86 protein-coding genes and 1 pseudogene are annotated in these 93,522 nt (G+C 71.5%); 38 read left to right on the top strand and 49 right to left on the bottom strand.

Features of this window, described 5'->3' with window-relative positions:
- Nucleotides 1-196: 196 nt before the first annotated feature.
- On the bottom strand, nucleotides 197-790 hold the full coding sequence (locus EAD98_RS15105; RefSeq protein ID WP_121654687.1) for a pentapeptide repeat-containing protein: 594 nt from the start codon (nucleotides 788-790) through the stop codon (nucleotides 197-199).
- Between the two features lie 88 nt (nucleotides 791-878).
- On the opposite strand from EAD98_RS15105, the gene EAD98_RS15100 reads away from it, so the two are divergent.
- Both EAD98_RS15100 and EAD98_RS15095 read left to right on the top strand, forming a co-directional pair.
- Complete coding sequence (locus EAD98_RS15100) at nucleotides 879-2,111, top strand: serine hydrolase (RefSeq protein ID WP_121654686.1); 1,233 nt, start codon at nucleotides 879-881, stop codon at nucleotides 2,109-2,111.
- Nucleotides 2,112-2,163: 52 nt separating this feature from the next.
- Entirely contained in the window at nucleotides 2,164-2,805 is a 642-nt protein-coding gene (locus EAD98_RS15095; RefSeq protein ID WP_121654685.1) for an NAD(P)-dependent oxidoreductase, read from the top strand.
- Between the two features lie 12 nt (nucleotides 2,806-2,817).
- Here the strand turns inward: EAD98_RS15095 and EAD98_RS15090 are convergent, their stop codons facing one another.
- Nucleotides 2,818-3,282, bottom strand: coding sequence for a PPOX class F420-dependent oxidoreductase (locus EAD98_RS15090; protein WP_121654684.1), 465 nt, complete (start codon nucleotides 3,280-3,282; stop codon nucleotides 2,818-2,820).
- A gap of 28 nt (nucleotides 3,283-3,310) precedes the next feature.
- On the bottom strand, nucleotides 3,311-3,946 hold the full coding sequence (locus EAD98_RS15085) for a DUF6642 family protein (RefSeq protein WP_121654696.1): 636 nt from the start codon (nucleotides 3,944-3,946) through the stop codon (nucleotides 3,311-3,313).
- Between the two features lie 302 nt (nucleotides 3,947-4,248).
- On the opposite strand from EAD98_RS15085, the gene EAD98_RS15080 reads away from it, so the two are divergent.
- The gene (locus EAD98_RS15080; RefSeq protein ID WP_121654683.1) at nucleotides 4,249-5,037 is read left to right on the top strand and encodes a D-Ala-D-Ala carboxypeptidase family metallohydrolase; all 789 of its coding nucleotides are present in this window, start codon (nucleotides 4,249-4,251) and stop codon (nucleotides 5,035-5,037) included.
- A gap of 103 nt (nucleotides 5,038-5,140) precedes the next feature.
- On the opposite strand, the gene EAD98_RS15075 is transcribed toward EAD98_RS15080, so the two are convergent.
- The 4 genes from EAD98_RS15075 to EAD98_RS15060 form a co-directional block, all read right to left on the bottom strand.
- The gene (locus EAD98_RS15075; protein ID WP_121654682.1) at nucleotides 5,141-5,608 is read right to left on the bottom strand and encodes a hypothetical protein; all 468 of its coding nucleotides are present in this window, start codon (nucleotides 5,606-5,608) and stop codon (nucleotides 5,141-5,143) included.
- Nucleotides 5,609-5,696: 88 nt separating this feature from the next.
- The gene (locus EAD98_RS15070) at nucleotides 5,697-7,121 is read right to left on the bottom strand and encodes a DUF234 domain-containing protein (RefSeq protein ID WP_121654681.1); all 1,425 of its coding nucleotides are present in this window, start codon (nucleotides 7,119-7,121) and stop codon (nucleotides 5,697-5,699) included.
- A 98-nt stretch (nucleotides 7,122-7,219) separates the two neighbouring features.
- The gene (locus EAD98_RS15065; RefSeq protein ID WP_199723413.1) at nucleotides 7,220-7,939 is read right to left on the bottom strand and encodes a response regulator transcription factor; all 720 of its coding nucleotides are present in this window, start codon (nucleotides 7,937-7,939) and stop codon (nucleotides 7,220-7,222) included.
- A complete protein-coding gene (locus tag EAD98_RS15060) occupies nucleotides 7,927-9,180 on the bottom strand; it encodes a sensor histidine kinase (RefSeq protein WP_121654680.1) in 1,254 nt (417 codons plus the stop codon). The genes EAD98_RS15065 and EAD98_RS15060 overlap by 13 nt, the downstream gene beginning before the upstream one ends.
- Before the next feature lie 132 nt (nucleotides 9,181-9,312).
- Between EAD98_RS15060 and EAD98_RS15055 the strand changes: the two genes are divergently transcribed.
- From EAD98_RS15055 to EAD98_RS15035, 5 genes are all read left to right on the top strand, one after another.
- Complete coding sequence (locus EAD98_RS15055; RefSeq protein ID WP_121654679.1) at nucleotides 9,313-10,209, top strand: ABC transporter ATP-binding protein; 897 nt, start codon at nucleotides 9,313-9,315, stop codon at nucleotides 10,207-10,209.
- Nucleotides 10,206-11,003: an ABC transporter permease gene (locus EAD98_RS15050; RefSeq protein ID WP_121654678.1), complete on the top strand. Its 798-nt coding sequence runs from the start codon at nucleotides 10,206-10,208 to the stop codon at nucleotides 11,001-11,003. The genes EAD98_RS15055 and EAD98_RS15050 overlap by 4 nt, the downstream gene beginning before the upstream one ends.
- Nucleotides 11,004-11,005: 2 nt before the next feature.
- Nucleotides 11,006-11,755 carry a hypothetical protein gene (locus tag EAD98_RS15045; RefSeq protein ID WP_121654677.1) on the top strand — a complete coding sequence of 250 codons (750 nt, stop codon included), beginning with the start codon at nucleotides 11,006-11,008 and terminating at the stop codon, nucleotides 11,753-11,755.
- A 31-nt stretch (nucleotides 11,756-11,786) separates the two neighbouring features.
- Nucleotides 11,787-12,350, top strand: coding sequence for a heme-binding protein (locus tag EAD98_RS15040; protein WP_121654676.1), 564 nt, complete (start codon nucleotides 11,787-11,789; stop codon nucleotides 12,348-12,350).
- 95 nt (nucleotides 12,351-12,445) lie between these two features.
- Nucleotides 12,446-13,924, top strand: a complete 1,479-nt coding sequence (locus tag EAD98_RS15035) for an amino acid permease (RefSeq protein ID WP_121654675.1) — start codon at nucleotides 12,446-12,448, stop codon at nucleotides 13,922-13,924.
- Here EAD98_RS15035 and EAD98_RS15030 read toward each other — a convergent pair.
- Genes EAD98_RS15030 through EAD98_RS15020 form a run of 3 tightly spaced genes read right to left on the bottom strand, consistent with a single transcriptional unit; the run spans nucleotide 13,828 to nucleotide 18,161 of the window.
- On the bottom strand, nucleotides 13,828-14,895 hold the full coding sequence (locus tag EAD98_RS15030) for a hypothetical protein (protein WP_121654674.1): 1,068 nt from the start codon (nucleotides 14,893-14,895) through the stop codon (nucleotides 13,828-13,830). The two genes, EAD98_RS15035 and EAD98_RS15030, sit on opposite strands and share 97 nt — an antisense overlap.
- Nucleotides 14,896-14,949: 54 nt before the next feature.
- Nucleotides 14,950-17,382: an ABC transporter permease gene (locus EAD98_RS15025; RefSeq protein WP_233583832.1), complete on the bottom strand. Its 2,433-nt coding sequence runs from the start codon at nucleotides 17,380-17,382 to the stop codon at nucleotides 14,950-14,952.
- The gene (locus EAD98_RS15020) at nucleotides 17,376-18,161 is read right to left on the bottom strand and encodes an ABC transporter ATP-binding protein (protein ID WP_199723412.1); all 786 of its coding nucleotides are present in this window, start codon (nucleotides 18,159-18,161) and stop codon (nucleotides 17,376-17,378) included. The genes EAD98_RS15025 and EAD98_RS15020 overlap by 7 nt, the downstream gene beginning before the upstream one ends.
- A 169-nt stretch (nucleotides 18,162-18,330) precedes the next feature.
- Here EAD98_RS15020 and EAD98_RS15015 point away from each other — a divergent pair, with 169 nt between their 5' ends.
- The 3 genes from EAD98_RS15015 to EAD98_RS15005 are packed head-to-tail and all read left to right on the top strand — an operon-like array spanning nucleotide 18,331 to nucleotide 20,739.
- Nucleotides 18,331-19,488, top strand: coding sequence for a sensor histidine kinase (locus tag EAD98_RS15015; RefSeq protein WP_233583831.1), 1,158 nt, complete (start codon nucleotides 18,331-18,333; stop codon nucleotides 19,486-19,488).
- Entirely contained in the window at nucleotides 19,485-20,168 is a 684-nt protein-coding gene (locus EAD98_RS15010) for a response regulator transcription factor (RefSeq protein WP_121654671.1), read from the top strand. Before EAD98_RS15015 ends, EAD98_RS15010 begins: the two co-directional genes overlap by 4 nt.
- Before the next feature lie 31 nt (nucleotides 20,169-20,199).
- The gene (locus tag EAD98_RS15005) at nucleotides 20,200-20,739 is read left to right on the top strand and encodes a DUF1697 domain-containing protein (RefSeq protein ID WP_121654693.1); all 540 of its coding nucleotides are present in this window, start codon (nucleotides 20,200-20,202) and stop codon (nucleotides 20,737-20,739) included.
- Between the two features lie 47 nt (nucleotides 20,740-20,786).
- On the opposite strand, the gene EAD98_RS15000 is transcribed toward EAD98_RS15005, so the two are convergent.
- The gene (locus EAD98_RS15000) at nucleotides 20,787-21,764 is read right to left on the bottom strand and encodes an MBL fold metallo-hydrolase (protein ID WP_121654670.1); all 978 of its coding nucleotides are present in this window, start codon (nucleotides 21,762-21,764) and stop codon (nucleotides 20,787-20,789) included.
- A 154-nt stretch (nucleotides 21,765-21,918) separates the two neighbouring features.
- Nucleotides 21,919-22,833, bottom strand: coding sequence for a serine hydrolase (locus tag EAD98_RS14995; protein ID WP_121654669.1), 915 nt, complete (start codon nucleotides 22,831-22,833; stop codon nucleotides 21,919-21,921).
- Between the two features lie 52 nt (nucleotides 22,834-22,885).
- On the opposite strand from EAD98_RS14995, the gene EAD98_RS14990 reads away from it, so the two are divergent.
- From EAD98_RS14990 to EAD98_RS14980, 3 genes are all read left to right on the top strand, one after another.
- On the top strand, nucleotides 22,886-23,686 hold the full coding sequence (locus EAD98_RS14990) for a LysR substrate-binding domain-containing protein (protein WP_121654668.1): 801 nt from the start codon (nucleotides 22,886-22,888) through the stop codon (nucleotides 23,684-23,686).
- Between the two features lie 140 nt (nucleotides 23,687-23,826).
- Complete coding sequence (locus tag EAD98_RS14985; RefSeq protein ID WP_121654667.1) at nucleotides 23,827-24,678, top strand: aldo/keto reductase; 852 nt, start codon at nucleotides 23,827-23,829, stop codon at nucleotides 24,676-24,678.
- 79 nt (nucleotides 24,679-24,757) lie between these two features.
- Nucleotides 24,758-25,453: a hypothetical protein gene (locus EAD98_RS14980; protein WP_121654666.1), complete on the top strand. Its 696-nt coding sequence runs from the start codon at nucleotides 24,758-24,760 to the stop codon at nucleotides 25,451-25,453.
- A 78-nt stretch (nucleotides 25,454-25,531) separates the two neighbouring features.
- Here the strand turns inward: EAD98_RS14980 and EAD98_RS14975 are convergent, their stop codons facing one another.
- Nucleotides 25,532-26,062 (bottom strand): nuclear transport factor 2 family protein, encoded by a 531-nt coding sequence (locus EAD98_RS14975; protein WP_158609800.1) that lies wholly within the window; start codon nucleotides 26,060-26,062, stop codon nucleotides 25,532-25,534.
- A 130-nt stretch (nucleotides 26,063-26,192) separates the two neighbouring features.
- Here EAD98_RS14975 and EAD98_RS14970 point away from each other — a divergent pair, with 130 nt between their 5' ends.
- Complete coding sequence (locus EAD98_RS14970) at nucleotides 26,193-27,179, top strand: winged helix-turn-helix domain-containing protein (protein WP_121654664.1); 987 nt, start codon at nucleotides 26,193-26,195, stop codon at nucleotides 27,177-27,179.
- A 52-nt stretch (nucleotides 27,180-27,231) separates the two neighbouring features.
- Here EAD98_RS14970 and EAD98_RS14965 read toward each other — a convergent pair whose 3' ends face one another.
- Nucleotides 27,232-28,152: a hypothetical protein gene (locus tag EAD98_RS14965; RefSeq protein ID WP_121654663.1), complete on the bottom strand. Its 921-nt coding sequence runs from the start codon at nucleotides 28,150-28,152 to the stop codon at nucleotides 27,232-27,234.
- A 176-nt stretch (nucleotides 28,153-28,328) separates the two neighbouring features.
- Here EAD98_RS14965 and EAD98_RS14960 point away from each other — a divergent pair, with 176 nt between their 5' ends.
- Nucleotides 28,329-29,315 carry an aldo/keto reductase gene (locus tag EAD98_RS14960; RefSeq protein WP_121654662.1) on the top strand — a complete coding sequence of 329 codons (987 nt, stop codon included), beginning with the start codon at nucleotides 28,329-28,331 and terminating at the stop codon, nucleotides 29,313-29,315.
- 24 nt (nucleotides 29,316-29,339) lie between these two features.
- Here the strand turns inward: EAD98_RS14960 and EAD98_RS14955 are convergent, their stop codons facing one another.
- A complete protein-coding gene (locus tag EAD98_RS14955; RefSeq protein ID WP_121654661.1) occupies nucleotides 29,340-29,855 on the bottom strand; it encodes a GNAT family N-acetyltransferase in 516 nt (171 codons plus the stop codon).
- Nucleotides 29,856-30,010: 155 nt separating this feature from the next.
- Between EAD98_RS14955 and EAD98_RS14950 the strand changes: the two genes are divergently transcribed.
- From EAD98_RS14950 to EAD98_RS14940, 3 genes are read left to right on the top strand one after another with little or no spacing between them, the layout of a single operon-like run.
- A complete protein-coding gene (locus tag EAD98_RS14950) occupies nucleotides 30,011-30,565 on the top strand; it encodes an NADPH-dependent FMN reductase (RefSeq protein WP_121654660.1) in 555 nt (184 codons plus the stop codon).
- 25 nt (nucleotides 30,566-30,590) lie between these two features.
- On the top strand, nucleotides 30,591-31,604 hold the full coding sequence (locus EAD98_RS14945; RefSeq protein ID WP_121654659.1) for an ATP-binding cassette domain-containing protein: 1,014 nt from the start codon (nucleotides 30,591-30,593) through the stop codon (nucleotides 31,602-31,604).
- Complete coding sequence (locus tag EAD98_RS14940) at nucleotides 31,601-32,458, top strand: ABC transporter permease (protein WP_121654658.1); 858 nt, start codon at nucleotides 31,601-31,603, stop codon at nucleotides 32,456-32,458. The genes EAD98_RS14945 and EAD98_RS14940 overlap by 4 nt, the downstream gene beginning before the upstream one ends.
- A 60-nt stretch (nucleotides 32,459-32,518) precedes the next feature.
- On the opposite strand, the gene EAD98_RS14935 is transcribed toward EAD98_RS14940, so the two are convergent.
- The gene (locus tag EAD98_RS14935) at nucleotides 32,519-35,941 is read right to left on the bottom strand and encodes an AAA family ATPase (RefSeq protein WP_121654657.1); all 3,423 of its coding nucleotides are present in this window, start codon (nucleotides 35,939-35,941) and stop codon (nucleotides 32,519-32,521) included.
- A 173-nt stretch (nucleotides 35,942-36,114) separates the two neighbouring features.
- Between EAD98_RS14935 and EAD98_RS14930 the strand changes: the two genes are divergently transcribed.
- Complete coding sequence (locus EAD98_RS14930) at nucleotides 36,115-36,570, top strand: helix-turn-helix domain-containing protein (RefSeq protein WP_199723411.1); 456 nt, start codon at nucleotides 36,115-36,117, stop codon at nucleotides 36,568-36,570.
- Nucleotides 36,563-36,931 (top strand): DUF4180 domain-containing protein, encoded by a 369-nt coding sequence (locus tag EAD98_RS14925; protein ID WP_121654655.1) that lies wholly within the window; start codon nucleotides 36,563-36,565, stop codon nucleotides 36,929-36,931. The genes EAD98_RS14930 and EAD98_RS14925 overlap by 8 nt, the downstream gene beginning before the upstream one ends.
- On the opposite strand, the gene EAD98_RS14920 is transcribed toward EAD98_RS14925, so the two are convergent.
- Nucleotides 36,921-37,556, bottom strand: coding sequence for a hypothetical protein (locus tag EAD98_RS14920; protein WP_121654654.1), 636 nt, complete (start codon nucleotides 37,554-37,556; stop codon nucleotides 36,921-36,923). The genes EAD98_RS14925 and EAD98_RS14920 overlap by 11 nt on opposite strands.
- Nucleotides 37,557-37,746: 190 nt before the next feature.
- Between EAD98_RS14920 and EAD98_RS14915 the strand changes: the two genes are divergently transcribed.
- On the top strand, nucleotides 37,747-38,529 hold the full coding sequence (locus EAD98_RS14915; protein WP_121654653.1) for a hypothetical protein: 783 nt from the start codon (nucleotides 37,747-37,749) through the stop codon (nucleotides 38,527-38,529).
- A gap of 338 nt (nucleotides 38,530-38,867) precedes the next feature.
- On the opposite strand, the gene EAD98_RS14910 is transcribed toward EAD98_RS14915, so the two are convergent.
- Nucleotides 38,868-39,773 carry a hypothetical protein gene (locus tag EAD98_RS14910; protein WP_147457396.1) on the bottom strand — a complete coding sequence of 302 codons (906 nt, stop codon included), beginning with the start codon at nucleotides 39,771-39,773 and terminating at the stop codon, nucleotides 38,868-38,870.
- A gap of 238 nt (nucleotides 39,774-40,011) precedes the next feature.
- On the opposite strand from EAD98_RS14910, the gene EAD98_RS14905 reads away from it, so the two are divergent.
- The 4 genes from EAD98_RS14905 to EAD98_RS14890 all read left to right on the top strand — a co-directional run bounded on the left by EAD98_RS14905 (nucleotide 40,012) and on the right by EAD98_RS14890 (nucleotide 46,452).
- Nucleotides 40,012-40,551 (top strand): SigE family RNA polymerase sigma factor, encoded by a 540-nt coding sequence (locus tag EAD98_RS14905; protein ID WP_121654651.1) that lies wholly within the window; start codon nucleotides 40,012-40,014, stop codon nucleotides 40,549-40,551.
- Complete coding sequence (locus EAD98_RS14900) at nucleotides 40,538-41,764, top strand: hypothetical protein (protein WP_147457395.1); 1,227 nt, start codon at nucleotides 40,538-40,540, stop codon at nucleotides 41,762-41,764. Before EAD98_RS14905 ends, EAD98_RS14900 begins: the two co-directional genes overlap by 14 nt.
- Nucleotides 41,765-41,974: 210 nt before the next feature.
- The gene (locus EAD98_RS14895; protein ID WP_121654649.1) at nucleotides 41,975-44,191 is read left to right on the top strand and encodes a choice-of-anchor J domain-containing protein; all 2,217 of its coding nucleotides are present in this window, start codon (nucleotides 41,975-41,977) and stop codon (nucleotides 44,189-44,191) included.
- A gap of 257 nt (nucleotides 44,192-44,448) precedes the next feature.
- Nucleotides 44,449-46,452 (top strand): FG-GAP-like repeat-containing protein, encoded by a 2,004-nt coding sequence (locus EAD98_RS14890; protein ID WP_121654648.1) that lies wholly within the window; start codon nucleotides 44,449-44,451, stop codon nucleotides 46,450-46,452.
- An 8-nt stretch (nucleotides 46,453-46,460) separates the two neighbouring features.
- Here EAD98_RS14890 and EAD98_RS14885 read toward each other — a convergent pair whose 3' ends face one another.
- Genes EAD98_RS14885 through EAD98_RS14875 form a run of 3 tightly spaced genes read right to left on the bottom strand, consistent with a single transcriptional unit; the run spans nucleotide 46,461 to nucleotide 47,277 of the window.
- Entirely contained in the window at nucleotides 46,461-46,766 is a 306-nt protein-coding gene (locus EAD98_RS14885) for a hypothetical protein (RefSeq protein ID WP_121654692.1), read from the bottom strand.
- On the bottom strand, nucleotides 46,763-47,026 hold the full coding sequence (locus EAD98_RS14880; protein WP_121654647.1) for a DivIVA domain-containing protein: 264 nt from the start codon (nucleotides 47,024-47,026) through the stop codon (nucleotides 46,763-46,765). The genes EAD98_RS14885 and EAD98_RS14880 overlap by 4 nt, the downstream gene beginning before the upstream one ends.
- Nucleotides 47,023-47,277, bottom strand: coding sequence for a hypothetical protein (locus tag EAD98_RS14875; protein ID WP_121654646.1), 255 nt, complete (start codon nucleotides 47,275-47,277; stop codon nucleotides 47,023-47,025). Before EAD98_RS14875 ends, EAD98_RS14880 begins: the two co-directional genes overlap by 4 nt.
- Nucleotides 47,278-47,556: 279 nt before the next feature.
- On the opposite strand from EAD98_RS14875, the gene EAD98_RS14870 reads away from it, so the two are divergent.
- A complete protein-coding gene (locus EAD98_RS14870) occupies nucleotides 47,557-48,780 on the top strand; it encodes a helix-turn-helix transcriptional regulator (RefSeq protein ID WP_121654645.1) in 1,224 nt (407 codons plus the stop codon).
- Nucleotides 48,777-49,286 carry a flavoprotein gene (locus EAD98_RS14865; protein WP_121654644.1) on the top strand — a complete coding sequence of 170 codons (510 nt, stop codon included), beginning with the start codon at nucleotides 48,777-48,779 and terminating at the stop codon, nucleotides 49,284-49,286. The genes EAD98_RS14870 and EAD98_RS14865 overlap by 4 nt, the downstream gene beginning before the upstream one ends.
- Nucleotides 49,287-49,411: 125 nt before the next feature.
- On the opposite strand, the gene EAD98_RS31255 is transcribed toward EAD98_RS14865, so the two are convergent.
- Nucleotides 49,412-49,837: a very short patch repair endonuclease gene (locus EAD98_RS31255; RefSeq protein WP_199723415.1), complete on the bottom strand. Its 426-nt coding sequence runs from the start codon at nucleotides 49,835-49,837 to the stop codon at nucleotides 49,412-49,414.
- 395 nt (nucleotides 49,838-50,232) lie between these two features.
- On the bottom strand, nucleotides 50,233-51,537 hold the full coding sequence (locus EAD98_RS14855) for a DNA cytosine methyltransferase (protein ID WP_121654642.1): 1,305 nt from the start codon (nucleotides 51,535-51,537) through the stop codon (nucleotides 50,233-50,235).
- A gap of 162 nt (nucleotides 51,538-51,699) precedes the next feature.
- On the opposite strand from EAD98_RS14855, the gene EAD98_RS14850 reads away from it, so the two are divergent.
- Nucleotides 51,700-52,122 carry a DUF4259 domain-containing protein gene (locus tag EAD98_RS14850; RefSeq protein ID WP_121654641.1) on the top strand — a complete coding sequence of 141 codons (423 nt, stop codon included), beginning with the start codon at nucleotides 51,700-51,702 and terminating at the stop codon, nucleotides 52,120-52,122.
- On the opposite strand, the gene EAD98_RS14845 is transcribed toward EAD98_RS14850, so the two are convergent.
- From EAD98_RS14845 to EAD98_RS14815, 7 genes are all read right to left on the bottom strand, one after another.
- Nucleotides 52,119-52,721: a hypothetical protein gene (locus EAD98_RS14845; RefSeq protein WP_121654640.1), complete on the bottom strand. Its 603-nt coding sequence runs from the start codon at nucleotides 52,719-52,721 to the stop codon at nucleotides 52,119-52,121. The two genes, EAD98_RS14850 and EAD98_RS14845, sit on opposite strands and share 4 nt — an antisense overlap.
- A gap of 10 nt (nucleotides 52,722-52,731) precedes the next feature.
- Entirely contained in the window at nucleotides 52,732-55,584 is a 2,853-nt protein-coding gene (locus EAD98_RS14840) for a Z1 domain-containing protein (RefSeq protein ID WP_121654691.1), read from the bottom strand.
- A gap of 8 nt (nucleotides 55,585-55,592) precedes the next feature.
- Nucleotides 55,593-56,579 carry a PD-(D/E)XK motif protein gene (locus EAD98_RS14835; protein WP_121654639.1) on the bottom strand — a complete coding sequence of 329 codons (987 nt, stop codon included), beginning with the start codon at nucleotides 56,577-56,579 and terminating at the stop codon, nucleotides 55,593-55,595.
- Nucleotides 56,576-58,081, bottom strand: a complete 1,506-nt coding sequence (locus EAD98_RS14830; protein ID WP_121654638.1) for an ATP-binding protein — start codon at nucleotides 58,079-58,081, stop codon at nucleotides 56,576-56,578. The genes EAD98_RS14835 and EAD98_RS14830 overlap by 4 nt, the downstream gene beginning before the upstream one ends.
- 438 nt (nucleotides 58,082-58,519) lie before the next feature.
- Nucleotides 58,520-60,637 carry an MMPL family transporter gene (locus EAD98_RS14825; RefSeq protein WP_233583830.1) on the bottom strand — a complete coding sequence of 706 codons (2,118 nt, stop codon included), beginning with the start codon at nucleotides 60,635-60,637 and terminating at the stop codon, nucleotides 58,520-58,522.
- A gap of 184 nt (nucleotides 60,638-60,821) precedes the next feature.
- Nucleotides 60,822-61,466, bottom strand: coding sequence for a response regulator transcription factor (locus tag EAD98_RS14820; RefSeq protein WP_121654636.1), 645 nt, complete (start codon nucleotides 61,464-61,466; stop codon nucleotides 60,822-60,824).
- The gene (locus tag EAD98_RS14815) at nucleotides 61,418-62,728 is read right to left on the bottom strand and encodes a histidine kinase (protein WP_233583829.1); all 1,311 of its coding nucleotides are present in this window, start codon (nucleotides 62,726-62,728) and stop codon (nucleotides 61,418-61,420) included. The genes EAD98_RS14820 and EAD98_RS14815 overlap by 49 nt, the downstream gene beginning before the upstream one ends.
- Before the next feature lie 109 nt (nucleotides 62,729-62,837).
- Here EAD98_RS14815 and EAD98_RS14810 point away from each other — a divergent pair, with 109 nt between their 5' ends.
- Nucleotides 62,838-64,973, top strand: coding sequence for an MMPL family transporter (locus EAD98_RS14810; RefSeq protein ID WP_121654634.1), 2,136 nt, complete (start codon nucleotides 62,838-62,840; stop codon nucleotides 64,971-64,973).
- A 95-nt stretch (nucleotides 64,974-65,068) separates the two neighbouring features.
- Here EAD98_RS14810 and EAD98_RS14805 read toward each other — a convergent pair whose 3' ends face one another.
- The 5 genes from EAD98_RS14805 to EAD98_RS31835 form a co-directional block, all read right to left on the bottom strand.
- Entirely contained in the window at nucleotides 65,069-66,364 is a 1,296-nt protein-coding gene (locus tag EAD98_RS14805; RefSeq protein WP_121654633.1) for a phosphodiester glycosidase family protein, read from the bottom strand.
- A 99-nt stretch (nucleotides 66,365-66,463) separates the two neighbouring features.
- The gene (locus EAD98_RS14800) at nucleotides 66,464-67,249 is read right to left on the bottom strand and encodes a DUF427 domain-containing protein (protein WP_233583828.1); all 786 of its coding nucleotides are present in this window, start codon (nucleotides 67,247-67,249) and stop codon (nucleotides 66,464-66,466) included.
- A 143-nt stretch (nucleotides 67,250-67,392) separates the two neighbouring features.
- A complete protein-coding gene (locus EAD98_RS30685; protein WP_147457394.1) occupies nucleotides 67,393-68,214 on the bottom strand; it encodes a hypothetical protein in 822 nt (273 codons plus the stop codon).
- Nucleotides 68,211-69,566, bottom strand: coding sequence for a hypothetical protein (locus EAD98_RS14785; protein ID WP_147457393.1), 1,356 nt, complete (start codon nucleotides 69,564-69,566; stop codon nucleotides 68,211-68,213). Before EAD98_RS14785 ends, EAD98_RS30685 begins: the two co-directional genes overlap by 4 nt.
- 226 nt (nucleotides 69,567-69,792) lie before the next feature.
- Nucleotides 69,793-71,061 (bottom strand): SdrD B-like domain-containing protein, encoded by a 1,269-nt coding sequence (locus EAD98_RS31835; protein ID WP_121654629.1) that lies wholly within the window; start codon nucleotides 71,059-71,061, stop codon nucleotides 69,793-69,795.
- A 373-nt stretch (nucleotides 71,062-71,434) separates the two neighbouring features.
- On the opposite strand from EAD98_RS31835, the pseudogene EAD98_RS14775 reads away from it, so the two are divergent.
- Both EAD98_RS14775 and EAD98_RS14770 read left to right on the top strand, forming a co-directional pair.
- Nucleotides 71,435-71,581: pseudogene (locus tag EAD98_RS14775) on the top strand (VOC family protein); the annotation flags it as partial.
- A gap of 14 nt (nucleotides 71,582-71,595) precedes the next feature.
- Nucleotides 71,596-72,033 carry a VOC family protein gene (locus EAD98_RS14770; protein ID WP_121654627.1) on the top strand — a complete coding sequence of 146 codons (438 nt, stop codon included), beginning with the start codon at nucleotides 71,596-71,598 and terminating at the stop codon, nucleotides 72,031-72,033.
- Between the two features lie 15 nt (nucleotides 72,034-72,048).
- Here the strand turns inward: EAD98_RS14770 and EAD98_RS14765 are convergent, their stop codons facing one another.
- From EAD98_RS14765 to EAD98_RS14750, 4 genes are all read right to left on the bottom strand, one after another.
- Nucleotides 72,049-73,299 (bottom strand): hypothetical protein, encoded by a 1,251-nt coding sequence (locus EAD98_RS14765; protein ID WP_147457392.1) that lies wholly within the window; start codon nucleotides 73,297-73,299, stop codon nucleotides 72,049-72,051.
- A 91-nt stretch (nucleotides 73,300-73,390) separates the two neighbouring features.
- Nucleotides 73,391-74,179, bottom strand: coding sequence for a PPOX class F420-dependent oxidoreductase (locus EAD98_RS14760; protein ID WP_121654625.1), 789 nt, complete (start codon nucleotides 74,177-74,179; stop codon nucleotides 73,391-73,393).
- Between the two features lie 88 nt (nucleotides 74,180-74,267).
- A complete protein-coding gene (locus tag EAD98_RS14755) occupies nucleotides 74,268-74,798 on the bottom strand; it encodes a hypothetical protein (RefSeq protein WP_121654624.1) in 531 nt (176 codons plus the stop codon).
- Nucleotides 74,799-74,854: 56 nt separating this feature from the next.
- Nucleotides 74,855-76,003, bottom strand: a complete 1,149-nt coding sequence (locus EAD98_RS14750; protein WP_121654623.1) for a hypothetical protein — start codon at nucleotides 76,001-76,003, stop codon at nucleotides 74,855-74,857.
- A 233-nt stretch (nucleotides 76,004-76,236) separates the two neighbouring features.
- Here EAD98_RS14750 and EAD98_RS14745 point away from each other — a divergent pair, with 233 nt between their 5' ends.
- Nucleotides 76,237-77,787: a gluconokinase gene (locus EAD98_RS14745; protein ID WP_199723410.1), complete on the top strand. Its 1,551-nt coding sequence runs from the start codon at nucleotides 76,237-76,239 to the stop codon at nucleotides 77,785-77,787.
- Between the two features lie 166 nt (nucleotides 77,788-77,953).
- Nucleotides 77,954-79,309 (top strand): serine hydrolase, encoded by a 1,356-nt coding sequence (locus tag EAD98_RS14740; protein WP_147457391.1) that lies wholly within the window; start codon nucleotides 77,954-77,956, stop codon nucleotides 79,307-79,309.
- A gap of 6 nt (nucleotides 79,310-79,315) precedes the next feature.
- Here EAD98_RS14740 and EAD98_RS14735 read toward each other — a convergent pair whose 3' ends face one another.
- From EAD98_RS14735 to EAD98_RS14725, 3 genes are all read right to left on the bottom strand, one after another.
- Nucleotides 79,316-80,101: a hypothetical protein gene (locus tag EAD98_RS14735; RefSeq protein ID WP_147457390.1), complete on the bottom strand. Its 786-nt coding sequence runs from the start codon at nucleotides 80,099-80,101 to the stop codon at nucleotides 79,316-79,318.
- A 119-nt stretch (nucleotides 80,102-80,220) separates the two neighbouring features.
- Nucleotides 80,221-80,979: a MerR family transcriptional regulator gene (locus EAD98_RS14730; RefSeq protein ID WP_121654620.1), complete on the bottom strand. Its 759-nt coding sequence runs from the start codon at nucleotides 80,977-80,979 to the stop codon at nucleotides 80,221-80,223.
- Nucleotides 80,980-81,029: 50 nt separating this feature from the next.
- Nucleotides 81,030-83,237 (bottom strand): bifunctional diguanylate cyclase/phosphodiesterase, encoded by a 2,208-nt coding sequence (locus tag EAD98_RS14725; protein ID WP_233583827.1) that lies wholly within the window; start codon nucleotides 83,235-83,237, stop codon nucleotides 81,030-81,032.
- 318 nt (nucleotides 83,238-83,555) lie between these two features.
- On the opposite strand from EAD98_RS14725, the gene EAD98_RS14720 reads away from it, so the two are divergent.
- Nucleotides 83,556-84,740 carry a hypothetical protein gene (locus EAD98_RS14720; protein ID WP_233583826.1) on the top strand — a complete coding sequence of 395 codons (1,185 nt, stop codon included), beginning with the start codon at nucleotides 83,556-83,558 and terminating at the stop codon, nucleotides 84,738-84,740.
- 207 nt (nucleotides 84,741-84,947) lie between these two features.
- Here EAD98_RS14720 and EAD98_RS14715 read toward each other — a convergent pair whose 3' ends face one another.
- The 5 genes from EAD98_RS14715 to EAD98_RS14695 all read right to left on the bottom strand — a co-directional run bounded on the left by EAD98_RS14715 (nucleotide 84,948) and on the right by EAD98_RS14695 (nucleotide 89,558).
- Entirely contained in the window at nucleotides 84,948-85,181 is a 234-nt protein-coding gene (locus tag EAD98_RS14715) for a zinc-ribbon domain-containing protein (RefSeq protein WP_121654618.1), read from the bottom strand.
- A 110-nt stretch (nucleotides 85,182-85,291) separates the two neighbouring features.
- Nucleotides 85,292-86,170 carry an SRPBCC family protein gene (locus EAD98_RS14710; protein ID WP_121654617.1) on the bottom strand — a complete coding sequence of 293 codons (879 nt, stop codon included), beginning with the start codon at nucleotides 86,168-86,170 and terminating at the stop codon, nucleotides 85,292-85,294.
- Complete coding sequence (locus EAD98_RS14705; RefSeq protein ID WP_121654616.1) at nucleotides 86,163-86,720, bottom strand: helix-turn-helix domain-containing protein; 558 nt, start codon at nucleotides 86,718-86,720, stop codon at nucleotides 86,163-86,165. The genes EAD98_RS14710 and EAD98_RS14705 overlap by 8 nt, the downstream gene beginning before the upstream one ends.
- A 100-nt stretch (nucleotides 86,721-86,820) precedes the next feature.
- On the bottom strand, nucleotides 86,821-88,164 hold the full coding sequence (locus tag EAD98_RS14700) for a class I SAM-dependent methyltransferase (protein WP_121654615.1): 1,344 nt from the start codon (nucleotides 88,162-88,164) through the stop codon (nucleotides 86,821-86,823).
- Nucleotides 88,161-89,558 (bottom strand): FAD-binding oxidoreductase, encoded by a 1,398-nt coding sequence (locus EAD98_RS14695; RefSeq protein ID WP_121654614.1) that lies wholly within the window; start codon nucleotides 89,556-89,558, stop codon nucleotides 88,161-88,163. The genes EAD98_RS14700 and EAD98_RS14695 overlap by 4 nt, the downstream gene beginning before the upstream one ends.
- A gap of 93 nt (nucleotides 89,559-89,651) precedes the next feature.
- Between EAD98_RS14695 and EAD98_RS14690 the strand changes: the two genes are divergently transcribed.
- Entirely contained in the window at nucleotides 89,652-90,122 is a 471-nt protein-coding gene (locus EAD98_RS14690; RefSeq protein WP_199723409.1) for an aminoacyl-tRNA deacylase, read from the top strand.
- Between the two features lie 51 nt (nucleotides 90,123-90,173).
- Complete coding sequence (locus EAD98_RS14685; RefSeq protein ID WP_121654612.1) at nucleotides 90,174-90,458, top strand: DUF427 domain-containing protein; 285 nt, start codon at nucleotides 90,174-90,176, stop codon at nucleotides 90,456-90,458.
- Between the two features lie 56 nt (nucleotides 90,459-90,514).
- On the opposite strand, the gene EAD98_RS14680 is transcribed toward EAD98_RS14685, so the two are convergent.
- Complete coding sequence (locus tag EAD98_RS14680; protein WP_121654611.1) at nucleotides 90,515-91,819, bottom strand: MFS transporter; 1,305 nt, start codon at nucleotides 91,817-91,819, stop codon at nucleotides 90,515-90,517.
- Between the two features lie 53 nt (nucleotides 91,820-91,872).
- Between EAD98_RS14680 and EAD98_RS14675 the strand changes: the two genes are divergently transcribed.
- The gene (locus tag EAD98_RS14675) at nucleotides 91,873-92,880 is read left to right on the top strand and encodes a GlxA family transcriptional regulator (RefSeq protein WP_121654610.1); all 1,008 of its coding nucleotides are present in this window, start codon (nucleotides 91,873-91,875) and stop codon (nucleotides 92,878-92,880) included.
- Between the two features lie 164 nt (nucleotides 92,881-93,044).
- Here EAD98_RS14675 and EAD98_RS14670 read toward each other — a convergent pair whose 3' ends face one another.
- Nucleotides 93,045-93,506 (bottom strand): hypothetical protein, encoded by a 462-nt coding sequence (locus EAD98_RS14670; protein ID WP_121654609.1) that lies wholly within the window; start codon nucleotides 93,504-93,506, stop codon nucleotides 93,045-93,047.
- Nucleotides 93,507-93,522: the final 16 nt, after the last annotated feature.

Below are 93,522 nucleotides of genomic sequence, written 5' to 3'. Positions count from 1 at the left end.
GCCCTCCACCTCCACCGCCCGGCCGCCATCGAGCGTCGCGGATCGCACCGTCCACTGTGGGCCGTTTTGCGCTCGCATCCGGCGTGGACGACACGCTAGATCCGCACGGGCCGGCGTGTCCAGTCCGGAACCGGACGGTATCGGACAGCCGGGCTCTCGCCGGACGGGGACCTCGGTCGATCCGGCCGCCCTCGCGTCAGCCGATCCGGAAGCCGAGCGCCTGCGCGATGACCACGGCCTGCTCGGCGTCGACGATGGCGCCGGCCCGCTCGACGACCGTCGGGTCGAGCGCGGTCAGGTCACTGCCGCGCAGGTCGGCGTCGCCGAGCCGGGCGCTGTGCAGCTGCGCGCCGGAGAGGTCGACGCCGGTCACCGTGGCGCCGGTCAGGTTGGCGCCGGTCAGGTCGACCTCGCGCATCCGCACGTCGGTCAGCCGGACCCCGCGCAGGTCCGCCCCGGGCAGCGCGACGAACGACCAGTCGCCGCCGGTCACCGTCAACGGGCGCAGGTCGCACTGGGTGAAGGTGCTGCCGACCAGCTTGCACCCGGTGAACTCGGCCTCGAAGAGGTTGCACCGCTTGAAGACGCAGCGGGTGAAGGCGGAGTCGACGTGTTGGGAGGCGTTGAACAGCACGTTGCCGAACGTGCAGCCGGTGAAGACCGCGCCGCGGCTCACCGCCTCGGTCAGGTCCACGTGAAAGAACTCGCAGCCCACGAAGTGCCGGTCGGTCAGCTCCTCGCCGTACCAGTCCTCGTGGCGGAAGGTCACGTCCTCGGTCAGCTCCGGCATCCGGCCAGGCTAGTGCCGGCCACCGACAGCCGGCCGACCGGTGGCCGCCCCTACCGCGATCGGCGTACCGGCTAGTAGGTTCGGCGGCGTGAGTGTGGCGCTGAGCAAGGACCCGGATCAGATCGGCTTCGACCCGGCGCGGCTGGCCCGGATCGACGAGCACTTCGGCCGGTACGTGGACGACGGCCGGCTGGCCGGCTGGCAGGTGGTGGTCACCCGGCGCGGCGAGGTGGCGCACTCCTCGACGTACGGCCTGCGGGACCGGGAGTCGGGCGCTCCGGTCGAGGCCGACACGCTCTGGCGGATCTACTCGATGACCAAGCCGGTCACCTCGGTCGCGGCGATGATGCTGTGGGAGGAGGGCCGCTTCGAGCTGACCGACGAGATCAGCCGCTGGCTGCCGGAGTTCGCCGACCTGCGGGTCTACTCGAAGGGGTCGACGCTCAAGCCGTACACGGTGCCGGCGATCGAGCCGATCCGGGTCTGGCACCTGCTCACCCACACCGCCGGCCTGACGTACGGCTTCATGCAGACCTCCGTGGTCGACGGGCTCTACCGGGCGGCCGGCTACGACCTGTACCCGCCCGAGGACGTCGACCTGGCCAGCGCCTGCGCGGCCTTCGGCGAGCTGCCGCTGCTGTTCCAGCCCGGCACCGCCTGGGGCTACTCGGTCGCCACCGACGTGCTCGGCCGGCTGGTCGAGGTGGTCTCGGGGCAGAGCCTCGACGCGTTCTTCGCCGACCGGATCTTCGGCCCGCTGGGCATGACCGACACCCGATGGTGGGTCGAGGGCGACGAGGCCGAGCGGCTGGCCGCGCTCTACGTCCCCGAGCCGCGCAGCGGCCGGGCGGTCCGCTACGACAGTCTCGGCTCGCTCGCCCGCCGCAAGCCCGCCCTGCTCTCCGGTGGCGGCGGCCTGATCTCCAGCGCCGCCGACTACCACCGCTTCACGCAGGTGCTGCTGCGCGGCGGCGAGCTGGACGGGGTACGCCTGCTCGGGCCGCGCACGGTGCGCTTCATGACCCGTAACCACCTGCCCGACGGTCAGGACCTGGGCACCCTGTCCACCGGTGGCTTCGCCGAGACCACCCTGGACGGGATCGGCTTCGGCCTCGGCTTCGCGGTGGTCGACGACCCGATTCCCAGCCGGGTGCCGAGCAGCGTCGGCGAGTACTACTGGGGTGGGGTGGCCAGCACGGCCTTCTGGGTGGACCCGGCCGAGGAGATCACCGCGCTGCTCTTCACCCAGCTGATGCCGTCGAGCACGTACCCGCTGCGCTCCCAGTTGCGCCAGCTCGTCTACGCCGCCCTGGTCGACTGACGGGATCGTCGTTCCACCGGCGGGCGGCTGGCCCAGTCCCTAGCCTGGGCTGGTGAGCACCATCGTCGTGTTTGGCGCGGGCGGCACCGCCGGGTCGCGGATCGCCGCCGAGGCGGTCGACCGGGGGCACCGGGTGATCGCCGCCGTCCGCCGTCCGGAGGCCACCTCGTACCTGCCGGCCGGCGTGCGGACGGTCACCGGCGACGCCACCAGCGAGCGGAGTGTCCGGGAGTTGGCGCCGGACGCGGACGCCCTGGTGGTCGCGATCGGCGGTGGTGAGCGCGAGCTGTGGCGGAACGCGGCGGAGAACCTGGTGACCACGCTGCGCGGGATGCCGGCCGCGCCGCGGATCATCCACCTGGGCGGCGGGTCGACGCTGCTCACCCCACGTGGCACCCGCATCCTCGACGAGCCGGACTTCCCGGCACAGTATCGGGACTCGTCGCTGGGCCAGGCCGACGCCCTGGACTACTACCGCACCGCCGCCGACGGGGTGAGCTGGACGTACGTCTCGCCGCCCCCGCTGGAGTTCCACCCCGGCGAGCGCACCGGGCACTACCGCACCGGCACCGACGAGCCGGTCACCGACGATCAGGGCCGCTCGGTGCTGACGTACGAGGACCTGGCGGTGGCGATCGTCGACGAGATCGAGCAGCCGCGGCACCAGAACGCCCGGTTCACCGCCGCGTACTGACTCCGGCCGCCGTCAGTCGGCGAGCCGGGCGGGGAAGCCGCCGGTGGCGATCGGGCCCCAGGCGTCGATGGTGACCCGGATCAGCGACTTGCCCTGGCGCACCATCGCCGCCCGGTAGTCGTCCCAGTCCGGGTGCTCGCCGGAGATGCTGCGGAAGTAGTCGACCAGGGGCTCCAGCGCCTCGGGCAGGTCCAGCACCTCGGCGGTGCCGTCGAGCTGCACCCAGGGTTCGTTCCAGTCGTCGGAGAGCACGCAGGCCGAGACCCGCGGGTCGCGGCGGATGTTGCTCACCTTGGCCCGCTCGGGGTAGGTGGAGACGACCAGCCGACCCTGCCCGTCCACGCCGGCGGAGACCGGGGAGGACTGCGGGCGACCGTCGGCCCGGGTGGTCATCAGCACGACGCGGTGTCGCGGCCGGAGAAAGTCGAGCAGGGTGTCCCGGTCGACCCGGGTGTTCTTCGCGATGCTGCGCGCCATCACTCCTTCCTACCAGGGCGGCGGCGGGTCAGCCGGGCCGGGCCGCGCGGTGCGCCGCCTGGGCCGGCACCCGGGGCCGACCGGCCGGGCGCCAGGCCCGGCCGTTCGCGTAGATCACCCGGAAACCGAGGTACGAGGCGAGCGGCGCCCAGTGCGCCGAGCCCATCCGCAGTTCGGCGGCATTGTGCCGCTGACCGTTGGCCAGCACGTCGAGCAGCACGGTTTCGAAAGCGGCCGATTCGACCCAGTCGACTTCCCGGGTGAAACCGCAGATCAGCGCGGCTCCGGTGACTTCCAGGAACTCGCGCAGCACCGCGTCGGAGGCGCGCAGCACCGAGCAACTGCCGAAATAGAGCCGGCGCCCCTCGCAGCGGCCGGCCATCAACTCGGCCACCTCGTTCAACTCCACGGACTGCCAGTCGGTGAGGCAGAGTCGGCTCGGCTCGCCGTGCATGGCGAAGAAGCCGACCCGGTGGTCGGCGTACTGCTTGAGGAGCCAGCGGTCCAGGAAGTAGAAGAGCTCGTCGCGGGTGGCCGCGTCCTTGTGGATGAACCGGATCTTGCCGAGCCGTTCCAGCAGCTCGAGGGTGGGCAGCACGGAACCCCGCTCGTTGAGGTCTCGGTGCCACTGGCCCTCGACACAGAAGACGCCACCGCGTGCCACGTGCACCTCCGCCAGTCCGCCGCCCGGGCTGACGTTACCGGCCCCCGACGGCCGAGGAACATCACCCTCGGTGTGGCCGATTGCGACGTTCGGTGTGGTTGCCCATCGCCGGGGTGATCGGGGGTGAATGGCTGTTTCGCAAATCAGCCGAATTCACAGCCAATACCCAAGGAAGACCAATCGTGAGGACAATTCTCGTTATTGCCGCCAAGCGCGCTGATCGGTGCGAGGGTGGAAATCACGGGACGTCTCGGTCGATGTCCTGGAGCCACCCCATTCGCTCTCCTATCGGGAGGACTTCTGTGCGCGTAAACACCTTGAAGCGAGCTGCCGTCGCATTCGCTCTGGCGCTGCCCGGGGCCGCGATCGCCTCGGTGGTCGCCGCACCCGCGGCGCACGCGGACGGCTGCTACACCTGGAACCGCACCCTGTCCCAGGGACGCTCGGGCAGCGATGTCCGCCAGTTGCAGATCCGGGTGGCCGGCTGGGCCGGATACCGGGACATCGTGGAGAACGACGGCATCTACGGACCGAAGACCACCGCGGCGGTCAAGCGGTTCCAGCAGGCGTACGGGCTGCGCGCCGACGGGATCGCCGGCCCGCAGACCTACGCGAAGCTGTACCAGCTCCAGGACAACGACTGCACGCCCGCGCACTTCAGCTACAGCGAGCTGGACAACGGGTGCGGCGGGAGCGGGTGGAGCGGCGGTCCGCTGTCGGCGAGCCAGACCAAGCAGAACGCGCTGCGCACCATGTGGAAGCTGGAGGCGCTGCGCAAGGGCCTCGGCGACAAGCCGCTCTACGTCTCGAGCGGCTTCCGCAGCAGGAGCTGCAACAACCAGGTCGGCGGCGCGTCCGACAGCCAGCACCTGTACGGCAACGCGGCCGACGTCACCTCGCGGACGTCGTCGCTGTGCCAGGTCGCCCGCAGCGCGCGTAGCAACGGCTTCAGCGGCCTCTACGGGCCGGGCTACCCCGACCACGACGACCACGTGCACGTCGACTCGCGGCGGGAGAACAACAGCGACGACAGCTCGAACACCACGAGCTGGTCCGCGCCGGACTGCGGTATCGGGGCCGGCAACGACTGACGGCTCGGGCAGCACGACGCCGGCCCGGCGCGGGTGGGAACCTCCGCGTCGGGCCGGCATCGTGTCGCCCCGGGTCGGGCAGTCGGGCGGGGGGTGGCGCCGGTCAGCTCGCCCGGGGCCAGCGCGGCGCGGTGACGGGGGGAGTCACCGGCCGGCCGGGAGCGGTGGGTCGTACCCCGGGTGGGACGACCCGCGCGGCCGGGTGTCGCGCCGTCAGCCCGTTGGTGCGCGCGGCCTGGGCCGAGTAGCCGGCGGGACGGGCGGACGACGGCCCGGTCGCGGTGAACGGGAAGGGCACGTGCACGAAGGGGTTGCCGTGCCGGATCAACGCCTCGATCTGCCGCTCGTTGAGCCCGTGTGTCTCAAGCACCCGCCGCCCCCAGCGGTGCAGGCGGCAGGGGTAGGAGGCGCCGTCGTTGCGGCACAGTGGCCCGGTGGGCCACTCCTCAGCGGCGTGCACGATCACCGCCCGGACCGCGAGCCGGACGTCCTCGGGGGTCAGCGGCGCCGGCACCGGCACCTCACCCAGAACCTGATCGATGGGATCCGTCGACTGCTCACCAACACGCACGGCAGGCCTCCCGCAGTTCGGCAGCGGTACGGCGGACCTACCGCACCGACATCCTCGGCCAGTGGTACGGCCGACACCGGACGAAAGTTCAATTCCGGTACGCGGTAAGCAGATCGTCCGGAGACAACACGGGTATCCCCTCGACGGCGGCGCCGCTGCGCGACACGGCCAGGGCCGGCACCGTCTCATCAGCGCCGGGCAACCGGGACCGGTGTAAAAGCAGTCGGCCCAGGTCATGCGCGTCGAAGGGGCGATTCTCCTGCCACTTGACGGAGCCGACGAAGCGGATGCGACCGGCGACGGGCCCACGATCGGCGCCGACGACGTCGATCTCCGGGTCGTTGGTCCTGGTCCAGTAGCCGCCGATCACCGCCGCCTCCGCGGGCAGGCGGTCGCCGGGTAGCCGGCGGAGCGCCTCCCGCACAACCGGCTCGATCACCCGCCCCCGCCAGGATCCCCATGACGTGACGATCCGGTTCAGGGTCAGGTCGCCCCGGCCCCGTTCGATCTCGGAGAGATGGGGCCCCAGGAACGACAGCCAGAAACGCAGGTACGGATCGGCCACCGCGTACCGGGTCTCCCGGGACGGCTTCGTCGACAGCGGAACGCTGACCTCCACCGTGCGCTTCTCGGTCAGCAGGCGCAGCGCCCGGGTCAGCGACGCCTGTGGAAGATCGCCGGCCGCCCGTGAGATCAGCGAGAAGGTCCGCTCGCCGGCACCGATGGCCCGCAGCACCAGACCCGCCTGCGACTGGGGCGGGAACTCGGCCGCCAACGCGCGCTCACCGCTGACCAGCAGGGCAGAGGTCGGATCCCGTACCGCGTCGGTCAGATACTCGCGTACCGGTGCGCCGGGCGGCCACTCGTCGAGGATCAACGGGAGACCGCCCGACACCAGGTAGGCGTCGAACGCGTCAGCGGCGGAAAGATCGAGCATGTCGCGGACGTCGGCCGGGCTCAGCGGTGGGATGACCATCTCCGTGGCGCGTTGATGAAACGGCCGGCCGTAGTCGTTCAACGCCTCCATCATCGCCAGGTCGGATCCGACACAGATCAGCAGGACCGGCCGCCGGGACAGCTCGCGATCAAAGACCTTCTGCAGCGTCCCCTCGAAGCCCGGGTCGCTCCGGATGAGGTACGGCATCTCGTCCAGGACGACGACACTTGGCCGGTCGGTCGGCAGCGCGGCGGCGAGCAGGGTGAGCGCCGCGTCCCAGGTCCGTGGTTGCTGCTCGCTCAGCAGCTGAGCGCCCGGCAGTGTCGACGTGGCCGCCGCCTCCACGAAGAGCGCGAGATCGGCGGCGACGGTCGGCTGTGCCGAGGCGGTGAAGAAGAGGTGCGGCACGTCCGCCCGCTCGACGAACTCCTCCACCAGTCGGGACTTGCCCACGCGACGGCGACCCCGCATGAGGAGGGCGCGGCCCGGCCGTCCAGCCCGACCACCGCGTTCCACTCGGGAGAGCATGCCGTTCAGCAGCGACAGCTCGCCGTCCCGACCCACGAAGCCGTCCACGCAATCACCCCTGACACACCCAACGATGGAACACTCAAAAATGAGTGTAACCGTATCGGTGCTGGCAGGGCTCGATCGCTCCGATCGGCGCGTTGCGCTCAGACCAGGTCGGCGTCGTGCACCAGCAGGGCCACCTGGACCCGGTTGTTGAGATCGAGCCGGGTCAGCAGCCGGGAGACGTACGCCTTCACCGTCGCCACGCTCATGAACAACTCCCCCGCGATCTCCGCGTTGGTGCAGCCCCGGCCCAGCGCGACCGCCACCTGCCGCTCCCGTTCGCTGAGCCCGGTGAGCAGTCGGAGCGCCCGCTCCCGGCGCGAATCGGGGCTGAGCGGCCCGGGGGCGGCGGCGGTCACGTGCGCGATCAGCGTCCTGGTCACCGTCGGGGAGAGCGTCGCCTCGCCGGCCGCCACCCGGCGCACCGCGCGGACGATGTCCACCGGTGGGGTGTCCTTGAGCAGAAAGCCGGCCGCGCCGGCGCGCAGCGCCCGCAGCACCTGCTCGTCGGCGTCGAAGGTGGTCAGCACCAGCACCTCCGGCGGGTGCGGCTGGGCGCGCAGCGCCTCGGTGGCGGTCAGCCCGTCCACCCGCGGCATCCGGATGTCCATCAGCACCACGTCCGGGGCGTACGCGGCGACCGCGGCAGGCACCTCACCGCCGTCGGCCGCTTCACCGACCACGACCAGGTCCGGCAGGCCGCCGAGAATCATCGACAGCCCGGCCCGGACCAGGGCGTCGTCGTCCACGATCAGCACCCGGACCGGAGTGACCTCCGCTCCCACCCCGGTCTCGCCGGGCGGGCCGGTCACGCCGGCCACGGCAGCCAGGCGGCCAACCGGAAGTCACCCCCGTCGTCCCGGCCGTACGCCAACCGGCCGCCGGCGAGGGTGACCCGCTCGGTGATGCCGACCAGGCCGGTGCCGGCGCCCGGTAGCGCAACCTCGGTCGGCGAGCCCACCGGCCACCGGTTGCTGATCGCCACGGTCAGCCCGGCTCCCGGACCGCCGGCGAGATCCACGGTGACGGCCGCGCCGGCCGCGTGCTTGCGGGCGTTGGTCAGCCCCTCCTGCACGATCCGGTACGCGGCCCGCCCCAACGCCACCGGCACGTCCTGGGCCGCGGCGACGCTGTCGGTGACGTTCACCCGCACCCCGGCCGCCCGCGACTCGGCGATCAGGGCCGGCAGGTCGGCGAGGGTGGGCTGCGGAGGCTCCGGGGCCTCGCCGTCGCCCTCCGCCCGGAGCACGCCGATCACCTCGCGCAGGTCCTGAAGAGCGGCATGTGCGCTGCCCCGGATCACCCCGGCCGCCCGGGCCACCTCGTCCGCGGGCGCGTCCGGGCGGAATTCCAACGCGCCGGCGTGCAGGCTGAGCAGCGAGATCCGGTGGGCCAGCACGTCGTGCATCTCCCGGGCGATCCGGGTGCGCTCGAGGTGGCGGGCCTGGGCGACCCGCAACTGCTGCTCCGCCTCGGCGCGTTCGGCCCGCTCCCGCAGCGACACGATCAACTGACGGCGGGCCCGGACGAACATCCCCCAGGCCAGCACGGCGAAGCTGAGCACCACGCCCCACGACGCGGTGGCCCAGTACGACATGTTCGGATCCGGGCGCAGCCAACTGAAGACCATGTTGGTGACCAGGCCGGCACCGGTGACCGCGATCGCGACGGCCGTCCGCCGGTGCACCACCACGGTGAAGTAGAGGATCACCAACGGGATTGCGGCGGCCATCGAGAACAGCGTCAGCGGTGTGGTGGCCACCACCAGCCCGAGCGGCCACCGACGGCGCAACCAGAGCAGCCCGCAGCAGACCAACCCGATCAGGGCGTCGGCGCCGGTCATCCAGCCGTGCGGGAGCGGCGTGGTCATCGACGGGTCGGGCGACAGGGCGTCGGCTGTGGCGAAGAGCACCCAGAGCAGGGACACCAGGAAGGCCAGCGTGTCGACCGCCCAGTCCCGGGTGGTGCGGCGCGGCCGGCGGGTCGCCGCGGCCGGGTTGGCCGCGTCGGCCAGCGCCCCGGGCAGCAGCCAGGGGTGTTCCGGCACGGCGAGGCTGGTCACGAGGCAATGCTAGGCAGCCGACCGGCACCGCGACCAGCTACCAAAGTCGAGACCCAGACGTCGACCAAGGTCGGTGCGGCGCCGACCGGTGGCCGCAGCGGATGGCCGGGCGGCGCGGGCAGGCTCGACGACATGATCACCGTGGAGAACCTCACCAAGCGATACGGGCCACACCCGGCGGTGGACGACGTGTCGTTCCAGTGCGAGCCGGGCACGGTCACCGGCTTCCTCGGCCCGAACGGCGCCGGCAAGTCCACCACCATGCGGATGATCTGCGGGCTCACCGCACCGACCGCCGGCCACGCCACCGTCTCCGGGCGCCCCTACCGGGAGCTGCCCAACCCGGGGCGGGAAGTGGGGGTGCTGCTGGACGCCTCCGCCCAGCACGCCGGGCGGACCGGGCGCGAGGCGCTGACGCTGTCCGCGTACACCATGGGGTTGGACCGGCGGGAGGTCGCCGCGAAGCTCGACCTGGTCGGGCTGAACGCGGTGGCCGCCAAGCGTCGGGTCCGGGCGTACTCGTTGGGCATGCGCCAGCGGCTCGGCCTGGCACACGCGCTGCTCGGTGACCCCCGGGTGCTGATCCTCGACGAGCCGGCGAACGGCCTGGACCCGGAGGGGATCTTCTGGATGCGCGGCCTGCTGCGCGACTTCGCCGACCGGGGCGGCACCGTGCTGCTCTCCTCCCACCTGCTGCGCGAGGTGGAGGCGGTCGCGGACCGGCTGGTGGTTATCGGGGGCGGCCGGATCGTGGCCCAGGGCAACAAGGACGAACTGCTCGCCGGCGGCGGCACGCTGGTCCGGGCCCGCGACGGCGCGGCGCTGCGCCGGGCGCTGGACGCGGCCGGCCTGACCGCGGCCGACAGCACCGACGGGCTGCTGGTGCAGGCCGACGCCGAGGCGGTCGGCCAGGCCGCCGCGGACGCGGGCGTCGCGCTCGCCGAGCTGCGCCCCGCCGACGGCGGTGGCCTGGAACAGCTTTTCCTCACCCTGACCGCCGGCGAATCCACCAAGGAGGCCGTCCGATGACCACCACCACCGCGCCCGCCGCCGGCGCCGTCGCGCCCCGGCAGCATGCTCCGGTACGCCGCCCGTCGCTGCTCCGGCTCACCGCCGTGGAGCTGCGCAAACTCGTCGACACCCGGGCCGGCCGCTGGCTGCTGATCACCATCGGCCTGATCGCCGCCGTGGTCGTCACCCTCCAGTTGATCTACGCCAACGACGCCGACCAGACGTTCTCCAACTTCTTCGTCCCCTCGCTGCTGCCGGTGGGAGTGCTGCTGCCGGTGCTCGGCATCCTCTCCATCACCAGCGAGTGGTCGCAACGGACCGCCCTCACCACGTACGCCCTGGTGCCCCGCCGCGAGCGGGTGGTGACCGCGAAGCTGGTCGCGGTCATGGTGGCGGCACTCGGTTCGGTGCTGGCCAGCCTCGCCCTCGCTGCCGTCGGGACGCTGGTGGCCTCCGCCACCGGGGGCGCGGGCACCTGGCAGCTCGACGGGTCGCTGATCGTGAACGCGGTGATCCTCCAGGTAACCAGCGTGCTGATGGGTGCCGCCTTCGGTCTGCTGCTGCTCAACCCGCCGCTGGCGATCGTCGGCTATTTCCTGCTGCCCACCGTCTGGGGGGTGCTGGGCGAGATGGTCCGGCCCCTGCGCGGCCCGTCCGAGTGGCTGGACACCAGCAAGACCATGGAACCGCTGTTCAGCAGCGACGCGCTCACCGGTGGGCAGTGGGGGCGGATCGTGGTGTCCCTGCTGGTCTGGATGGTTCTCCCGCTGGCCGCCGGCCTGTTCCGGACGCTGCGCCGCGAGGTGTCCTGACCATGGACGTCGCCGGTCACCGACCCCGCACCGTGGTCAGCGGCGGCCCGCTGGAGCTGGCAGTCCTGTGGGGCGGCTTCCCGCTGCTCGGCGCCGGCGCCGGATGGCTCCTCGCGGCGGCGACGGGCTGGCTCGTCCGGCTGCCCTGGGTGCCGTTCAGAAACCTGGTGGAGTGGCTGGACCGGCTGCCCGAGCCGCAGGCCACCGTCGGCACGATCGCGGTGGGCGTCCTGGCCGGTCTGGTCATCGCCGGGATCGGCACCGCCGAACGGCTGATCGTCACCGTCGACGCGGCGCAGGCCCGGCTGCGCCGCTCCGATCAGGACCGGACCGTCGCACGGGCCGACACCCGCGTGGTCTTCCTCGCCGACAAGCACCTCGTGCTGCTCGACACCGACGGCGCGGAACTCGTCCGGGAGCCGACGGACCTGCCGGCCACCCAACTGGCTGCGGCGTTCCGCGCACACGGCTGGGGCTGGGCGGACGGCGATCCGCACCGGCCGGCGTACCGGCTGTGGGTGCCCGACCTGCCCGGGCTGCCCGCCGGCGCGGACGCCCTGCTGCGGGCCCGCGAGCGGGCGATCCAGCGGGATCGCCGCGACGATGCCCGGGAGCTGCGGCGGGAGTTGGGCCGGATCGGGGTGGTGCTGCGCGACGAGGACAAGCGGCAGTACTGGCGGCTGACCGGGCGGGCGTTCACCCCCGGGGCGGAGGAGCCGACTTCGGCCGAGCGGGGGCCGGACGGGCGGTAGCGTCAGTCCCAGGAGATCCTGGGAGCGCGCGATGACCGAGCAGCAGCCGTACCGGGTGGTGTCTCGACACCCCGGCTTCGAGCTGCGCCGGTACCCGGCCCACCTGGTGGCCGAGATGCAGATCCAGGCGTCGTTCACCCGGGCCCCGATGGAGGCGTTCCGGCCGTTGGCCGCCTACATCGGGGGCGCCAACCGGGCCCGACACCCGATCGGGATGACCGCTCCCGTGATGCAGGAGGCCACCGGCACCGAGAAGATCGCGATGACCGCTCCGGTGGTTCAGGAGGAGGGCGAGCAGCCGGGCGCGTACCTGGTCCAGTTCGTCATGCCGGCCGGCTTCACCGCCGCCACCCTGCCCGAGCCGGTGGACCCCCGGGTGCGGATCCGGGAGGTCCCGGCGCAGCTCGCGGCGGCGATGCGCTTCTCCGGACGGTGGACGGAGAAGGCGTTCGGCGAGCGGGCCACCATGCTCGGCCGGTCGGTCACCGCGGCGGGGCTGCAACCCACCGGGGCCATCCGGTACGCCCGGTTCGACCCGCCGTGGAAGCCGTGGTTCCTGCGCCGCAACGAGGTCGTGCTGCCGGTGGTGGAGTGAGGCGGGCCGAGCAGCGGCCGATTGACCTTCGTCGTTTTCAGGAGTAACAGTGACGGCACGGACCGCGCGGGGGCGCGGTCGGAAGGAGGACGACGATGACCTCCACGGGTGCCAGTTCCGGCGGCAGCGGGGTGTTCCGTCGCAAGCCGGTCGAGGACATCGCGGACGCGAGCGAGGAGGGCCTGTCCCGCTCGCTCGGGCTGTGGCAGCTCACCGCCATCGGGGTGGGCGGCATCATCGGCGCCGGCATCTTCGCGCTGGCGGGCGCCGTGGCCAACGAAACTGCCGGCCCGGCGGTGCTGGTGTCGTTCCTCATCGCCGGCCTCGCCAGCGCCGCCGCCGCGCTGTCCTACGCCGAGTTCGCCGGCATGATCCCCAAGGCCGGCTCGGCCTACACCTACGGGTACGCGGTGCTCGGCGAGGCGGTCGGCTGGTTCATCGGCTGGGACCTGCTGCTGGAGTACACGGCGATCGTCGCGGTGGTGGCGATCGGCATCTCCGGCTACTTCGGTTTCCTCGTCAGCGAGTTGGGGGCGGAGCTGCCGGCCTGGATGCTCGGCGCCCCGGGCACCGGGGACGGCCACGTCGTCGACCTCTTCGCGGTGGCGCTCTGCCTGCTCATCGCGTTCCTGCTCAACCAGGGCATCAAGACCGCCGCCCGGTTCGAGACCTTCGTGGTCGGGCTGAAGGTGGCCGTCGTCCTGCTGGTGATCGTGGTCGGCTTCTTCCACATCCGTACGGCGAACTACTCGCCGTTCTTCCCGTTCGGGTTGAGCGGGGCGTTCACCGGCGCGGCCACCGTCTTCTTCGCCGTCTTCGGCTACGACGCGATGAGCACCGCGGCCGAGGAGTCCCGGGACGCCCGTCGCCACATGCCGAAGGCGATCATCTGGTCGCTGGTCATCTCGATGGTGCTGTACGTGCTGGCCACCCTGGTGCTGACCGGGATGCAGAACTACCGGAACATCGACGCGGAGAGCGGCTTCTCCTCGGCGTTCGAGTCGGTCGGCCTGTCCGGGCTGGCCAGCGTGATCGCGGTCGGCGCCATCATCGGGATCCTGACCGTCATGTTCACCTTCATGCTGGGCGTGACCCGGGTGTGGTTCTCGATGAGCCGTGACGGGCTGCTGCCGGCGTGGTTCAGCAAGCTGCATCCGGTCCGCCGGGTGCCCACCCGGGTCACCTGGATAGTCGGTGGGGCCTCCGCGCTGATCGCCGGCTTCCTGCCGATCCGGGAGGCGGCGGAGCTGACCAACATCGGCATTCTGCTCGCCTTCGTGGTGGTCTGCATCGCGGTGATCGTGCTGCGCTACCGCCGACCGGACGCGCCGCGTACGTTCCGGCTGCCGGGGATGCCGGTGGTGCCGGCGGCCGGCGCGCTCTTCTCGGTCTGGCTGATCACCTACCTGGCCCCGGAGACCTGGCTGCGCTTCGCCGTCTGGTTCGTGATCGGCCTGCTGATCTACGCCTTCTACGGTTACCGGCGCTCCGCGCTCGCCGGCCGCCCGCCGGCGGGACCGGCCGGGCCCTCCGAACCGACCGGCCGGAGCGGGCCCGACGGATCGGCGCGGTAGCCCAGCGCGGGCGGCCAGGCCAGCAGCAACCCCATCCCGAGCCCGGCGAGCAACCCGATCAGCGAGTACAGCACGTCGGAGTCGGCCGCGTTGATCGGGCTGTTGCCGGCCAACGCCGTGAACATCGCGCCGACCGGCAGCAGCACGATCATGACGATCGCCACCACCAGCAGCAACACCGTCGGACCCACCAGCGCGGCGAGGGCGGCCACCGCGTGACGCCGCCACGCCGGCCGCCCACCAGGCCAGTCCCACGCCAGCAGGGTGACCCCGGTCAGCAACACCGCCCCGAGGGCCAGCTCCGGCAGGGCCCGCGGGCCGGGCGGGATCGTCCGGATCAGTCCGACGCCGGCCACGGCCGCCACGCCGAGCCCGGCCGCCAGCACGCAGCGGGCCCGGGTCCGGGCCGGGGCCGCCGCCAGGGCCGCGCCGATGGTCAGGGCGACCAGCAGCACGCCGGTGGCGAAGGCCGCCCGGTTCAGCTCGGGCTCCCGGTCGGTCGGTGACTCGATGCCGGCGGCCACCATCGTCAGCACCCCGGCCACGCAGGCCGCGCCGGTCAGCGCCCACCGGTCCGTACCCGCGCCGGGTGCGTTGCGCTCCCGCCACCACAGGACCGCCGCCACCGCGCCGAGCACCGCGCAGCCGACGGCGGCGAGCAGCACCGTCGGCCCCGCACCGGTCGGGTCAGCCCGGTCGATCGTCACGTCGGCGGCGAGCCAGAGACCGCCGAGCAGCACCGCCGGCCCGGTCCACCGCAGGCGCCCCCGGCCGGCCAGCACCAGCCCGAGGACCACCGCGACGATCGCCGTGAACCGCAGGTCCCGTGCCCAGTAGGCGTTGTTGCCCGGCAGCCGCTCGGACCAGGGGCCGATCGGCTCGGTGAGTGGTTGCAGCACCGTCATGCCGATCGCCCAGAGCAGCGCGGCGGCGGCGGACAGGAGCAGCCCGACCGGGCGCGCGGATCGCATCCGTGGACGGTATCGCTGCGAGGACCGCGGCGGCGGCCCTCGGAGCGGGACGGGTCATCCGGCGAAAGCGCCGATCGCTGACCGGGCGGGCCGGTGGCGCAGCAACCGCCACGTCGGCAGCACGCTCGCCACCACGGCGAGCAGCAGGCACAGGCCGACCACCCCGCCGACCACCGACCAGGGCACGGCGAGGTCCACCGGCGCGCCGACCTGCTCGGCGAGGCCGGCGCGGATGCTCAGCAGACCCGCGAACGCCACGCTCCCGCCGAGTAGCGCGCCGATCAGCACCACCAGGGCGGACTCGGCCGTGACCAGCCAGAGGACCTGCCGTCGGGTCGCGCCGGCCAGCCGGATCAGCCGCAGGTCGGCGGCCCGGCCGGCGGCAGCCAGCAACAGCGTGTTGGCCACCGCGATGGCCCCGTAGCCGGCGGACACACCGATCAGCAGCAGCGTGAACAGCCAGACGAGGCGGTCCTCGGCGGCGTCCGCCTCGGCCGCCCAGGTGGCGACGTCGACGATCCGCGCGCCGACCGGCGGATCGATCCGGTCCCGGACGTACACCGTGGAGGTCAGCGCCGACGGGTCGTGCGTTCGCACCACGGCCCGGGGCACGAGCAGGTCGCCGGGGAGCGAGTCGTCGGTGACCACGGCCACGACGCGCAGCGGCACCAACGTTCCGTCGGCGAAGACCAGCTCGTACGCCTCGGATGGCAGCAGGTTCGTCGAGGCGGTGACCACCACCGTGTCCTCGCCACGTAGGTCGTTCAGGGAGCCGGCGACGACGGTGAGCGCGCGGTTCGCGGCGGCGAAGCCCGCCGGGTCCACACCGAGCGCGGTCAGTGGCCGGTTCTCCGGCAGCGTTCCGGGGTCGGTGCGGAAGACCGTGGTCGGCAGGAGGGCGGTGCCACCGGCCGCGGCAACGGCCTGGTCCGACAGACCGGGTCCCCCGTCGGGCACGACGATCCAGCCGGCGTTCACGTTGTCCGCCCGGCCTGCCGCGTACGCGGCGGTGGTGGTGCGCACCATCCCGGACACCAGCACCGCGAACGCGACCGTGAGCAGCACCGGCGCGGCGAGGGACGCGGTCCGCCGGGTGGCGGTCAACGCGCCACCCCGGACCAGCATCCCGATCGCGCCGCCGGGCCGTCGCACCGGAGACCGCAGCAGCCGCACGACCGGCCCGACCACCGCCGGGGCGAGCACGGTGGCACCGGCCACCAGGGCCATCACCGCGTAGAGGGCGTACTGCACGGCGACCCGGGCTTCGTCGGCGGTCGCCGTTCCGACGCTGAGCGCGGCCCCCACCGCGACGAGAAACGCCCCGGTGGCGACCCGCAGCCGCCCGATCGGTCGCTGCTCCACCGCGGCCTCGCGCAGCGCCTCCAACGGGCGGACCCGGGCCGCTCGGCGGGACGCCGACCAGACGGCCAGCAGAGCGATCACCGGCCCGGCGACGAGCGAGACCGCGACCGGCCAGAAGGCGTAGCGGACCGCGAAGGTCGCCGGCTCGAAGCCGACGTCGACCAGCAGTCGACCCAACCCCGGGGCGAGTGCCGCGCCGACCAACAGGCCGACGAGCCCGGCCGAGGCGCCGACGGCGAGCGCCTCGGCGTACACCATGCGGCGTACCTGGCGTCCGGTGGCGCCCACGGCGCGCAGCAGGCCCAGCTCGCGACGGCGTTGCGCGATGGTGAACGCGAAGGTGGAGGCGACCACGAACACCGTGACGAAGCCGGCGAGGGCCGCCGTGGCGGTGAGCACCTGCATGCCGATCCAGCGGGTACGGGCGTCACCGCGCGGCTCCAGCGCGCCGCGTTCGTCGCCGGTCAGCACCTGTCCATCGCCGCCGACGACACCGCGAGCCGCCACGGCGACCCGTTGCGGGTCGGCGCCGGGCGCGAGCAGCAGACCGATGGCCCGGACGCCGGGCGCGAGCACGGCGGCGACCTCGTCCGCGACGTAGACGCCGGGCGCGTCGACCAGACCGCTGACGGTGTACGGCTCCGGACCCGCCGCCGTGAGAAGGGTGACCGGCGCGCCGGTCCGCAGCCCGAGCGCACGGTCGACGACCACCTCGCCGGCCTTACGGGGCGGCTCGCCGGCCGTGCGGCGCAGTCCACCCAGCTGGGCGATGGACCAGCCGTGGCCCTGGTGGGCGTCCTCCCGCCGGGCATCAGCGGCCGAAGGACGGCCGCCGACGAGCGGCTGGGCGTAGAAGGTCCGGTCCGGAACCGCCGCCGCGACGCCCGGCAGACCGGCCAGCCTGCTGGTGAGCTCCGCCGCCGCGGTGGCGGACCAGGGTCGGGTCGGCACGAACGAGTCAGCCTCCGTACCCGCCTCCGGACTCTGCACCACCACCGCCGCCTGCGCCAGCCGGTCCGGGACCTGCGGACGCCCGGAGGCGAGCAGCAGGGTGGCCGTCGCGACCAGCGCGACCCCGATGGCGACGGCCACGAACGCGCTGGCCGAACGCCGGATGCTCAGCACGACAGCCCCTCGGTGGTCTCCGCGGCGTGCCGGGACGCGCCCACCGGATCCGCCTCACGCTCGGCGATCCGGGCGGCGACGGCAGCGGCGGTGATCCCGCCGGTCAACTCGTCGACGACGCGGCCGTCGGCGAGCAGGAGGACCCGATCGGCGTACGCGGCGGCGCTGGGATCGTGGGTCACCATCACGACGGTCTGCCCGTGGTCGTCGACGAGCGCGCGCAGCAGCCGGAGCACCTGCCGCGACGCCGCGCTGTCCAGTGCCCCGGTCGGCTCGTCGGCGAAGAGCACCGCCGGACGGGTGATCAACGCTCGGGCCACGGCGACGCGCTGCTGCTCGCCACCGGACAGCTCACTCGGCCGGTGTCCGGCCCGGTCGGCCAGTCCGACGGCGTCGAGCGCGGCGGCGACGTCCCGGGCCGGTGGGCGGCGGCCGGCCAGGCGCAGGGGCAACTCGACGTTCTGCGCGGCGGTCAGCGTGGACACCAGGTTGAACGCCTGGAACACGAAGCCGATGCGGTCGCGCCGCAGTCGGGTCAGCTCGTCCTCGCCGAGGTCGTTCAGACGGATGCCGTCGATCGTGACGATCCCCTCGGTCGGGCTGTCCAGCCCGGCCGCGCAGTGCAGCAGCGTGGACTTTCCCGAGCCGGAGGGGCCCATCACCGCCGTGAAGGTGCCGCTCGCGAAGCTGGTCGTCACACCGTCGAGCGCCGTCACCGGCCGATCCCGGGTGCCGTACACCGCTCGTACCCCCGTCAAGGTCACCGTGTCTGTGGTCATGGCCGTCACGGTGCCGGCTCCGGCAGGTGTCGCGCGTCGTGCCAGCACGGACACTTTCCGGCCCGCCCGTGGGCGGAGTCCGCGGGCGACCGGTGACCAGGCGTCGTACCCGAGGATGACGGCCCACGGGTGGACGCCCCCACCGCGGCTGGCCGATACCGTTTGTCGGGTGATCGCTCTCCTGCTGTCCCGGCGACTGCGGCCGATGGATCTGTACATCCTGGACGCCGTCCTGGCCGTGGCGGTCGGCGGGCTGCTCTGCCCGTACGCGGCGCTCGAGTCGCCGCTGCACGGTGGCGTACGCGAACCGCTCTTGGTGTCCGTGCTCGTCGGAATGACTCTCGGGCTGCCGTTGGCCGTCCGGCGACGGTGGCCGGTTCCGGTCGCCATCGCGATCAGCTCGATCAGCACCGTTGCCCTGGTCACCGGCGTGATTCCCAACTTTGCGGCTGCCGCGCCGGCGTTCGCCATCGGCCTGTCCTTCTACACGGTGGCCGTGTCGACGGCCACGCGCCGATCGATGATCTGCGCCGCCGGTTGTCTCGCTCTGGTGAGCGTCGCGCTGGTGCTGACCGCGGGCGACCTCTGGTCGCGGACCGGGGCGGTCGCCTACGCCGCCGTCATGATCGCGCCAGCCTGGCTGATCGGCTGGCTGATCCGGGAGCGACGCGCTCTCGCCGCCCGGCAGGGCGAGCATCTGATCCGCCAGGCCACCACCGAGGAGCGGCTGCGGGTGGCCCGGGAGCTGCACGACGTGGTGGCGCACACGTTGAGTCTCATCGTGGTGAAGGCGGCCGTCGCCAACCACGTCGCCGAGGCCGACCCCCGCGAGGCGGGCGCCGCGCTGCGGGTGATCGAGGAGACCGGCCGGACCGCGCTGACCGACATCCGCCGGGTGCTCGGCGTGCTGCGGGAGGAGACCTCGTACGCGCCGGCGCCCGGGTTGGACGAGCTGCCCGGGCTGGCCGAACGGGCGACCATCGGCGGCGTCGACGTCCGGCTGGACATCCGGCGGGAGGAACCGGACGGCGCGGTCCCGGAGTCGGTGGGCCTCGCCGTGTACCGGATCGTGCAGGAGGCGGTGACCAACGTGGTGAAGCACGCGGCGCCCGCCGCCTGCCGGGCGACCGTGACCGTCACGCCCGGTGAGGTACGGGTGGAGGTGATCGACGACGGTCGGCGGCCGATCGGGGTGATCGGCGAGGGGCACGGGCTCGTCGGCATGCGCGAGCGGGTGGCGGTGCACGGCGGCGACTTCCGCGCCGGGCCACGTGCCGGCGGTGGTTTCGCGGTGACGGCGCGGCTGCCCTACCGGGTCGCCGCATGATCCGGGTGCTGATCGCCGACGACCAGGCGCTGCTGCGCGGCAGCTTCCGGCTGCTGGTCGACCTGGCGCCCGACTGCACCACCGTGGGAGAGGCGGGCACCGGCGTGGAAGCCGTCGCGCTGACCGCCGAGCATCGGCCGGACGTGGTGCTGATGGACGTACGCATGCCGGAGATGGACGGCATCGAGGCGACCCGGCGGATCTGCGCCGACCCGGCGATGGCGGCCACCCGGGTGCTCATCCTGACCACCTTCGACCTCGACGAGTACGTCTACGGCGGACTCCGGGCCGGCGCCAGCGGCTTCCTGCTCAAGGACACCCCACCGGCGGAGCTGCTGACCGGCATCCGGGTGGTGGCCGCCGGTGAGGGGCTGCTCGCGCCGACGGTGACCCGCCGGCTGATCGACGAGTTCGCCCGGCGGCCGGAGCCGGCCCGACCGCTGCCGCGCCGGCTGGACGGGGTGACCGAACGGGAGCGGGAGGTGCTCGCGTTGATCGCCCGGGGCCTGTCCAACGCCGAGCTGGCCGCGCACCTCACCCTCAGCCCGGCCACCGTGAAGACGCACGTGGGGCGGCTGCTGACCAAGCTGGCGGTACGCGACCGCGCGCAGCTCGTCATCGTCGCCTACGAGACCGGCCTGGTGGGTCCGGGCGGACCGGGTCCGGTCGGCCTACGCTGACCTGGTCGGCCCGGTGATCGAGGAGGACCCCATGACCCGGTACGTCGCCCTGCTGCGCGGGGTCAACGTCGGCTCCACCCGGCTCGCGATGGCCGACCTGCGCCGCCTCGTCACCGATCTCGGGCACGGGGACGCCCGGACGTACCTGCAGAGCGGCAACGTGGTGTTCGGCAGCACCGTGCGCGACGCCGAGAAGCTGGCCGGCGGTATGGAGCGGGCGCTCGCCGACGAGCTGGGGCTGAGCGTGCCGGTGCTGGTGCGCAGCGCCCGGGAGCTGGCGGCGGTGGCCGGCGGCAACCCGTACGCCGAGCGGGAGGACGACCCGACGAGGCTGCTGGTGGCGTTCCTCGCCACCGTCCCGAAGCGGTCCACGGTGGACGCGCTCACCGTGCCCGGCGGCGAGAACGTGGCGTTCACGGTGACCGGTCGGGAGGTTTACCTGCACTTTCCCGAGGGCGGCTACGGGCGGTCGAAGTTCACCAACGCGTACCTGGAGAAGAAGTTGGACGTGGTGGCCACCACCCGGAACTGGAAGTCGGTGCGCGCCCTGGCGGAGTTGGCCGCCGGCTGACCCGGCGGCGGTCGCGACGCCCGGGCCGCGACCGCCGCCGAGGCCGGTCAGAAGTGGTAGGCGGTCTCGTACTCGGGCACCAGCACCCGGCTGCGCGGCGAGATCCGGCGGACCGCCGCGATCATGTCGTCCAGCCGGACGCGGTCGGCCGGTGCGACGGGCGGCGGGTTCCGCAGCTCGGTCTCGAAGTTGTCCCAGTGCACCGGCACCACGACCTTCGGGTAGTCCAGGCCGGCCAGCAGCCGGGGCAGGTAGTCGCCGGTGGTGGTGGCGCTCTGCATGGCCACCATGGCCACGTCCGGCGCCAGGCCGGTGAGGTTCCGCTCGGCGACGTCGCTGGCCCCGGTGAAGTAGACCGACGGCCCGCCGTCGACCCGCAGCAGGTAGCCCAGGGTGTCCCCCTCCGGCAGGTCCGCGATGGTCGCCGGCCGCGGCGGCGGGCTCACCCGCACACCGGGAAAGGCCACCGAGTACGAGGGGTTGCGGCTGTGCAGGGAGCCGACCACCTCGATCGTGTGATCGCCGAAGTCCAGCACCTCTCCGCCCTTCACGGGGCTGAGCTGCGTCGACGGCATCCCGTAGGCCAACCCCAGGTGGTACGCGGTCAGCGTGCCGAACACCCGCGCGCCGGTGCGGCCGGCGATGTACGGCACGTCCATGAAGTGGTCCCAGTGGGTGTGCGTGACCAGCACCGTCGTGGCCCGGTCGACGCGCGGGTCGATCGCGTCGGTGCGCACGGTCAACCCGGCGGCCGGGTTGAACGGGCCGGTGAACAGGCCGGTGTCGATCCGGCTGAGGTACGGGTCGACCAGCACGGTCCGGTCCCTGATGTCGACGCGCCAGCCGGCCGTACCCCACCAGCGGAAGCTGACTGCTCCGGTGCGACGGGTGGTCGGTGCGGAGGCGGCGGCCGTCGGCGCGGCGTGGGCCGGGGTAACGGAGGTGGCGGCGAGGCCGCCGGCGGAGACCAGGGCGGTGGTGGCGGCGGCGTCGCGGAGGAAGCGACGACGGTCGAGACTGGGCATGACGGATCTACTCCCCGTGGTCGGGCGGTTGGTCGATCCGAGCCAACCAGCGCCACCTCGCCCAGGTCCAAGATCCAACACCGTTCGCTCCGATACCGATCCGCATATCTGGCCGGCTCAGGGCCCGTGTGCCGCGCTCGGACGGGCGGAAAATTCAGTCGGCGCGCAGCGCCTCGACGGCCGTGCGAGCCGCCTGCCCCATCGCCAGGTCCACGTCGATCCGGCGCGGGGCCAATTGGTCGGCACGGGCGAAGATGGCGATGGCGTACCGGCCGCCGTCGGGATACTCGGCGACGCCGGCCTCCAGGTGCAGGCCGGGCAGGGTTCCGGTCTTTCCGGACATCCGGACGCCGGGCGGGAACCCGGCGGCCAGCCGGGTCCAGAAGATCTGCCGGGCCATCCAGGTGCGGACCATCGCGCAGGCCGCCGCCGGCCCGGCCTCGTCGCGCCAGATCAGGGTGAGCAGTCGGGTGATCTCCCGGGCCGTGCTGGAGGTGGTGCGCGCGGGGTCGAACACCCGCATCGCCCGGACCCGGTCGTCTGGCAGCGTGGGGAAGATCCGGGCGAACTCGGCCTCGGTCCGCGCGCCCACGTCGGCGAGCATCGCCTCGACCAGGTCCCGGGGGCCGCCGAGCACGCGGGTACGCGTCAACCCCAGCTCGGCGGCGAGCATCGGCAGCAGGTCCGGGCCGACCCGGCGCAGCAGCAGGTCGGCGGCGGTGTTGTCGCTGACCGACATGGCGAAGTACGCGAGGTCCCGCAGCGACACCTCGGCGTCGTCGGTGCAGCCGGCCAGCCCCCACCCGCCGAGCCGGTCGGCGGCGGTGACCAGGATCCGCTCGGTCGGGTCCAGCTGATCGGCGACGACCTGCCGGGCGAACTCCAGCACCAGAAGGATCTTGAAGATCGAGGCGATCACCACCTGCTCGTCGGCGCGCACCCCGACCTCCGGACCGCCGCCCGCCGGGTCGTCGGCGGTCAGGTCCACGGCGTCCAGGTCGACGGCGTGCAGGCTGCCGGTGACCCCGGCCCCGGCGAAGATGGCCTCGATGCGCTCCCCCACGTCCACCCCGGCACGGTATCCAGCAGCACGATGCCGGCGCTGGCGTAGGGTCCCGGCCGTGGACCTGCTCCGACACCTGCGGCACTTCGTGGTGGTCGCCCACGAGCTGCACTTCGGGCGGGCCGCGGAGCTGCTCGGGATGGCCCAGCCGCCGCTGAGCCAGTCGATCCAGCGGCTCGAACGGGAGCTGACCGTCGAGCTGTTCGACCGGTCCCGCCGCCAGGTGCGCCTCACCACCGCCGGTGAGCTGCTGCTCGGCGAGGCCGAGGAGCTGCTCGCCGGGGAGGGTCGGCTCCGCAGCCTGATGGGACAGGTCCGTGCGGGCGAGCTGGGCGTCCTGCGGGCCGGTGTGCCGCCGGAGACGCCGGCGGTGACGCTGCGCGCTCTGCTGGACGGGCTCACCGCCCGCGCACCCGGCCTGGACGTGGAACTGCACGAGCTGACCAGCAGCGAGCAGGTGCGGATGCTCACCGAACGCACCCTGGACGTGGGACTGGTGCACCACCCGGTGGCGGCGGACGGGCTGCGCTTCGGCGCCCCGGTCGACGTACCCCTGGGGATTTTGCTGCCGCGCACCTCGCCGCTGGCCCGCGACCGGGAGGTGGCGCTCGCCGCGCTGGCCGGCCTCGACCTGGTGGCCGCGCCCCGGGCCACCGCGCCGCGCTGGCACGACCACCTGCTGGACGTGTGCCGCCGGCACGGCTGGCGGCCAACGCGGGTCCGGCCGGCGCGCAACCCGGAGTTCCTCTTCGGCCTGGTGCTGGCCGGCGGCGAGGCGGCCGTCGCGCCGCCCACGCCCGGCACCCCGTCGGCACCCGCCGCGCGACCCTGGCCGGTGCTCTTCGACACGACCGGGTGAAGCGGCCCGTACGCCACGTTGCGCTCGTCACTTCGGATCCGGCGGTGCAACCACCACCCGCTCGGGTAGGGATAACAGGTGGCACGGGTGGACGTGATTCCGCGCCCGGGTGCCTCGAACGAAGACGCGAAGGAGCCGCAGTGGCCAACACGATTCCCGACATCAGCCTGAACGACGGCACGACCATCCCGCAGCTCGGCTTCGGGGTGTTCCAGATCGAGCCGAAGGACACCGTCGCGGCGGTGGCGAAGGCGCTGGAGGTGGGCTACCGGCACATCGACACCGCCGAGATGTACGGCAACGAGGCCGAGGTGGGCCAGGCGGTCCGCGAGTCCGGCCTCGACCGCGGCTCGGTCTACGTGACCAGCAAGCTGAACAACGCCTTTCACCGTCCCGACGACGCCCGCAAGGCGTTCGACTCGACGCTGGCGGCGCTGAAGATGGACTACATCGACCTGTTCCTCATCCACTGGCCGCTGCCGACCCTGTACGACGGCGACTTCGTCTCCACCTGGAAGGCGCTGGAGGAGTTCCAGCGCGACGGCCGGGCCCGCTCGATCGGCGTGTCGAACTTCCAGGTGTCGCACCTGCGGCGGTTGGCCGCCGAGGCGGACGTGGTGCCGGCGGTGAACCAGGTCGAGGTGCACCCGTACTTCGGCAACGAGGAGGTCCGCGCCTACGGCCGCGAGCACAACATCCTCACCGAGGCGTGGTCGCCGATCGCGCAGGGCAAGGTGCTGGGCGACCCGACGGTGGTCGACATCGCCGAGCAGCTCGGCCGGACCCCGGCGCAGGTGGTGCTCCGCTGGCACGTGCAGCGCGGCGACATCATCTTCCCGAAGTCGACCACCCCGGAGCGGATCGAGGAGAACACCCGGATCTTCGACTTCGAGCTGGACGACACGGCGATGGAGCGGATCACCGAGCTGGACAAGGGCGAGTCCGGCCGGCAGGGCGGGCACCCGGACACCTTCGCCTACCTGCCGGCGTAACGCGACGGTCGGCGACGGCGCACAGTGAAAAGGGGGCCGGGTCGGGCCCCCTTTTCGCGTGAAAGGACCGCCCCCGGCGATGTCGCTCCGCCGTACCATCCTGGTTCCGCTGTCGTTGCTCCTGTTCGCCTCGGCGGCCTGCGCCCCGAGCCAGGCCGCCGGGGCTCCCCGCTGGTCCGCGCCGGCGGTGTCGGCCTCGCCGACCCCGCCGAAGCCGCGCCCGGCGCCGACCTCCACGGCCGAGGTCCGCAGCCGGGTGACGGGGGCGATGCTGGACCTGGACGCCCAGTTCAACCCGGAGACCGCCCAGTACACCGACGAGAACACCGACGCCTGGAAGTTGATCTCCCTGTGCAGGGCGAGCCTGCCGTCGGACATCAAACGCACCGCCTACCGGGAGCGGCTCTGGGACGGCGAGACCGTGTGGCTCCGGCAGTACGTCGTCGGCTACCTGAAGGTCCCCGGTCGCAAGCTCGCCGACGAGCTGCGGTCCGTCCTCGCGACGTGCAAGGAGTACGAGGTGCCCGACGACGGGCGCACGTCGACGATCGTGCGGCCCTCGCCTCCGCCCATGCCGAACGGCCCGGACGTGATCACCTTCTGCGAGCGGCTGAAGGGGAAGGCGACCCGGCACCAGTGCACGCTGGTCCTGGTGCGCGGCAACTTCGTCATGGAGGTGGACGCCTCGGGGAGCAACGGAGACCTGGCGGCCAGCACCGCGCTGATCGCCAAGATCGCGCCGCTGGCGGTTGCCGCCTTCGAGAAGGCCGTCTGAACGCCGCCGCGGGGCGGGCGCCGCTGCTGCCGCGCCCGCCCCTCCCCCCGGCCGGCGACCCCTCGCCAGCCTTCATGGTCAGATCCGGCCCACGGAGTCCTGGTTCTGCAGCACCAGCCAGCGCCCGTGGTGGTAGGTGTAGCTGACCCCGATCAGCAGCGGCACCCTGGTGCCGGTGGCCGGCACCGCGTAGACGGAGTCGAACAGCACGAACCCGGTCCGGCAGCCCACCACCGTCTGCTTGGCCACACTGAACGACTGCGTCCAGGAGTCGTCGGCGAAGAACCCGCGCAGCCAGTCCACGGTGGCCCGTTTGCCGTCCAGCACCTCCCCGTCGGAGGCGAAGACCGAGGTCACGTCGGGGTGCAGCAGCGCGGCGAAGCCGTCAAGGTCGCGGCGGGCGGTGGTCTCCACGTACGCCCGGACCGCGCGGTCGAAGGCGCGTTCGCAGCCACGGGCAGCCGCGTGGCCGGCTGTGGTGTCGCCCGGTGCGGGGCCGGCGGCCGAGACCGCGGCGGGAGCAGCCGCCAGCAGGCCGGCGGCGAGCCCGACCAGGGCGATCGTACGGCCGAGCCGGCCGGCGGGGCGGGCGGAGGCAGGTGGGCGCATCGGGTTCTCCTTCGGACGAGTGGTTGTGCCGTCGCAGCCAACCCGGCCCGCCACGCTGCCGGCCACTGATTCGAACCAGCTCGAATGCGGACCGCACATCGATGCCACCGCTTGTACGATCCGCGCTGTGATGGTCGCGCATCTGGACGGCCCGAGCCTCGCCCGGCTCCGGTTGGCGATCTCTCCCGCCGCGGAGGTGACGTCCTGGCTACGGGCCGCGCTCTCGCGGTTCGGGCATCCGGTGCACGGCGATCCCGGTCCGGCCGCCCGCGCCGCTCTGCGGCACCCCGATGTGGCTTTGGTCGCGGAGCTGGTGACGCCGCCCGGCCGGCTCGGCTACACGCCGGACCTGCTCACGCCGAAACCGCCGCTGGGTCCGCTCGACACGGTCTTCGACCAGCAGTTGGCGGTCATGGCGGCGACCCCGGCCGAGGCGGTGGCGACGCAGGTGAACGAGCGGTTCCCGGCGGGCGGGATGCCGGCGCGGGTCCGCGCGGTGGTCGACGACGGCACCCTCGCCCGGCGGGTCACCGACGGGCTGCGCCACTTCTGGCAGGCCGCGCTCGCCGAGCGGTGGCCGGCGGTGCGGGCCACGCTGGAGGCCGAGCTGGCGGTGCGGGCCACCGCGATGGCCACCGCCGGGGTGGGCAGCATGCTGAACGGCCTGCACCCCGGGGTCGGCTGGACCGGCAGGTCGCTGACCATCGACAGCTCGTACCGGATCACCACGTCGCTCACCGGCGCGGAGCTGGTGCTCGCGCCGTCGGCGCTGGCCTGGCCGCAGTTGTCCACCCAGCTCTGCGACGAGGGCAACGCGGTGCTGGTCTATCCGATCGGCGCCGGGCGGGCCCAGCAGCGCCGGGCGGGCCGGCTCGGCGACCTGGTCGGTGTGAGCCGGGCGGCGATCCTGGCGGACCTGAACGTGCCCCGGTCCACCGGGCAGCTGAGCGAGCGGCACCGGCTGGCCCCGGCCACCGTCTCCTACCACCTGGGGGTGCTGCTGCGCTCCGGCCTGGTGGTCCGTGCCCGGGAGCGGCACAGTGTGCTCTACCGGCGGTCCGACCACGGGGACGAGCTGGTCGGCTGCCGGTCGGATCACGGCGCGGCGAGCCCTTGATCCCGGCCAGGGCACGGTTACGGGCTTCCAAACGTCCGGTGCACGTGCTGATTTACGCATCAGCCCGGCGCAGGCGTTCGGCTGCCTGCGCCCGCAGCGCATCGCCGCCCGCCGGGGTGCCACCGCACAGTGCCATCTCCCGGGCGTTGTACGCGGCCATCCACAAGCTGGCCGCCCATGCGATCTCCAGCTCCACGGCCGTGAACAAGCGCCCTCGAATGTCTTGATAAGCCACCAGGAACGCCTCGGAGCTGTCGATCGGCGCCAGCGTGGGCGGTCCGGAACTGGCGAACGACCCGCTCGCCGCTCCCACCAGCGCCGCCTCCGGCTGCCACGCCAGGCTGTCCCAGTCGTGCACGGCCCACACCTGCCGACCCTGCCACCGTAGGTTCTGCGCCTCGAAGTCGGCGTGGCCGAGCACGCACGGCAGGCCGGCGGCCAGCAGCCGCCGCCGGGCCCGCTCAGCCGTCTCCACGATGTGCTCGGACACGACAGTCTGGTCCCGGCTGTCGAGAACGTCGATCGCCGGCCACACCCCAGAATCGGTGTGGTCCCACCGCACCCAGGGCGGATTCGGAAGCGGCGGCGCGAGGGTCACGCCGGCAAGTTCGCCCATCAGCCGGGCGAACACCTCCGCGCAGCGCATGGCCATGCCCGGCGAGTCCCCGTGCAACACCTCGCCGCCGGGCCGCAGTTCTTCGGCGTGCACGGCCAGCGCACCGACACCGACCACCGGCGTGAGCGGCCGGGCACACGGGAACCCGCGCTCGGCCAGCCGGGCCTGTGCCGCGACACACGACGCGGCCCGGCCGTCGTCGGCGCGCGCCTTGACCACGACGTCCCTGCCGCCGGCCAACCGCAGACCGAACACCGTCGAGACCTGCTGCGACTGGAACAGCACGCCGGCGGGTTCGCCGCCCAGATGGTCCAGACACCAAGCCGGCAACCAGGCCGGCAGCTCATCCAACGGCACACTCAGGACTGTGCCACAGGGGCACCGAACGCAGTTGAGACGAGATCGTCCGCTGGACGATCACGGACCTCCATGACGATCCGCCCTGCGCTGGTGAACGCTTGACCTGGAGTGCGCTCCAGCCGGCAGGGTGGCACGCGGGCGCCCACCGGTAGGGCGCCCGGAAGGAGATCCCCATGCGGTACCGCACGATCGGCACCGACCCGGCGACCCGGCGCGAGGTCAGCGTGCTCAGCCTCGGCGCGATGCTGTTCGGCAGCGCCACCGACGAGGCCACCTCGTACGCGATCCTCGACCGGTACGTCGAGGCCGGCGGCACCTTCATCGACACGTCGGACAACTACGCGTTCTGGGTGGACGACGGCCAGGGCGGGCAGAGCGAGGAACTGCTCGGCCGGTGGCGGCGCAGCCGCGGCGTCGGCCCCGAGATCGTCATCGCCACCAAGCTGGGCGCCCGCCCGCTGGCACCGGGAACCAGCTACCTGGACAACGCCGAGGGCCTGTCCGCCAAGGTGATCCGCGAATCCGGCGAGCGCAGTCGGGACCGGCTCGGCGTGGATCGGCTGGACCTGCTCTACGCGCACATCAAGGACCGCACGGTGCCGCTGGCGGAGACCGTCGAGGGCTTCGCCGAGCTGGTCGCCGAGGGGACGGTGGGCCTGCTGGGGGCGAGCAACCACCGGGCCTGGCGGGTCGAGCGGGCCCGCGCGCTGGCCGCCGCGGCCGGCCTGCCGGGGTACGAGGTGCTCCAGTACCACCGCAGCTACCTGCCGAACCGGACCGACCTGGCCAGCGCGCTGGACCCGGACGGCGAGCCGGGCGGCGTCAGCGGCGACCTGCTCAGCTACCTGCGCGCCGAGCCCGAGCTGACCCTGGTGGCGTACTCGCCGCTGCTCAAGGGTGCCTTCACACGGGCGGACAAGCCGCTCAGCGCGGCGTACGACCTGCCGAGCGCGCCCCGCCGGCTGGCCGCGCTGCGCGAGGTGGCCGGTAAGAGCGGTGCGACGGTCAACCAGGTGGTGCTGGCCTGGTTGCTGGGCGGCGACCTGCCGTCGATCCCGCTGGTCGGCGCGTCCTCGGTGGCCCAGCTCGACGAGAGCCTCGCGGCGGTGGACCTGGAGCTGACCGCCGAGCAGCGGCACCGCCTCGACACCACCTGGTGACCTGCCTCAGCCGCCCCGCCGACCTCAGTCCTCGGTCGGCGCGGCGGTCAGGTCGAGCTGCCAGTCGTTGGCCCGCATCAGGTGCCCCGGCGGATATTCGAAGCCGGTCTCGCCCAGCAGGGTGAACCCGGCCTTGCGGAAGACCGCGTTCGAGGCGGGATTGTCGACCGAGGGGTAGGCGTGCGCGTAGCGGCGGGTCCGCCGTGCGCGGGCCACGTCGACGACCGCGCGCACCGCGGCGGTGGCCAGCCCCTGCCCCCGGTACGCGGGCAGCACCGCCCAGCCCATCTCGTACACCGGCTGCTCGCGCCAGTCCCGGGCCCAGTAGCCGACGCTGCCCGCCCGCGCCCCGTCCGGCAGCACCAGGGTGAACATGCAGCCCTGGCCACCCTCGGCGAAGTGCACGTAGCGGTCGTGCCGGGCGAGCACCTGCTCATCGGTCTCCGGGCCGCCGGTGTGCTTGCGCGTGTCCGGTGAGTTGAGCTGCCGCAGCAGGTCGAGGTCGTCCTCGTGCCACGGCTCGATACGTATCTGTGCCATTCCGCCCCCTGATCGTCGCCCCCAGTCAAGCCGATGCCACCGACATCGCGACCGACGAAACGCCGTCCGCACGGCCCGCTAGATCCGAACTAGCGGGCCGCCGGCCGCTGCCTCGCGCCTTACGAGTGAGACCACGAGGCCGGGGAGGGGAAACGATGACGCCGCTCAGAATCGCCGTGATCATCGGCAGCACCCGGGAGGGGCGGGCCGGTGACCGGGTCGCCCGCTGGTTCGTCGAGCAGGCCGAGCGGCACGACGACCTCACGGTGACGGTCGTTGACCTCACCGAGTACGACTTTCCGGCCAGCTACCCCGCCGAGCCGACCGCGTCCATCCGGGCGTTCGTCCGCGCGGTGGGCAGGGCGGACGCGTTCGTCGTGGTCACCCCCGAGTACAACCACAGCTTCCCCGCACCCTTGAAACAGGCGATCGACTACGCGTACGACGAGTGGCAGGCCAAGCCGGTCGGCTTCGTGTCGTACGGCTGCCGGTCCACCGGCCTGCACGCGGTCGACCAGCTGCGCACCATCTTCACCGCACTGCACTCGATGACGGTGCGCGACGTCGTCGGCATCGACCTGCTCGCCGGTGAGCCGACGCCGCAGTGCACCGACGAACTGCGCCGGGACGCCCGCGTCCTGCTCGACCAGCTCCGCTGGTGGGGTCTGGCGCTGCGCGAAGGCCGCGCCGCCCGGCCCTACGCCTCCTGAACACGTCCAACGAAAGGTAAGGATCATGAGTAGACGCACCACCGGCCTGGCCATCGAGGCCGCGGGGCTCACCCGTTCGTTCGGGGACACCCGGGCGCTGGCCGGCATCGACCTCCAGGTGCCCGCCGGCACCGTCTACGGTCTGCTCGGCCCGAACGGGGCGGGCAAGACCACGGCCGTCCGGGTGCTCGCGACGCTGCTGCGGCCCGACGGCGGCACGGCGCGGGTGTTCGGGCACGACGTGGTCACCGAGGCCGACGCGGTCCGCTCCCGGGTCAGCCTCACCGGCCAGTACGCCTCCGTCGACGAGGACCTGACCGGCACGGAGAACCTGGTGCTCCTGGCCCGCCTGCTCGGCCTGCGCAAGCCGGCCGCCCGCGAGCGCGCGGCGGCCCTGCTCGCCGCGTTCGGCCTGACCGACGCGAGTGACCGCCAGGTGAAGAAGTACTCCGGCGGGATGCGGCGGCGCATCGACATCGCCGCCAGCATCCTCAACACCCCGGACCTGCTCTTCCTCGACGAGCCGACGACCGGCCTGGACCCGCGCAGCCGCAACCAGGTTTGGGAGATCATCCGCGCTGTGGTCGCACACGGCACGACGGTGCTGCTCACCACGCAGTACCTGGACGAGGCGGACCAGCTCGCCGGGCGGATCGCGGTCGTCGACCACGGCCGGGTGATCGCGGAGGGCACCCCGGGCGAGCTGAAGTCGTCGGTCGGCTCCGGCACCGTCCACCTGCGACTGCGCGACCCCGCGCAGCGGCCCGAGGCGGAGAAGGTGCTGCAGGCGGCCCTCGGCGTACCGGTGCAGCTCGAAGCCGACCCGGTCGCGCTGCTGGCCCGGGTCGGCGAGGCCGGCACCGACCTCGACGCCAGCGCGCAGGCCGCCCGCGCGCTCGGCGACCTGGCCCGCGCGGGCATCGTCGTCGACGACTTCTCCCTCGGCCAGCCGAGCCTCGACGAGGTCTTCCTGGCCCTGACCGACCACCCCGCCGTGCCCGCCGACGAGCGGGACGACCAGCTGGAGGCAGCCCGATGAGCAACGTCACCACCACCACGACCGAACGGGCGCCCGCCGTCTACGTCCCGTCCGCCGAGGCGCTGGCGACCGTGCTCGCGCCCGGTTCCCGACCGCCCCGACCCACCGCGCTGGGGGCGTCGCTGACGTTCGGCTGGCGGGCCATGCTGAAGATCAAGCACGTGCCGGAGCAGCTCTTCGACGTGACCGCGTTCCCGATCATCATGGTGCTGATGTTCACGTACCTGTTCGGTGGCGCCCTCGCCGACAGCCCGCGCGACTACCTGCAGTTCTTCCTGCCCGGCATCATGGTGACCAGCGTCGTCATGATCACCATGTACACCGGCGTCGGCCTCAACACCGACATCGAGAAGGGCATCTTCGACCGCTTCCGGACCCTGCCCGTCTGGCGGCCGGCCGCCCTGGTCGGCATGATCTTCGGTGACGTGCTGCGCTACATCCTCGCCGCCCTGGTGATCCTCGGCGTCGGGCTGGCGCTCGGGTTCCGGCCCGACGGCGGGGTGGCCGGTGTCGCTGCCGGGATCGGGCTGCTGGTGGTCTTCTCGTTCGCGTTCTCCTGGGTGTGGACGTTCTTCGGGCTGGTCCTGCGCAGCGAGAAGTCGGTGATGGGCGTCAGCATGATGGTGCTGTTCCCGCTGACGTTCCTGAGCAACGTCTTCGTCGAGCCGAGCACCATGCCCGGCTGGCTCCAGGCGTTCGTGAACGTCAACCCGGTGACGCAGCTGGTGGCCGCGGTCCGCGCGGCGATGGCCGGCTCGTCGGACCCGTCGAGCACGATGTGGTTGCTGGCGTGGAGCGTCGGGTTCGTGGTCGTCTTCGGCACGCTGACCATGTACCGGTACAACCGCCGCTGACCCTGCCGCACCCGGACGGGCGTCGCCCTTGATGTGGCGGCGCCCGTCCGTCGTTGTTGTTCAGAGGCGCCAGGGCGGCGGCTCGGGCGGCAGGTAGCGGCAGGTGCTGCCGGTCGAGACGGTCTCGCGCAGGTGGCCCGCGAGGGCCGGGTGGCGCTCGTCGAGCTTGCGCAGGGTGTCCCGGATCCGCGCGGTGACCGTCTTGCGGGCCCGCTCGGCCTCGTCGCCCAGCCGGCGGCTCCGGCCGGCCAGCCCGGCCGCGGCGCGCAGCTCGTCGAGCAGCGCGCCGCGTTCACCGTCCAGCGCGGCCACCTTCCGGTCGTCGCCGCGCGCGGCGGCCCGGTCGATCTCCTCGTCGAGGCGTTCCAGGTGCCGCCGGTACCGGGCCTTCGCCTCGTCGTCGAGGACCGGATCGCCGCCCATCCGGCGGGCGGCGACCAGCTCCGGCCCGGCGGCCGGGTCGAGCAGTTCTACCGCCGGAATGTCACTGCCCGGCCGGCTCAGCAGCAGATGCAGGTCGTGCAGCCCCTTGGCGTCGGGCAGGTGCACGACGGCGCCGGCGTAGGCGAGCTGCCAGACCGGCCCGTCGCGGCGGAACTCGTACCCCTCGACCGGCGCTCCGGCCGGCACGACCTGGCGCGGCCCGACGGCCGGACCTGGTTCCGCTGTCTGGCCTGACGCGACGAGCCGGCCTGCTTCCGTGGTCTGGCCTGACGCGACGAGCCGGCCTGCTTCCGTCGTCTGGCCTGACGCACCGACCTGGTTGGCCGCGATGACCTGGTTGAGCGCACTGGCCTCGCCAGCCATGGCGAACTGGCCAGGGGTGGCGGGGTCGGCCGAGGTGGCGGCGCTGGGGGACGTCGGGTCTACGAGCCGGTCGAGCACCTGGGTCATGCCGAGGGCGGTGGCGTCCCGCACGGTGGCGGCACTCAGGGTGGCCGCTGTCGCGGCGTCGTTCGGGTGGCCACGGCCGGCCAGGGCGTTCGCCAGCTCGGTGCGGGCGATGAGCGACCAGGACCGGGAGCCCATCCGGTCGGCAGCGTCGCGGGCCGCTTCGAAGCCAGCGATGGCGTCGTCCCAGCGCTCCTGGGCGGCGTCGACCACCGCGAGCCAGTGGTCCACGGGACCGCTGATGTCGCAGCCGAAGAGCGCCACCGTCCACTCTCCACGGTGTGGGGTCAGTGCGGCGCGCGCGTCGTCGCAGCGCTGCGGGTCGCGGGACGCGGCCGCCGCCTGGGCGCGCAGCCGCAGCCAGAGCGGTGACACCGGGCGCGGGTACCGGATGTCGGCGGCTTCGATGCCGGCGGTCAGCCGGATCGCCGTCTCGTCGTCGCCGCGCTCCGCGGCGGTGATCGCCCGCAGCAGCTCCCGGTACGGGTAGTCGGCCGGGGCCAGTCCGTCCAGCAGTGCGTCGGCCTCGTCGAACCGGCCTTGGAGCAGCAGCCGGGACCAGAGCAGGTGATGGCCCATGAACGCGAACTCGGTGTGCCCCGGGTCGACGAAGTCGGTGAGGATGGCGAACCGCTCGTCGGCCTCGGCGAAGTCGCCTCGGAACGCCGCGATGATTCCACTGTCGATGGTCGCGGCCATCCGGTGCCGGGCCAGGTCGTCCTGCCCGCCGCCGGTGACGAAGGCGGTGAACTCGTCGACGAAGCGGGGGTCGCCCAGCTCCAGCAGCGCCACCCAGCGCAGCGAGGTGGCCCACAGCTCGGTCTCCCGGTCGCCGGTACGGCGGGCCACGTCCCGGATCTCCGAGGTGAGGGCGGCCCGGGCCGCTGCGGTGCCCAACCCCCAGGTGGTGTCGTGGCGGGCCCACAGGCTGAAGGTCAGCGTCTCGTCGTCCCGGCCCCGGCGGGCGATCGTTTCGGTGGCGGTGATCAGGTCGGCGATCAACGTGCCGACCGACGCGGTGCCGTCCGGCTCGCCGATGAGCCGCCGGTACGCCTCCCGCACCAGCTCGGCCGCGTTCATCGAGCGCCTGGTCTCCACCTGGCGGGAGCGGTGGACGGTGAGCGCGACACGGGCCAGCAGCACCGGGTCGTCGAGCGTACGGGCCAGCGTCGCAGCCTCGGCGAGCAGTCGCCCCGCCTCCTCCCGGCCGGCGTGGTGGTAGCGCACCTCGCCGAACTCGACGAGGATCCGGACCCGCTGCGCCCGGTCCTCGACGACCTCCAGCGCCCGGTGGAAGTGCACCCCCGCCTCGTCGGTGGCGAGCCGGGCGAACGCGTCCCGCCCCGCGGCGACCAGCAGCTCGGTGACCCGGGCCCGGTCGAGCGCGGGGCCGGCCAGGTAGGCGTGGCGGGCCAGGTCGGCCGGGATCAGCAGGTCGCTGAGTTCCGCCGGTGGGTCCACCGCCCGGACGACCGCGGCGTGCCGGCCCCGCCGGTCGTCGTCGGCGAGCCCGTCGTAGAGCGTTTCCCGGACCAGGTCATGAGCGAAGGCGAACCGGCCGCCGCCCCGGGCTACCACCAGCCGGGCGGTCACCGCCCGGTCGAGCAGCCGGTCGACCTGCGCCGCCGGCGCAGCCGCGCTGGCCGCCAGGACCTGACGGTGGAACTCCCGGCCCAGCACGGCGGCCACGGTCAACACCTCGACCACCGGTGCGGGCAGCTGGGCCAGCCGGCGGCGCACCGCCTCCCGTACGCCGGGTGCGATGGTGCCGCCCGCACCGTCAACGCGCCACAGCCGGGCCGTCTGCTCGATGAAGAACGGGTTGCCCCCGGTACGCCGGTGCACCTCGTCGACCAGGCCGGCGTCGGGCTCCCGCCCGGCGGTACGCGCCATCAACGCGGCCACCTCGTCCCGGGACAGGCCGGTGAGGGTGACCGTGGTCGCCTTCGTGACCAGCGGCATCAGCAGAGGGCGCAACGGGTGCTCGCCCGACTCGACCTCGGCGTCGCGGTAGGTGCCGATCAGCAGCAGCCGTTCGAACCAGGTGTGCTGGGCGGCGAACGCCAGCAGGCGCAGCGAGGCCGGGTCGGCCCAGTGCAGGTCGTCGAGGACGACCACGACCGGCCGGTGCTGGGAGACGGCGACCAGCGCGGCGGTCACCGCGTCGTACAGGGCGAACGCCTCGCGGTCGGCGGTGTCGCCGCCCGTGTCGACGCCGGCCCAACTGGCGGTGCGACCGGCCTGCTCGCCGCCGGTGCCGGCCTCGCCGAGCAGGGTCGTGAGCGCCGGCTCCGCGGTCTCCCGCGCCACCGCCCAGTCGTCTGCGGAGCGTTGCAGGCCGCGCAGCACCTGCACCCACGGCCAGTAGCCGGGGGCGCTGTCGGAGTCCCAGCAGGCGGCGCCGAGCACCAGTGCCCCGCGCTGTCGAGCCTCGCGCGCCGCGGCCGTGACCAGGGTCGTCTTGCCGATGCCCGGCTCGCCGGTGACCAGGACGAGGGCCCCGTGGCTGGTGGTGGCCCGGTCCAGCTCAGCACGCAGCAGACCTGCGGGATGATCCCGCCCGATGATGGCGTCGCCGAGCCGCGCGTCCATGGTTTCCAGACGGTACTGGAATCGTCTGACACCGGGGGATCGTTGGCGCTGCACGCCCGGCCGGCAGCTCAGGTGTGAGGACGTCGCGGGCCCTTTGGAGCTGATGTCGTCGTCACCCTGGTGACCTACCTCATCGCTCCCCAACCTTCCCTGTGTGGGTAGGATAGGGAGCGATGAAGGAAGACATGTATTCGGTCGAGCAGGTCGCCGACCGGCTCGGGCTGCACGTACGCACGGTGCGCGGCTACATCCGCTCCGGCCGGCTGAGGGCGGTGCGGATCGGCAAGCAGTATCGGATCGCCGCCGGTGACCTCGACGCGCTCACCGGGCAGACCCGGGCCACCACCGGCACCACGGCCGGGCCGGCGGAGGTGTCGAGCATCGTGCAGATCGACGGCGTCGACCGGGCCGTCGCCGACCGGCTCGGCACGCTCGTGCTCACCAGCGCCAACACCGGCCACGACCCGGCCAACCCTCTGCGGGTGCAGACCGTGCACGACGAGGAGCGGCGCCGCATGAAGATCATCATCCTCGGCGACCCCGCCGCCACCGCCGAGCTGCTGCACCTGCTCGACGCCGTACTCAACGCCGACAACGGCCTGTTCGACCGGGAGGTCCACGATGCCTGACGAAGTCCAGGAACGCGCCGGGGTGCAGGTGCTGGTCTGCGACCCGGCGGGCCCGCCGCTGGCCACCGAACAGGACGCGCTCGACCTCATCGGCGCGGCCTTCCTCGGCGCCCAGGTGGTGGCCGTGCCGGCCAACCGGCTCGACGAACGTTTCTTCTCGCTGGGCACCCGCTTCGCGGGCGAGGTCATGCAGAAGTTCGTCAACTACCGGCTGCGACTGGCCGTGGTCGGCGACATCTCGGCGCACCTGGCGGAGAGCTCGGCGCTGCGTGCCCTGGTGCACGAGTCGAACCGGGCCGGGCACATCTGGTTCGTCCCCGACCTGGAGGCCCTCGACGCCCGGCTCCGCGCTATGTCGTAGCCGCCTCAGCCTCCCTACCGATAGCCAACTCGACCTCGTCCGGCTCAACGCCTCGGGCCTGCGCCTGCTCGGCTGCCCAGCGCAGGTACGCGAGCCACTCCTCCGATAACCAGTCGGACTGTCGGCCGACGCCGGCCTCGACGGGGAGGCAGCTGGCCACGACGCGGTCGAGGATCAGCGGCTGCACACCGCCCGCCCCGCGCCGGTAGCCGACGAAGTAGAGGACCTTCGTGAACAATCCCGACCCCAACCACGGCAGGCGAGCCTGGTTGGGGTCGCGGAGGCGGCGGTACGCCGTACGCAGCGCGTCCTCGTCGGGTGCTGGCGCGGACATCTCCTCCAGCGCGTACGCCAGACGTTTGCCGTCCGGGTCGGCCCCGAGCGACCTGGCGGCGCGCCACGGCCCGTACCCGATGGATCCGTAACCCCAGATCAGCACGGCGGTCAGCAGTTGGCGGGGGCTCGCCGAGCCGGCCCGGTACGCGTCGGCCACCGCGAAGACGTCGCGCCGCCAGACGTCGCCGCTGGTTGGAAAGTTGTCCGGCCAGGCGTCCGGCAACCCCGCCCGCCAGCGGTCGACATTCACGATGACCGGGGCCTGCTCCCCTGGTAACGGCCTCTGCATGGCTGCCCTCCCTCAGATCGCGCGCTTGGGGACCCGCGCGGTTCGGACGCTACGGTCGGCGACTCGTGCACGCCGTCCGCGGACGCCATATCGCGGTATCGACCGCCTGCCTGCCCTACGCGCATCCCCAGCGGCCTGATCGGCGAGTCGAACGCATCGGCCGACGACGGGGCGAGGCAAGCTGTGCGGCATGGGGCCGGAAATCGTGATCGCTGTGGTGTCCGCCGCCGTGGCGCTGATCAGCGTGGCGGTGACGTATCGGACTGCTCTCGTCACCCACCGCCTGCAGGACGAGACACGCAACCGCGAGAAGGTGGAACTCGCCGAGGATCTGTTCCGGCGTTACCGGGTGCCGCTGCTGTCGTCAGCTGAGTCGCTGCAGTCTCGGCTGCACAACGTGCTCAGCCGAAACTTCCTGCGCACGTACCTGCACTCCGGCGACAGCGAGGAGCAGCACTACGTCCGCCACAACACCGTGTACGTCCTCGCCGAGCACCTGGCCTGGCTGGAGGTCCTCCGCCGGGAACAGCGTTTCCTCGATCTTGAGTCGGTGAAGAGCACCAAGGAGCTCTTCACTGCGATACAGCGGATTCACCATCCCTTGGCGACCGACTCGCTGCCCGGCCCGTTCCGCGTGTTCCGGGGACACCAGCGGGCCATCGGTGAAGTCATGTTGCACCGAGTGGAGTCGCCTGAGGGCGCGGTGACCGAGGTGCTCGGATACGCAGCCTTCTGCGAACGCCTCGACACCGACCCGAGGTTCGCGTCCTGGTTCACCCGCCTCCTGAAGGAGGTGGACGACGTGGAAGCCCGAGGCCAGCGCGAGAATGAACGGCTGGTACGCCTACAGAATGAGCTCGTCGAGCTCATCGAACTGCTCGACCCCAAGGGTGAATGGCTCCCGTTGGAGCAACGCGAGCGGCTGCCCAGAGCGACCCCGATCCTGCCCACCACGCGGACACCCAACGGCTGACGTTCGCCGGTCGGCTCGTGACTAGCCGCCGGGTGACCGGGTACGCGCGGTGCATGGGTAGCCACAAGCAGAACAAACACGACAGCGGCGGCGAGTCGGCGCGAGGTCGGCGGCATTCGGGCAGCGGCGCCCCGGGTCGCCAGGGCTCGCCCATGGAGCACTCGCCCGACCAACGGAACCGCCGTACCGCGACCGGCCCGGCCGGCACCGAAGGCGACCTGGGCCGGGCCAAGGTCTCCGGCGAGGGGCGTGTTCAACGCCAGGGCGGCTCCTGACCGAACAGTCAACGGCACAGCCGCCCCGCGCGATCGCGGGGCGGCTATGCCGGTCGAGCCCTCCTACGCCGTCGCGCAGATGGCGTACGCCGTGTCGGACCAGTTCCCGGCGAACGCGTCCTCCTCGTACGCACCCGAGGCGGCCGACGTCGGAGCGATGGCCGGACCACCGTTGGGCCGGAAGTCGTCCACGATCCCCTCGCCGGTGACACCGTTCAGCTCGTAGCCGGCGCCGGTCAGCACCTTCCCGACCGGGCAGGTCGCGACGACGCTGCGGAAGTCGAGGGAGTTGCTGGCACCCACCGCGGACGTCCGCACCAGGCCGGGCAGCGGGTTGGCGCAGATCGCGTACGCGGTCGCGGACCAGTTCAGCGCGGTGGCATCCGACTCGTAGGCGCCGACGTTCACCGAGGTCGGCGCCGCCGCGGCACCACCGTTGGGGCGGAAGTCGTCGACGACACCCTCACCGGTCACACCGTTCAACTCGTAACCCGTACCGGTCAGCACCTTCCCGACCGGGCAGGTCGCCGTGACACTGCGGAAGTCGGCCGAGTTGCTGACGCTGGTCGCGGAGACCCGCACCAGGCCGGGCACCGGGTTGGCGCAGATCGCGTACGCCGTCACCGACCAGTTGCCGGCGAACGCCTCCGTCTCGTAGGCGCCCACGGTTACCGCCGTCGGGGCGGTGGCCGGGCCGCCGTTGGGGCGCAGGTCGTCGACGACGCCCTCACCCGTGACGCCGTTCAGCTCGTAGCCCGTGCCGGTCAGGACTTTGCCGACCGGGCAGGTCGCCGTGGCGCTGTGGAAGTCGGCGGAGTTGCTGACGCTGGTCGCGGCGATCCGCACCAGGCCGGGGACCGCGGCGGACGCCGGGCTCGCCGGGGCGACCACCGCACCGGCCACGACGAGACCGAGCACGAGTACGGACGCTCGGGGACCGAACCGCCGGGACTCCTTCTGAGCACGCATATGTTTCTCCCGTCTGAGGCCGGGCGGCGGCTGCTCAGTTCCGGGAACCGGCGCCGACACCAGGGCCGCTCGTGATGACGAGTTCACGGTAGGTAGCGGTCTGACCAGGCATTATCCCAAAAACGACTACGTCGCGTAACAGACCATGTCATCGATCGTTTCGATCGGTCTGCCGGGCGTGCGGAAAAAGATTCCCGCGCGCGGCAACATTTGCCGGCCCCCGCTCCGTTCTACCCGCGTGAAAGCCGAGGACGAGGAAGGCTTCCGGGAGTTCGTCGCCGCCCAGCTGCCGGTGCTGCGGAAACTGGCGTACGTCACCTGTGGTGACTGGCACACGGCGGAGGACGCGGCGGCGACCGCTCTGGCCAAGCTGTACCCGCGGTGGCCGCGGCTGGAGCGACCCGACCTGTACGCGAAGACGATGGTGGTCCGCGCCGCCATCGACGAGAAACGCCGCCCGTGGCGGCGGGAACGCTCAGCCGGTGATGCGCTGCCCGAGGCGACGCAGCGCGACCCGACGACGGCGGTCGACGAACGGCTGCGGGTCCGGGCGGCTCTGCGGGAGATCCCGCCCCGGCAGCGCGCCGCCGTCGTCTGCCGCCATTACCTCGGCATGAGCCTCGAGGAGACGGCCAGCGTGCTCGGCTGGCACATCGGCACCGCCAAGAGTCAGACCTCCCGCGGCCTCGCCAGGCTGCGCGAGGTCCTGGCCCACGACCAGATCGACCTTGACCACACCATCGATCCAGAAAGGGAGACAACCAGTGCGCGCAGATGAACTGGTGGAGAAGGTGACCTCCGACGCGCCGTCGCCGCGGTACACGGTCGACGACATCGTGACCGCGGGACGGAAGGTGCAGCGGCGTCGCCGGGCAGGGTGGACGGTGGCCTCCGCCGCGTTCGCCGTCACCGGCGTGGTCGCGGCGGTCAGCATCGGCCTACCCGACGCCGAGATCCGCCCGAGCGCCGGAGAGCAGGCCGCCGCCGGCACGTCCCTGGCGACGGCATCGCCGCTCACCCCGGCCGCCGGCTGGGAGTTCCCGGCCGACCCGTTCCAGTACGTCTTCCAACGGTTCGACGCGGGCAAGCTGCACGTGAAGGACCCGATCGTCGTGTCGACCGCCTACCAGATCGCCCCGCTGCACATGGACGGCCTGGTCACCAACGATCGCGCCGTCGACCCGAAGGATGTCGTCGAGCCCCGGGATGGCGCCGGCGCCAAGGGCGCCGTCGGCCCCAAGGGTGTCTCGACGCCCGGGGACGACGCGCGGCAGCTCTACGCCTACCTGACCGTCTACCGGCCGGGCGCGTTCGACGCGGAGAAGTTCACCGGGAACCGGGTCACCGTCGACGGGCACCAGGCGATCGAGCAGGACGGACCGACCTACGGCGCGAACCTGCACCGGGCGCTCGCCTGGGAGTACACCGACAACGCCTGGGCGGTGGCGGAGAGCTTCGCGGAGCCGTCCGACGTCGTCGCCGCCGACCTGCGTGCCCTGGTCGCCGGGCTGCGGCCCAGCGTCCCCGCGCCGGCCCGGGTGCCGTTCACCGTCGGGTACCTGCCCGCCGGCTACCACGCCGCCGAACTCGGCCAGCACGCCTACGCCGGCCTGAACGGGATCGCCGCGGCCGGCGACGGCAACTACGGCGGCGCCATCTTCGCCGCTCCGGCCCTGCCCACCACCGGGCTCACCGAGCCGTACGGCGGCCCGGAGGGCGAGGACCCGCCCGGCAGCTTCCAGATCTACGTCAGCCCCAACGCCAACTCGAACCAGGCGCTGAAGGACGGCGAGAAGCCGCCGGCCGAGCCGAAGTGCGGTAACGGCTTCTGCAACGCCTGGAGCCCGGACGGCAGGACCACCATCCAGGTGGCCAGCGGCGGCCGGCTCTCCGACGCGGAGATGACCAGGATCCTGAAGGGCATCAAGCTCGCCGACGTCACCGACGAGCGCACCTGGCCAACCGCCGCCACCGCGCTGCGGGCCGGCTGACCAGGCCACACTGCCCTGATCCCCCTCCCTGGGCCGGGCCCGGCGATCTCGCCGGGCCCGGCCCGCCCCGTTGGACGGGGCGGCCAGTGCGGTGGATCATGTGGCCAGATGATTGCCAAAGGCAACTATCTGGCGTACGAACGTGGATGTCATCCCGGTGGATTCGACGGAGACCCCGGCCACCGGACTCACCAGACCCAAGGGGGGCCAATGGCACGCAGCCGGATCGCCGGTGCCGCAGCCATCGCACTCGTCCTACCGCTCCTGAGTGTCCTTCCCGCTACCGGCGCGGCGGCCGCTCCCGCCCAACCGGCCGCAACGAACGACCGACCCAGCGACGACACCCGCGAGCTGACCCGCAAGGACTTCACCCTGGACGGCCGCAAGGTCGAGACGCCGGCCCGCTACCAGCCGCGCGCGCAGGCGCGGTCCAGGGCCCAGGCCGCGGAGACCCCGGCGGTCGGCACCGTCCGGCAGTGGCTCGGGCTCGACGACACCCAGGGCAGCTACTACCGCAAGGACTACACGCTGCGGGGAGTCGGCGACAACATCGAGGTGTGGGTCGCCAACGACCTCGGGTTTCCGGCGAACGACTGCCGCAACCAGGTGGCCACGTCGACGCAGATCACCGACGCGCAGGTGCAGAGCTTCGTGCACGAGTTCGACACCAACATGTATCCGAAGGAGACGGTCGCCTTCAGCCGGCCACCGGACCGCGACGGCACCAACACGCTGATCGGCCCGGACGCCGACGGCAACGGTGGGGTCTACACCGGCGGTGGCAACAAGACGGTCACCCTGATCGACAACGTCCGGGACGACAACTACTTCCAGTTCCCGGCCGCGCCGACCTACATCGCCGGCTTCTTCTCGGCCCAGCTCAACGAGCTGTTCGACCGCAACGTGATGACCGTCGACGCGTTCGACTGGCTGCACCGCACCGGGGCCAATCCGCCGAACGAGCCGACCGACGACCTGTGCACCAGCCGCCCGGCCCGCCCGTTCAGCTACGAGGGCACCTTCGCCCACGAATGGCAGCACCTGGCGCACTACTACACCGACCCGTTCGAGACGACCTGGCTCAACGAGGGTCTCTCCGACTTCGCCCAGACGCTGACCGGGTACGTCGACACCACGGCAACCGTCTTCGACCGGGGCGCCGACAGCCACCTCTACTGCTACCAGGGCTTCGGCACGGTGCAGACGCCGTACAACGCCAACCCGCGCGACTGCGGCGGCCCGGAGAACTCACTGAACCTCTGGGACGAGAGCCCCAACGCGAACGCGGTGCTCGCCGACTACGGCAACGCGTACTCGTTCATCCAGTTCCTCTACGACCGGTACGGCACCGACATCGTCCACCGCCTGCACAACGACGGTGACCTGCAGGGCCTCGCCAGCCTGGGCGCGGCGCTGAAGGCCGAGGGCGCCAAGGACATGTACCAGGTCATCCACGACTACCAGACGATGACGCTGGTCGACAAGATCGTCGGGGACTCCCGCCACGGCATCATGCTCGGCGTACCGAAGAGCCGGGTGACCACAAAGAGCCTGCGCTCCACGGTCAACCTGGCCAACCCGGCCGCCAACGCCACCCCGGGCGCCGCGCCGAACGGCGCCGACTACGTGCCGCTGCAGAAGGCCGACGGGCAGCCGCTGCGGGGCCGTGACCTGCGGTCGCTGTCGTTCCAGGGCGGCAAGACCCTGCCGGCGCTGCCGCTGGCCTGGACCGTGCTGAACAACGACCCGGACCGCGCGGGCAACCCCGTCCTGTTCTCCGGCAACGACAACAACACCGACGCCGGCGCCGTCACCAAGCTCACCGTGCCGACGACCGACCCGACGCTGCGCTTCGTCGCCAAGTACGGCGCGGAGCTCGGCTTCGACTACGGCTACGTCACCGTGTCCACCGACGGCGGCGCCACCTACACCGCCATCCCGGGTGACAAGACCACCGACGGGCCGCTCGGCCCGGCGGTCAACGGCACCACCAACGGGTTCGAGGCGCACACCTACGACCTGTCCGCGTACGCCGGCAAGTCCGTCCTGCTCGGCTTCCGCTACCTCAGCGACGGCGGCGTCAACGAGGGCGGCTGGCTCATCGACGACATCACCGTCGGCGGCACCATGGTCAGCGACGGCAGCAGCCTCACCCCGTTCGACTCGCCCACCGAGATCAAGCCGATCAGCGTCCACAACTGGAACGTGCGCCTGATCGGCCTGGACGAGAAGCACTCGCTCGCCTGGCAGTTCGAGTTCGACGGCAAGTCCAGCGTGACCCTCAACCGGGCGCAGCTGGCGCTGCTGAGCGTCTTCCCGAAGGTCGTCGCCGTGGTCGCCTACGACGAGCCGACCGAGCAGGTCAGCCAGTACGCGCCGTACACCCTGAAGGTCAACGGTGTCGTCCAGCCGGGAGGCAACTCCTGACCTGAACCGCTCCGACCGCCAGGGCACCTGTCACCGCACCGGGGGGCAGGTGCCCTGGCCCTTTCCTGCCAGCGGACCTCGCGCCGACCCAGTCAGCCGCCGACCCAGTCAGCCGCCGATCGCGTCGGCCGTCGCCGCATTGTCCGGCTTGCGTCCGCGAATCATGAAGAAGCCTTGTCCGCGCGGCGGGTGTGACACAGTGCGACGGCTGAACGCCGTTCCAACGGAATGATCATCACGGGGACCGGAGGACGCCGATGGCGCACACACCCACCCGCTTACGACTGTTCGGCATCGCACTCGTGGCGGCGCTCGTCGCGGTGACCCAACTGACCGCGGCACCGGCCCAGGCCGGGCCGGCGATCAACCCGCCGCCGACGACCAGCGCGACGGCGGTCTCGTCCACCCAGATCCGGGTGAGCTGGCAGGCGGCGCCGCAAGCCTCCGCGTACCGGATCTCGCGTTCCACCGGGTCGGGCGGCCCCTACACCCAGATCGGCAGCAGCACCGGCCTGGAGTTCCTGGACGCCGGGCTCGCCCCTGCCACCACCTACTACTACGTGGCGCAGGCCGAGTACCGGAACAAGCTCTCCGTCCAGTCACCCCAGGCCAGCGCCACCACCCTGCCGGTGCTGGCCGCACCGAGCGGTCTGCGGCTCACCGGCACCCCGGGCACGATGGAGCTGACCTGGGCGGCGGTGCCCGGCGCGGCCCGCTACGAGGTGTACCGGCACCACCCGATCGACGGGGACAGCCTGATCACCTCGACCACCGAGCCGTCGTTCCGCGAGACCGGGCGGTCGGACGGCTACTACTACCAGTACAAGGTGCGCGCCCTCACCGCCAACGGCGCGGCCGGCCCGTTCGCGTCCGGCGCCGCGTACACCGGCCTGGCGACCACCACCACGATCGCCGTCAACCCGACCCGCTCCGAGCAGGGCCAGTCGGTGGCGCTGTCCGCGCGGGTCCGCACCGCCGACGGGTCCGAGCCGTGGGGCAAGGTGGTCTTCGTCGCCGGCGGCGAGGTCATCGGCCAGGCCACCCTCTGGCAGGGGTACGCCGCGATGGTGACCACCCCGAAGGCCAGCTCGGTGGGCTACTACGCCCGCTTCGAGGGCTACGGCACCAACCCCAACAACGGGGGCAGCTCGTCTGCCGACCTGCCGTTGCAGGTCGACCCGGCGTACGGCAAAGTGTCCTTCGGCCCGTCCGAGGCGGCCCGGGTGGGCTCCACCGAAACGGCCATCGCCGCCGGCGACCTCACCGGCGATGGGCTCACCGACGTGGTGCTCACCACCGGCACCGAGGCCGGAGCCGGGGACCTCAACCACTCGGCCTACCTCTACGTCCAGCTGCCGGAGCACCGGCTCGCCGCGCCCGTCCGCTACGGCACGTCGGTGCCGACCGGCGGCAGCATGGTCCCGGTCATCGCCGACATCGACGGCGACGGCAGCAACGAGCTGCTGGTCGCCTCCGGCGACGGGCTGGACCTGTACCGGCAGTCCGCCGGCGGGCTCGCCGCGCCGGTGGCACTGCCGTTCGGCGCCGCCCTCGGCGACGTACGCGTCATCGACCTCGACCAGGACGGCACGCTGGACCTGGTGGCGACCACCAACGAGTCGGTGCTGGTGCGCTACGGCACCGGCCCGGGCGAGTTCGCCGTGCCGACCGCCGTGACCACACCGCTCTCCGGTCCCGTCCTGGGGATCGCCGACGTGACCGGCGGCCACGGCCTGGACCTGGTACGCCTCGACGGCCGGAAGGTCATCGTCGCCGAGCAGACCTCGGCACGCACCTTCGCCGCTTCCGCCGGCGTCCCCGTGCCAGAGGGGCAGGAGATCGACGCGCGGTCGTTCGCGACCGGCGACGTCACCGGCGACGGCCGGGCCGACGTGGTCGTCACCGTCACCGGCAACATGCCCGACCCGCGGATCTCCGTGCTGACGCACGACACCTCCGGGGCCCTCGGCGAGTGGCAGGTCTACGTCGCGCACGACATGCCCGAGCCGGTCGTCCTCGAGGACATGGACGGCGACTCGCGGCTCGACGTGGTGGTCGCCCACGGCGGCTGGCACCAGGTGGGCGTTCTGCTCCAGCGCCCCGACGGCCGCCTGGGCCGGGAGCAACTGGGCTACAACAGCTACTACGCCTCCCACTACGAGCACCACGGTCTCGCGGTCGGCGACATCAACAGCGACGGCCACAAGGACGTGCTGCTTGCCGACTACAACAACGGCCTTGTGGTGGTCCCCGGGGCGTAGCGGATCCGTCAGACGACGGGTGGTGCCTCTTTGGCGCCACCCGTCGCTGGTGTCGGGGGCAGCTCCTCGTCAGTGGGGGTGCACGGCCCGGCGTGCCCGTCGAGCCGCCGGCAGCGACCGGCGCCGTCGAGCCGGGCGTCGCACCAGACTCGAGTACGCAGGAACTGGCTGTCCTCCTCGCTGAGAGTGGTCTCGCCGAAGTCGATGGCGGTGACGTGACTGAGCGAGTCCCGCAAAGCCGCCGCGAGGACGGTTGCGCCGTCGCAGCTGGTCAGCGTGGTGGGCAGGTGGATGATCCAGCGGGGCGCAGTCATCGCGGCCACCGGCTGTTGGCCGCTCCCGGCTGCCGGTGGCGGCAGGTGGTGTGGCGCGACTGCCACTGGCGCAGCGCCTGGCGGACGCGCTCGGCCTCCGTGTTCGCCGTGGTCAGCTCGCGGTGCAGACATTCCAGCTCGTCGGCGACCCGGTTGAGGTAGTCGTTCACCTGGTCGGGGTTTAGGCCCCGCCAGCGGGTGTCGAAGGCGGCGGACCGGACGTCGTGCGGGTGCAGGCGTTCGCCGGTCAGATAGATCATCGCTGCGGCGCCGTCTGCTCGGCGATCAGCAGCTGCATCTGGCGATCAGTGAGGCCGCGCTGATCCAACACCCGCCGGCCCCAGCGGTGCAGGCGACACGGGTGCACGGCGCGATCGTTACGGCACCGCTGGCCATCGGGCCACTGCTCGGCGGCGTGCACGGTGACCGCCCTGATGGCGAGACCGACGTCCTCGGCGGTCACGTACGGCGGTAGGGGCAGCTCACCGAGGATCTCGTCAATCGAGTCCATGGCCCTCCTTCGTCGGTCGACGGCGCCTGTTCTTTTCAGGTGGCGCCGAGGCGGGCGGGGTCGGTTGGTACGGTCGCGCGCCCGAACCGACCGGAGCCCAGCACCCACCCCGGGCCTGTGTCCCCACTTTGAGACCGACGGTGAGCAGGAACTACAGCGCTCGCGGCGCTCAAGTGAGGCAAAACTGAGGCACTGCTTGTCACGCGGACGGCGACGCACCGTCACTAGAGTGAGGTCATCCCGGGAGGGGGACGCGTGGCTCTTAAGCGATACCGGCTGGTGCAGCGACGCAAGATGCTCGGGTTCAGCCAGGAGCGACTGGCCGAGGTCCTGGGTGTGGAACGCTCCACGGTCGTGCGGTGGGAGCGGGCCGAGAACGACCCGCAACCGTGGCACCGGATCCGGATCGCCGAGGCTCTCCAGGTGCCCCTGGACCAGCTTCAGGAGATCCTCGATGATGTCTCCGTCGCGACGCCCGGAGGCATCATGGGAGACAGCACCGGCAACACCCAGCCTGGCACTCGCGCCGACCTACTCGCCGGCCTGCGCGCCTTCCTCACGCGCTACCTGGCGAGCGACAACCGCGGAAGCCCTTCCGCCTCTCTGCCGGTAGTACGGCGAGCCGTTGCCCGGGTGCACGGCCTGTATCAGCGGGCCAGCTACGTCCCCGCCTCGCGCCATATCCCGGACGTCCTCCGAGCTGCGACCGAGCTGACCCAATCCGGGTCGGGCATACACCGGGCGACCGCCTTCAAGCTGCTCGCCGCCGCATACATCGCGGCGTCGAAGATCGCCTGCAAGGTCGGTGACGGCGAGACGGCGCTTCTCACCGCCGATCGCGCGGCGACCTCGGCGCAACTGGCTGACGACCAGGCGCTGGCGGCCGTCGCCGCGTACCAGGCCGCGTGCGCCCTACTCCGGTTCCCGGATCGACTCGGCGAGGCCGAGGCGGTCGCCGCTGCGAGCATCGACCACCTGGCACGGCCGCGCCCATCGCCCCATCCGGACCTAATCTCCGCGCATGGCGCGCTCCTGCTTTTGGCCGCCATCATCGCGGCGCGACGGGGTGACGTGAAGCAGGCCGGGCGTCACCTCGCGCAGGCACAGTCGGTCGCCGCGGACCTCGGATCCGATCAGAACCGGCTGTGGACCGGCTTCGGGCCGACCAACGTCACGATCCACACGGTGTCCGCGGCCGTGGCGGCCGGCAATGCCGAACGTGCCATCGAAATCGGAAGCCGGCTCGACACATCACGGCTGCCGATCGCCCTGATCGGGCGGCGCGCACAGGTCCACCTCGACCTCGCGGAGGCAGGCGCGACGGGCAGCGACGGCAGTTCGCTCGCCGTTCTCCACCTCCTGGAAGCCGAACGAGTGGCACCGGAATTGCCCGCCGCCAACGTCCAGGCACGGACGCTGCTGCTCAACCTGCTGTCCAAGGAACGCCGATCCGCGACACCCGGCCTCCGGCCAATGGCAGTACGCGCAGGGCTGCTCACATGACTGACGAGAAGGTTCTGTACCTCGTCGTGTGCGCCGCGCCGCCGGCGCTCCAGATCGGCGAACTCATCGACCTGCTGATGGCGGACGGCTGGGCCGTCTGTGTGATCGCGACACCAATGGCGGCCACCTGGATCGACATGGACGTCCTGTCCGGGCAGACCGGATACCCAGTCCGGTCGGAGTGGCGACGACCTGGAGAGCCGGACGTGCTGCCAAAGGCGGACGCAGTAGTGGTCGCCCCCGCCACCTTCAACACGATCAACAAGTGGGCGCTCGGCATCAGCGACAACCTTGCCCTCGGCATCCTCAACGAGGCTCTCGGCCTGCGTCTCCCCGTCTGGGTCTTGCCTTACGCCAAGCCAGCTCTGGCCGCTCACCCTGCCTTTACACGCAACCTTGACCAACTCCAGGCGAACGGAGTAGCGGTAGCCCCAGCCGACGAATTTCAGGCGTCCAACCACGAGCGCCCGCCTTGGCTCAGCCTCGTCAAGGCGATGGAAAGGTGACCAGCCCTACCTAGGGCACCACGCGTAGCGCAATCCCTGCAGCTGCCGCACCGCAGCGACCCGTTTCAATCTCATCGTGCGTGCCGTGCATGAGCAGCGTGGGCAACCCTCGACATCGAACTAGGTCAGGGTGGAGCATGTCCGGTCCGGCCAGACGGGATGTTCTTCTGAGGACGCACTCGGGTTGCCCGGACAGCGGCGATCACGCGTAACGCCGCCGTGTGCGGCTCTTCATGTTCCCAAACCCGAATCGACTGCCACCCGCCCTCAGCGAGCAGCTGATCCGTCTCGGTGTCGCGCGCCTTGTTGCCATCAATCTTAGTGCGCCAGAACTGCTGGTTCTCGCGGGCTGGCCGATAGTGTTCGGGGCAGCCATGCCAATAGCATCCGTCGACGAAAACAGCGATCCTCGCGCCAGGGAACACTACGTCCGCGGTGCGGCGCAACTTCTCCAGGGGTCGTGTGTTCACACGATATCTAAGCCCGCTCCGAAAGAGAATGGAGCGTAGCTTGCGTTCCGGCTCGGTGTCCCGGCTTTTATTGCCCTGCATTGACATGCGGACGGATCGCGACTTGGCCCATGACCCAGAAACGGGCGCTGGCGGAGCGAGCAAACCCTTCTCCCGCGCTAATCGCCAACCCTCCGCCAGGTTGAGAGCGCGGCTAGCCTCCCCGACCTCGCCTAAATATCTGCTCGGCGAGCGGCCGCGATCCGACCAGCGCAGATACGCTCGGAGCCGCCTGGTCTTCGGGAGAAGCTTCAGCTCCACGGAGGCGCGTGCCTGACGACCACCGTCGAGATCAACCCACCGGCGATCGAGGCCTCCGGCGGCTCGGTCCTGTTCCGCCGCCACCGCTCGGCGGCTGCGTCCCTTAAGGCCTTTCCAAGCTCGCTCAGGGGGGAGCGAATCGGCCCAGGCGCGGTCGACCCGCCCATCACCGCCAGTCATCGTCGGCTTTCGGCCTCATCGAGCGCCCCAGCGATAGCACGCGCAAAGAACTCGCCCAACCGCACCGGAACCGCGTTCCCGAGCTGGCGCATCTGCTCACTTCTAGGACCTTTGAGGATCCAGCTATCGGGGAAAGTCATCACCCGCGCGGCCTCCCGGACCGTCATATATCGATGACGGTACCTCAGCGGACTCACAGCGGAAGGCTCGGAGAGCGGGTCATCGGTGAGCATCACCGACTCACCGCCCGGAACTCCATGCACTCCCGCCTTCACAGTCTTCGCGGGCCGATCCAGCTCATTCGGTGTGTGCCCTTGATAGATGCGGGCGTCCGGCCAACCAATGTGGTCGAGCACGCCACCGAGTTCGTACTCACGACGGTCAAGCTTGTCCCAGGGAACCGGCGGTAGCGGCCGTCGCCGGTCGATCTCCTCCTTAAGCGCATCGCGCAGGGTCAGCCATGGGAGCTTTCCGTCATCGAAGGGGATCGCCTGCGGCAGCCGCGACTTTACGTGTTCGCGGACGTGGTACGGCACCTCCGGGTGCTTCCGCCAATATGATCCGTCCTGGATCGAGCGAAGGAGTGCGGCTTCAGAATGAGTCGGCGCGATAGAGGCCTCGAACCGCCTTAAGTCGACTTCAAGGTCGCACCGGAAGGCGACGATGATGATGCGGTTGCGCATCTGCGGCACCCCATAGTCGGCCGCGTTGACGCGAGTGGTGACGACCTCGTACCGTTTCTTCGGGTCGGCGGGGGCCTCCGACAGACGCGCTTGGAGAACGGCGTCGTGCTCGCGCCAACTGACCCCTTCTTCGCGCTGCTCGAAAGGCAGGGCGAGTTCACGCTCGATGTATTCGAAATAGGGTCGGAACGATGGGCGCAGCAAGCCCTGAACGTTCTCACAGATTACGGCCTTGGGCTGGATGTCACGGATTGCCCGAAACATCTCAGGGAACATGTTCCGTCTGTCCTCGTCGCCCTTGGCGACTCCGCCGAGGCTGAACGGCTGACACGGCGGCCCGCCGGCAAGAAGATCGACCTGATCCCACAGGTAGTCGAACTTGATGTCGCGCACATCACCTGGAACCAACGGCCACGCCTGCCCGACCGAGGGGATGAACTCCTCATCGCCTCGGAGCTCTGCCTTGTTGGCCTCTAGTGTCTTGCAGGCCCACTTGACGAGTTCGTTAACCAGGAGCGGACGGAACCCAGCTCGGTGGATCGCCATCGCTAGCCCCCCGCCGCCGGCGAACAACTCGACCGAGGTCCGGTCTTTGGTCTCCCCTCGCGGCTCAAGCATTGCGGAAGCATACCGCGGAGTTGTCGATCTTAGGAGCCAGCGCACCGCGACCGCTCCTCGCTTGCCATTCCCGGCCACCGGGAACCACACTGGCCACGCCCTCCGATCCTCTGCGGCCACCGTCCACCTGAGCCCGTGAGCCGCGACCCATCAAGGAGAGAAATGGCCACCTGGAACGTGGGGCCCTTCGACAATGACGACGCGGCGGAGTGGTGCGAGCAGTTCGAGGCGGCCGCTCCGGCCGAACGGACCGAAGCGGTATCGGGAGTGTTGCGGCGAGCCATCCTCGACTCAGCTTCACTATCCGATACGGCCGCAGCTCAGGCGATCGCCGCCGCCACGGTAGTCCGTCAGGCCCACACCGGTTTGCCCGACGTGACCACCCCACACGCGCCTCGGTTCGTCGGCGGCGCCGAATATGTCGACGTCACCCCGGTCCTGCTGCGACTCGCCGCAGCGGCCGTGGAGCTGATCCTGCGGGAGGGTTCCTCCTGGCGTCGGGGTTGGGCCGATGACGTCGAGGGTGACCTCGCGGTCGAGGCGTTGGAACGTCTCCACGCGGCGTTGGGCGACAAACAGCCCTAGGCCGCTGCCGTCAACCACTCCCGTCGCACAAAGCCCACATCAAGTCCGCAATGTTCCGCGATGCGGCGAAACCTCTTTGATCTATCAGTGTCGATCGGAACATCCTCCGTCCCGTAGACGACGATCAGTGGACGCTCGGCCGAATCGACCGCCTCATTCAACGCCGCCCAGACCAGGTCGCGGAAGTTGCGCACCCGACCCCAACACACGTAGCGCTCCCGCGAGCCATCGGTGGCTTTGCAGTGCATGGGCTTCTCGCGGATGGTCCCCGGCCGCACGCGCCAGCCGGAGCCGAGGATCAGGAAGAGGAACTCACTCGGCGGCGTCAAGTGCTTCGATACGTATTGTGCGTACGATCCGAAGCTCTCGACGGCGCGCGCGTACTCCTTGAGGGGCCCGTCCTTGAGCCACACTCGCATGCCCTCCGACGTCATGTAGTCGGCGAGCACGCCCCCGATCGCGTCGTCCTCGACCCACCGGGTGTAGTAGGCGGTCTTGGCGCGCGCAGGAAGCTCCTCCCAGTCGAGCGTGTCCACCTGGCGGTAGAGCTCGCGAATGACCTCAGCGCGGACCTTCTCCGGAACTGACGGCTCGGGCAACTTTACGTCCTTACCACGTGTGAATTTCCGTTGGGATGGGCCGCTTAGCGGCGGCCCGATAGACCAAGGGCTGGGTACCGGCCGGGACTGCTTTCTCAGGTAGCTGAAGCCGGATAGCCATGACGACACCGTCCGGCCAGGTTTCGCGCGGGAGGTCCGCGCGGGCCCGATCCTTGTCAATCACCGGATAGATGATCGCGCACCCGGTCTTTGAAGTTCGACCGGTGAGCGACGCGAGCCCCGCACGGTGAAGGCTCTCCGAGTTCCCGCGCAGGCTGTCATTCTCGATCTTCCGGCCGTGGAGCGAGAACGTGCCGAGGCCGGGTATGGTCACGCTGCGGTCGGACCGCCGCTGCGGAAGCACGATAATCCACTTGTCGACGGCTTGGCTGTCCAGGCTCTTGATCCAGGCCAGGTCGGCCTTGAAGGTGTCGTCATTCCGCCACTGAAGCTGCGTAAGAACGTCAACCATCTCCGCGTGGGAAACCTCTCCGGTCAACGCCTCGAAGCTCCGGGTGCCTGCGGACAAGGTGCTTTCTTTCGAGGCGGCCCGTAATAACGGGGTCATGACCTTGACGTTGTTTCGCAGCTTCTCCGACTCGACTAGAGCCGGGTAGCCGGAGCTAGGCTCCTTGCTCGGGCTGCGCTTCTCCACGAGCTGGGCGTAGCGCATCTTGTTGGCCGCCGTCGGGCGAAGCCCATGCCGGGCGACCAAGGGCTGAATGTGGGCAGGGGTGACCAGCGGACGTCCGTCCGCCATCACCGCGTACTGCCGCAGCTCGTCGCGGAAGAGCTCCTCATCTAGGCAGGCGGCTTCGAAGGCGTCGCGTATTTTGGCGGTGATGAACAGGCGAACCAGGTCGCGGTAGCCGGGCCGGAAGCCGAACCAGCGCCCCATCTGCATCAGGGCTTCGGCGTGCCCGACTGTCCGGAGGTAGTAGGTGATCGTAAGGCCTTCGACGGTGAACCCACGAGCCAGCTTGTTGCCGCCTACCAGGATCCGCCACACCGAGCGACGGTCGAAGTCCAGTTCTTCCTGGTCCGGCTCCTTGTTGCTGTTGATCACCAGCACTGGGTCGCCGTTCGGCGCGATCCTCCGCACGACCCGCCCAATCAGCGGTTCGAGCTCCGCAAACGACGCGGGCATCGGATATCCCAGATCGAGCCCGTGGGACGCCGGAGCGAGGTCGCTGTCGTAGAGCTCGCGGAGCCTTTTCATGCCCGATGCGAGCGTGTGGCCCGACCTACTCCATAGTTCTCGAATAGTCTCCGCACGGATGTTGTGCTTGGCCTTTTTGGCGGCCTCGTGCACAAGCATCGTGTGGTGCCGGTAATGATTCTCATCAGGGCTCAGCCCTTGTCGGTACAGCTTGATGGCGCCGGCGAGCACGAACGAGTCGAGTGCCTTCTGAAAAGCGAACTCCTCATCCCCGTCATCGATCAGACGGACGTGCGCCCTCTCCTTCGAGTTCGAGAAGGTCCGCTCCGACTCGGGGACCGACGAATCGATGTCGTGGAAATCTTCGACACCCATGTAATCCAGCGGCCGGCGCAGGGCGAGCAGGTAGTCGGACGGGAACACGTCGTTCTTGTCTGTGTAGTCGCTGAAGACGTTGGCGAACGGCGTCGCGGTGTACCCCACGTATTGAACCCGAGGGAGCATTTGCAGCAGTGTCGAGATGCGCTCGTTGATCGTGGTGCGTTCCTTCTTGGCGCCCGGCGACTGCTTCTCTGGGTCGACGGTGTTGATAGACGCCTGGTCGGACTCGTCGTCGATGATGAGAGCGGGGATGTCCTCGAGCCGGTCGGCGTTATTCTTCAGGTCCGAGATGAGGTTCTGCAGTACCGACTCATTCTTCTTCACCACGATGAGTCGAGCATCGGTGGAATAAAGGTTCTCCGCGCTCCAGACGGGCTTATTTTTGTCCTTACGCTCGAATTCCAGCGCCGGTAACCCCTGTTGGAGTGAGCGGTAGTCGAACCGACGGGTGGTCATCCGCCGGATCTCGGGCTTTCCTAGCGCCGACGGCTGCACCCCGTACCTGTTGAACCGGTCGTTGATCCAATCCTCATCATCGAAGTAGTCAATATGCTTGGCCGCCTCAATGTCGTTCTCGTTGACGCTGCGGAGGATGTTTTCCCGGCCGACCAGCTCCATGTCCAGCCGCCGCTGAGTTTGGTCCCGAAGCAGGTTGGTCGTGCCGGTCATCACAATGATGAGGCGATAGCCAACATCGATCGCCTTTGCTATGACCCCGGCGAAGTTCGCCGTCTTTCCGCTCTGCACATACCCGACGACCAGGCCCTTGGTCGGAACCGGCTTGCTTTGGGCCGGGTTGGCGAACCGTTCAAGCACCCTGCTGGTGGCCACATCCAGACGAGTGATCGCTTCGGCCTTCCACCTCCTCCGCTTACGAAGGTAGGCCACGTAGTGGCTCCAGTAGAAATCGCGTTGCCGTTGAAGGTCAGCCGTGTACCACGGTTCCCACTCGCCGGCGATCACGGTGTCGTGGTCAGTGGCGATCGAGAAGGAGTCGGCGAACTGGGCAGCCGTCTTGTCCCCGAGCCCGAGCAGATTGATGATCCGCGCACGTCGTAGCTCGGTGTTTGGTTTGGTGTCGCCCATCCACAGGCCCGATTCGATGGGCGCGTGGTCCCAGGTGGCCAGCCGAATATGCAGCTGTACCCGGAGCTCGTCATTGGGGTCGGCGGCGGCGATATAGTCCCGTAGACGATCCTCTGACACGTCAAGGTCGGGGGCGATGTCCTCGGCCTCGACGGCGGCCCGCCGCACCAGGGCCTTCGGCCCACTTACCATCGCGCCGAGAGCGCCGAGGTATGCGGTGACCAGTGGTCCGTTCATGGTCGTCCTCACGATCCGAGTGCGGCGACGATACCTGCCGGAATGGAGACGGGGCTTGCCATGCCATCAAGATCAACTCGATAGCGAACCTGGATCAACCGAACGATCGGCAGGCCGGCTTGCTGCAGGGCGTCCGGCACCAGCCGCGGGAATTGCTCGTCGATCTCGAAAGCCGCACTCTCCGTACGACGCTCCCACCGCGACGTCATCTGGGTGGCGTAGGCGGCGGACCACCCAGCCGCGCTCAGCTTCGCCTCGAAGTCGTCGCGAGTCGTGCTGGGAAGAGTTGATCCCACCTTGTCGATTAGCTCCGGCAACGTCTTCCCGAAGCCCACACCAGCACCTGTTAATTGGTGCGACACGAGCCACAGCGGCCGGTCCGTTGTGGGCTGCAGCTGAGTTAGCGAATCGATCCAATGAGCGCGGCGCTCGCCGATCGTCGTCTTGACCTCGACGTCCACAGCAGGCAGCCCGAAGTCGTGTTCCTCGCCCTGGGGACCTCGCCAGGCACCCACGGCCGCCGAACCGCCGACTCTCGCCGCCAGACCACCGAGCGTCAACAACTCGCCGAACAGGCCGATCTCTCGCTCTTGAGAGATCGACTCAGGCTCGCGGAGGAGGGAGGCCAACTGTCCCAGCGTCTCCCGTAGCGCGTGAGTGGGCGTCATCCCGGCGACCTGGATTCGGTCGGCCATCGAGCAGAGCACGGCGTAGGCGTCCCGGAACAGGGCCGTCGCCACAACGACCACCTCCAGGTAGTGCCGTCCTTCGTGATCCGCCACACGAGCGACGATGTTGGTTAGCCCGGTGCCCGGGGCCTGGGTGTCCGGGTCGACCTCAATCCGCAAACCGAGCTCCGGCTTTGCCGGGCGAACGAACACGGACACCGCCGGTGTCCCGCGGATCGGCAGGACGACCGGAACTTCGCTTGCTAGATACCGAACGAAGCTCTCGACCGAGACGTGGCGTCTATCCACGTTCGCCGCCGACGTCATCGGCGCTCCGCTTGCACGGCCGTGGTGAGAACGGACTGCCACAGTTCGATGTTGTCCTTGTCGCGCGCGCCGTGGTAGTTACCCTCGAACGAGTCCGCCACCAACAGGTACAACAATGCTTTGACCAGGGGGAGATCGTTCAGGCCACCGTGCTTGCCGCCGAGCAGCATCTTCCGGTAGCGCTTGTTCAGCCACAACGTGCTTTGTTCTCGGTCCACGCGGAAGAAAGAGTCGTCCACAAAGGTGATCCAGCGGATTTCGATAGGATCACGGCCGAGGAACGGCGGCACCTCCTTACGGATCACGTCCTTGACTGTGGACGGCAAGCCGGCCCCGGGATAGATCATCGGTGTGCGCTTCATCGAGCGGGCGTTCGCTGTTCGATAGACCTGCTCGGCCAGGTCAAAGTAATCATTGAAGCTAATTCCGTCAGACGACCGAGCCGCTGCGGCAAGGCGGGAGAACTCCAGTCCGACGAGCACCCTGGACTTCTCCGCGTTCATGTGAAACATCCCGGCGATGTCCCCGTCGATGTCCACCTCGACTCGCGCCAGCTGCAGCTTCGCGTGCGACACGTGGATGCCTTCCCAGCCGCCGAACTGCAGCAGCCGGTCCCGGCGGTAGAAGTAAAGCCCCTGGTATTCAACCGGCGTCCCCCGCAGCCGGTAGGACGGAGTACTGCTCTTGCCCGGCCAGATGTGGCACTTGAAGAAGATGTCGACACCGTCGACGGTAGCGGTCAGGATCTTGGGGTAGCCCTCAGCACCCGGCCGTGAGTATGCGAACGGATTCAGCGGGGTGACTGGGATCGGAGGCCCGAGATAGGCCTCATCGACGTCGTAGACCTCGAAGTCGACGCTGAGCCGCTCCTGTTCGAGGAAGCGATGGAACACGATCCCGAGATGCTGGCACGCGCCGGTGATCAAGCGATCGATGAAGATCTCAACGCGATGTGCCTCCGACCCGGCTGGGAAAGTGACCACATCATCCCACCGGATGATGGTTCCGGACTGGCCGAGCGAGATCCGCCAGTCCCGGTCGAACTCCGCAGTCACGAACGGAGCGGGAATCACGTCGCACGAGAAGTCGCGCTTCGTCGTGGTGTTCACCCGCCACCTGCGGCCGACCGGGTCCTGGCCGGCGGCGCGGGACATGACGGTAAGGCTGCGTGCCTGACTGAACGACGCAGCCTTGAGTCCGAGCCCGAAGTGTCCGAGGTCGGAATTCTCGTAGTCACGCCGCCCGCCTACTGTCATGGCCGTATCTATCTTGTCGGGAGCCATGCCTCGGCCATTGTCGGCCACATAGAGCACGCGCGGAAGACCGCCCGCGACTACGAGCCTGATCACGACATTCGTGGCACCGGCGTCGACCGAATTGTCAACCAGGTCAGCGAGCGCCGTCTCGAGCGAGTGGTTCCGCCCGATCGCGTCGAGCGCTCTCGGATCCGGTGGCAGATCGATACTGCCGTCAGTTGGAACATCCGGGATCCAGTCGCTCACTACGCCTCCAGCATTCGCTCGGCTGCGAACCGAGCCACAGCATATGTCGGATCTTCACTAGCTTGAGAAGACCCGGTTCCACGCTCAGCCAGCCAGCGCCCGCAGCAGCGCGGCCAGCTCTAGGAAACGTGCATGCCACAGTGTCCGCAACCGTCTAGGAGGCCACAAACTCTGCCACAACCGGCCCAACAATGTCACCATCGAGCCATCGGTTCAGGTCGCCCACGGTCGTCGCCTGGGGCAGCACTGTTTGATACATCAGTGCAGGTCCCCGGCATCGTTCGGGTCGTAGGCTCCAACTCCAGACGAGTCCGGCCAGGTCAAGCGTCACCCAGCCGCCGACCGGGCCTTGCAGCTGGGTCAGGCCCCAACCACGGCGCGATGCTCGCTGGTCGGCGTACCGCGAAGCGGGCGCACCATCACCCACCGCCTGTCGCGCTAGACCGGCTGGTCCACAGCACGGGCGTGCCGCCCGCTGGTCGGCCGCTCGTCGCCGTGCCCCGGCCACCACGCCTTGTGACCGATCAGCGCGGTCAGCGCCGGAACGAAGAACATCGACATGACGAACGCCGACAGTACGATGCCGATCGCCACCGCGAAGCCCATCTGCTGCAGGAACGAGATGGGCGCGAGCAGCAGCACCGCGAACGTCCCGGCCAGGATCAGTCCGGCCGCCGCGACGGTCGGGCCGGCGTGTTCCACGCCGATGGCGGCGGCCTCGTGCGGCTCGTTGCCTTCCCGCGCCTCCTCGCGTAGTCGGGCGATCATGAGGATGTTGTAGTCCGTCCCGATCGCCACCACGAAGAGGTAGAGGATGATCGGCAGCTGGAAGGTGACACCGGGCTCGCTCTGCAGCCCTTGGAAGAGGTAGACCGTGGCGCCCAGCGTAGCGGCGAAGTTGAGCAGCACCGCGATCACGAGGTAGATCGGCGCGACCAGGCTGCGCAGCAGTAGCGCGAGGATGAGCGCGATCAGGGCGGCTGCGACCGGCAGGATCACCGACAGGTCGCGGTTGTTCGCCGAGTTGATGTCCGCGAAGATCGCGGTGGTCCCGCCGACCAGCGCCCGGGTTCCGGGCGGGGCCGCCGCGTGCACGGCATCGCGCAGGTCCTCGCGGACGAGGGTGATCGCCTCGTTGGAGACGGGGTTCTCGTTGAGCAGCAGGTTGACCCGGGCCACATTCGGGTCGGTGCTGCGCTCCGGGGGCTGTGCCTGGCCCACACCCGGGGCTTTCGCTACGGCCGCCGCGAAGTCGTTGACCTGCTGCTCGGTCAGCGGCGACCCGTTACTGGTGGTCAGGTAGACCTCGGTGGGGGCGAGCGCACCGGCGGCGAACCCGCGCTGCAGGTCCCGCGCGGCCTTCGCCGACTCGGTGTCCTGCGGGAAGCCGGCGCTGAAGTCGTAGTCGGCCTTGTAACCGAGCACGCCTGCGGCGAGCGCGACCAGGAGGACGCCGGAGGCCGCGGCGACGAGTGCCGGCCGGCGCCCGACGAGGGTGCCGAGCCGGTGCGAGATGGTGGCCTTGGGCGTACGCTGCCACGCCTTCGACGGCCAGAAGACGTACCGGCCGAGCAGCGAGACGACCGCCGGGACGAGAGTGAGCGAGGTGATCAGCATGACGCCGACCGCGATGGCGAGCGCCGGGCCGAGCGAGCCGAAGAAGCCCAGGCTGGCGAGGAGCAGCACGAGGAACGCGACGATGACCGCTCCGGCGGCCGAGGTGATGACCTCGCCGACCCGCTGGACGGTGACGATCATCGCGGTGCGCTTGTCGTCACCGGCGCGCAGCCGCTCCCGGTAGCGGAAGAGCAGGAACAGGATGTAGTCGGTGCCGATGCCGAACAGCACGATCAGCAGGATCGTCTGCAGATCCTGACTGACACTGAGATCGAATGCCTTGCCCGCGGCGGCGACGAGACCCGTCGTGATGCTCAGGACGACGCCGACGACCACCACGGGCAGCAGCGCGGCGATGGGGCTGCGGAAGATGATCAGGATCAGTCCGATGATCAGGATGATCGTGGCGATGCCGACCACGGCGAAGGCACTGTTGAAGGTGTCCTCGTTGTCGACGAAGCTCGCGACGTCGCCGGCCACGCCCGCGGTCAGCCCACTGTTCGCCAGCTCCGGGCCGATGTCCGCGCGCAGATCGCGTACGGCGTCGAGCAGCGCCGGGTCGTCCGGGGCGGGGGCGTCGAGCCCGACGTTGATGATCTGCACCGACTTGTCCGGCGCGACCGCGGGCGGACCGGTCAGGTAGCCGGACGTGTGCGGGATGTTCTTGGCCTTGAGCGCCTGGGCGAGCTGGCCCACCTTCGCCTCGTCCGCCGGCGTGAGCTTCTGTCCGTCGGCGCGCTTGACCACGATGATCGCCGTCGCGGTGGCCTGCTGCGGAAACGCCTTCTGCCCGAGCTCGGTGGCCTGCACGGACTCGTACGAGCGGGGCAGGAAGCTTTCCTGGTCGGCGGAGGTGATGTCGCTCAGGGACGGTGTGGTGGCGATGATGGCGGCTGCCGCGACCACCCACCCGGCGATCACCCACCACGCTCTGCCCACAACGAATCTGCCCAGCCGCTCGAACATGGTTTCCCCCGCGTGTTCGGCACCACCGACGTCTGGGCCTGGAGCGCCCAGGGCACCCGCCCGTCACTCTGCCGGGCGGTTTTCGCTACCCGCTGTGCAGACTACCGTCGGGTGGCACTCCTTTTCGGATGCTTGGGACCTGGGGACGGCGTGAGTTTCAGCCGTTCAGGTATGCGAGCACCGCCAGCACCCGCCGGTTGTCGTCGTCCGACGGTGGCATGCCGAGCTTGCTGAAGATGTTGTTGATGTGCTTGCTCACCGCCTTCTCCGTGACGAACAGCCGTCCCGCGATCGCCGCGTTCGACCGTCCCTCAGCCATCAGACCCAGCACCTCCCGCTCCCGGGCGGTGAGGTCCCGCAGTGGCTGCATGCCGGAGGTGCGGGCCAGCAGTTGGGTGACCACCTCTGGGTCCATCACCATCCCGCCACCGGCCACTCGGCGTAGCGCGTCGATGAACTGGCCGACGTTGGACACCCGGTCCTTGAGCAGGTAGCCGACTCCCCCGTTGCGGTCGGCGAGGAGTTCCCGGGCGTACAGCTGCTCGACGTGTTGGGACAGCACGAGGATCGGTAGCCCGGGCAGCTGTACCCGGGCCGCGAGGGCGGCTTGCAGGCCTTCATCGGTGAAGGTGGGTGGGAGGCGTACGTCGACGACGGCGATGTCGGGGTGGTGCCGGGTGAGCGCCGGCAGCACGGACGGCCCGTCGGCGACGGCCTCGACGACCTGGTGTCCGTTCGCGTGGAGGATGTGCGTCAGCCCGTCCCGGAGGAGGGCAAGGTCCTCCGCGATGACAACTCGCACGGCAGCTCCATGGTCACGACGGTGGGTCCGCCGGGCGGACTGGTCACGGTCATCGTGCCATCGAAGGCTGCCAGACGGCGTCGTACGCCCGCCAGGCCGGTCCCTGCGTCCAGCGTGGCGCCGCCGCGCCCGTCGTCGCCGACCTCCGTGCGCAGCACACCGTCCCGGTGCACCAGAGAGACCCAGGCGCGCCGGGCGCCACTGTGCTTGGCCACGTTGGTGAGCAGCTCTGCCACCGCGAAGTACGCCGCGGACTCGACCGCCGCGGGCGGGCTGCCGGGCAGGTCCAGGTCGACGTCCACGTCCACGGGCGGCGCGACGGTGAGGGCGAGTGCCTGCACCGCCCCGATGAGGCCGCGTTCGGCGAGTACGGGCGGGTAGATGCCGCGCACGAGGTGGCGGAGTTCGGCGAGGGCGTGGCCGCTGGTCTCCTGCGCCTCGCTGAGCAGTCGCGCCGCCCGTGCCGGGTCGTTGGCCATGAGCTGCTCGGCCAGGCCGATGCTCATCCGCAGTGCGACCAGCCGGGCCTGCGCACCGTCGTGCAGGTCGCGTTCGATGCGCCGCAGTTCGGCGGCCTGCGTGTCGACGGTGTCGGCGCGGGTGGCGGCGAGGTGGCGGACCCGCAGGGCCAGCTCCTGCGCCCGGGTGGGGGCGAGGAAGAAGCCGGCGAAGCGGAAGTGCAGCCACACCAACCAGTGCGCGACGGCCAGCCCGCCGGCGAGGATCAGCCATCCTTGCGGCGCGGCCAGCCACGCCTTCACGAGGTTGTCCATCGGCCAGAACACCCCGTAGCCGTACCAGCCGATGGTCAGGTAGAGCACCAGCGGCACGAACAGGGCGCCCTCCAGCCCGTACGCGGGGAGTACGAACGCGAGCAGGCAGACGCCGCCGGTGATGGTGCCGGGGATCAGCCAGGCGAAGTCACGCCAGGTCGCCGGGTCGGAGACCACCCAGCGGAACCGCTGCCAGGTGCCGAGCCGGGCGCCGGCGGGCACCGGCGCGTACGGCGACGCGATCGGCGCGCCGGTCCACCGGCTCAGCCGGCGTTGCGCCGTCAGCGACAGCCGTACGAGCACGGTCACCGCGGGAAAGAGGGCGAACCCGATGCCGAGGGCGGGGATGAGCGCGAGGGAGACCACCGACAGCGCGAACAGCGCCACGTTGGTGCTCAGGCTGAGCAGGGCCACGGCCAGGCCCTGCACGGCGGCGAGCGCGCCGGGACGGATCTGCTGCCAGACGGTCGAGCGTACGGAGCGGTCCACGGCGTCATTCTCCGCCCGATGCGCCACCGGAATCGGTGGTGCTACCACCACCTGCCTTCGGGACCTGCCACCCCTGCCTTCCACCTGTGGCGGCCGAAGGATCGAAGGCATGACCAGGCAAAAGGAAATCGCGCGGCACCGACTGGCCGCAATGCCGTCCGGCCGACGCAGCAAGTACGTGATGCTCGTCTTCTGGCTCGTCCTCGTCGCGGCGGCCGGGCCGCTGGCGATCAAGCTGACCGAGGTGCAGGACAACGACTCCCTCGGCGCGCTGCCCGCCACCGCGGAAGCCAGCCGGGCGGTGCAGCGGGCCGAGGAGGCTTTCCCTGACTCACAGAAGCCCCTGGCCGTCGCCGTCTACGTCCGCGAGAGCGGGCTCACCGACGCGGACCGCGCGAAGGTCGACGGCGACCGCACGGCGTTCGCCCGGTACGCCGACGGCGGCCAGGTGCCCCCGCCGGTGGCCAGCGAGGACGGGCAGGCCCTGCTGCTCTCCTTCCCGATCGCGGGGGACGCCGACCAGCGGGCCGACGCCGTGGCCGACGTCAAGGAGCAGCTGAGCAGGGACGCACCGGCCAGCCTGCGCACCGCGCTCACCGGTCCGGCCGGGGGCGAGGACGACGTCTTCGACGCGTTCGCCGGCATGGACAGCACGCTGCTGCTGGCGACCGCGGCCGCCGTCGCGTTGCTGCTCCTCGTCACGTACCGCAGCCCGGTCCTGTGGTTGATCCCGCTCATCACGGTCGCGGTGGCCAGCCAGCTCGCCAGCGCCGTGGTGTACCTGCTGGCCCGGCATGCCGGGCTGGCCGTGGACTTCCAGAGCCAGAGCATCCTGACCGTGCTGGTCTTCGGTGTCGGCGTGGACTACGCCCTGCTGCTCATCGCCCGCTACCGGGAGGAACTGCGCCGGCACGCTGACCGGCACGCGGCGATGGCCGTCGCGCTGCGACGGTCGATCGGCGCGATCGCCGCCTCGGCGGCGACCGTCGCGATCGGCCTGCTGTGCCTGCTCGCCGCGCAACTGCCGTCCACCCGGGGGCTCGGACCGGTCGGCGCGGTCGGGATCGTAGCGGCGTTCCTCGCCATGACCACGCTGCTGCCGGCCGTGCTGGTCATCTTCGGGCGGTGGCTGCTCTGGCCGTTCGTGCCGCGATACACACCGGACGCGGTCGGGCTCGACGTGGCGGCCGAGCACGGGGTGTGGCGCCGGATCGCCGGTTTCGTCGGCCGGCGGCCCCGCGCGGTGTGGCTGGGCACGGCGGCGGCGCTGGTGGTTCTCAGCTTCGGCATCGGCAACCTCAGCATCGGCATGCCGCATGACGAGTCCTTCACCAAGGAGGTCGGCTCGGTCACCGGCCAACGGATGATCGAGGCGCACTACCCGAGGGGAGCGGTCGCACCCGCCGAGATCCTGGCCGCCGCCGGCCAGGCCGACCAGGTGGTGGCCGCCGTCCGTACCGTGCCGGGGGTTGCCGAGGTGGGCGAGCCGGAGCCCTCGCCGGACGGCCGTTGGGTGCGCATCGCGGCGGTCCTCGCCCACACGCCGGACAGCGACGCGGCGTTGGACACCGTCAACCGGCTCCGCGCCGCGGTGCACGCGGTGCCGAGCGCGCAGGCGCTGGTCGGCGGGGACTCCGCGTACCTGCTCGACGAGGAGCGGACGGTCGGCCGGGACAACCGCGTCGTGGTGCCACTCGTGCTGGCGGTCGTCTTCATCATCCTGGTGCTGCTGCTGCGGTCGCTGGTCGCGCCGCTGCTGTTGCTCGCGAGCGTGGTCCTGTCCTACGCCGCCGCGATGGGCGCGGCCGGGCTGATCCTCGACGCGATGGGCTACCCGAGGCTCTTCGTCGGGATCCCGCTGCAGACGTTCCTGTTCCTCGTCGCCCTCGGCGTGGACTACACCATCTTCCTCGCCACCCGGGCTCGGGAGGAGACGGCGCGGCTCGGGCACCGGCAGGGCGTGCTGCATGCGCTGACCGTGACCGGCGGGGTGATCACCAGCGCGGGTGTGGTGCTGGCCGCCACGTTCGGCGCGCTCAGCGTGCTGCCGCTGGTGCCGTCCGTGCAGACGGCGATCATCATCGGCGTCGGGGTGCTGCTCGACACGTTCCTCGTCCGCAGCCTGCTCGTCCCGGCGCTGGCGCTGCACATCGGCCCCCGCACCTGGTGGCCGAGCGCCCTGGCGCGGCCAACGTTCCGGCCGGTCGCGGCGCCGCCGACCGAGCGGGCGCCGGCAGCGTCGTAGGTGCGGGTGCGGCCGGCGCCCGTCGTAGGGGGCCGGCCGCACCCGAGGTGGAGTACGGACGTGGCCGCTGCGGCGGCCTTCGTCAGTTGCGGTGGTCAGTTGCCGCTGCGGTACCGGCCGGCGACGTAGACGAGCGCGTCGCCGACGGCCCGCTCGGCCCCGCTCGGGTGGCTGACAAGTGCGCCGGCGGCGGCCATGGCCGTGGACCCGCCGCCGTCGAGGTTGATCGCGTCGGACATGCCGAGCGCCTGGGCGACCGCGGCGGTCTCGGCCAGGGTGGTGCCGACGCTGGTGCTCTGCCGCCCGTCGATGGTGGCGAGCACGATCTTCCCGTCCCGCGTGGTGCCGGCGATGGTGCGCGGGTTGCGGGCGAAGAAGCTGTCACCGGGCGCGCCGTCCGGCACCACGATCTGGCCGTCCGCCGTCAGCGGGTACCGGCCGTTCACGCCGAAGAGCCCGGGCCGCAGTGCAAGCTTGCGGCCGTGCTGGTCGGTGAGCGCCGAGTCCCGGTCCACGCAGCCCTTGCCGGCGACGCCGAGCAGGGCGACGGCGTCCTTGCCGGTCGCCTGCAACGAGGTCTGGCCGGCGGCGAGGGTGGTGCCCCGGGTGGTCGCGGTGCGGACCACGCAGTTCAGTCGGTTGAGGACGACCTCCACGCCGGCGCCGGCCGGGGTGGCCGCGCCGAACTCGGGGGTGAACTGCGCGACGTCGCCGGGCACGTCGCACCGGGTCTGGTCGGTGAGGGCGGCGCAGTCGGCGGGGATCACCGGCGGGTGGTTGATGAACTCCAGCGGCAGGGTGGCGTTGGTCCGCCGGTTCCGTACGCTGCCCGACCAGGTCAGCTTCCCGGTGAGGGCCCGGTTGCTGTTGGCGTCGACGATGAAGTTGACCTCGGCCGGGTCGGTGGTGGGCTCACTGAACAGCTTCCCGCCGTAGAGCCCCAGCCCCACGGGGTCACCCGGGTACTGCTGACTGGCGGTGAAGGTGAAGAACGAGGCGTTGACGCCGGCCAGGGCGCCCGAGGCGCGGACCAGATCGGTGGTCTTCTCGACCTGGCTGAGGTCCGGGCCGTACGTCGCCTTCAGGTGCCCCCGCGCGCGGCGCGGGTCGATGGTGAGCACGTTGACCACCCACGGGCCGCGGGTGGTCGTGTTGATCTGGTCGGCGGGGGCCGGCTCGGTGCCCCGCTCGATGCGGGTCAGGGTGACGCCGGAGGCCAGGGTGGTGCTGGTGCGTACCTCGGTCAGGTCGGCGTCGCCGATCGGCAGGGTGCTGGCGGCGGCCTCGGCTTGGCCCCCCGGAACGACACCGAGCGTGACCGCGGCCAGCGCGGCGGCGGCGAGCGCCCCGGCGCGGCGGAAGCCGGACAGGCCAGGAGTGGAAACAGTCATGCCCGTGAGCCTGGCGGCGCAACGGAACCAGGTACCCGACTTCGCCTGACTCCGAGTCGAATTGGAGCGTAAGAAAGGGCGTTCTGCAATACAGCTCGGTCAGGAGAAGTGCGTCTTCGGTCGGCTGAGCCGCTCGCCGTCGACGACCAGATCGACCTTCTCGTTGTAGAAGGCGATCAGGCCGGCGATCGGCAGGAGCGTCGCGGTGGGGAAGGCGTACGACCAGGCCAGGTCCGGGTGGACTGTGCCGTCGACACGGACGGACCAGTAGTCGCTGGTCCGTCCCTTGTACGGGCAGGCGGTCGTTGTCGCGGACGGCACGAGGTGGCTGACGTTCACGTCGGTGCGGTTGAGGTAGTAGCGCGTCGGAAGACCGGTCTCGAAGACCAGCACGGGCGACGTCGACTCGGCCAGGACGACCCCGTCCAGTTCCACCCGAACGCTGCGGGTGGATCGCAGCGCGTCCACCCGGGCATACGGGTTGCGGGGGTGTACGAAGACCTCCTCATCCTCCTCGAACCAACTGTCCAGGTCGGCCCAGTCGAACCGGATCGTGTCCGCCAGCCCCGGCAGCGCGTCGTCGCCGTACCACGACCCGCACGCACGACGGACCGTCTCGCCGACTCGCAGCCCGTGCAGCCGCCCAGTGCCGCGCCGCGACTGCTCCGTGCGCTGCTCATCGATCAGCAGGCTGCGATTCACGTCGGCGATCGGGATGTAGTACTGGGGGTAGAACGGCCATTCCCACACGTACTGCGCCCGCGTCGTGTCCAGCACCCGCTCCCCGGCGAGGAAGGCACGGATCCGGCGGGGCACCGGCTCAATGCGGTCGACCAGGGCGATCGCCTTCGGGTAATCCGGCACCTTGTCCTCCTGTGCTGCCACACCCAGATCGGGTACCGGTTCAACGATCAGTGCGGTCGCAGCGGGACGCGAGGCGCCAAATCGGCCTCGGCAGAGCGCACGGCGGATCGGTCGGCCCAGTCGCGCAACTCGATCTGAATTGGGGCCTGGAGGTGCGGGGCGCGTCAGCGGGGTACGGTCACCTGCTGTTCCGGGGTCGGCTTGCCTGCGCCCGGGAAGTGCACCTCGGTGTCGAACGCGAGCACGCCGTAGTGTCCGCCCGAGGTGTACCCGCTGAATCGGATCGTGTAGGCCTCTCTGCCCGTCGTCGGGGTGACCGCGTGCGGCACCAGCCGCCCGCAGGACGCGGTGTGCCCGGGCCCGTTCCCGCTCGGTGAGGTGGCGGTTAGGGAGTAGTCCTGTTCGCCGGCGTGACTCACCCGACAGGTGATGGTCAGGCTCAGCGGCTCACGCGAGTCCGGAAGCCATCGACCGCCGTCGAGGAAGAAGGGTTCGACGAATACGTACGGGTTGAGGTAGTAGCCGCCCGTGTCGTTCTTGCGCAGCCGCTGGGTGCAGAACCGCAAGTTTCCCTTCGTTGTGCCGCTGCGCGAGACGTACACCTGCTGGCCGACCTGAAGAGCGCAGGTCTGCGACAGCAGGGTGTAGCCGCGAGGGAATTCCGGGGCCGGAGTTGCCCTGACGGCCGGCGTGGGCGGCCGGGCGGCGGCCGAGCCGGCCCGCGTTGTCGCCGGCGGGCGCGGCTTGGGCTTCGGGGAGGCGCTCGCGGGCAGGTTGCTCGGCGTGGGGGTCACCGCCGCGGCGGCATTCGTCGCCGCCGCCACCGTGGGCGCCGTCGCGGAGACGGTGGGCGCCGGGGTGGCCCATGCGGTGTCGGCTCCGGCAGCACCGGACCTGGCGCAACCGGCAAGACTGGTCGCGAGCAGCAGCAGCGGCAGTACGCCGTAGCGGAGGAGCGGACAGCGCTGCCGGACCGGTGCGCTCATCGCTGCAACGTCGCGGTTGCGTAGCCGTCCGGGTAGAACTGGTAGTAGTCGCGGAACCGGACCGTGAAGGTGGTGGTGCCGCGAGGCAGCGGGTAGGTGAGGGTATATCTGCCGCTGGCGTCCAGCTTGCCGCGCCAGAACTCCCGCTCCGCCCCGCCATTGGTCGACGCGGTGATCCACCAGTAATTGTCGTCACCGATGGGCGAGCTCCACGTCACGGCGAGCTGAGCGGTCTGCTTTTCCTTGCCGCTCCCGACCTGGGCGGTGACGGCCAGGTCGGTGACCGGCGCCATCGGCGGATGCGCCGGCCCGAAGGAGTGCAGCAGCTGAGTCTCCTGGTAGGGGTCGGTCGAGGTGACCGCCCAGGCCCGGGTGCCGTCCCGGTTCACCAGCAGCGTGCCCTCCCAGAGGCTGTCGCCGCTGCGGAAGTCGACGGCGTACGTCGGGACCGTGCTGCCCTTGCCGTAGAGGTAGACGTCGGCATCGCCGGAGGCGGTCGACGCGCGGCCGATGGCGACGGTCGAGCCGTCCCCGGACCAGGCGGCGTCCTGCGGATAGACGCCGCTCGGATAGACGTTGGCGTCGGCGAGATCCGGCAACCGGTACGAGGCGTGCTCGTACGGGTGGCCCACCGTCTCCACCACTTCGGTGCCGTCCGGGCTCACGGCGTAGTCGATGAGATTGCTGCCGGTGTGGTCCCGCCGGGCGACGATCGTCGGGCTGTCACCGGAGACGTCGATGACGTAGGTGGTGACGGGTGAATACCCGGTGTCGCCCGCGACGAGGAGACCGGGCGCGCCGGGACTGGCGTCGATGATCGGGTGGTAGTTGGGGCCTGCGGTGTAGACCACCGGCGGGGTCCCGGGCGCGGACCAGATCAGCAGACCGCCGGAGCCGATGCCGGCGTCGATGAACCCGCCGACGATCTTCCCGCCGGTCGGTTCGACCGTGTACAGGTGGGCGCCGACGGGGGCGGGATAGCTGGCGATGATGGTGAGCGTGGCGGCATCCAACGCGATGATCCGGTTGAAGCCCTGGGCCGCGTACAGGATGCGTCCGTCGTCGCTGAGGACGAGGTCGGAAATGTCAGCGACGGCGGTGACCCGGGACAGCAGGCGGCCGTCGAGGTCGGTCACCACCAGCGGCAGGCCACCACCGACCCCCTGTGCGATGTACAGGCGGCCGCGCGCCTCGTCGAGCTCGATCGCCCGCAGGTCGTTCACCGGAAGCTGGACCCCGACGCTCTTCACCGGAGCCGTCCCGGCCACGGCCGGCGCTGCTCTCAGCAGCTCCCCGGCACCGAGCCCGATCGCCGCGCTTATCCCGGACGCCAGCAATTGACGACGCCGCATGACACCTCCCCGTGTCGGCCGGCCGCGTACCGACGGCCAGGCGAGATCTTAGTGCCGGGCTCTCTGCTGGCCCGGCTCGCTATATCGCAGCCGTCCGCAATGGACGGCCATGCCCACGAGCCTCCGTACCGCCTCGGCCGCCTGCCAGCTCCGCACGCTTCACCGCGGGAGACGGGGGCCCTGACCGGCGGCAGCGCGCCGGCCAGGGCCCACGTGGGCGACCTCGTCAGCCGACGCTGACCAGACCGATGTCGAGGGCCGTCTCGGCACCCTGCGCGAGCTGCACCGCGTCGGACTGCGCCGACTGCTGGTCCGGCACGTCGAAGGTGACGAAGACGTCGGAGTCGGTGGCGTCGTCACCCGTGTCCGGCGTGGTGAACCGGTACGTGGTGGAGAAGAGTTCGGCGTGCAGTTCGTGCTGCCCGTCGCGCAGCGCCACCCGGTAGGTGCCGTCCGCGTTGACGCTGATGTTCTGCGCGGGGCCGTCGGACGGCAGCACCGACAGGGCCAGTTCACCGGCGGACAGCCCGGTCTCCTCCGGGTCGCGCTGCCCGTCCGCGTCCGCGTCGAGCCAGACCCGGCCGGTCAGGTACGCGGCGGTGCCGTAGACGAAGCCGCCCTGGTACGTGTTGCCGCGCGGGTTCTCGCCGGGGGTGCTGGTGGAGAGGGTGACGGTCACCGGCAACAAATCGCCGGGCTGGCCGCCCTCCGGCACCCGGCCGCTGAACGAGAGCACCGGGGTCTGCGCGCCCGGGGCGAGCGGGCCGTTGACGCACTCCCACTCCTGGTCGGTGACGACGGTGGTGCACTGCCAGGACGGGTCGGACTGGTCGCCGACGCCCCCGAAGAGACCGGCGGCGGCGGTGACCCGGACCCGAACGTCCTCGGCGGTCTGGGTGCCGTTGTTGGCGAAGTGCATCGGGTGCTTGACCCACTCCCCGGCCAGCACCTCGTACCCGGGGATCTGCACCACGCTGGAGACGTAGAGGTCGGGGTAGACGACGCCGGCGTCGTAGGTGACGGTCTGCCGGGTGGTGTTGTTGCGGGTGCTGGACTCTCGGCTGGTCGACGAGACGGTGGCGGTGATGTCGCCCGTCTCGCCGTCGGCGCCGGGCCGGAACCGCACCCCGAAGGTCAACGGCGCGGCCTTCTGCCCGGCGGGCAGCGCAGCGTGGACGCAGACCAGGGTGGGGCTCAGCGCGCACTGCCAGCCGTCCGCCGCTGGGCCCTCGCCAGCGACGTACGCGTTGGCGGGCAGGTCGACGGTCACGGTGACCCCGTCGGCGGTCGCGACCCCCGCGTTCGCGACCGTCACGTCCGTCATCACGGATTCACCCTGCACGGGGATCCGCGCCCGGTCGACGGTGAGCCCGACCGTGAGGTCGGCACGATCCACGGCGGCCGACGCGGGGCTCGCGACGGCCACCGACCCGAGGGTGGTGGCGAGGACGGCCAGCGCGAGTGCCGCGCCCGACCGTCGGTGGAGGATGCTCATACAACTCCTGTCCGTAGGGACGGTGGCCTGTTGTGGCCACCCCACGGCAATCCGGATAAAGCCAAGATCACCGATGCTTCCGGACGTTTGGCGACGGTCGCCGGCGCGGCGTTACATCGACTGGGAGAGGAATCCGTCACCGCCTCGGCGACCAGCCCCGAGGCTGAGGCCGACCTACGCCATCGACGGCGTCAGCGGGTTGGCCAACGAGGTCGGCGGAACGGCGGGGCGCTCTTCCGTGGCGAGCCGCTACGAACGCGGGCGCGTCACACCCCGCCGCTAGCGTGGCGTTCGTCCCACCCGTTGACGCGTGGATAAGCCTGCAATGATCGACCACATGTCCGTCCAGGTCGGCGACGTGCCGACCAGCGCCGCTTTCTACGACGCCGCCATCAAGGCCGGCGCAGAGGTGCTGCACGCGCCCCGGGTCTGGCCGGAGTACCACCCGAGCTACTTCGCCGCGTTCGTCCGCGACCCGGACGGCAACAACGTCGAAGCCGTCTGCCACGCCCCAGCTTGATTGGACCTGCCGCCATGGAACAACGGATCAGCCTGGTCACCCTCGGCGTCACCGACGTGGCACGCGCAAGAGCCTTCTACGAACAGCTCGGCTGGCGCGGCCAGGAGGTCGAGGAGACGGTCTTCTTCCAGGCCGGCGGCCTGGCGGTGGTGCTGTGGGGCCGGGACAAGCTCGCCGACGACGCGGGCGTCGACGATCGGGGCACCGACGGCTTCGGCGGCGCGGCCCTGGCGCAGAACGTCCGGTCGCAGGCAGAGGTCGATGAGGTGATCGCCACGGCGGTGGCCGCCGGCGCCAAGGTGACCAAACCCGCCCGCGCGACGTTCTACGGCGGCTACGCCGGCTACTTCACCGACCCGGACGGTCACGTATGGGAGATCGCCTGGAACCCCGGCTTCCCCCTCGCCGAGGACGGCACGATCACCGTCCCCGACTTCGGCAGCACGGACTGAGCCGGGCTGAACTCGTCAGGGTTCGGTCGGTGGACAGAGCAGCCGGTCCAGCAGCGGCAGTTGCAGGGGATCCAGGCAGAGCGTGATCAGCGCGGCGTCCGGCGACGGCGATGCACTCGGCGAGGCCGGCGCGGTCGGTGTGGGCGACGCAGTGGGCAGGATCGGGCGGCCCACCGGGGGTGGGTCCGTGGTCGGAGCCGGACCGGGCGTCGGCGCCGTACTGGCGGACGGGCCCGGAGCGGTCGGCGGGCCCTCGGCGGTCGGCGGGTTCACAGCGGTGGACGGTGCCGGCGCAACCGGGACCGCTGGCCGGGCGGGCGCTGCGGTGTTCGGTGGGGCGTACGGGGCGTCGGCGGTGGTTCGGGCCGGCAGCGTACGGCCGACCGACCCGGCTCTCCCCCGCTCCGGCGCCACCGGGCCGACGGGAATGGCCGGGACGAGGGCGTCGATGGCCGTCGGAGCGTCCACGGTGGTGACCGTGGTGGCCTCTGCCCGCTGCACGGAGCCTGCCTGTCCGGGGCCGAGTGCGCCGGGGCCCAGTGTCCCGAACACCACCGTCGCGACGGCGGCGACGGCGACCACCCGGCGGTCGGGGCGTAGCGCCGTCAGCGGAGCCGCGTCCGGATCGACGGGTGACGGCGGCGAAGGCCGCGCGCCCTGGTGGGCGTCCAGCAGGGCGTCGACCTGCGCGGTGACGGTGGCGCGCGTTCCGGCAAAAGCAGCGACCGCGAGGCTGAGGTAGAAGCGGAAGTTCACCACGGCGCTGGCGGGGACACGTAGCCCGCTCAGTCGACTGTGGTCGTGCAGGAGGGTGAGGGGAACGTCGGCGTGGTGGGCGGGGGCGGCCAGGTCCGCGTACCGCCATTCGCGTCGGCGCTCGCGCCCGGCGAAGGCCAGCCGGTGGTTGGTCACGACGGCCACGCCGGTGTCGACGACCCGCAGGCCGGTCGGCAGGGCGCCGGCGGGTGTCTCGGCGAAGGTGACGGGGCCCGGCGTGGGCAGGCCGGCGACGTGCCGCGCCTCGGCCTCGACCAGCTCGGCGACGGGGAGTACGCGGAAGACCAGCTCGTCGTCGGCGAGGTCCACCGGCAGGCCGGCGCGCGGCTGCGTACACCCGAGGAAGCCGGCGGCTTCGATGCGGAGCCGGGCCAGGTGGTCGTTGCGGCGCAGCCAGGCGGCGGTGGCGTCGCGGTACGCGCGCTGCCGCCGGTCGTTCTCGCGCTCGGCCCAGGCGATCCGCCAGGGGGCACATGCCAGTGAGGTCACGGTCACACGCGGTACAACCGCTCATGTACGGGACAGGCAACGCCGACGGGATCGATGCTTCCCTTTGTTCCCGAAAGGAGAGAATTGACAGCTACCGGTCCGTCGTCCCCGCCGGCACCAGCGCGAAGTGCACGGTCCGGCCGGTCCTGCGCCGTCCGAGGCGGTGCATCAGGGGTACGAGCACCCCGTGCAGCAGCGGGTACTTGCGGCGCAGCGTGCGGGCGGCGGCGTCGTACTCCGGGCCGGCCAGCCGGCGGGCGGTGGCCTGGACCGCCGGGCCGGTCGGCACGCCGCGCGCGGTCGAGGCCGCCACGGTAACCGTCGGGTTGTTGCCGATCCGCCGGGTCTTCCAGGCCCGTTCGAAGCTGCGCACGTACGCCCGGTCGCCGGCCACGGCGATGCTCACCGGCGTCGCGACCGGGCGGCCGTCGCGGCGGTACGTGGTCAGCAGGACCGTCTTCTGGCGCCCGAACGGGGTCAGCTCCGGCACGTTGGACGGCGAAACCGTGCCGAGCACCCAGCCCCGCTCCTGCCACCGGTACGCGATCACCACTCCGGCCACCACCACGGCGCCGGCGATCGCGAGGGTCTGCGCGGTGGTGCCGCCGAGGTTGCGGTCGGCGACGTGCACCACCGTGTGGGCCGTCCCGCCGACGGCGTAGCCGGCCAGCGCCACGGTGAGCGCGTCGGCCCAGATGGTGGCGAGCAGCAGGGTCACGCCGATGCCGAGTTGGAAGGCGCCGACGTCGTGCACGAAGTGCCGGTGTGGTGGGAAGTCGGCCCAGGCGCTGAACGAGGCCGGCGCGAGCAGCGCCCACACGCCGACGACCGCGCTGGCCAGGCCGAGCAGGGCGGCGGCGGGTCGCACGATTCTTCTCATGCACCGGTGACGAGACGGCCGGCCCCGGCGTGACATGCGGTGGAGCCGGGCCGACGAACGGCCCGGCCCGGTTCCCGCCAGTGCCAGGTCAGTTACCAAGCGGGCCGGGCATCGGACCTCGGGCCGGAAACCGCGACGGCGCGCGCGGCGGGTACGCCTCGCAGTGCTCGGCCCACTGCTCGGCGGCGACGGCGAGGGCGTCCGCGGAGACGGTGAGGATCAGTGGATAGATCGCGGTGGGCGGCCGGCGCATCCACGGCGGCAGCGACTCGGCGGAGAACTCCACGGTCAGCTCCAGCCGGCGACGGCGGATCACCCGGGTCCGCAGGGCCAGGTTGGGTTCGGTGAAGCGGACGAGCGCCGGTGGCGGGCTCGGCCCGACGGCCGCCGTCGCCTGCCCGCGCAGCCAGCCGCCCAGAGCGCGGGCTTCCTCGACCATCAGGCTCGGGTAGTGGTGCGACCAGGTCTGGCCGTCCGCGGTGCGGGCGTCCACCTCGATGAGCAGCCAGTCGCGCCAACCGGGCACGGCCCGGTCGGGGTCGTCGGGCGGATCGATGCCGGGCTGGTAGCCGACCGGGCGGATTCGCACCCGGGCGCCGTCGTCGGACCGGATCTCCACCCCGTTGATTCTGGCCGACCGGGAACGCCGGAAGGTCCCAAACAGGCATTAAACGGTCACCTTGTCACAGTTCGCCGCACGCCTCGATGCTCGGCGCAGGCGTTCGACCGACCGCCGGTCAGGCTGACCGACCCGTCCCGGCACTGCACCAGGTAGCCCCGGCCGGCCCAGAACTGCGGCACGCAGTCGAACCAGTCGCACACCTCGGCGGCCGGCCGGCGGATGCGGGCGCCGCCGCAGAAGTCGTACCCCAGCGAATTGGCCGGCGCTCCGCAGCGCGGCTCGCGCGTCGGGTTGGGTGACGGGCGCGTCGGCTTCGCCGGCTTCGACGATGCGCGGGGCGCTGGCGGTGAGGCCGCCGGGCGGACCAGCGCGGGCACCACGCTGGGGGTGGGCGCGGGGGTGGCGGCGACCGCGACCTCGGCGCCACCGGTCGGGTCGGACGGGTCCGACTCGATCAGGGCCGCCGGCACCAGCAGCGCGACGGCCGCGGCCACGGCGACGGTCCGCCGCCCGCCGGGCACCAGCGCGGAGAGCCGGGCCTGCGCGGGCGTTGCCACGGCCGGCCGGAACGGCTTGAGCTGGGCGTGCTCGGCGATCAGCTCGTCGAGCTGGGCGAGCACCGCGGGTCGCTGCTCGATCGCGTCGGCGAAGGCCAGGGTGAGCTTGAACCGGAAGTCCGCCGCCGCGTCGGTGGGCAGCATCAGCCCGGAGGTACGCCGCCGGTCCAGCACCTGGATCAGGGTGACCGGCGCCGCCGGGTCGTGGGCCAGGCCGGTCATCCGGCCGTACGCCCAGTCGCGCCGGCCGCGACCGCCGAGCAGCACCAGCCGGCGGCTGGTGATCACCGCCATGCCGGCGTCGGTGACCCGGACTCCGTCCGGGCGGCGCGGGCGCAGCGACCCGGGCGGTGGGGCGACCGTGAGATCCGGCGCGGGCAGCACCGTGGTGTGCCGCACCTCGACCAGTTGCGCCGCCGGCAGCGCCCAGAGCACCACCTCGTCGCCGGCCAACTCCAGCGGTAGGCCGGCGCCGGCTGCCGCGGAGCCCTGAAAGTCGGCGGCCAGGGCGCGCAGCCGCTGCAACTCGTCGTCGCGTCGCCGCCACGCCGCCTCGGCGCCGCGGAACGTGCTGACCCGCCGAACGTTCTGCCGGTGCGCCCACCGGTACCGCCATGTGGAACCCGTCGAATCAGTCTTTGCCACGCCGACTCCTTCGCCGCGCAGGCCACCAACCGGGGTGTCACTCGTGTTAACAGCGGTGGCGCGCCACCCAGACACGCCAGAACGGGGCGAAGTAACCGATCGGCGGCGCAAACCGCACGATAGGGCGATGGTGCACCTTTCCGCGTGCCCTGCGGGGGCGGTCGCTGTCTCGGTAACGTCAGCCGCAGGGGTGGCGACGCCGCGGCACCGCCGTATCGGAGGGGGTGACGATCGTGCCGCAGGGCACCCGGTTCGGGGTGGTGGTCGGCGTCGACATCGGCACCACCAGCACCAAGACCGTCGCGTACGACACCGGCGGCCGGCAGCTCGCCACCCAGTCGGTCGGCTACCCGCTCGACGGTCCGCAGCCCGGGTACGCCGAGCAGGACCCGCAGCTCATCCTCGACGCGGTGCTGGAGTCGATCCGCGCGGTGGTGGCCGAGTTGACCGAGCCGGTGGACGCGCTGTCGTTCGGCTCCGCCATGCACAGCCTGATCGGGCTCGACGCCGCCGGCAGCCCGCTGACCCCATCGGTGACCTGGGCCGACGCGCGAGCCACCCGGCAGGCCGAACGCCTGCGGGCGGTGCCGTCGGGTCTGGCCCTGCATCGGCGGACCGGGACGCCGATGCACCCGATGTCGCCGCTGCCCAAGCTGCTCTGGTTCGCGGAGCAGGAGCCGAAACTCTTCGAACGGGTCGCCCACTGGGTCGGCATCAAGGACTGGGTGCTGCTGCGGCTCTGCGACGCGCTGGTCACCGACCACTCCGTCGCCTCGGCCACCGGCCTGATGGACATCCACCGGCTGGAGTGGGACAGCGAGGCGCTGACCATCGCCGGCATCACCGAGGAGCAGCTACCCCAACTGGTCTCCACCACCACAGTGCTGCCCGGGATCACCCCGCAGGCCGCGGCGGCGACCGGCCTGCCGCAGCGCACCCCGGTGGTGGTCGGCGCCGGCGACGGGCCACTGGCCAACCTGGGCCTCGGCGCGGTGCAGCCCGGCATGGTGGCCTGCACGATCGGCACCAGCGGCGCCATGCGGGTGATGGTCGAACGGCCCGGGGTGGACCCGCTCGGCGGGGTGTTCTGCTACGCGCTGACCGAGGACCGCTGGGTGGTCGGCGGCGCGATCAACAACGGCGGCATCGTGCTCCGCTGGGCCGGCGAGGCGCTCGCCCCGGACCTGGGCGAGCGCTCCGAGGAGGAGCTGGTGGCGCTGGCCGCCCGGGCGCCGGTCGGCTCGGGCGGGCTCATCATGCTGCCGTACCTGCACAGCGAGCGAGCGCCGCACTGGAGCGCGCTGCCGCGCGGCGCGTACGTGGGGCTGACCCACTCGCACCGCCGCGAACACCTGATACGGGCCGCGCTGGAGGGGGTCTGCCAGCAGCTCGCGCTGGTGCTCAACTCCGTGCGTGCGGCCGGCAACGAGGTCCGCGAGATCCGGGCCGGCGGTGGCTTCGCCCGCAGCGGCCTGTGGCGGCAGATGCTCGCCGACGTGCTGGGCCTGCCGGTGAGCTTCCCGGCCGGGCCCGAGGGGTCGGGCTTCGGCGCGGCCCTGCTCGGCATGCAGGCGTTGGGGATGATCCCCAGCATCGACGTGGCCACCGACCTGGCGCGCATCGAGGAGACCGTCCGCCCCGACGCGGCCGCCGCCGCCACGTACGCGTCGCTGCTGCCGCTCTTCGCCGAGCTGTACGACGCCCTGGCGCCCACGTTCTTCTCCATGCGTCGGCTGGCACCCGGCCTGCCCACGGAGCACTTCCCCGCGTCACCACCGACCTGACCCGTGCGGCCGGCCCGTCCCCGGGGCTGGTGTCGCTGATGACTCTGATACCTGGGAGTCATATTTATACCTCTGAGGTATCGCGCTCATCAGGACGCGGCCGCCCGGATGGGTGACGCCAATCTTGACCGGCCCCGCCGCCCCTCTCGCTCCATATCGTGCAAACGTGAGAAAAAGCGACAAGAAACGCTCATCTTCCCAGTCGGGCCCATTCAGCCGCGTACCCCTGAAGTGGCTGACGGCGGCGGTCGCGCTGGCCGTGGTCGCGACGACCGGGCCGGCCACCGCGGACGGCCCCGGCCCGGCCGCCACGCCGGAGCCCACACACCAGGCCGAACCGGGGTACGGGGCCGAGCAGAGCGACGAGCCCGGTGTGGAGCCGACGCCGGAGCGGGCGCCGACCAGCGAGGTGTCCTGGCTGTCGTTCCCCGGCGGGGTGTTCGCGGTGGACTCGCTCGGGCACACCGTGCGGTACCGGGCCTGCGACGGCGACACCGGGCGGGTCGCCGACCCGGACATGCGCGTCGCCGCCGGGGTGGCCAGCGGCGAGGTCACCGTCGAGGGGCGCAGCTACCGGTACCGGGTGCCGCTGGTCGGGCGGAGCCAGGGCACGCTGGCGGTGACCCGGCGCCACCACCCGCCGACCGAGCTGACCGGCGTGGTGGTCACCAGCCCGCAGCCGCCCACCGATCCGGTCGCGGGAGCCGAACTGTTCCCGCTCAGCGGGCAGCTCGCCCGGGTGGTCGCCGACGCGAGCCTCAACCCGTCCGGCGTCACCGTCCGGGACCTGTCCGGCCGGTACGGCGATCAGCAGATCGCGGTCAACGGCGCGCTCCGCCCCAAGGCGGCCAGCGTGATCAAGCTGTGGATCCTGGTCGAGCTGCTCCGTCGGGTCGACTGTGGACAGGTCTCCCTCGACGACGGTGTGCTGGTCACCCCGGCCGACGTGGTCGGCGGCACCGGTCAGTTGCAGTTCGAGACGTTCCCGCAGGTGGTCACGCTGCACCGGCTCGCCCAGTACCTGATCAAATACAGCGACAACATCGCCGCGAACGTGCTGATCACCTACCTGGGCGGGTTCGCCCCGGTCAACGCGCTGATCGACTCCATGAACCAGCGGTCCACCATCCTGGCCCGTCGGATGCTCGACAGCGCGGCCGCCCAGCGCGGCGAGGAGAACTACACCAGCCCCGACGACGTGGTGTCGTTGCTCGGCGCGGTCTGGGACGGCGAGATCCTCAGCCCCGCCTCCCGCGACCTGATGATCGGGTTCATGCGGGAACAGACGCTCAACACGAAGATCCCGGCGGCGCTGCCGCCCGGGGTGCCGGTCGCGCACAAGACGGGCGACCTGCCGGACGCCTCGCACGACGTCGGCTACTACCTGATCCCCGGCTCGGAGACCGCCGTCGCGTTCCTCACCGCCGGGCCGATGGAGACCGGCGACGAGACGGTCCGCCGGATGGCCCGCACCGTCTACGACTTCCTGGTCACCCCCACCGAGGGGGCGTACGAGGAGTGAGCCGGCTCAGGCGCCGGGGATGTTCGCCGGCGGATCCTCGCCGACCAGGTCGGCCGCCGGCGGCTCGGCCGTCACCGGCAGCCCGAAGTCCGAGTACGTCAGGTCCAGCCGCGCGGTCTGCGACTGCTCGCTGGCCAGCTCGATCCGGTAGCGGACCAGCCGCCCCTGCTCGTCGACGGTGGCGGTGAACGGCACCGCCGCGGCCCGGTCGCCCAGCACCCCTGCGACCCCGCTGCCCAGCACCGCGCCGCTCTCGCGCAGGTCCAACGTGCCGGCGTACTCCCGGACGCCGGTCTGCCGGACCTCGGCCGGCGCGGTCAACGTGGCGGCCAGCCGGGTGTTGTCCAGGCCCTGCTTGGCAGGGGGCGCGCCCGGTGCGCCGACGTGCCACCAGGTGCGGCCGTCCCAGACCGGGATCCGGCGGTCCGGGGCGGTGATCCGCACGTACACGTCCGGCCCGGTGGTCAGCCGCTCGATCTTCACCTCGCCGGTGGGCACCTTGAGCGAGGTGGTCTCCAGGCCGCGGCGTGCCTTCGGGTCCCAGAGCACCACCGTGCCGTCCCCGCCCGCCTCCCCGCCGGCGCCCAGGGTCAGCTTGTAGGTCTGCTGGTCGATCTTCGCCGCGGCGGCGACCAGCACGCTGACCGGGTCGGTCGCCGCCGGGGCGGGCGACGCGCCGGCCGCCGGGCGACCCGCTTCGGGCTCGTCGCCCCCGGCGACCAGGGCCCAGACCCCGGCGGCGATCGCCACGGCCAGGACGGCGCCCGCGGCGACCAACTTCGGCTTGTTCACGGTCATCTCCCCCGAGCGGCGCGCCCGCCGGCCGGTGGCCGATCGACGCTGACCGCGGTGCGGTCCGGCCAGACTAGCCGGACCGCACCGAGCCCTGTCCCCGTCGCCCTCCCGCTCGATCAGGCGCGGCTGATCGCGTTGGCGTGGATCGCCTCGTTCAGGTACGCCGCCAGGCCCGGGGCGATGTTCTCGTAGTGCCGGGTGAACCGCTCGTCGGCCATGTACATGTCGGCCAACCCGGTCTGCACCTCGTACGAGCACTCGTAGAACCAGCGGCTGATGATCTGCCGGTGCTCCTCGGCCAGCTCCATCGCCTCCGGGCTGTCCGCCGGGGCGCCCGAGGCCAGCACCGCGACGATCCGCCGGCCCCAGTCCTCGTTCTCCGCCTTGATCCGCAGCCAGTCGTCCTTGCCATAGCGGGAAGTGCGCCGGATCGACTCCCGGTACGCGTCACTGTCGCCCCACCGCTGCTCGGCCTCGGCCTCGTGCTCCTCCGGGTTGAAGTCGCCGAAGACCTCGAACCGCTCCTCCGGGGTGAGTTGGATGTTCAACTTGCTCGCCTCCATCGCGAACTCGATCGCCGTGACCATCTCCTGCAACCGCTGGATCCGTACCGTCAGCAACTCGTGCTGGCGGCGCAGGTGCGCGGCCGGATCGGCCGCCGGGTCGTCGATGATGGCGGCGATCTCCTCCAGTGGGAAACCCAGCTCCCGGTAGTACAGGACGAGCTGCAACCGTTCCAGGTCCGCGTCGTCGTAGCGGCGGTAACCGGCCGGGGTCCGCCCGCTCGGCGAGAGCAGCCCGATCTCGTCGTAGTGGTGCAGCGTCCGTACCGTCACGCCGGCCACCTTCGCCACCTGACCCACCGTGTACGCCATGGTTCCCCTCCCTTCCGGAAACCAGGCTCCCGCCTGCCGCTACGTCAGGGTCAAGGCCGATTCTGGCCCACCGTGCCGGGACCGTCCGGCCGCCCGTACAGATAGCCCTGGCCGCGCGGGCAGCCGATCGCGGTGACCGCCGCGTGCTGCCGCTCGGTCTCCACGCCCTCGGCGACCACCGCCAGGTCGAACGCGCCGGCCAGCCGGGTGACCATCTCCACCGTGGCGTACGCCCGCTCGTCGTCGGTGCCGAGCCGCGCCACGAACGAGCGGTCGATCTTCAGCTCGGTCGCCGGGATGCGGTGCAGGTAGCTCAACGACGAGTAGCCGGTGCCGAAGTCGTCGATGGCGATGCCGATGCCCAGTTCCCGGAGCTGGCGCAGCCGCTCCAGCACCGCCTCGGTCCCCTCGATCAGCGCCGACTCGGTCAGCTCCAGGGTCAACGCGCGCGGCGCCAACCCGACCCCGGCGGTGGCCGCGGTGACCGTGGCGATCAGGTCCGGCCGGCGCAGGTGCGCTGCGGAGATGTTCACCGCGACCGTCGCCTCCGGTGCCCATTTCCGCCAGGTCGCCGCCGCCCGGCACGCCTCGTGGATGACCCAACGGTCGATCGGCAGGATCAGCCCGGTCTCCTCCGCCAGCGGCAGGAACCGGGCCGGCGGCAGCACCCCGAGCCGGGGGTGCCGCCAGCGCACCAACGCCTCGGCGCTGCGGACCGCACCGGTGGCCAGCTCGACGATGGGCTGGAACTCCAGGTGCAGCTGCTCCTCGTCGACGGCGCGGCGCAGGTCGGCGATCAGCTCGGCCCGGGAGACGGCCGACTCGCGCAGCGCCGGGGTGCACGTCCGGTACGCGGACTTCCCGGCCGCCTTGGCCGCGTACATGGCGATGTCGGCGTCGCGCAGCAGGTCGGTGTGGGAGGCGTGCTGCGGCCCGTACTCGGCGATGCCGATGCTCGCCGACGGGTGCACCCCGACATCCTCGTCCCCGTCGGAGGGTCGCAGGGCGTCCAGCAGCCGCTCGGCGAGTTGCTCCGGAGGCACCGGCCGGTCGCCGTCGACCAGCACCGCGAACTCGTCACCGCCGAGCCGGGCGATCGTGCCGTCACCGTCGACCGCGGCTCGCATCCGGGCCGCCAGCCCGGTGAGTAGGGTGTCGCCGGTGGCGTGCCCGAACCGGTCGTTGACCTGCTTGAACCCGTCCAGGTCGAGCAGCAGCACGGCCACCGGCCGGCCGTCGCGCAGGGCCAGGCGCAGCCGCCGGTTGAACAACAGCCGGTTGGGCAGCCCGGTGAGCTGATCGCCGTACGCGAGCCGGCGCAGCCGGACCACCAGACGCAGGTTCTCGTTGGCGGCCAGCCCCTGGCGTACGGCGAGGGCGGCGAGCAGCGCCATCATCGTCACGAAGACCAGCTGCGGGGTCTGCCCGGTGGGCCGGCGGGCCAGCACCACCGCGATGATCGCCCCGCCGACCGGCAGGTACGGCAGCGCCACCCGCCACCACGGCGGTGGCGACGCCTCGGCGGTGTCGTCGGTGCCGTCGCAGTCCGGCGGCGGTGGGTACCGGGCGGCTAGGCCGATCAGCAGGTAGCTCAGCGGCCAGCACAGGTCGATCACGTGACCGGCGGCGTAGTCGCCGCGCGCGACCAGCGAGACGTACCCGACGTCGGCGAGCACCCGGATGGTGAGACTGGCCGCGAGCACGCTCATCGGCCGCCACGCCGTTCGGACCGGACCGGCGACCGTGACCAGGATGGTGAGCTGCATCAGGTCGAACATCGGGTAGAGCAACCCCAGCGTGCGGGCCGGGTCGGCCAGCTCGGCGGCGGCGACGCCACGGAACACCAGCACCCAGCCGATCGGCACCAGGGCCAGCGCGACGATCACCCCGTCCAGCAGTGTCCGGGCCCGTCCGACGGCGGTCCGGGGCGCGGAGGGCGAGCAGAGCAGCGCGGCGGTGCCGGTGAGGATGCCGACGGTGAAGACCGCCCCGACCAGCGGGGTGTGCGGCAGGTCGCCGCCGCCGAGCCGTTGCGCCGTCCAGGTCGCCCGGCCGAGCGCGGCGAGCGCCATGGTGACCGCGAGCAGTGTCCAGAACCGGCGCAGTGGGGTTGGTTGACGGCGGGCCGCCCCGACGCAGGCGACGGTGGCCCAACCCGCGACCAGCAGCGCGCCCAGGTCGCTGACCAGCGCGGCGCCGGGTAACGCGGCAACCAGCCAGAACGCCTCCGCCACCAGGACCGCGCCCGCGACGAGCACACCGGTAGGTCCCGTTCGCGCGGGCGCGGCACCCGTCGCCGGTCCGCCCGCTGGCGCCCGGCGCTCCTGCGGACGGCGCTTCTGCGGGGGTGCGCACCCCCGCGGCATGCTTCACGTCCTGTGGCGACACGGTCGCTCCGGCTCTTCGTCGTGCGTGCACCCTCGGGCGGACCGGTCCACGGCAAACCCCGAAAGCCTAGCCAGCGCCGGAGGCGCCCACCAGGGACCGGACGGCCGCGCAAATCGAGCCGGTCCGGCCACACAGGACGGCCGCGCCAGGGCCTGGGCCACTGCCCGTTGCGGCCGTACCATCACCCGGTGCCCCTCCCCCGCCGACGGCTGGTCGCCGCGTCCATCCTCCTGGTGCTGGAGGGGATGACGTTCGGGCTGCTCGTCACCGAGTCCGTAACGGGTGCGATCGCGGCCGTCGGCTTCACCGCCGTGTCGTTCTGGGCGCACGTCGTCCTGCACGAGTGCGGGCACCTCGTCGCGGCGAAGCTGCTGCGTCTGCCGGTCGTCGCCGTCCGTATCGCACCCTTCACCGGGTGGCGGAGCGAGGTGTCGGTCCGGCCGGCGCCGTCGGAGACCGCGTTGCCGGTGCGGATGGTGCTGTTCTACCTCGGCGGCCCGCTGACGAACCTGTGCACCGCGGCGGCGCTCGGCGCCGCGACGACCCTGACGAGCACGCCGCTGACACGCCTCGCGCTGCTCGGCGCGGCGCTCTTCGCGGCGCTACTGGGGCTGGCCAATCTCATTCCCGCCACGTCGCCGCACAGCGACGGCCGCAACCTGCTCCGCTGGCTCCGGGCGCCGACAGCCACCGGCGCCGCGCTACGGGCCGCCTACTACCAGGAGGACGTGAGCAGGATGTTACGGGCGGTCGCCCATCGGGAGGTTGATGATCGTCCCGGGAATCCGGCTCGCGACGGCGACAATCCGCGACTCGCGCTCGCCGCCTTCCAACGGCGCTGGAGCACGGGACACACGCACTCGACGGCGGCCTACATCGCCGACGCCGAGCGGCTCGCGGCGCTGGCTCGCGCCGACAGCACCGATCCCAGGGCCGCCGCCGCAATCGGGCAGGTGCTCACCGTCCAGTTCGGGATGTGGTACCTGTACGCCGCCGTGGTGAACAGATCGCCGGTCGAACGCCGGGAGGTGCTGGAGATCTCGGAACTGGCCCAGCTCGCCCTCCACGTGCGGCCGCACACGATGTCCGCCCGTGTCGCCATGAGCCTGGCTCACCTGCTCAACCAGCGGCCGGAGCATGCGCGGTCGCTGCTTGTCGACATTCGGCCGAGTGCTGACCTGCCGGCCCTGTGCAGCGTCGCGCTTCTCCTGCGGGCCATCGCCGAGTGTCACCTCGGCAACCACGCCGTTGCGGACACCCTGATCAGCGCGGCCGGCAGCGACTACCGCCAACTGAAACAGGTCGTTGCCGAGATCCGGGCGGCCGATCCGATGCCGCCCCTGTTCGCACCGGCGCCGATGGCGGCCACCTGACCGACAGGCCCGCGCTCCGGTGGTCAGCGGCCGGCGGAGCGGTTCCAGGGTGAGCGGGGCAGCGCGGTGCCGGCCAGCGGACGGCGCGCACGGCGGCGTCTCCGCCGGCCGGGCGTGCAGGGGGCACGCGGGACGGTGTGGACCGGAACGCCGACGGGCGCGGGTTGGCGGCCGATCAGCCAACACAGGAAGCGGGCCATCTGCGGTTCAGCTGACCGCGAGGCGCTCGGCGTCGGACCGGGAAATCTCGTACTGCGCTCCGCAGAACGTGCACTGCTGTGCGTACCGGGTGCGGATCGGGATGATCGGGATGAAGAAGAGCGTGAACCTGGTCGACCGGCGGGTGATCACCTGCGCGGCGTGGTTACCGCAGTTGCGGCAGACCTGCTGCGCGACACCCGAACGGTCGATCTTGGTACGAAGACCAAAGATGAAGAACATCGCACGCCAGTACCCACTCCAGCCCGATCAATCACCCGCACGGCCACCGAAATGCGCGGCGAGCGCCGGCCCGTGGTGCGGTGGGCCGGCGCTCGCCAGGCGGTGACGCGTCAGCTCGCCGCAGGGGTCGGCTCGGCGTCCAGGCCGGGCACCTCGGCCGGGAGCCAGATCGGCTGCCATGCCGGCACCTCGTGGAAGCGGCGCAGCTCCGCCAGCCCCGCCACCGACCCGGTCCAGGCCGCGTACGGCGGGTTGCTCTCGTCGAAGCCGCTCTGCACGAAGGTCAGTGTCGTCCGGCCGCCGGATTCGGCCAGCTCCCAGGTGCTGACGCCGGTGGGGCCCCAGTCGACGGACATCTTCCGGCCCGGCTCCAGGTCGACCACCTTGGCGGCGTACCCGGCGTCGAAGCCGCCCATGGCGTACCGCCCGCCGACCCAGGGCTCGATCCCGATCGGGTAGCCGAACCAGGCACTGGCCTGCTCGGAGTCGGTCAGCGACTCCCACACCTTGTCGGCGGGCGCGGCGATGACCAGCTCGCCACGCAGGTCGGCGGAGGTGAAGTCGGTCCGCGGCAGCAGCGGCCGGCCCTCCAGGTGGGAGGCGAGGTTGGCGATGGACAGCGCCCAGTAGGTCTGCAGGACGCCGCGGATGCTGCTGCCGCTCATCGCCTCGGCGAAGTCGAAGTGGCTCTGCGTCAGGGTCAGCACGGTGGTGTCCGGACCGTCGGCGGTCAGCTGGAACTCGGTGGTGGTCTCCACCCCGTCCAGCAGCCAGCCGATGCGCAGCGTGTCGTCGTCGGCGTGCAGCAGTCGCTGGTGCGGGGCGTCGCCCTCCGGCGTGTACCGGCCCCAGAACTCGTACCGCTGGGGCAGCTCGACCTCGGCGTGCTCGGCCAGCCACGTACGCAGCTCGGCCGGGTCGGTCAGCGCCTGGCGGACGCGCTCGACGGGCGCGGAGAGGCGTGCCTGCACCTTCATTGGCTCACTCATTGTCGTTCCCTTTCGGATAGCAGGCGACGGCAAGCTTGAAGGCATCCCCTTCGCTGCCGCCGTAGCGGGTGAACAGGTCCTGAAGTGCGGTTTGCAGGTCGTGCAGGAACTGCTGGCGCTGCTCGGCCGGCACCCGGATCTCGCCGGAGACCCCGATCGAGGGCAGCTCGGGCGCCGCCCGGTCCAGGGCGGCGATGTCGGCCTGGACCTCCTCCATCAGGTCGAGCAGGTAGCCCAGGCTCAGCTCGTCCCGGGCCCGGCGGAGCCCGATCCGGCCGACCAGGCGGGGCGAGAGCCAGTAGGAGCGGGCGGCGGCCTGGTAGATGCCCTCGGTGATGCCGCGGACCTTGCGCTCGTTGACCAGCTCGACCAGGCCGGCCGCGACGAGCTGCTTGACGTGGTAGTAGACGCGCTGCGGCGTCTGGTCGAGTCGGGCCGCGACCTCGGTGCAGGTGCGCGGTTCGGCCAGTTGTCGCAACACCTCGACGCGTTGCGGCTTGAGCAGGACTTCGGCCTGCTCGATCTGCTCCAGGTACAGGACGTCTCTCATGGCAAAATCAGTTTGTACGTACAAAACTTGTTTGTCAATCGGTTCGCGAGAAGCCGCGCCGACTTTCTCGACGCGGCTTCAGGCGACGCTCAGCAGATGGTCAGGGCAACCAGTCCGGCCGCAACGGGTAGCCGCTCACGCCGTCCGGGCCGTTGTGGGTGGCCAGCACCTGGTGCAGCTGGATGCCGTTGCGCTCGAACGCCATCCGCGACCCGGCCATGTACAGACCCCACACGCGGGCGGTGCCCGCACCGACCTCGGAGACGCAGAAGTCCCAGTGCTCCACCAGGTTGCGGCACCAGGCGGCCAGCGTCAGCGCGTAGTGCTGCCGCAGGTTCTCCTCGTGGTGCACCTCCAGCCCGGCGTCGTGCACCTCGCTGATCAGCCGACCCGGACCGGCCAGTTCCCCGTCGGGGAAGACGTACCGGTCGATGAACGCGCCGGAGCGGTGCGGCGCCCGGTTGTCCGCGCGGGTGATGCAGTGGTTGAGCAGCCGCCCACCCTGCCGCAGTCGACTGCGCAGCGCCCCGAAGTAGGCCGGGTAGTTGCGCACCCCGATGTGCTCGGTCAACCCGATCGAGGAGATGGCGTCGAACTGCTCCGCCGGCGCGTCCCGGTAGTCCAGGTGCCGCACCTCCGCCAGCTCGGTCAACCCCTCCCGCTCGATCGCCGCCTGCGCCCACTGCGCCTGCGCCTTCGACAGGGTCACCCCGAGCGCCTTGACGCCGTACTCGCGCGCGGCGTGCCGGACCATGCCGCCCCAGCCGCAGCCCACGTCCAGCAGCCGCATCCCCTTCTTCAGCGCCAGCTTGCCGGCGACCAGGTCGTACTTCGCCGCCTGGGCCTGCTCCAGCGTGTCCTCCGGGGACCGGAACACCGCACAGGTGTACGTCATCGACGGGCCGAGCACCTTCTCGTAGAAGGCGTTCGAGACGTCGTAGTGGTGCGAGATGGCCGTGCTGTCCCGCACGCGCGAGTGCCGCAGCCCGTTCATCACCCGCTTCCAGCGCGGCTGCGCCTCCTGCGGCGGCGCCGGCGGCGGCAACAGGCGCTCCCAGCCCAGCCCGCGAACCAGCGCCAGCCCCTCCGCCACCGACGGTGGCCGCAGCCGCAGCTCGTCCTTGAGGACCCGCAGCGCCTCGTACGGGTCGCCCGGGTGCACACCCTGCAACGCCAGGTCACCACTGACGTAGGCCCGGGCCATGCCCAGGTCGCCGGGAGCGGTGAGCAGGTACGACAGGCCCCGCTCGGAACGGATCGACAGGGTGATGCCGGCGTCGGACGGGCCGACGGCGCTGCCGTCGTACCCGGTGATCCGAACCGGCAGCGGCCCGGTCGTGACCGCGCGGACGACGTCGGCCACGGTCGGACCCGTACGCCGGCCCCCCGCCGGCGGGGTGGCGGGGACGCTCGCCGCCCCCTGATCTCGGTCGGTCAGGCTCATGCTCGTGCTACCGCCTTTTCGTACAGTCCCGTCAGCCGGTGGTCCGGGTCGTAGCGGTCCTTCACCGCGCGCCACGTGTCGCCGCCGTAGAGGCGATCGAACGCGTCCCGGTCGTAGTACGCGTCGGAGTAGAGCGACTTGTGCCCGCCCGACTCCGACACCCTGCGTTCGATCGTGCGGTTGACGTCGCCGTCGGCGGCGCCGGGCGCGATCGGCACGCTCCCCCAGAACCCAATGTTGACGTAGTCCTGCCCCGGCCGGAGGGGATACAGCGGCCACGACCGCGCGGAACCGGGACCCGCCGGCTCGCGCAACCGCAACGGACAGAGCCACACGGGGTTCATCCCCACCGCGCCGGCGAACCAGCGCAGGAAGTCGGCTGTGCGTTCGAGCGGGATCTCCACGTCCTGCACCACCCGCTCCCGGGCCGGCTGGCCGCGCAGCCGGTCGATCCGGGCCGCCACCTGGTGCCGGTGCTCGAGCCGGACCAGTCGGTGGTAGACGTCGCTGCGCCGGTAGCGCGCCGGCCACAGCCGCCGCACCACCGGGTGCTGGGCCCCGAACGCCGCCGAGCACCAGAACCAGTCGGTGTCCCAGCGCCACAGATAGTCGTACGCGGTGAGCACGTCCCGGGTGCGTTGACGCAGCGACCGGTAGTAGATCGCCTGGCCGGTGTAGTCGCTGGGCGGCTCCGCCGCGTCGGTGAACGTGGCCAGCACCAGGTACGCCTCGCCGGGGCTGAACATCACCCCGTCCATCGCGTCGACCGGTTCGCCGGCCCAGGACCGGGTCGCGGTCACCTCGGCGATCGCGTCGGTGAGCGCCTCCAACCGGGTGAACCGGATGTTGCGCAACGCCACGTACCGGCCGACCGGTTGCAGCTCGATGCGCAGCCGGGTGGCGTACCCGAGGCTGCCCAGCGAGTTGGGGAACGCGGTGAACAGGTCCGCGTGCTCGCCCTCCGGCCGGGCGGTGATGATCTCGCCGGAGCCGGTGAGGATGTCCAGCTCCCGCACCGACTCGTGGGGCAGGCCGTTGCGGAAGGAGGTCGACTCGATCCCGAGGCCGGTGACCGCCCCGCCCAGGGTGATCGTGCGCAGCTGCGGCACCACCAGAGGCATCAGCCCGTGCGGCAGCGTCGCGTCGACCAGGTCCTCGTACGTGCACATGCCCTGCACGTCGGCGGTGCGCCCGGTCGGGTCGACCGACAGCACCCGGCCGAGGCCGCTCACGTCGAGCCCCGGGGTCCGTGGAGCGGACCGGGGGCGGAACAGGTTCGAGGTGCGTTTGGCGAGCCGGACAGGCTCGCCCGTGGGCACCGCGGCGTACGACCGCCGCAGCATGTCCACCGCTTGATCATGGTCAATCGAGTGATCCACACGCTCAGCGCGCATGTGATCACCTTACGCCCGTACCGCGGAAACCGTGGGATGTCGACGGTGGCCATTTCCCGTCCAGTGGCAGGCCCGGCGGTTACCGTGGCGGTCATGCCGTCGCCCGCGATCGCCGCTTTGGACTCCGCCGGTCTGCCCTACCGGCTGATTTCACACGGCGCGGTCGGCAGCCTGGCGGAGGCCGCCGCCGTCCGGGGAGTGGCCGTCCCGGACGTGGTCAAGACGATCGTGGTCCGCCGCGGGGCGGACGACCACCTGTTCGTGCTCACCCCCGGCGACCGGGTCATCTCCTGGCCCAAGCTGCGCACGCTGCTCGGGGTGCACCGGCTCTCCATGCCGGACGCGGCGGGCGCTCTCGCCGCCACCGGCTACGAACGCGGCACCATCACCCCGTTCGGCGCGAGCACCGCCTGGCCGGTGATCGCGGACGAGCGGATGCGCGGCCGGGAGATCACCCTCGGCGCCGGCGAGCGGGGCCTCGCCGTCGCGGTCGACGCCGACGCCGCGATCGCCGCGCTCGCGGCCACCGTGGCCGACGTCACCGATCCGCAGCCCACCCGCTGAGCCGTCGTCGCGACCGGTGTCGCGTCGGCGCCACGGCCTAGTCTGGGTCGTATGCCGAAAGCTGTGTGGAACGACCTGGTCGTCGCCGAGAGCGACGACACCGTGCTGGTGGAGGGAAACCACTACTTCCCCCGCTCCGCCCTGCGCGACGACCTGATCCGCGAGTCCGCGACGCACACCGTCTGCCCGTGGAAGGGCACCGCCTCCTACTACACCCTCGTGCACGAGGGCAGCACCAGCGAGGACGCTGTCTGGTACTACCCGGAGCCGAAGCCGGACGCCGAGATGGTGCGTGACCGGGTGGCGTTCTGGAAGGACGTCCGGGTCGTCGACTGACGCCGGGCTGGCCGGGTCGCCGCCGGCGCCGCGTCGCCTCAGCCCCGGACGTCACCTCAGCCTCGGAAGCTCCAGGCCCGGGGCGCGGTCGCGGCGGCCAGGACGGCCTCCGGCACCGGGCGGCCCGGCCGCCGTCGCAGCAGCAACGACAGCCCGGCCGCGCCGATCGACAGCCCGCCGGCCACATACCAGGCCATCGCGTAGTCGCCGAGCTGGTCCCGGACCAGCCCCGCGCCGGTCGCGGCGATCGCCGCGCCGAACTGGTGGGCGGCGAACACCCAACCGAACACGACCGCCCCGGCGGTGCCGAAGTACTCCCGGCACAGCGCCACGGTCGGTGGCACGGTGGCCACCCAGTCCAGGCCATAGAAGATGATGAACACCAGCATGCTGGGCCTGGCGGTGCCGGCGAACAGGGTCGGCAGCAGCAGCAGGGACAGCCCCCGCAGCGCGTAGTAGGCGCCGAGCAGCAGCCGGCTGTCGACCCGGTCGGTCAGCCAGCCGGAGGCGATCGTGCCGACGATGTCGAAGAGCCCGACCAGGGCGAGCAGGCTGGCGGCGGTGGTCTCGGGCATGCCGTGGTCGTGCGCGGCCGGCACGAAGTGCGTACCGACGAGGCCGTTGGTGGTCGCGCCGCAGATCGCGAACCCGCCGGCCAGCAGCCAGAACGGCCGGGTCCGGGCCGCGGTGGCCAGCGCGCCCAGCGCCCGGGTCGCCGCGCCGCCGGTCGCCGGTGGCGCCGCGACGACCTCGGTCGCGCCGTAGGCGGGCAGGTCGAGATCCGCCGGGTGCTCGCGCAGCAGCCACACCACCAGGGGTACGACCGCCAGCGCGGCTCCGGCCACGACGAGTGCCGCCGTACGCCAGCCGTGGTCGCGCACCAGAACCGCGATCAGCGGCAGGAAGACCAGCTGCCCGGCCGCCCCGCCGGCGGTCAGCACGCCGGTGACCAGGCCCCGCCTCCGGACGAACCAGCGCCCGGTGACGGTCGCCACGAAGGCCAGCGCCATCGAGCCGGTGCCCAGCCCGACCAGCACGCCCCAGCAGAGCAGCAGCTGCCAGGAGGCGGTCATGAAAACCGTCAGCCCGCTGCCCGCGGCGACCAGCAGCAGCGCCACGGAGACCACCCGGCGGATGCCGAACCGGTCCATGAGGGCGGCGGCGAACGGCGCGGTGAGCCCGTAGAGCAGCAGGTTGACCGAGACGGCCGCGGAGATGGTGGCCAGCGGCCAGCCGAACTCCTCGTGCAACGGGTGCAGGAGCACCGAGGGGGTGGCGCGGAAGCCGGCCGCGCCGACCAGCGCCACGAAGGCGACGGCGGCGACCAGCCAGGCGGGGTGCAGACGGCTGTTCTTTCTCACGCGGACCAGTCTGGGCGGCGTCGCCGGCACCGACGAGTGGCCGGAAAGCCATCATGCGCAATAATCGGGCCATGACCGTACGCCCGCACCGGATCGCCGTACTCGCCCTCGACCAGGTGGTCGGCCTGGACCTCGGCACCCCGTCCCAGGTGTTCAGCACCGCCCGGAGCGCCGACGGGACGTCCTTCTACGACGTGCGGGTGTGCACCCCGGGCGGCCAACCCGTCCGCAGCACCGCCGGCTTCCAGGTGGTCCCGGACCACGGGCTGGAGCTGCTCGACACCGCCGACACCGTGATCGTCCCGGGCATCCACGACGGCAGCGCGCTGACCTCGGGCACCGTCGCGCCGGAGGTGGCCGAGGCGCTGCGCTCGGCGTACGAGCGGGGTGTCCGGGTGATGTCGATCTGCACCGGGGCGTTCGTGCTGGCCGCCGCCGGGCTGCTCGACGGACGTCGGGCCACCACCCACTGGGCGTACGCGGAGCGGTTCCGCCGGCTGCACGACCGGGTGGACCTCGACCCGGGCGTGCTGTTCATCGCCGACGACCAGGTGCTCACCTCGGCCGGAGTGGCCGCCGGCATCGATCTCTGCCTGCACGTCATCCGCCTCGACCACGGCAGCGAGGTGGCCAACCGGGCGGCCCGCCGCTGCGTGATGCCGCCCTGGCGGGACGGCGGCCAGGCCCAGTACATCGAGCGGCCGGTGCCCAAGGCCACCGACACCAGCACCGCCGGCGCCCGGGAGTGGGCGCGGCAGCGGCTGCACGAGCCGATCGCGCTGCGCGACCTGGCCGAACAGGCCCGGATGAGCGTGCGCACCTTCACCCGGCGCTTCCGCTCGGAGACCGGGCTGAGCCCGGCACAGTGGCTGCTCCAACAACGCACCGACCACGCTCGACTGCTGCTGGAGACGACGGACCTCACCGTCGACCAGATCGCCCACCGCTGCGGCTTCGGCACCACCGCCGCCCTGCGCCAGCAACTCCACCAGCGCATCGGCGTCGCCCCGTCCGCCTACCGCCGCACCTTCCACCCCCGCGCCGAGCTGATCGGCAGCTGACCTCCCGCCGCTCAGCGCAACCCGGGGCACCGGCCGGTCCGGCGCCGACCGGACGTAGCACTCCCGCGAGCGGTATACCTGTGAGTCATATTTATGACTCACAGGTATACCGCTCAACAGACCGGCATGCCCGACGCCGTACGGCCGCCTCTGGTCGACCCGGCTCAGGTGCGGAGCATGTGGAGTTGCGCCTGGTGCTTGGGGAGGTGGACCCGGGCGTGCAGGTCCAGCGTGCGCGACCAGGGCAGCGGCTCGTCGACGATGAGGTCGAAGCCCTCCCGCAGGTGCGTCTCGACCGGGGTGTCCGCCGCGAGGCCGAGCTGGTCGACCAGCGCGCAGAGCCGGTCGCTGGTGCCGTGCAGCAGCGCGGCCAGACCACGCAGGCCACCCTGCTCGGCGACCAGCGCGTCGAGCTGCGGTCGGTGGATGTCGTCCAGGTCGTAGTACGCGAACGTCGACCCGGCCAGCAACGCCTCGGTGGCCTGGATCATCAGCTCGTCGTTGGCAACCAGGTGCGCCACGATCTGCTCGGCACTGAGCTGCCCCTCCGGCGGCGGCCCGAACCCCGCCGAGTCAATCTCCCCAAAAACCTCGCCGTAGGCCTGCCGCAGCCCCCCGCTCTCCACGTCCCCCAGTCAACCC

It is taken from the genome of Micromonospora sp. CV4, assembly GCF_003667455.1.
Lineage (GTDB): Bacteria > Actinomycetota > Actinomycetes > Mycobacteriales > Micromonosporaceae > Micromonospora.
The sequence above is the reverse complement of the archived record's forward strand: the minus strand, read 5'-3'. Positions and strand labels throughout refer to the sequence as shown.

Coding starts and splice junctions, on each gene's coding strand:
- EAD98_RS15105 (WP_121654687.1), bottom strand. CDS start 790: ATGCCGGAGCTGACCGAGGACGTGACCTTCCGCCACGAGGACTGGTAC.
- EAD98_RS15090 (WP_121654684.1), bottom strand. CDS start 3,282: ATGGCGCGCAGCATCGCGAAGAACACCCGGGTCGACCGGGACACCCTG.
- EAD98_RS15055 (WP_121654679.1), top strand. CDS start 9,313: ATGATCACCGTGGAGAACCTCACCAAGCGATACGGGCCACACCCGGCG.
- EAD98_RS15050 (WP_121654678.1), top strand. CDS start 10,206: ATGACCACCACCACCGCGCCCGCCGCCGGCGCCGTCGCGCCCCGGCAG.
- EAD98_RS15045 (WP_121654677.1), top strand. CDS start 11,006: ATGGACGTCGCCGGTCACCGACCCCGCACCGTGGTCAGCGGCGGCCCG.
- EAD98_RS15040 (WP_121654676.1), top strand. CDS start 11,787: ATGACCGAGCAGCAGCCGTACCGGGTGGTGTCTCGACACCCCGGCTTC.
- EAD98_RS15035 (WP_121654675.1), top strand. CDS start 12,446: ATGACCTCCACGGGTGCCAGTTCCGGCGGCAGCGGGGTGTTCCGTCGC.
- EAD98_RS15030 (WP_121654674.1), bottom strand. CDS start 14,895: ATGCGATCCGCGCGCCCGGTCGGGCTGCTCCTGTCCGCCGCCGCCGCG.
- EAD98_RS15020 (WP_199723412.1), bottom strand. CDS start 18,161: ATGACCACAGACACGGTGACCTTGACGGGGGTACGAGCGGTGTACGGC.
- EAD98_RS15010 (WP_121654671.1), top strand. CDS start 19,485: ATGATCCGGGTGCTGATCGCCGACGACCAGGCGCTGCTGCGCGGCAGC.
- EAD98_RS15005 (WP_121654693.1), top strand. CDS start 20,200: ATGACCCGGTACGTCGCCCTGCTGCGCGGGGTCAACGTCGGCTCCACC.
- EAD98_RS15000 (WP_121654670.1), bottom strand. CDS start 21,764: ATGCCCAGTCTCGACCGTCGTCGCTTCCTCCGCGACGCCGCCGCCACC.
- EAD98_RS14980 (WP_121654666.1), top strand. CDS start 24,758: ATGTCGCTCCGCCGTACCATCCTGGTTCCGCTGTCGTTGCTCCTGTTC.
- EAD98_RS14975 (WP_158609800.1), bottom strand. CDS start 26,062: ATGCGCCCACCTGCCTCCGCCCGCCCCGCCGGCCGGCTCGGCCGTACG.
- EAD98_RS14970 (WP_121654664.1), top strand. CDS start 26,193: ATGGTCGCGCATCTGGACGGCCCGAGCCTCGCCCGGCTCCGGTTGGCG.
- EAD98_RS14960 (WP_121654662.1), top strand. CDS start 28,329: ATGCGGTACCGCACGATCGGCACCGACCCGGCGACCCGGCGCGAGGTC.
- EAD98_RS14955 (WP_121654661.1), bottom strand. CDS start 29,855: ATGGCACAGATACGTATCGAGCCGTGGCACGAGGACGACCTCGACCTG.
- EAD98_RS14950 (WP_121654660.1), top strand. CDS start 30,011: ATGACGCCGCTCAGAATCGCCGTGATCATCGGCAGCACCCGGGAGGGG.
- EAD98_RS14945 (WP_121654659.1), top strand. CDS start 30,591: ATGAGTAGACGCACCACCGGCCTGGCCATCGAGGCCGCGGGGCTCACC.
- EAD98_RS14940 (WP_121654658.1), top strand. CDS start 31,601: ATGAGCAACGTCACCACCACCACGACCGAACGGGCGCCCGCCGTCTAC.
- EAD98_RS14935 (WP_121654657.1), bottom strand. CDS start 35,941: ATGGACGCGCGGCTCGGCGACGCCATCATCGGGCGGGATCATCCCGCA.
- EAD98_RS14930 (WP_199723411.1), top strand. CDS start 36,115: ATGAAGGAAGACATGTATTCGGTCGAGCAGGTCGCCGACCGGCTCGGG.
- EAD98_RS14925 (WP_121654655.1), top strand. CDS start 36,563: ATGCCTGACGAAGTCCAGGAACGCGCCGGGGTGCAGGTGCTGGTCTGC.
- EAD98_RS14920 (WP_121654654.1), bottom strand. CDS start 37,556: ATGCAGAGGCCGTTACCAGGGGAGCAGGCCCCGGTCATCGTGAATGTC.
- EAD98_RS14915 (WP_121654653.1), top strand. CDS start 37,747: ATGGGGCCGGAAATCGTGATCGCTGTGGTGTCCGCCGCCGTGGCGCTG.
- EAD98_RS14910 (WP_147457396.1), bottom strand. CDS start 39,773: ATGCGTGCTCAGAAGGAGTCCCGGCGGTTCGGTCCCCGAGCGTCCGTA.
- EAD98_RS14895 (WP_121654649.1), top strand. CDS start 41,975: ATGGCACGCAGCCGGATCGCCGGTGCCGCAGCCATCGCACTCGTCCTA.
- EAD98_RS14890 (WP_121654648.1), top strand. CDS start 44,449: ATGGCGCACACACCCACCCGCTTACGACTGTTCGGCATCGCACTCGTG.
- EAD98_RS14885 (WP_121654692.1), bottom strand. CDS start 46,766: ATGACTGCGCCCCGCTGGATCATCCACCTGCCCACCACGCTGACCAGC.
- EAD98_RS14880 (WP_121654647.1), bottom strand. CDS start 47,026: ATGATCTATCTGACCGGCGAACGCCTGCACCCGCACGACGTCCGGTCC.
- EAD98_RS14875 (WP_121654646.1), bottom strand. CDS start 47,277: ATGGACTCGATTGACGAGATCCTCGGTGAGCTGCCCCTACCGCCGTAC.
- EAD98_RS14865 (WP_121654644.1), top strand. CDS start 48,777: ATGACTGACGAGAAGGTTCTGTACCTCGTCGTGTGCGCCGCGCCGCCG.
- EAD98_RS31255 (WP_199723415.1), bottom strand. CDS start 49,837: ATGCAGGGCAATAAAAGCCGGGACACCGAGCCGGAACGCAAGCTACGC.
- EAD98_RS14855 (WP_121654642.1), bottom strand. CDS start 51,537: ATGCTTGAGCCGCGAGGGGAGACCAAAGACCGGACCTCGGTCGAGTTG.
- EAD98_RS14850 (WP_121654641.1), top strand. CDS start 51,700: ATGGCCACCTGGAACGTGGGGCCCTTCGACAATGACGACGCGGCGGAG.
- EAD98_RS14840 (WP_121654691.1), bottom strand. CDS start 55,584: ATGAACGGACCACTGGTCACCGCATACCTCGGCGCTCTCGGCGCGATG.
- EAD98_RS14835 (WP_121654639.1), bottom strand. CDS start 56,579: ATGACGTCGGCGGCGAACGTGGATAGACGCCACGTCTCGGTCGAGAGC.
- EAD98_RS14810 (WP_121654634.1), top strand. CDS start 62,838: ATGACCAGGCAAAAGGAAATCGCGCGGCACCGACTGGCCGCAATGCCG.
- EAD98_RS14805 (WP_121654633.1), bottom strand. CDS start 66,364: ATGACTGTTTCCACTCCTGGCCTGTCCGGCTTCCGCCGCGCCGGGGCG.
- EAD98_RS30685 (WP_147457394.1), bottom strand. CDS start 68,214: ATGAGCGCACCGGTCCGGCAGCGCTGTCCGCTCCTCCGCTACGGCGTA.
- EAD98_RS14785 (WP_147457393.1), bottom strand. CDS start 69,566: ATGCGGCGTCGTCAATTGCTGGCGTCCGGGATAAGCGCGGCGATCGGG.
- EAD98_RS31835 (WP_121654629.1), bottom strand. CDS start 71,061: ATGAGCATCCTCCACCGACGGTCGGGCGCGGCACTCGCGCTGGCCGTC.
- EAD98_RS14770 (WP_121654627.1), top strand. CDS start 71,596: ATGGAACAACGGATCAGCCTGGTCACCCTCGGCGTCACCGACGTGGCA.
- EAD98_RS14760 (WP_121654625.1), bottom strand. CDS start 74,179: ATGAGAAGAATCGTGCGACCCGCCGCCGCCCTGCTCGGCCTGGCCAGC.
- EAD98_RS14730 (WP_121654620.1), bottom strand. CDS start 80,979: ATGGCGTACACGGTGGGTCAGGTGGCGAAGGTGGCCGGCGTGACGGTA.
- EAD98_RS14715 (WP_121654618.1), bottom strand. CDS start 85,181: ATGTTCTTCATCTTTGGTCTTCGTACCAAGATCGACCGTTCGGGTGTC.
- EAD98_RS14710 (WP_121654617.1), bottom strand. CDS start 86,170: ATGAGTGAGCCAATGAAGGTGCAGGCACGCCTCTCCGCGCCCGTCGAG.
- EAD98_RS14705 (WP_121654616.1), bottom strand. CDS start 86,720: ATGAGAGACGTCCTGTACCTGGAGCAGATCGAGCAGGCCGAAGTCCTG.
- EAD98_RS14700 (WP_121654615.1), bottom strand. CDS start 88,164: ATGAGCCTGACCGACCGAGATCAGGGGGCGGCGAGCGTCCCCGCCACC.
- EAD98_RS14695 (WP_121654614.1), bottom strand. CDS start 89,558: ATGCGCGCTGAGCGTGTGGATCACTCGATTGACCATGATCAAGCGGTG.
- EAD98_RS14690 (WP_199723409.1), top strand. CDS start 89,652: ATGCCGTCGCCCGCGATCGCCGCTTTGGACTCCGCCGGTCTGCCCTAC.
- EAD98_RS14685 (WP_121654612.1), top strand. CDS start 90,174: ATGCCGAAAGCTGTGTGGAACGACCTGGTCGTCGCCGAGAGCGACGAC.
- EAD98_RS14675 (WP_121654610.1), top strand. CDS start 91,873: ATGCGCAATAATCGGGCCATGACCGTACGCCCGCACCGGATCGCCGTA.